Genomic DNA, 110,699 nt, shown 5'->3' with positions numbered 1-110,699 from the left:
TGAGGGGCAGCAGCTGCTCCGCCCAGTCGGGCTCGGTGATCGAGGCGGGGAAGACCCGGGCGCGGTCCCCCGGCAGCAGCGTCGCCCGCAGTTCCACGACCTCCGGCATGTCGACGCCGAGCCAGGTGACGGAAGGGGGAAGCGCCCCCGCGAGCCGCTCGGCGCGGGTGTCGAGGCCGATGCCCACCGAGACGACCACCGCGTCGGGGTGGGTCCGGCAGTAGGCGGCGGGGGCGTGGGCACGCCCGTAGTGGGGGGTCGGCAGGGTCATGGCCACACCGCTCAGGCCATGGGCGGTGCCGCCACCCTCGGAAGGTGTCGACATGTGCGCGGGCTCCTCGGTTCGATCGGCCTTCAGGGGAAGGTGAGCGCGTACAGAGTGCGTGCGGAGTACGTGCGGAGTACGTACGGGGGCGCGTACGGGGTGCGTGCAGGGGTGTGTACGGGGCGCCCGCCGTGACGGGCGCCCCGTACGGTTCCTCAGCTGCGGTGGAACACGACTTCCGGGTCGGTCGCCGTCGGACCGTCCAGGCGCGGCGCCGGCATCCCGCGCAGGTGCAGGTCGAAGAAGTCGCCGACGTACGCCCGCGTGATCTGCTGGGAGCGGGTGCCCGAGAGGGGCGTCTCCGGGTGCGGGTACCCGGCCTGATCGCCGAGCACCGGCCAGTCGGTGAAGGCGGGATGTCCCGCTCCCGTGACGGTCAGCCAGCGCTTCCAGCCGTCCAGCCGGGGCCAGTTGTCCTCCCAGGAGGTGTCCGGGAAGTCGGGCGGCAGCAGGGCGGGGTCACCGGCGAGCATCAGGAACGGGCGTCCGCCGAGACCGGCTTGGGGGATCGGGGTGAAGAAGGTGCCGTCCATGTTCACCCCGGCGTCCACGCGCGGATCCGCGGCCATCGTGGCCGAGGCGGCCGCGCCGCCGATGGAGTGACCGGCCATGCCGATGTGCCGGGAGTCGATCAGCCAGGAGTACCGCCACGCGGGGCGCGGGCCGGTGAGCCGGTCCAGGACGAAGGAGACGTCCTTGGCGCGGCCGTCGGAGACCCGCTGCAGGGAGTGGTCGGGGAAGACCTGCTCGCACGCCGTGCAGGAGAGGAGCCGTCCGCCGGGGAAGACGGTGCCGTCCGACTCGTAGGCGTGGTCCACCGCGGCCACGACGTAACCCCGGCCGGCGAGTTCCTCGGCCAGGGTGCTCAGTGAGGCGCGCGGCAGGGTGAAGCCGGGGGAGAGCACGATCAGCGGGTAGCGGTGCGCCGAGGGCCGGGGCAGTGCGTCCGATCGGGAGTGCGTCCGCGTCGCCGCGACCTGCTCGGGCGTGACGTACCGGCCCAGCTCTCCCCGGTCGGTCAGCAGCGCCTTGGCCTCGGGAACCGCCATGTAGGGAGCGGGAGTTCCGGTGCGTGCGAGGGCCGGGTAGTACAGCGACAGCAGCAACTCCCGGTCGGCCGTGGGCACCCAGGGGTCCTTGCGCTCCCGGTCCACGAGGTGGAGGGTGTCGCGGCCCACCGATAAGGCCCCGGTGGGCCGCGGGAGTTCGAGTCTGGAGGCGCCCGCCGGGGCGGTCGCGGCCGCCGCGGGCGTCGCGAGCGTGCCGGGCGCGGCGAGGGCCAGACCGGCCGCCACCGCCGTCAGTACGCGGATGATCTTCTTCATGCCCGCATCCTACGACACTTTAGGCAAGGCTTACCTAACTTTGTCGAGGCTTGCTGTTCAGCGAGCCGAAGAAGGTGCGGACGTCGAGGACGAACGCCTGCGGCTGCTCCAGGGACAGGAAATTGCCGCCGCGCTCCAGTTCGGTCCAGTGGGTGACGTGGTGGTCCCGCTCGGCGAAGCGGCGGATGGCGATGTCCGTGTGCAGGGCGACGGCCACACCGGTCGGGACGGTGCCGCGCGGCTTCGGCGCCCAGGCGCTCGGGTCGTGGCCCGACTCGTAGTACAGGTGCGCGGAGGAGCCGGCCGTGCCGGTGAACCAGTAGACGCTGACGTTGGTCAGCAGCCGGTCCCGCCCGACGGCGTCCTCGGGGAGCTCGGCGGCGGGGTCCGTCCACTCCTTGAACTTCTCGGTGATCCAGGCAAGTTGGCCGACGGGCGAGTCGTGCAGTCCGTAGGCGAGGGTCTGCGGGCGGGTGGACTGGATGGCGTTGAAGCCCATCTTGTCCTGCTGGAACTCCTCCAGCCGGGCCAGCCGCTCCTGCTCGGAAGTGGTCAGGCCGTCGAGTTCGGCGGGATCCCCGGAAGGGAAGGTGATCAGGCCGTTGACGTGAACGCCGACGATCCGGTCGGGTGCCTGCCGTCCCATCTCGGCGGCGATCCAGGCGCCACCGCCCGTTCCCTGGACGCCGTAGGAGCCGTATCCCAGCCGATCCATGAGCGCGACGAACGCGCCGGCGATGCGGCCGGTGTTCCAGCCCGCCTCGCCGAGCGGGCCGGAGAAGCCCGTGCCGGGCGTCGACGTCACGATGACGTGGAAGTCCTCCGTCAGCGGCCGGATGACATCGGCGAACTGAACGAAGGAGCAGGGCCAGTCGTGCAGCAGGAGCAGCGGCACGGCTTCCGGGCGCTGCGAACGGACGTGCAGGAAGTGGATGTTCTGGCCGTCGATCTCGGTGGTGAACTGGGGGAACTCGTTGAGCTCCGCCTCCGCCTTGCGCCAGTCGAAACCGTCGGCCCAGTACGCGGCCAGGGCCTTGAGGTAGTCGGTGGGCACACCCCGGCTCCAGCCGGCGCCGGGGATCTCGCTGCCCCAGCGGGTGCGGGCCAGCCGGTCGCGCAGGTCGTCGAGCTCGTCCTGCGGGACGTCGATGCGGAAGGGGCGGATCAGGGCGTCGGTGCTGCCGTTGCTCTCCATGAGAAGGACAGTATTCTCGATATAGGCACGATGCCTTCCTAATTATTCAACAGACTGGCCCTCATGCTCGACACCTCCGCACGGTTGCTGCGCCTGCTCTCCCTGCTGCAGACCCCGAGGGCCTGGCCCGGATCCGAACTGGCCGAGCGGCTCGGAGTGAGCGGCCGTACCGTCCGCAACGACATCGAGCGGCTGCGCGAGCTCGGCTATCCCGTGGACGCCACGCGCGGAAGCACCGGCGGCTACCGGCTGGGCGCCGGCGCGGCCATGCCCCCGCTGCTCCTCGACGACGAGGAGGCCGTGGCCGTGACGATCGCGCTCCGCACCGCCACGCAGGGGGCCGTTCCCGGCACCGAGGAGACCTCGCTGAGGGCGCTGGCCAAGCTGGAGCAGGTACTGCCCTCCCGGCTGCGCCGCCGGGTGCGGACCCTCATGGCGTTCACCGTGGCCGTGCCGGCGGACCGCCCGGTCCCGGAAGTGTCCGCCGACGTGCTGACCACCCTGGTGTCCGCCTGTCGTGACCGGGAACGACTGCGCTTCGACTACCTGGACCACGCGGGCTCGGCCACCCGCCGCAACGTGGAGCCGTACCGGGCGGTCAACTGGGGGCGGCGCTGGTACCTGGTGGCGTGGGACGTCGACCGCGCGGACTGGCGGACCTACCGGATCGACCGGATCCGGCCCCGCACCCCGACCGGACCGCGCTTCCCCCCGCGCGAACCACCCGGCGGTGACATCGCGGAATACGTCGCCGGGCGGGTGTCGGGCGCGGCCTGGCGCTACCGGGCACGGGTGACCGTACACGCCCCGGCGGCCGCGGTGGCCGAGCGGATCAACCCCGCCGTCGGCACGGTCGAGGCGCTCGACGCCGACACCTGCGTTCTGATCACCGGCGCCGACACGGTGCAGACCCTCGCCGTCCACCTGGGCATGCTCGACTTCGACTTCGATGTCACCGAGCCCGCGGAGCTGGTCACCCACCTCCGCCGGCTCGCGGACCGCTACGGCCGCTCGACGGGCGAGGTGCCGCCCGGCTGACGAGGGTCGCCGGCGGCCGTGACAAATGTAATGGGTTGTCAAGGTGCTTCTGCATCTGAAGGTTGATGCCTGGTTCGTCCTGGCGGAGGAGGCCGCACCACGGGTACGGGGCGAAGAATCGAGGTGTCCCGGATCGCCGGGCCCCACCGGGCCGCAGGGCCTCACCGGGCCACCGACGAGGAGCTGCCGTGCCCCACACCCGTCCTGCCCACCGCCCCGCCGCGGCCCCCGTGCCGCGACTGCGCCGCATCGCCTCCGTCACCGCCGTCGCCATGGCCCTGCTGGCGGGCCTCGCGCCGGCCGCCCACGCGGCGGGCGAGGACTCCCCGGCCGCTCATGCCGAGGCGGCGCGCCGGCACCCCGACCGCGCCGAGCTGCAGCGGAGGCTGAACGCGATCCACGAGGCGGGCATCTACGGCGCCTACTCCGCGGTCCGCGACGGCCGCGCCCGCTTCGACGGCGCCGCCGGCCTCGCCGACGTCTCCGCCGGGACACCGGCCCGCCCCGACCTCCGGCACCGCGTCGGCAGCGTCACCAAGACCTTCACCGCCGTCGCCGTACTCCAGCAGTCGGCGAAGGGCCGGGTGGGCCTGGACCGGCCGGTCGGCGACTACGTGCCCGGGCTCCTGCCCGGCGAGCGCGGCCGCAAGGTGACCGTCCGCATGCTCCTCAACCACACCAGCGGAATCGACGACTACATCGCCGACGCCTTCCCCTCCCTGCAACAGGGCACCACCGACAGCCTGGACGACAACCGGTTCCGCACGGTGCGACCCGCCGAGCTGATCGGGTACGGGGTGGCCCGGCCACAGCTGTTCGAACCCGGCACCGCCTGGGCCTACTCCAACACCAACTACCTGCTGCTGGGCGAGGTGCTCCGCAAGGTGACGGGACAGGACCCGGAGCGGCTGATCACCCAGGACGTCATCCGGCGCGTGGGCCTGCGGGACACCTACTTCCCCGGCACCGACCCGCACATCCGCGGCCCCCATGCGCGCATGTACGAGAGCTTCTTCGGGCTCATCGACCCGCCGCGCGACTACAGCGTCTACAACATGACCTGGGCCGGCACCGCGGGAGCCCTCGTCGCCACCCCGCAGGACCTCAACACCTTCTACCGCGCCCTGCTGAGCGGCAACCTGCTGCCGCGCCGCCAGCTGGACGAGATGCGCACCACGATCGAGGTCAAGGACGAAACGGGAGCCGTCGCCCTGCGCTACGGCCTCGGCATCTACTCCCTGGACACGCCCTGCGGGCCCGCCTGGGGTCATGACGGGGGCGTCTGGGGCGCCGGCACGTGGGCACTGTCGAGTCCGGACGGCGCACGGCAGTTCGCCATCGGGTTCAACCTGATGAAGTACCAGCGCCTCACCGAGGACGGCACGGCCACCGTCCCGCACCCGGCCGACGCCGCTTTGAACGACTACAAGGACCGGTCCCTCTGCGGCGCCACCGCGCCGCACGCATCCGGCCCGGCCGCCAAGAACCGTCCTGCCGAGGGCCCGGCCACGGACAGCCCGGACCCGGCCGCACCCCGCGCACTGCCCCAGGTCGACGCGATGCCGCCCCGCCTGTGGGCGAGCACCGGCCGCTGAGCCGACGCGGCTGCGGTTCTCTGTGTGACGCAGAAACTGCGCCACATGGAGAACTGCGCCGGGACGGGAACGTGCCTACGCTGGGAGAGGATCCCTCGGTCCGTACCTCCGTGCGTCCGTGCACGACTACCCAGGACGATCGATGCCCATGAAGCGCCAGACAGGGTTGCGCTCAACCAACGGAATCCCCGCCATCCCCGCCATCGCCACCGTGGCCGCGATGGCCGCCGCGTGCCTGATGCCCGGGTACACCGCCACCGCCACTGCGGGCGGCACCCCGGACGACGGTTCCTGCGCGACCTCGCTGTCGGACAGCTTCTGGCGCGCCCCCGTGGACCGGCTGCCCGTGCACCCGAGCTCCGCCCAGTACGTCTCCTCGATCGGTTCCACCGAGTCCCTGCACCCGGACTTCGGGTCGGGGCTCACGGAAGGCGAGCCCTTCGGCATCCCGATCACCGTCTCGGACACGAACCTGCCGGAAACGAAGGTGACCCTGGACGTCGCCGAGGAAAGCGATACGTCCGGGTACCGGATCCCGCCGAACGCCAAGATCGAGAACGGTCCGGCAAGCAGTGGGGACCGCCACGTGGTCGTCTGGGACCGCGCCCTGTGCAAGTCCTACGAACTCTGGAACGCGCGGCAGGAAGGGGACAACGCCTGGCACGCCGGATCGGGCGCGGTCTTCGACCTGCGGTCCCACCAGCTGCGGCCCGACGGGTGGACCTCGGCCGATGCCGCCGGCCTCGCCATCCTCCCCGGGCTCGTGCGCTACGACGAGGCGGCAGCCGGGCGGATCGACCACGCGATCCGCATCACCGTGCCGCGCTCGGACCAGAGCTACATCTGGCCCGCACGACACCAGGCGGGCGTCGCGGCGGACCCGTCGCTGCCTCCCATGGGACTGCGGCTGCGGCTCAAGAGTTCGGCGGACACCTCACAACTGGCCCCACAGGCCAAGGCCGTGGCCGAAGCGCTCAAGAAGTACGGGGCCATCGTCGCGGACAACGGCTCGGCCTGGTACATCACCGGTGAGGAAAACGCCGGTTGGGACAACGCGCAGCTCGACACGCTGAAGGGCTTCAAGGGATCGGACTTCGAGGCGGTCGACACCTCCGGACTCCAGCAGTCACCGGACTCGGGCGCAGTCGCGCCGAAGTGATCCCCGAAACTGATCTCCGAAGCTGCTCCCCGCACCCGTGGGGCGAGCCCGGCAGGGTGGGGGAGGCAGGTCTCAGCGTTCGGCGAGCTCCGAGGGGGCTTCCTGGACGACCCAGCCGTTCCCGTCGGGGTCGTTGAAGGTGAGGAAGGAGTTCCAGGTCCCGCCTTTGCCGTCCTCCCAGCCCGTCGCGCCGAGGTGGGAGACGGGGGATACGTCCACCCCCCGGTCCGTCAGGTCCCTGTGGGCCGCTTCGATGTCGACGACGCACAGCTGAAGGCCGTGGAGCGTGCCGGGCGCCATCGTCCGGGTACCGGGCGCCGCCGGCATGCCTTCGAGCATGGCGATCGAGCAGCGGGAGCCGGGCGGCGTCATCTGGATGATGCGCACTCCGGGCGCGACTTCGTCGTCGAGGTCGACCTTGAAGCCGACCTTCTCGGTATAGAAGGCCTTCGCGCGATCCATGTCGCTGACGGGGACGGGGACCACTTCGAGCGTCCAGTCCATGCGTGTCTCCTCGGGGTGTCCGGTCGTGAGTGCCGAGCTGCTTCCACGGTCGCCCACGCGGGCACGCTCGGGCACGTCGAAACGCCCGTAAGCCTCCGAGTGCTTGCACAGCGACGTGGAGAGCATCACTCCGAGCCTCCTGACCAAAGGGTTCGGCCAGAGCGCGGTACCGGTACGGACCTGAGGGTTCAGCCGTGGCCGCCCTCGACGCGATGGACGAGTGCGGCGATGCGGGTGGCGAGCTCGGGCCACAACCCCTGCGGAAGGTGGTGGCCCATGCCCTCCAGGATCACCAGCTCGGCCCCCGGAACGGCGGCAGCCGTGGCGCGCCCGCCACTGACATCGCACACGATGTCGCAGTCGCCGTGCATCACCAATGTGGGCACCCGCAGCGACCGCAGCCGTTCGGTGCGGTCACCCGTCGCCACGACCGCGAGGCCCTGACGCTGCATGCCCAGGGCGTCGTACCCGCGGTCGAAGACCCGTCCGGCCCGCTCGGCCGCAATGACCTCGTCGAACGCGAACCCCGGTGAGGCGGCGAGGCGCAGGGCCCGCACCTGCCAGTCGACGAATGCCTCCCGGTCCGCGGGCGGTCCTCCGAGCTCGGCGAACACGGAGAAATCGGCTTCGCCCACGCCGGGTTCACCCGTCGTGGACATCATCGACGTCAGCGAGCGCACCCGTTCCGGATGCTCGATCGCAGCCATCTGGGCGATCATCGCGCCCATCGAGGAGCCGACGAGGTGCGCGGCGTCGAGTCCCAGCGCGTCGAGCAGGCCGACGGCGTCGGCCGCCAGGTCGGAGAGCGTGTAGGAGGCCGTCGAGAGGTCCCCGGCCAGGGCCGCCGCGAAATCCGGCACGGGTGCGTCGGGGAAGTGCGTCGACTGCCCGGCGTCGCGCGTGTCGAACCGGATCACGTGCAAGCCGCGGTCGACCAGGGCCTGACAGAACCCCTCCGGCCAATTGATCATCTGCGCGCCGGCCCCCATGATCAGCAGGACCGGCGGCGCCCCGGGTGGCCCGAAACGCTCGTAGGCGACCTCGATTCCGGACGGGCCGACCTTCCGCGCTTTCAGTTCTGGCATGACCAAACGCTAGCCGCCCCCTCACCCACCATCAGCCGCCCGAGCGGCAGCGGCCCGGCCTCGGTGCCCGGCTTCCGGGCCCGTCCCACAACCGCCGGGCCGACGTTCTGATGATGTGCACGGATGGCCTGCGCCGTGTCCTGGTGCATTGGAGGGAACTCCCTTCCCAAGCCCGAGCCGTGATGTCCGAGCCGACGTCCCCTGTGCTGATCTTTGTCCGTCACATCCGGCACACACCGAGGGCCCCCGCCACGGGGTCCTGCCCGCCTTGAGCCGTGAAAGGTGCATGTTCGTGATTCGAGGAACAAACAGGCCGAACCAGGGGAAGCGGCGGCTGCGCGCGCTCTCCGCGCTGGGCGCCGTCGGGATCGTCGCAGGCCTCGCCTCCGGCCTGCCGGCGTCACCGGCGGGTGCGGTTCCTGCCCGTGCGGCGGCTGTCGCCCAGCAGGGCCCCGCTGCGAATTCCGTTGCGTGCGACGGGAAGGTCTACGTCTCGTTCGGCGACCCGGACCAGCTCTACACGGCCGAGCGAGGGCCCGGGACGGTCCAGTTCACGCCGCTGGGGGACCCGACGCCGTTCCTCTACAACGCCATCGGCGTGAACCCGCGCGATCGCTTCCTCTACGGGACCACGTTCGGCGGTACGGAGAACGAACTGGTCCGCTTCGACCGCAACGGAAACTTCACCAACCTCGGTGCCATCGCCGGTCTGCCGTCCGCCCTGTACATCTCGGGAACGTTCGACGGGCAGGGCAACTACTACGTCCTGGCCGACGACTCCGGGGAGATCTATCAGATCGACGTCAACTCCCGCTCGGTCACGCGTGTCATCGACGTCCCGGACCTTGCCGTCCCGGAACTCGACGTCTTCGACATCGCGTTCCGCGACGGATTCCTGTGGGGCTCGACCGACGCGGGCGCCATCACGCGGATCGACATCGCCAACGCACGCGTGGACTTCTTCCCGGGTGTTCTTCCGGGAGGTGAGGACTTCGGCGGCGTCTTCACGTACGGCAACGGCGATCTCGGATTCTTCCGCAACTCGGGACAGCTCATCCGCGTACACGTGAACAACGCGACCGGCTACAACCCGCGGTTCACCGTGCTGTCGACGCAGACCACGACCCCGGCGACGAACCTCGACGCCACCTCCTGCTTCCTCGACTCGTCCGCCGACCTGGCGGTGCGCAAGCACGGCCCCAAGAGCGTCGAGGCGGGCGCCGAGGTCACCTACCGCATCACCGTGAAGAACGAGGGGAAGAAGGGCGCCTCCTCCGGCTGGTCGCTGACCGACGACCTCCCGGCGAAGATCCTTTCGCCCACCACGCCGACCGAGGGCTGCGAGATCACCAACGGCTTCCTCTCCTGCACGGGCGGACCGCTGCAGAAGGGCCGCCACGTGGAGATCGAGGTGACGGGAACCGCGGGCAACGTGCTGGAGCCCACCACCCTGAAGAACACCGCCAAGGTGTTCGGCGACGACGCGGACCCGCGCAAGACCAACAACACGGCCACGGCGTCCACCCACGTCAAGCCGGGGGACAACCAGTAGGGCGCAGCACGGAAACGGCCTCCGGCGCCGCCCCGCCGGAGGCCGCCCCGCCCGCCGGACTCCGACATGCCCTGCCCGCTCGCCCGGACAGGGACGGCCCAGAAATCACTTCGTCCGTGCAAGTCTCGGTCGGTACGATCGCGGGGATCGTTCACTGCCGGGAGCCCACGAGATCGGTTCGGGTGTGCCCCCGGCAACTCCCGGGCTGAGAGCAGGTTTGGCTAATGGCGTGTCGTATCAGTGAGCTCGTGCTCGGTTGCAGCGACCCGGAGGCGCTGGCACGGTTCTGGTGCGAGGTCCTGGACTTCGTCGTGCTGGATCGCGGGGACGAGGGTTATGTGGAGATCGGGCCGCGCGAAGGCTTCGGTGGTCCGCAGCCGACGATCATCCTCAGTCGCAGGGACGAGCCGGAGCCGGGGAAAGCCCGGCTGCACATCGACGTCAACGCCACCGACCGCGATCAGGACGCCGAACTCGAACGCCTGCTGAAGCTCGGCGCGCGCCCGGCCGACATCGGCCAGACGGGCCAGGAGCAGTGGCATGTCCTGGCCGACCCCGAAGGCAACGAGTTCTGCCTGCTCAAGGCCCGTCTCAATCCCCTCTGACCCGTGACAGGTGCGGGCAGGGCGGCCTCGGCCACGCCGTGGCGAGCACCCCCGTGGTTCGCCACGGCGTGTGCGAGGCCGTCCTGAACGGGTCAGTCGGTGCGGGGCGGTGAGGCCGGTCTGGGGGTGCCGGTGGGGTGGAAGTGCGTGATGCGGTGTGCGGGGACGATGGTGGGGAGGAGGAAGCTCCACAGATCGGTGACGCGCGTGTGCAGGTCTTCGCGGCGGGTGCGGACGTGTGAGGTGACCTGGATGCCGGTGAAGGCTCCGACGAGGAGGGTGGCGAGGGCCCGGACGTCGAGCGTGGGGTGTATGTCGCCCTGTTCCTGAGCCGGTGTCAGGCAGCTGCGGCAGGTGGCGATCCAGGCGTCGTACGGGGTGGGGTCGGGGGTCGTGAACGCGCCGAACTCGATGACCAGACGGATGCCCGCGCGGATGCGGACGTTGGTCCGCAGGCCGTGCGCCATCAGGTGGCTGAGGTCGATGACGGTCTGCAGGCCGGGGTTCTCGACGCCGGGGACGTGTTCGGAGATCTGGAAGTGTTCGTCCATCAGGGAGCGCGCGAGGGCTTCCTTGGACTGGAAGTGGAAGTACAGGGCGCCCTTGGTGACTCCGGCGTACTTGACGACGTCGCTGAGGCTGGTGCCGTCGTACCCGCTGAGGTCGAAGGCCGTGGCCGCGCCGTCGAGGATGGCTTGGCGGGTGATCTCGGCCCGCTCCTGTCTTGCCCTCGTCACGTCCTCGCCCCCAGGTCGCCGTCGTCGAGCGGTGTTCGCCGTGGTGTGGTGTGCCGCCAATGTAGTCCGGCCTCCCGAAAGAAAACCAGTCGACAGGTACGTGTTTCGCGGGGCGGGGGAGCGGTTCGGGAAGGTGTGGGGTTTTTGCGTAACGACATTGTCCGGATGGCCAGTTGACGCCCCTGCCGGCCGGGGGTGTGGCTGTCCGGGTGCGAGGTCCCGGAGGCGGAGACCGCCGGGCCCCGTAGGCTCGGTGCCGTGGATGATCGGATTCAGAGGATCGTGACCGCGTTGCCCGACCTGCCGAAGGTCACCGACGTGTGGGCGCTGGCTGACGGACGTGTGGCCCAGGGAGACCCCGCCTTCTGCGCCGACCTCGGCATCGCTCTCGCCGAGGCGTACGCCTCCGGACAGGTGTGGCAGTACAGGAGCGTCTTCGACCACCTTCTTCGCCTGCTCGCCACCACTCCGGGCCCCGAGAACGCCGCCCAGGCGCTGCGGCTGGTCTCCGCGAAGGCGGTCACCAGCAGGAAGCTGGACCGTCTCACGGCCTCCTTGCTCGCCTCCGGCCAGGAGGCCGGCGCTCTCGCCGCCGCGTTCACCGGACCCGCCTCGGAGGAGCTGCGGGCCTGCCTGGTCCACGAACTGGTGCTGAGGGGCGTCGCCGTGGCGGAGACGCCCGGTGTCGCCGGCTGGGCCACGTCCCCGCACTGGAGGCACCACCCGCTGGGCCGGCTGCCCCTGAAGCTGTCCGACGTGGAAGGTGTTCCCGACCTGCCCCGCTACGGGCCGCGCGGCAGAGTCACTCGATACCGTTCGGACCGTCGGAGAGCCGCGCCCTGGTGAAGGCCGCCGGCGCTCACGTCCCCTCGGCCGAGGAGGCGACGACGGAAGCCTCGGCCACCGCCATGGCCCGGGCGGTCGCGAACTGGGCCGAAGAGTCCAACGGACGCATCGAGGCCCGGGTCTTCGATCTCACGGCCCCGCTGGACCCCGTGTTCCTCCCGAACACGCTCCTGGCGCTGGGGCTGGAGTGCCTGCGCGGAGCGGGCGGCAAGGCGGCTCTGTCGGTCTCCGTCCTTGCGCCGGACCAGGCATGGGCCGTGCTCTTCGCCGCGGCGTCGACGGGCGGGGCGTACAACTCCGGTTCCTTCGGCGCCTACGGCCGCCTCGCGGCGTGGCAGTCCCTGGCCGCGCTGGCGGGCTGCCCGGAAGACGCCGCCGTCGGCGAGGTCGAAGCACGCGTACGGGACTGCGTCTGGCACGGGTTCGACGCCGGCACGAAGTGGTTCGAGCAAGTGGCCTGGGACATCGGCCTGGCCGCCCTGGCCCCGGACCGCCGGCGCCTGGCCGTGCTGGCTGCCACGGACACCGACTGACGTCCGGGGGCGAGTCCGCATGCTTAGCATGCGGATCATGAGTGATCTTGGTGAGGGACTGCGCGGGTTCCGGCTCGCCGTGGAGCAGGGTGAGCTGGACGACCTCCATGAGCGGCTGGGCCGGGTGCGCTGGCCGGACGAGCTGCCCGGCGTGGGGCGGGCGTACGGGATCCCGCGCGATCGGGTGCGCGAACTCGTCGCCCACTGGCGCGACGGCTACGACTGGCGGGCGGCGGAGGCACGGCTGAACGAGTGGCCGCAGTTCACCACGGTCATCGACGGGGCGCAGGTGCACTTCGCGCACCTCCGCTCGCCCGAGCCGGACGCGACGCCCTTGCTGATGACCCACGGCTGGCCGGGATCGTTCGTCGAATTCCAGCGGGTGGCGGGCCCGTTGACCGATCCACGGGCGCACGGCGGGGATCCGTCCGACGCCTTCCACCTGGTGCTGCCGAGCATCCCCGGCTTCGGGCTCTCCGGGCCCACGACCGAGGTGGGCTGGGAGTTCAAACGGGTCGCGCGGGCCTTCGGCGTGCTGATGGAGCGGCTGGGGTACGGGTCCTACGGGGTGCAGGGCGGCGACTGGGGAGCCGCGATCTCGCGGGAGCTCGGGCGGATCCTGCCGGACCGCGTGATCGGGGTGCACCTGAACCTGCTGCCCGGTGGCGGCGCCACCGCCGCGCCCCGGCCCGAGGAACTGGCCGCGCTGCCCGCCGCCGAGCGGGAGCGGACACTGGCCTCCTGGGAGCGGTACCGGACCTGGGCACGCGATCGGCAGGGCTACGCCGACATCCAGGCGACCCGGCCGCAGACCCTCGCGTACGGGCTGAACGATTCACCGGTCGGGCTGCTCGCCTGGATCGCCGAGAAGTTCGACGAGTGGAGCGATCCCGGGTGCCCGGTGGACCGGGACCAGCTGCTGACCAACGTCATGCTGTACTGGCTCACCGGTACGGTCGGCAGCGCGGCCCGGATCTACTACGAGCGGGCACACGCCGACTACGCCGGGCAAACGCCCGAGGTGTCGCACACCCCGACCGCACTGGCCGACTTCCCCCGGGACAACTTCATCCCCCTGCGGCACATCGCCGCGCGCACCGACACCATCGTGCGCTGGACCTCGTACGACAGGGGCGGCCACTTCCCCGCGATGGAGGTCCCCGACCTGCTGGTGGGTGACGTACGAGCCTTCTTCCGTCAACTCCGCGGCGACGCGGACGTGGCCGGTTCGTTCAGAGCCGGGTGGCGGTGATGCGGTCCACGGCGTCCAGGGCGGCCGGCCAGGGGAAGTGGGCCGGGGAGTCGGGGCCGGCCGGACCGGGGACGAAGCCGTTCTCGCCGTAGAGCAGTTCGACACCGGCGCCGCGCAGGGTGGCCAGGGAGGTGTCGAACTGGGGGTGGGCGGCCAGCGCGGCGTTGGTGCAGGGCATGGCGACCGTGGGGGTGTGCTTGCCGAGGGCTTCGGCCGCGACGCCGACGACGAAGCGGTCGGTCAGGCCCAGGGCCCAGGCGTTGACGGTGTTGAAGGTGGCCGGGGCGAAGAGGAGGGCGTCGGCCGTCGGCCATACGTCGGCCTCGCCCGGGAATTTGTACTGCCAGCGCACCGGGTGGCCGGTGAGCGCGGCGAGTCCGTCGAGGCTTTCCGAGACCCAGTGCGCGGCGGTGGGGGTGAGCCCCAGGCAGACGTCCCAGCCGCGGGTCTGGGCGTCTTCGACGACGTGGGCGACGTCGAAGACGGGCGGGGCGGCTGAGCAGAGCAAGTACAGGGTCTTCGTGGTCATGGGGCCAATATGATCATATTGCTTGACCTCAAGTAAGGTTGAGGCAGCACGATGAAGCCCATGGACATCGAAACGGACATCGAAACGGGCATGGGCATGGACGAGGGCACGGGCGTCGAGCGGGCGGCCGAGGCCGCTGCCGTCAAGGCCATCGAAGAGGTCGTCGCCACGGTCGAGCGCACGCAGCGGGCCAAGGACGCCGAGGGGTTCCTGGCCCTGTTCCATCCGGACGCGCTGTGGACGACGGCGCACGGCAAGGTCCTCATCGGGTTCGAGGACATCGCCGCGTTCACGCGGGCCGTGTTGCCGGCGGCGAGTTGGGACGGGGAGGTCACCTACGAGGTGGTCCACATCCAGTTCCTGCGGCCGGACGTCGCGGCGGTGAAGGTGCGTCAGGTCTACCGCGAGGCCGGCGGCGGCGGCAGCGAGGGCGCTCCGCTGTACGTGATGACCCGCGAGGGCGACGGCCCCTGGCTGCTGACCGCCTGCCAGAACACACAGGTGGCGGCGGATCCGGCCTGAGGGTCGGCTCGAAGCCGATCAGCTTCGCCCACGTGGAGGTCACGACGATCCGGACCGTGTGACGGGACGGACTCAGGCCGGAGGAGTTCACGGCCGCCCGGGACACGCAGGTCGCCGCGGCGCGCGCGGCGGGGGAGCGGGACGCGGCGAAGCGCATCGCGGCCCTGCGCAAGCCCACGGCAGCGCCTGCCCTTCCGGTATTGGTGATGCCGGTACCCGCATGCCAGGTGATCGGGCCGGCGATTTAGGGTCATGACCATGATCGTGACAAATCAGTTCAGTGATGCGTTCCTCCTGGAGGCCGAACGGCATGCGGCCTGGGGCGCCGCGCAACTCGAAGCCCTGACCGCGTACATGCCGGAAGGTCCCTGGACGGCGGACCTTGAGGCCTGTCTCTACCGGCAGGGCGGTCTTGAGCTGCGGATCGCCGTGCTGGGCACGTACGACCTGCGGGAGCAGTCCTGGATGTGGGGCTGGGCCAACCCGGGACTCCGTGGCAGCGAAGTGGTGGCGCTGACCGGTGCGATCGAGCGCTACGGACGCAACCACGGGATCGCCGAGTTCACCGAGGGGACCCTGGACCTGTCCGGTTTCGAGGATCCGCGGCGGGCGGCGGAGACCCTGGCCTTCGCGGGCATGGGTGTGGCCGAGGCGCCCGGCTACCTGGGCCTCCCGGCGGGACCGGACAGCCTGGTCTACTTCCTGCCGGACGACCCGCAGGTTCCGAGGGCCGGCCTCGACGCGGTCGCGCTGCCGCGGGAACTCGTGACCGGGGCGGGCCTGATCGGCCGTTCGGCCCGGCGGATGGTCACCGGCTACCTGGAGTACCACGGCCTGCCCCTCAGGGAGGACGGGGACAAGATCCTCACCGATCTGCCCGGTGGCAGTGCGGCGGAGATCGAGTTCGACCACGCGGGCCGCATCGCCGCGGTGCGCCTGACCGCCGTCTGACCCCGGTCGCCGCAGCTCAAGGCCCGGCGACGAGGTGGGGCGTACGGGGACGGAGGCGGGCGGCGAGTACGGCGACGTCGTCTTCGGCGTGTTGCGCGTCGAGTCCGGTGCAGACGGCGCGCACCACATCCGCGACTCCGGCCCCGGCGGTCATGCGGAGCGCCGCGAGCCGGGCCAGGGAGGTGTCGATGTCCTCGCCGCGCCGTTCCACCAGGCCGTCCGTGTACAGGAGGATCGTCTGGTCGGGTGTGAGCGGCAGGGCGACGGCCTCGTACCCGCCGACGCCCGTGCCCAGCGGAGGGCCGACGGGAACCTCCAGCAGCCTGCCCGGGCCGTCGCCGCTGAAGACGGCGGGCGGCAGATGCCCGGCGCTCGCGTAGACGGCCGTACCGCGGGCGGGATCGACGCGGACGATCAGGCAGGTCGCCGGGCGGCGGCTGTCGTCCGCCGCGGACAGCGCGTCCAGCTGGCGGAGCACGCGGTGCGGGGCGAGATCGGTGGAGGCGACGTCGCGCAGGAGGGAGCGGTACGCGTTCATGTCGACGGCGGCCTCCAGGCCGTGGCCCATGACGTCTCCGACCACCAGCAGGGTCCGGCCGAAGTGCAGCCGCACGGTCTCGAACCAGTCGCCGCCGACGAGCGCGCGGGCCCCGACCGGCAGGTAGCGGCTGGCGACCTCCAGGTTCGGGTGCGGCCGACCCGGTTCGGCCACCAACGCGCGCTGGAGATCGAGTGCGACCTTCTCGGTCGACGCCAGGCGCCGTGCGTGTCCGATGTGCATGCAGGCGAGCCGGGCCGCGAAGTGCAGCGTCGCCGTCTCGTGGTCGCTGAAGCCGCCGTGCGCCCGGGCCGCGAGGAGCCTTCCGTAGAGCTCGCCGCGGCCGAGCAGCGGCACGGACAGGACGTGCACGGCCCCCTCCGCGCCACGGCCGGTGTACGCGTGCACGGGATGTCCCTCGTCCAGCACCCGGACGTCGGGGGTGATCTCGGTGGCGGGGCCGTCCAGGAGTTCCGTCGCGCCGGCCGTGGCCACCCGTTCGGTCCTGCCGCCGCGGGCGGTCAGGTCCACGGCCGCGGCGTCGCACAGGGTCCGGAACACGAATCCGGCGAGCTCCCGCCAGGTCTCCCGCTCGTCGAAGGACGTGCCGACCTGCGCGAGAGCCTCTTCCATCGCGCGCAGGCGTGCCTCCAGGCCATCCGATTCCGGCACGACACCTCCATAACCCCTGGTCCGCCCCAGGGAACCCGATGAGGAAGGCATTCCATCAGCCCCATCCGTTCCGGTGACGAACGTCGGGCGTGGCCTTGCCCCGATCGAGGCCACTCCAACCTGTCTGGGGGTGCCGGCGCGCACCGTGCGCGGAAGGGCCCCGGTCAGTGCCTTTCATCAGCCCAGCGTATTGCCTGACCTCGGGCAAGGAGGGTGACGGCGTCGCGATCGACGTCCGAATCGCCGGGCAGCCGGGATACGCGGGCGGCGACCGGGTGCGCGTGGGACCTGCGGCGCGATCACGCCCCGTCCGGCGCGATCGTACGCGCGACGATCGGAGCGGTCCGCGCCGGAGACGGGCTCAGGTCCCCGGACCCGGCCGTGGTGGCGCACCGGCAGGCGGCGCAGTCGGGCGCCGAGACCAGCGCTCGCTGCCGCCGGACGTGGCGGGCGCGCAGTACGGCGTACAGCGCGGCGGTGGCGACACCGGCGGCGCACCAGGCGCCGAGGATCACGGCGATCGTGGTGAGGACGGCCACGGGTACTCCTCGGGTGGGAGTCGGCGGGGGCGGCGGCAGTGGAGACGGCCGCCGGCGGAGGCATGAGGGCCGGGGGCACCTGCTTCGACCACGGCCGCCGGACGGAGGGGTGAACCCGCCACGCCGCACGCCGCGTTGCTCCGACCGCTGGTGCCGAAGTGCGCACGCGCGCCGAGCAACGCCGATACAGCCGATACATCTGCGACGAGGGTCACCATGAACCGCCTTCGGGCAACGGTCGAGAGCGGCGCAGCCGTTGTGACTGCGGGCGCCATGCCCCGGGGAGCGTCACTCGGCAGCGGAGGGGTGAAGCGAGTCGGGCCGTGTGCTGCTCACCGTGAAGGAGAAGTACCCCGAGGGCGTGGACTTCACGCTGCCAACTGCCCTACGAGAGGGGAGTATCGGGGTGTCCCCCTACCGCCGGGGCCGTGTCAGCAGCACTGCCAGGTGAAGCGGGCCTCCTGGAAGCGGCCCGCCTCCAGGTCGGCCGGGCGTATCAGCCAGTACAGGGTGCCGACGTCGCCCCACATCATGTCCGCCTCGTGATCGGTGTCGATCTGCGCGAGGAGCACCCACCCGGCGGCCTCGTCGGCCAGGCGGGGGTCCTGCCAGGAGGTGCCGGGGCCGAGCTGGGCGCCGGCGATCTCCCACTCCACCGCCCCCTGCACGGGCACGGCGTGGCCGCCGAGCCGGTGCCGGGCGGCCCTGGGATCGGGGTCGAGGGCTCCGAGGGCGTGGGAGAAGGGCCTGGCGTTGACCGGGTGGCCGCGCCAGTCGCGCGTGCCGACGACCTCGCCGAAGGCCGCTCGCACGCTCGGGGCGTCGTCCGCGGGGACGGTGAGCCCCGCCTGTGCGGTGAGCGGCACCTCGGGGTACGGGGGCAGCCCGTCGGGGGCGGGGTGCGGGTGGGTGGCGGTGCCGGCCGGGACGTACACCACCTGGGCGCCCTGCCGGGTCTCGGGATCCGCCGGGTCGACGAGGGGGTCCTCGTCGTCGAGGCGCCCGTCGAAGAGGAAGAAGAGGAGGGTCCCGGAGGCGGGCAGGGAGAGGCCGGCGTCGCCGGCCGCCGCGAGGGCAGCGCAGTCGAGGGACGCGATGTGCGAGAGCGGGCCGTTCCCCTCCCACACCGGCCACGGGGTGCCGGCGGGCAGCTCCGGAAGCCCTCCGAGCCGCCCCGCCGACGGTCCGTCACCCGCGTGCACCAGGCGCAGACCCGGGGCGAGCATGCCGAGCCAACGCGCGGCGTCGTCGGGGGAGAGGAGGCGGTGGGCGAGCTCGTGCAGGGCTTCGGCGGGAGCGTGCGTCATGGATCGATCATGCACGAGAGCACTGACATCCCGCCCGGGAAGTTCGGACATCCGCCGGCACCGGGCGCGGCCCTGCCGGACCCGCTCGCACCCGTGCCGGCCGGCGCCTCGCCCGTCCGGCTCAGCAGGTGCGATTGACGTAGTGGGCGTTGCTCACCTTGCTGCGCGATCCGAGCCACGTCTTGCCGGGGCCCACGCACTTCTCGTAGTTGGGCCCGAAGACCTCGACCTCGATGACGACCCGGGAGCCGTCGTTCGTGCAGTGGTTGTAGAAGGAATCGGAGCCGGTGGCGAAGTATCCGCAGGGATCGGCGGTCGCGGGCGTGGCGGTGACCAGCCCGCCCGCGAACATCAGTCCGACGGACAGCAGGGCGGTGACGAGGCGACGAGAGCGCACGGAAACTCCTCGGAATTCGGTTACTGACAACAATGCGATCACCCTAGGTGCCACCCACCTGGCCGAATCGATTCAGCGGTGACCCGACGCACCGATCGTGTGAAGCCGGAACCGGCTGCGTCCACTCGGCGGTAGGCGCGCCGACGCATCGCATTACGCGGGCGTCGGCATGGAACGATCTCCGCATGACAGAGAGCTCGAGCCCCTACATCGCCTCGCCGAGGGTCACCGTGCTGGCGGTGCAGCCCGGAGATCCGCCCTTCCGGATCGTGGAGATCGACGGGGAGATGGTCCGTATGGCGGAGTCCATGACCGACGTGATCCTGGCTGCCGCGGCCGCGGGAATCACCATCCACGACCTCGACGATCCGGACGTGGTCCACTGGGTGGGCGGCGGGAAACTGACCTGGCGGCTGCACTAGGGGGTGTCTTGTCGACCGGGCCGGTTCACGTGGCCCGGCCGTAGCGGACCTCTGTGCTCCAGATCCGCTCCAGACGTACGAAGGTGCCAGGGCGTGGAGCGTGCCAGATCCTGTCCTGGCCCGCGTAGATGCCCACGTGGCCCATGGTCGCGCCGCGGGGGAAGAAGACCAGGTCACCGGTCACGCGGTCGGACTTGGGGATGTGGCGGGTGTGCTCGTACTGCTGCTCGGCGGTGCGCGGAAGGCGTTTGCCGGCCTTCTTGAAGGCGTAGAGGGTCAGTCCCGAGCAGTCGAAGCGTTTGGGCCCGGTGGCGCCGTAGGCGTACGGCGAGCCCTGTTTGGAGGCGGCCACCTCCACGGCTCTGACGCCGTAGGGGGCGGCCGCGTGGGCCGGCTCCGCGTAGCCGGTCAGTGCGACGGCGGCGAGCAGCAGTATGGAGAAGGCGGCGCGCGCTCTGGGGCAACAGCCCGTGAGGAGAGAGCCCTTGGGGGCCTTTCGGAAGTCGGTCCTGAAGCAGGACAATCGTGATACCTCCGCAATCGGTTGGCAGGCGGCAGTTCGGTTCAGATCAGCGGTCCGGTCCCGTTCTCGGTGCAATGCGTCGTGGCTTGGCTCTGACGGCGGACCAGTTTTCTCCGAGGGAATGCGCTCGACGTCGTCGGACACGGCGTGAATTGTCCCGAATTTCCATTCGATTCGAGATAATATTTATGCATGACTTCCGTCCGCGGTTCCAAACCCCGCCGATGTCCGGGGCTTTCGGAACCGGCCCGCCAACTCCCCGGCGCATACGGCTGAACCGCGCCGCCACCAGGCATCGGGCCGCTGCGGAACGGGCACTGAGCACGGGTGACCTCGACCGAACTGCTTCCGGCGCCGCCGCCCCGCGCCGCCGCCCGCCGGGCCCTGCTCGCCGGTTCGGCAGGCAATCTCGTCGAGTGGTACGAGTTCGGCGTCTACGGCTGCTTCGCCACCGTCATCGCGGCCAACTTCTTCACCCCGCCCACGGGCGCGGGAACGGGCCCAGGAGCCGGATCCGGGAGCGGTGTCGAGGCGCTGGTCGCCACGTACGCCTCCTTCGCGCTCGCCTTCTTCTTCCGCCCGGTCGGCGCGCTCCTCTTCGGCCGTCTCGGCGACCGTCTCGGCCGCCGTCCCACCCTCGTCCTCGTCGTCGGCCTCATGACGCTCGCCACCACCCTGATCGGACTTCTCCCCACCCGGGACGCCATCGGCCCGGCCGCCCCCTGGCTCCTCACGTTCCTGCGCGTCCTGCAAGGACTCTCCGCGGGCGGGGAGTTCGGCGGCGCGGTGTCCCTGATGGCGGAGTGCGCGCCACCGGGCCGGCGGGGCCTCTACGGTGCGTGGCAGTCCTTCACCGTCGCCCTCGGCCTGCTGGCCGGCGCCGGCACGGCCGCCGCCCTGGCGACGGTCCTGCCCGCCACGGCGCTGTACGCCTGGGGGTGGCGGATCCCCTTCCTGCTGGCCCTGCCGCTCGGGTTGGTCGCGCTGTGGCTGCGTACGGCCCTGGAGGAACCGCCCGGGGCGCCGCCCCCGGCCAAGGCCGCGTACGGGGACCGCGGCGGCCAACTGCCGCCCGGCGGCGGGGTGCAGGCCCGCGCCGTCGTCCTCGGCATCGGGCGGATCATGGGCTGGTCGGCGGCCGGGTACACCTTCCTCGTCGTCCTGCCGTCCTACCTCCAGTCCACCCTGGGAACCTCCTTCCGGAACGCCCTCCTGACCACCACCCTCGTCAACCTCGGGTTCGCCGCCTCGATCCTGCCCGCCGGGCTGCTCAGCGACCGCTACGGGCGACGCCCGGTCATGCTCGGCGGCGCGCTCGGGATCGCCGTACTCGCCTTCCCCCTCCTGCACTTGCTCCAGTCCCCGGACGCCTCCCCGCCGGCCCGGGCCGCGGCCGTGCTGACGGCGGGCGCGCTCGTCGGACTGCTGGCCGGACCGGGGCCGGCCATGCTGGCCGAGATGTTCCCGCGACGTGTGCGCTGCACCGGCCTCGGGCTCGCCTACGCCCTCGCCAACGCGGTGTTCTCCGGCTGTGCGGGGCTCGTCATCACCACCTTGACCGCCAGGACAGGAGACACCGCCATCCCCGCCTACTACGCCGCCGGCGCCTGCGCCATCAGCTCCCTCGCACTGCTGACCCTGCGCGGCAACGACCACCGGGAGCCCCTGCGATGAGAGTGGTCGGCCTGATGTCGGGGACCTCGTACGACGCCGTCGACGCCGCGGCCTGCGACCTGGAGGTCCCGGCCGGGGGTGACGCGCTGCACCTCACCCCGCTGGGCATGGTGAGCGAGCCGTACCCGGCCGGGCTGCGGAACGCGCTCGCGGCGGCCCTGCCGCCCTCCGCCACCACGCTCGCCGACGTGTGCCGCCTCGACACGCACATCGGGCAGGCCTTCGGGCGGCTCGCCGTCCGGGCCGACCGCGAACTGTGCGACGGGCGCGCCGAGTTGATCGCCTCGCACGGCCAGACCGTGTACCACTGGGCGGCGGACGGACGCGTCCACGGCACCCTCCAGCTCGGCGAACCGGCCTGGATCGCCGAGGCCACCGGCCGCCCCGTCGTCTCCGGCTTCCGGCCGCGGGACGTCGCCGCCGGCGGCCAGGGCGCGCCGCTGGTGAGCCTGATCGACCTGATGCTGCTGCGCGGCCGGCCCGGTGTCCCGGCCGCCCTGAACATCGGGGGCATCTCCAACGTCACCGTGGCGCCGCGCCACGGCGACCCCGTCGCATTCGACACGGGCCCGGGCAACGCGCTGATCGACGCGGCGGTGCGCGGGCTGACCGGCGGGCGGCTCGCCTACGACGAGGACGGCGCGCTCGCCGCCGCCGGACGGGTGCACGAGGCCCTGCTGGAACGGCTGCTCGCGGAGCCGTACTACCGGTTGCCCGCACCGCGCACCACGGGCAAGGAACTGTTCCACGAGGGCTACCTGCGCGCGCGACTGACCGGCTTCGGGCAGCTCCCGCCGCAGGACGTGGTCGCCACGCTCACGCGCCTCACCGCCCGGACCGTCGCCGACGCGCTGCGGCCGCTGGGCGCCACCGAGGTCTTCGCCTCGGGCGGCGGCGTGCGCAACCCGACGCTGACGGGAATGCTCCGCGCCGAGCTGGGCCGCACGGCGCTGCGCACGTCGGAGGAGCTCGGACTGCCGGCCGCGGCGAAGGAGGCGTACGCGTTCGCCGTGCTCGGGTACCTCACCCTGCACGGCCTTCCGGGCAACGCCCCCGGATGCACCGGAGCCGACGGCCCCCGCCTCCTCGGTTCGATCACCCCGGGCAGCCGCCCGCTCCGGCTGCCCGCGGAGCCGGCCACCGCCCCCCGTTCCCTGACCGTACGGGCCGCCCCGGTGCCGCGCCGACACCAGTGTTAGCGTGCGGTCATGCGCGCTCCCATCGGGCCCTTCGACAATGCGGTGCCGGCTCCCGACTGCCTGGCGGACCTCGTCCCGCCCGTGGCCGAAGCCGTACGGGGCTGGGCCGGGCACGTCCCCGCCGAGCAGATCCTGTACGTGGACACCGACCCCGCCATCGCCGACACCGCCGCCTTCGTCGCGCACTACGGGCAGGAGCTGCTCGGCCGGTCCGCGAACTGCGTGGTGGTCGCCGCCAAGCGCGGTGGCGCGACCACCCTCGCGGCCTGCCTCGTGCCCTCCGCCGGCCGGGCCGACGTGAACGGAGCCGTCCGGCGTCACCTGGGCGCGCGCAAGGTGTCCTTCGCGCCGATGGAGACGGCCGTGGAGCTGACGGGCATGGAGTACGGCGGCATCACGCCGCTGGGTCTGCCGGACGGCTGGCCGCTCCTGGTGGACCCCGCCGTCGCCGACATGCCGTACGTACTCGTCGGCAGCGGACGCCGTCGCGGCAAACTCATCGCGCCCGGAAGGCTGTTCGCGGAACTCCCCGGCGCCGAACTCGTCGAGGGCCTCGCACCCTGACCCTCCCGTGATCGCTAGCTGCGGTCCGGGCGGAGCTCGATGTGGTCCGGGGCCAGGTCGACCGCCAGGCGGTGCTCCATGCCCAGGGCCTCCAGGAACTTCGGGGGCAGCTGGACGCGGCCGGAGCGGTCCAGGACGACGTACTCGCGTTCGCTGATCGACTCCTCGCCGTGCTCGTCGGTGACCAGGCGGCGCAGCACCTCGCTGCTGGTGCGGCCGTCGCGGATCGCCACGGTGCGCCGGACCTCGCCCGCCACCATGGGGTCGTGCGTCACGATGACCACCGTCACGCCGAGTTCCTTGTTCACCGTGCGGAAGGTCTCGAAGACGGCCGCCGCCGTCTCCGAGTCCAGTTCGCCCGTGGGTTCGTCGGCCAGCAGCACCCTGGGGTCGTTCGCCATCGCCACGGCGATCGCGACGCGCTGCTGCTGGCCGCCGGACAGTTCCGCCGGGCGCCGGTGCGCCAGTTCGCCGATGCCGAGGGCGTCGAGGATCTTCCCGACCCGGGCGGCGCGGCGGGCGCCCGCGCCGCGCCGCCCGCCACCGCCCTTCAACTGCATGGGCAGGGCCACGTTCTGCGCGGCCGTCAGGAACGGCAGCAGGTTGCGGGCCGTCTGCTGGAAGACGAACCCGACCGCTTCGCGCCGGTAGCGCAGCCGGTCCCGTGCCGACAGTTCCAGCAGGTCGTAGCCGGCGACCGCCGCGCTGCCCGCCGTCGGGACGTCCAGGCCCGCCAGGATGTTCAGGAGGGTGGACTTGCCGCTGCCCGAGGCGCCCACGAGAGCCACCAGGTCGCCCTGGGCGACCGTCAACTCCAGCCCCTGCAGGGCCTGCACCTCGATGCCGTCCGTGCTGAAGATCCGGACCAGACGGTCGCAGGCGATCGCGGCGTCCATCGCCGGGGTGCGCGGCTCCGCGGCGGCCGTCGCCCGGCGGCGCAGCTCCTCGTACGTCGGCTGGTCGGTGTTCAACGCTGGTCTCCCGCTCTCAACTCGGTGGTGATCTGCCGTCGCCCGGATGTCGCCGCCTCGACGAGCACGGCCGCGGCGACCAGGGCGGCCAGGCCCAGGGCCTGGGTCAGTACGGGCCCCGCGGTGAGCCGTACCCCGGTCGGCACGCTCGCGCCGACCAGCGTGGACAGGTCCATCGCCGGGCCCAGCAACGCCACCGCGGCCGCCGCCACCAGGGCCCCGCCCAGCGTCGCGGCCAGGGTCTGCGGCAGGGTCTCGGCGAGGATCAGCGCCACACCCTGGCGGCGGCGCAGCCCCATGGTGCGCAGCCGGGCCAGCAGCGCCGCACGTTCGGGGACGCTCCGCATCAGCGTCAGCAGTACGGCCAGCAGCGCGAAGCCGGCCGCTCCGGCCACCGAGGCCCAGAAGAGGCGCTCGGCCGACCGCTGCAGCGGATCGGCGCCCAGCTCGGCGACGGCCTCCGCACTGGTGCGTACGGGATACACGTCGTCGGCGGGGTGGGCCGGGGAGGCCGGATCCTGACCCGCCGCGAGTGCCGGAGCCGGAGCCGGGGACGGCGACGGGGCCTGAGCCGATGACGCCGGCGGGAGCGCGGCCCGGACCAGCGCGCGCAGCCGGTCGCCGTCCACGGAACCCAGGGCCAGCCACTGGTTCGGCTGGCCGGCGCCGATGAGGGCCGCCGCCGGGCCCGCCGGCAGCACGACGGTCGCGGCGTCCCGGGCGGGCCGCGCCGGGGTGCAGTCGATCACGCCGGCGACCCGTGCCCGCAGCTCTCCGCCGTTGCCCGGCCGCAGCGTGTACGTGCCCGGACCGGCCAGCCGTGCCAGGCCGGTGCTGAACAGCGCCGGCACGGGCGCGTCGGCGGCCTGCCCGGCTCCCGAGGTCAGCAGGGCGGGGTCGAAGGACCCGCAGCCGAGGGCGCGGGACAGCTCCGCGTACGCGCCCGGCTCGACGACGATCACGGAGACCTGGGTGGAGCGCTGGGTGGTGCCGACGACCGAGGAGTCGTGGTCGATCCACAGCGGCACGGACGTCCGTACGCCGGGCAGCTCGCCCGCGGCTTTCGCGAGCCCGTCCGGGAGCGAGGCCTTCCCGAACGCGGTGATCGCCGCGTCGCCCCCGACCGCCAGCCGGGCCACCCCCAGCCGGTTCGCGTCCACCGAGTCCAGGACGGCGGCCCCGAATCCCCCGGTGGTGATGGCGAGGAGCAGTGCGACCATCGGCAGGACGGAGGGGCCGCCGCGGCCACGGGCCTGCCTCCCCGCCGCCCCCGACCCGCGGGCGGCCCGCGCCAGCCCGAGGAAGCCGACCAGCCCGGAGCGGCGGCCGGCCGCGCGTGCGAGCCAGCCGGTCACGACCGGCTGGAGCCGGGCCAGCAGCAGCGCACCGCACAGCGCGAGCAGCAGCGGCGCCGCGATCAGCAGCGGGTCCGGGTCGCCGCCGGCCGGGGCGACCCCACGGCGGCGGACCTCCAGTACGGCGGCGGCCGTGGCGACGAGGACGAGCAGTTCGGCCAGGGGCCTGCGCCACCGCCCGGCCGGACGCGCCGGGGTCAGCAGTACGGCCGCCCGTACGGGGAAGGCCAGCAGGGCGAGCAGGGCGACCACCGCGGCCGAGAGCAGCGCTGGGGCGAGCCGGGGCGTGGGCAACAGCAGGACGGCGAGCGCGGTGGCGGCCGCGGCCGCCGGGAGCACCGTGACGGCTCCCTCCCCGAGAAGCCGGCCGACGATGCCGGCGCGCGAGCCGCCGCGCGCCAGCAGCAGGCGCAGCTCGGCGTCCCGGCGGTCCCCGGCGAGTGCGCCGGCCAGGCACAGGACCACGAAGGCGACCCCGCCGACCCCGGCGGGTCCGATCAGGGCGAGCGGCGCGGCGGCCTGTCTGCGGTCGTGCGCCTGCTTGAACAGTTCGGGCAGCCACGAGGTGGTCCGCAGCCGCAGGCGGGCGGTCTCCCGGGTGAGGGAGGCGGCGGTGGGCCCGGCCACGTACGAGGCGATCTCCTTCGTCGTGGCGTCGAGACGGTCGGCCCGCAGCCGGCCGACGTCCACCGGAAGCCGCCAGAAGTCCTCGGCGGTGTCGCCCCAGGTGTCCATCCGGCCGAGGTCCCCGGCCCCGATCAGGGCGTCGACGTGCCAGGAGAGGTTCTCCCCGTTGTAGTGCTCACAGGCGCGCGGGAGGCAGTCGAGGCCCACCCAGAAGTCCTCGGCCGGGTCGGGGACCGCGTAGAGGCCGACGACCTCCACGGACGGCGTGCCGTTGACGAGGGGCGTGCTGCTCAGGACGGATCCGAGGCGCGCACCGAGGGTCTCGGCGGCGCGCTGCGAGAGGGCGACCTGCAGCGGCTGATCGTACGCGGCGGAGCGCTCGGGCGCGCCGGCCGGCGGGCGGGTGTCGCTCGGCCAGCGCCCCTCCACCAGCTTCACGTGGGCCGGGGCCTCTTGGACGTACAGCAGGGACATCGCGGGCGGGAAGCCCGACGGGCGGGACAGTTCCGGATTCAGCAGCGGCTGCCGTTTGGTGGTCCGGGTGCCGTGGACCACCGCGTCCGGGTCGACGTGGAAGGTGTCGCCCGTATGGGACAGGAGGCTCTTCAGCGTCCCGTCGAGGGCTTCGGCGCTCTGGCCGCGCACCGGGGCCGGCGCGGTCACCTGCAGGCTGGTGTTGGTGTGCCCGCTGCGCTCCAGGAAGGACCTCAGGGCCTGGTCGGCGCCCCGGTCCTGGGCCCGCGGCAGCGCGGCGGCCAGCAGGACGGCGACGAACGCCAGCGCGGCGGCGAGCAGGGTGCCCAGGGGAGCCGCCCGCAACCGGGTCCTGACCCAGGGCGCGGGCCGCGGGGCGGGCGCGGACGGCGGCGGGGTGGTGGTCACATCTCCTCCACGGGACGCAGCCGGGCGGCGATGTCGCGGCCCCGGGGGCCGCTGAGCAGGGCCGACAACAGGGGAACGGCGGCGATGGCGGCGGCCGTCAGCAGGGTCTGCCAGAACGGCAGGTCCACCCGTACGGGCGGGAAGGGCCGCCCGGCGGCGGGTGTCAGCACGACGAGGGGCGCCATCAGATGGACGAGGGCGACCCCCAGTCCGGTCCCGACGGCGGTCCCGATGACGATCAGCACCCCGCCTTCGGCGGCGGACGCCAGGGCCAGCGACCGGCGCGGGGTGCCGAGCGCGAGCAGCACCGAGAACTCCCGTCCGCGTACACGTCGTTCGGCGGCGGTGGACGTCGCGAAGCCGATGGCGGCCAGGACCGCGCACGCGGCGGCGAGGGCGGCCAGCGCGCTCTGCGGGCCGGCGCTCAGCGGGTCCTCCAGCAGGCGCGCGGTGATCTCCTCACGCAGCTCGACGTGCTCGGTCCTGGACCCTTCGCGCAGCGCGGTCGCCGCGCCGGCCGGGACCGGATCGGCGGCCGAGGCGGCGGGCAGCCACCACTCGGTGGGCGGGGCCGGCACCTGGCCGGCGGACTCCACCAGGAACCGGCCCAGCGTGCGCAGGTCGACGGCGAGACCCGACCGTCCGACCACCGGGAGGGAGTCGACGGCGGCGGTGATCCGCATCGGGACGGTCGCACCGTCGAGCGTGACGGGGACCGTCGCCCCCACGGAGGCGCTGACGGACCGCAGGTAGCCGGTGGTGGCGACCGCCGGGACCGCGGCGGGGGCGGGGGCGGTGGGCGCCGGGAACAGCACGGCGCTGACACCCTTCTCGGTGCCGGCCCCGCCCCAGAACCGGACCTGCAGGTGGTCCGTGGAACCGGCCGGAACCGGGGCGAGCACGGGGGCCCGCAGGTTGCGGGGTCCCTGCGGGGGCGCGGACCGCCAGCCGCCCGTGGCCGCGGATCCGGGCACGGCGACCGCCGTCGCCGCGCCGTCCGCGGTGTCGGAGACGCCGATCCGGCGCAGGGTCAGTTCGCTGCCGTCGCCCGCGGGGCCTTCGTCCCCGGCGTACGAGAGGCGTATCCCCGCCAGGGTCAGCGGGGCCGCGGCCGAACCGACCGGGGCACCGGTCAGGGAGTCCAGGGGGAAGGCGAGCGTGGCGTCGCCGCCGGTGGGCAGCGTGACCGAGGGGGTCCCGTGGGTCGCCCCGAACCGGTCGCGCAGCAGCAGGCTCACGGCGGCCCAGCTCGTACCGGCGGACCGTACCGTCACGCCGAGCTCGACCCGGCGGGGGGAGCCGGGCAGGGCGACACCGGGAGCCTGCCCGGGGCTGGCTCCGGCCGCGTCGGCGGCCACGGGCCCCGTCGGGGCGTCCGGACCCTGCGCGGCGAGCGGGGCGAACAGCTCCCGCATCCCGTGGCCGCCGCGCAGGTCCGCGCGCAGCGGTACCGCTGCGGCCACCTTGGCGGCGTCCACCGCGAGGATGTCGGTGGTGCCACCGCCGGGCACCGGCTGGGCCCGGCGGACCACCGGAATCAGACGGTCCGCGCCCGGCAGTGCCCCGTAGCGTCCGCCCTGCCCCATCGGGGCCATGCTGCTCCCGGAGATCCGCAGGCCGCCCGCGGTCATGAAGTCGGCCTGGTCGCGCTGGGATTCGGACCAGGCGGTGTGCTGGCCGAGGGCCAGGATCCCGCTGGAGACGGCGAGTACGAGCAGCAGTACGGGTCCGGTGGCCCGGCCGGGCCGTCGGGCGAGCTGCCAGCCGAACAGGGCCGGGCCGAGGCTCCGGCCGCGCGCGGCCAGCCCGCCGCCGGCCCGCGCCGCGAACGGCAGCAGCCGCAGGACCAGCAGGGTGCCCCCGCACAGGGCCAGGGTCGGGGCGGCGACCAGGACCGGATCGATGCCGAGCCCGCCGTCGGCGGGGGCGTCGGGCCCCTGGGCGCCCGTGCCTCCGTACTGTGACAGCTGCTGGTAGCCGAGGACCGCGAGGACGATCACGGCCAGGTCCAGGCCGGAGCGGGCGGCGCCCGTCACCAGGGCCTGCCTGCCGCCGGCCCGGCGCAGGACCGCGGCCGAGGCGCCGCGCAGGACGGAGGGCAGGGTCGTCAGCAGGACGCAGGCGAGGGCGCAGCCGGCCGCGACCGGCCAGACCAGCCAGGTGTCCGGGATCTCCAGGTGGACCTGCCCGAGCGGTCCGAACCGGCCGAACAGCCGCAGCAGGGGCGGGGTGAGCAGCGGTGCCAGGACGGCGGCGGGCAGGGCGAGCAGCAGCGACTCGGCCGCGCCGAGTGCGCCGAGGCGCCGGCGGGAGGCGCCGCGCGCGGTGAGCAGGACGCGCTCCGGTTCCTGACGCACGGTCAGGATGTGGGAGACGAGGAGCAGGGCGGCGGTGGACAGGACGGCGAGCTGGAGCGCTCCCACCATCAGGGTGGACCGGGCGACGAGCATGCCGGAGTCCAACTCGGAGATCAGTTTCGGCAGTTCGGTTGCGGCCCGGAGGGAGGTGGTGCGTTCGAGGGCGTCCCCGGCGGGCTTCGCCGCGGTCCCGACGGCCTCGGCCTCGGGGATGCGGATCGTGCGCAGGTCCGGGGTCAGCAGGGTGAGGCGGTAGTTCTGCAGGAGGCCGCCGGTCGTGAAGGCGCTGTCGTCCACCAGGAGCGGGCCGTAGGTGGCGAGGGAGCCGGACTGGATCTCCCGCCCGCCGAGCGGGTCCAGCCGCCAGTACCCGGCGTCCGGATCGGAGGCCCGGTACACGCCGGTGACCAGCACGGTCAGCGCGGCGCCGTCGAAGCGGTCGTCCAGCCGGACCGGTGCGGGCAGCGCGGACTCGGCCAGGCCGAGCCGGGCCAGCGCCGCGCGCGGCACGGCCACCTGCATCGGTGCGGCCGGGGTGCCGGTCCCGGTGGCGGTGACCGGTGCGGGCCACTGGCCCGCGAGCAGCTGGACGTGCTCCCGGCCGAGTGCGGCGAGCAGGGTCAGGTCGGCGTCGTGGCCGGAAGCGGCCGCGCCGGGGAGTCCGTAGGAACGGCTGCGGGCCACGCTCTCGGCGGTGACCGGAAGCCGCCCGAACACCTCGTCCGCGTAGGCCTGGAGGGACTCGTCGTCCTTGGCGCGGGAGGAGGCCGGATGGCCGCTGGTGACCACGACGGTGGTCCGGGCCTGTTCCGAGCCGGTCAGGGCCTGCCGGAGCCCCTCCTGCTCCACGCCGCGGGTGAATGCCGTCAGCGCGGTCAGGGCGGTCGCGGTGATCAGTACGGTGAGCAGTACGGCGACGGCGAGCGGCCATCGCCCGCGCAGTCGGCGCACGACGAAGCCGAGCACGTGTTGGATTCCCTCCCCCGTCCGGACCTTCGGTACCGGATAGCGGACGATGCTGTCAGATTCGAGCCAGAGAGGGAAGGGGCTTGCGTGATGGGTGCGGTAGATGCGCAAATGCGATCAGAAAGCAACTCGACGGGGGAGTGCAGGCGATGAGTGACAACCATCAGGAACCGGTGGCGGCGGCGGTTCCGGAGGTCCCGGCGGCCCGGGAAGGCGCCACCCCTCCGATCGTGGTGGTGGACGACCTGCACCACAGCTTCGGCAGCGGACCCCAGGCCGTCCACGCCCTGCGCGGCGTGTCCTTCGAGGTCCGCCGCGGCGAACTCACCGCGCTCAGGGGCCGGTCGGGCTCCGGCAAGACCACCCTGCTCAACCTCGTGGGCGGCCTGGACGCCCCCACCAGCGGCCGGATCACCCTCGACGGCACCGACCTGGCGACGCTCGACGAGGCGGACCTGCTCGCCCTGCGCCGCGACCGCATCGGCTTCGTCTTCCAGTCCTTCGGCCTGATCCCCGTCCTCACCGCCGCCGAGAACGTCGGCGTCCCGATGCGACTGCGCCGCATGCCCGCCAAGGAGCGCGAGGAGCGCGCCCGGACCCTGCTCGCCCTGGTCGGCCTCGCGGACCACGCCGAGCAGCGCCCCGGCGAGCTCTCCGGCGGCCAGCAGCAGCGCGTCGCGGTGGCCCGCGCCCTGGCCAACGAGCCCGACCTGATCATCGCGGACGAACCCACGGGTCAGCTCGACTCGGAGACGGGCCGGTCGATCATGGAACTGTTGCGTGCGGTCGTACGGAGCGAGTCGGTCACCATCCTGGTCGCCACCCACGACCCGAACCTGATCGAACTCGCCGACCGCGTCGTGGAACTGCGCGACGGCCGCGTCGTCGGGACCGAAGCGGGCGAGGTGGCCGAGGTGGTCAGCCGGTGACGGTGACCGCGGCAGTGACGGTGGCCGCGACGGTGACCGTGCCGCAGGGCAGGCTCGGGATCACGCGTCAGGCCGCTCCGTCGCGTGGATGTCGACCGTCCGGCCGTCGGGATCCGTGAGCAGGTGGCGCCCGGGCGCGAGCGGCGGGGTCGCGTCGGCGCCGCCGAGGGTGAGCCCCAGGCGGAGGGCACCGGTCTCGCGGTCGGGGCGGGCGGGGTAGAGCTCGACGACCGCACCGTCCGCCAGCGTGGCCGCGTAGTGGCGCGGGCCCCGTCCGCGCTGCTCGCTCGTGAAGCGCAGGCCCAGGTCCTCGTAGAAGCGCCGGCACTCTTCGAGCCGGGGCGAGTACAGGACGATCAGCGTGGCGCGAATGCCGATCGGGTCGCTCATGGGGCTCCGGCTCCTGGCGGGTGTGGGTGGTGTACGGAAGGGGCCGTACGGAAAGTGCCGTACGGATGGCGCTCGTTGCCGGTCCGCCGGGTGGTGCGATGGGGCGATGTCCGGGCCCCGCCAGCATAGTTACCGCTCCGGGCCACAGGCGCCGGAAGCCCCGCCCCTGAGGCACCCCCGGCCCGGCGCGATGCCCCGGCCGGTTCAACTGCCGTTCACGCCACGCTCGCCGGGCCTCTCTACCCTCCTCCTGTCCTTCACCCGACCGAGGGGAACCCGGTGTCCTTCGCCCTTTCCGTCCGCACGGCCGCCCTGCCCGCCGCCGTCCTGGCCGCACTGGCCCTGCCGGCCGCTCCGGCCCACGCCGCGGCCGTATCCGTCACGGCCACCGTGGAGACCGCCCCGGTCTCGCACAGCGGCGACGCCGCCGACGACCCCGCCATCTGGGTCCACCCGACCGATCCCGCCAAGTCGGTGGTCGTCGCCACGGACAAGAAGGGCGCGCTGGAGGTCTACGACATGACCGGCGCCCGCATCCAGCGGATCACCGGCGACTACGGCAACAACGTCGACCTGCGCGGCAACATAGTGGTCTCGGCGGACGACGAGGCCGCCGACGGCAACGGCGCCATGCACATCTACCGCATCGACCCCGCGACCCGGCAGCTCAAGCGGTTGAAGGACGTGCCCACCGAGGTCACGGCGCACGGCATCTGCCTCTACACCTCCCCGGCCTCGGGCAAGCTCTACGCCTTCCCCAACTCCACCTCCGGCCGCGTCGAGCAGTGGGAGCTCGCCGTCAACGGCGATGCGGTGACGGCGACTTCCGTCCGCCTGTGGGACGCCGGCTCCGCCGTCGAGGGCTGCTACGCCGACGAGACCACCGGCAAGCTCTACCTCGGCGAGGAGGACGTCGGCGTGTGGGTGTACGGAGCCGAGCCCACTGCCGGCACCAGCCGCACCAAGCTCGACTCCACCGGCTCCGGCGGCCACATCACCGCCGACACCGAGGGCATCACCGCCGCCGGGAACCGGATCTACGTCTCCTCCCAGGGCAGCAACGACTTCACCGTGTACGACCGCACCACCCGCGCCTACCTCGGCCGCTTCTCCGTCTCCAACGGCACCGCGGCCGACGACTGCGAGGACACCGACGGCATCGACGCCACCGCGGCCAACCTCGGCCCGGCCTTCCCCCAGGGCGTCTTCATCTGCCAGGACGGCTCCAACGGCGCCCCCGGCACCAGCGGCAACCAGAACTTCAAGTTCGTCCCGCTGCAGCGCATCACCGCCCGGTTCGGCTGATCGCCCCGGGCGCCGGCGGTCCCGCCGGCGCCCGTCCGAGCCGTGCCGTGCCCGCGCGCGGCGTCAGCGCCGGAGCACCTTGCGGGACACCACGTTGCCGAGCAGCTGCGCCGACTGGACGAGTGCGATCAGCACGAGCACCGTCACCACCATCACCGAGGTGTCGAAGCGCAGGTAGCCGTAGGTCATCGCCAGGTTGCCGACGCCTCCTCCGCCGACCGTGCCGGCCACCGCCGAGAAGTCGATCAGCGCGACGAGCATGAAGGTCAGGCCGAGCACCAGGGGTCCGAGGGCCTCGGGGACCAGGACCGTGAGCATGATCCGCAGCGGGCTCGCGCCCATGGAGCGCGCTGCCTCGATCACACCGGGTTCGACGGACAGCAGGTTGGACTCCACGATGCGGGCGACCCCGAAGGTCGCGACGACCGTCATCGGGAAGATCGCGGCGTTCGTTCCGATCATCGTGCCGACCACCCCGCGCGTGACCGGGGCGAGCGCGACGATCGCGATGATGAAGGGGACGGGCCGGATGATGTTGATGAGCAGGCCCAGGACCGTGTGCACGATCCGGTTGGGCAGGACGCCGCCCTTGCGGGTGGCGTAGAGGGTGAGCCCCACCGTCAGTCCGCTGACGGTCGACAGCGCCAGGGTGATGAGCACCATGTAGACGGTCTCGCCGGTGGCGTCGAGGACCTTGGGCCAGAACGTGCTCCAGTCGGCCTTCACCGGACACCCGCTTCCGCACGGTCCGGGACGGAGAGCGCGGCGACGACGGCATCGACGGCGCCGGCTTCGCCGCGCAGTTCCAGGGTCACGCTGCCCAGGGGACGTCCCCGTACCTCGGCGATGCCTCCGTGGACGAACGTGAACTCGACGCCGTGGACGTGCAGGACCTCCGAGAGGCCGTCCAGGGAGGGGCTGCCGTCGGCGACGGGCAGTGTGATCAGACGGCCGGGGTGGCGGGCGCGCAGCCGTTCCAGGAGTGCCTCGTCCGGCTCGCTGTGGCGGGCGGAGCGGACGAAGGCGGCGGTGGTCGCGTGGCGGGGCCGCGCGAAGACCTCGTACACCTCGCCGCTCTCGACGACCTTGCCGTCCTCCATGACCGCGACGCGGTCGCACAGGGTCCGTACGACCTCCATCTCGTGGGTGATGAGCACGATCGTGACGCCCAGCTCGCGGTTGACGCGGCGCAGCAGGGCCAGCACCTCGCCCGTGGTCTGCGGGTCGAGGGCGGAGGTCGCCTCGTCGCACAGGAGGACCTTCGGACGGGTGGCGAGCGCGCGGGCGATGCCGACGCGCTGGCGCTGGCCGCCCGAGAGCTGTTCGGGGTAGCGCTTTCCGTGCCCGGAGAGGCCGACGAAGTCCAGCGTCTCCTCGGCGCGGGCCCGGGCCGCCGCGCGGTCCATCCCGGCGAGGCGCAGCGGGTAGAGCACGTTGCCGAGGACGGTGCGCGAGCGGAACAGGTTGAACTGCTGGAAGATCATGCCGATGTCGCGGCGGAGGGGGCGCATGCGGCGCTCGCCGAGGGCGGAGATGTCCTGGCCGTCGAGGAGGACGCTGCCCGAGGTCGGCTCCTCCAGGCCGTTGACCAGGCGCAGCAGGGTGGACTTGCCCGCACCGCTGTGGCCGACGACCCCGAAGACGCTGCCCGCCTCGACGGACAGGGTGACTCCGTCGACGGCGCGCGCTCCGCCCGGGAACTCCTTGTGGACGTCGCGCAGTTCCACGGCCGCTGTCATCGCTTCAGCTGCTTCTGGATGCGGGCGACCTCGGCCTGGAGGTCGGCGGCGGGCAGCTCGACGTGGTGCGCGGTGCCGTTGCTGGTGCGGCGGACCTCGTCCTGCACGGCCTGGGAGCCGTACAGCTCGACGATCTTCCGGTAGTCCGCGTTGTCCTTCTGGTTCGCGCGGGCGGCGATGACGTTCAGGTACGGGACGGACTGCGGGGCGGCGGGATCGTCCTTGAACAGCGCGGTGTCGGCGGCTATGCCGGCGAGCTCGGCGACGCCGTCGTTGATGATCGCGGCGTCCGTGTCCTTGAGGGTACGGGGGGTCTGCTGGGCGTTCACCGGCGTGAGCTTGACGTGCTTCGGGTTGGCGGTGATGTCGTCGGGCGTGGCGAAGAGCCCGGCGTCCTTCCGCAGCTCGATGAGCTTCGCCTGCTCCAGCACGCGCAGTCCGCGGCCCTGGTTGGCGGGGTCGTTGGGCAGGGCGATCTCGGCCCGGTCGGGGAGGTCCGCGAGCTGCTTGTGCTTGCTGGAGTAGAGGCCGAGGGGGACCACCGTGGTCGCGGCGATGGGGGCGATGTCGGCCTTGTTCTCGGTGTTCGACTGCGCGAGGAAGACCAGGTGCTGGAAGGCGTTGAGCTCGATGTCGCCCGCGCTGAGGGCCTTGTTGGGCAGCGAGTAGTCGTCGAACACGACCGTCTCCACGGTGAGGCCCTCCTTCTTGGCCTCCTTCGCGAGGACGTCCCATTCCGGGGAGTCGCCGGAGACGCCGACCCGGATGCGGTGGGCGTCTCCGCCTCCGGTGCCGCAGCCGGACACGAGGAGCGCGAGGACGGTGGCGGCGGATGCGGCGAGCAGGGTACGTCGGCGCGGGAGTGCAGAAATCATTGTGTGATCCATGTGCAGAGGAAGAGTCGAACGAGCGATGAATGGATCGTAGATCGAATTCGCCTTGCAACCTTCGAATGTGAGGTTCTATTCATGATTCTGCAATGAATAGAAGGGTGCCGGTGGGAAGTTCGAAGAAACTCGCGTCGCGGCCCCCGTCAGGGCCGGACGGGCCACCGCCGGCCCGTGCCCGGCCGTGTCGCCACCGGCATCGCCGGCGCTCCTGCCATCGTGGGGCCACCGCGCCCAGTCGTCCCCGAGAGGTCCCTCCATGTCCCCACGCCCGTACGGCCACGCCCGCCGGATCCGCCCGTCACTGCGCCTGGCCGCCGCCACCGCCGTGTGCGGCGCCCTGCTCGGCGCCACCGTGCAGCCCGCGCAGGCCGGAGCCGACCGCACCCCCGCGCCCACGTCCCCCCTCAACCGGGAACTGCGGGAGCTCGTGGAACGCCCCGACGGGCCGCCCGGCGTCATCGCCGTCCTGCGCGACGGCGACCGTACGACGGTCTACCGGGCGGGTGTGGCCGACGTGGAGAGCGGCCGACCGCCGCGGGCGACCGACCACATGCGGATCGCCAGCGTCGCCAAGGCCTTCAGTGGAGCGGTGGCCCTGGGGCTCGTCGACCGCGGCCGACTGCACCTGGACGACACGATCGGCGAGGTGCTGCCCGCCCAGCCGACCGCATGGCATGAGGTGACACTGCGTCAACTGCTCAACCACACCAGCGGGTTGCCCGACTACTCGGCGTCCCGCGGGTTCGTCGACATCATCTCCGAGGACCCCCGCCACCGGTTCGAGTCCCGGCGCCTGCTGGAGTTCGTCGCCGGCGAGGACCTCGCCTTCCGGCCGGGCAGCCGCTACCAGTACTCCAACTCCGACAACATCGCCATCGCCCTGATGGCCGAGGCCGCCACCGGACGCCGGTACGAGGCACTGCTGCGCGAGCTCGTCTACGAGCCGCTGGGCCTGAACGAGACGAGCCTGCCCCAGGGCTACCGGCTGCCCGTACCCTTCCTCCACGGCTACCAGATCGACCCGCAGACCGGACCCGTCGACGTCAGCGAGGCCATCAGCGCCTCGGGGGCCTGGGCGGCCGGGGGCATCGTCTCGACGCCGAAGGACCTGACCGCGTTCATCCGGGGCTACGCGGGCGGCTCGCTCGTCTCGGAGCGCACCCGCCGGCAGCAGTTCACCTTCATCCGCGGCGCACTGTCCCAGCCCCCCGGCCCCGGCCGCACTGAGGCCGGCCTGGCCATCTACCGCTACACCACACGCTGCGGAACGGTCTACGGCCACACCGGCAACACCCCCGGCTACACACAGCTGGCGGCGGCCACGAAGGACGGCCGGCGCTCACTGACCTTCTCGATCACCACGCAGACGTCCCTCGACACCAACCCCGACCTGCTCGCACGGGTCCGCAAGGTCCAGGAGGACTTCGTCTGCGCCCTGCTGCGCTACTGACCCCGACGGCCACGAAGACGGGCCCGGCCCGCGCCCCATCGGCCGCGCCCGCGCCGTCACTCCTCCCGCGCGGGCAGGCCGGCGAGGCCGGTGTCGCGCAGGATGCGTCCGACGGTGTCGTCGAGTCCGCTCGCCGCGCCGATGACCGTCTCCACCCCGCCGGGCAGCAGGTCGAGCGGCCGGTACCAGGAGCTGAGTTCCGCCTCGGAGACCTCGTCCGCGATCGGCTTCGTCGCGTGCCGGGCGAGCGTCGCCTCGAAGGGCACGTCCAGGTAGTAGCCGTGGGTCGGGCCGCGGTGGTCGGCGCGCAGCCGGGCGAGCATGCCGCCGTAGTGGTCGGCGTAGAGGATGCCCTCGACGACCACGTGGTAGCCGGCGTCGAGGGAGTACCGCGCGACCGTGTCGATCAGGCCGATGTTCGCGCCGTCCGGCCGGTCGCGTTCGCGCAGGACGACACGGCGCAGGACGTCCTGGCCGACCAGGGCCAGGCCGCGCCCGAACCGCTCGCGCAGGCCGGCCGCGACCGACGACTTGCCCGAGGCGCTGTTCCCGCGCAGCACGACCAGCCGGGTGTCCGGGGTGCCCACCATCATCCGCGCAACGCTACCCGCCGGCGCCGCCGTGAAGGGGGCGGTCGTCACCTTCCGCGCCCGCTCGTTCACCGGATTCCCTTCACCCGGAGCGCTGGCGCGAAGGCGGCGTAATCTGGTCGAACCGCCACAGAATGCGCGTACGAGGAGCACGGTGCGCCGCCCACGCCGTGCCCCCCTCGCGAACGATCCAGGGAGGCGGCGCGTGACCGATCCGTTCGGCTTCCTCAGGATCCCCCGCGAGGCCGTCCCGGCCCGTCCCGTCGAGGAACGGCTGGGGGACTGGCGCGAGGTCCACGCGGGCCAGGCGCTGCTGCCGCTCGTCTCCCGGCAGGCCGACCGCTGCATGGACTGCGGCATTCCGTTCTGTCACACCGGCTGTCCCCTGGGAAACCTCATACCCGAGTGGAACGCGTACGCCGCCCACGGCGACTGGCGCGCGGCGTACGAGCGGCTGCACGCGACCAACAACTTCCCGGAGGTCACCGGCCGGCTCTGCCCGGCCCCCTGCGAGGACGCCTGCGTCCTGACGATCAACGCGGACCCGGTGACCATCAAGAACGTCGAGCAGGCGATCGCGGACGAGGGCCTGCGGCGCGGCTACCTCACCCCGCGTCCGCCGGAGAAGCAGACCGGCAAGACGGTGGCCGTCATCGGCTCCGGTCCGGCCGGACTCGCGGCAGCGCAGCAGCTGACCCGGGCCGGGCACGCCGTCACGGTCCACGAACGGGCCGACCGGATCGGCGGGCTGCTGCGCTACGGCATCCCCGAGTTCAAGATGGAGAAGATCCACCTGGACCGGCGCATCGAGCAGATGCGGGCCGAGGGCACGGTGTTCGTCACGGGCACGGACATCGGCTGTGCGGCCGGCCCCGCAGCCGGCCCCGCGGTGGGCCCCGCGGTGAGCCCCGGCGGGGCGGCCTCCACCAGCGCCGCCGAGCTGCGCGGCCGGTGCGACGCCGTCGTCGTCGCGATCGGCGCCGGCGAGCGCCGGGAACTACCGGTCCCCGGCCGCGGCCTGCACGGCATCCACCAGGCCATGGAGTACCTGACCTGCGCCAACCGGGTGCGGGAGGGCGACTACGCCGTGTCGCCCGTCACCGCCGAGGGCCGGCACGTCGTCATCGTGGGCGGTGGCGACACGGGCTCCGACTGCCTAGGGACCGCCCTGCGACAGGGCGCGATCTCCGTGGTCCAGCTCGACATCAACCCCGAGCCCGGCACGGGCCGGACCGACGGCGAACCCTGGCCGGTGTACCCGAGGACGTACCGGATCTCCCACGCCCACGAGGAGGCCCGCGGGTGCGAGGGCCGCGACCCCCGGCTGTTCTCCTCCGCCACCCTGCGCTTCGAGGGGGACGCCTCGGGCCGGGTCCGGGCGCTGCACCTGACCGCCGTCGAGCCGGTGGCCCGCAGTCCCCTCGTCGGCACCGAGCACGTCATACCGACCGGACTGGTGCTGCTGGCCCTCGGCTTCTCGGGCCCCGAGCGGGCCGGCGGCCTGCGCGAGCAGCTGGGGCTGGAGCTCGACGAGCGCGGGAACTTCGCGCGGGACGCCGGCTTCGCGGCGGGCGGCGGAAGGGCGCCGGGAGTGTTCGTCGCCGGCGACGCGGGCCGCGGCCAGTCGCTGGTGGTGTGGGCCATAGCCGAGGGCCGGGCGGTGGCCGCCGCCGTGGACCGCTACCTGACCGGCTCCACCTGCCTCCCGGCTCCGGTCGCCGCCCATGACCGCCCGATGACGGCTCTGGGGCGCATGCGCTACGGGGAGTTCTAGGCGGGCGCACGCGGTGCGGGGCCGCCACCGGATGGGGTGGCGGCCCCGCACCGCGGCGAACCGTCCTACTGGCCTCACGCGTTGGGGATCGTCAGATCGCCGGAGTGGGGCAGGCCGGGGATGTCGGGGACACCCGGGAAGCCGGGAACACCGGGGAAGCCGGGGATGTCAGGGACGTTGGGGGTCTCCGGGGCGGGCTTCGCCAACGGGTCGTCGCAGGGCGCGGCGAAACAGACCCAGGTATGGCTCTTGGACGGTTCGTAGCGCACGCCACCGTCAGTGCCCGCTTCCGTGCCGGTGCCGGTGCCGGTGCCGTCACCGTCGCCGAAGAGGAAGCCACCACCCCGGCCGATGAGGTTGAACTTCTCGCCGGAGTCGTCCTGGCCCTGGTCGGAGCCGAGGAGGGACTTCCCGCCGGGTTGGACGAGCAGGAGGTTGCCCTTGTTGTCGCTGCCGCCCTGATCATCGGGGGCCACGACGCGGTCATCGGCCACGGCGGCCCGCGGGGCCGCCGGGGCGGCGGCGAACGCGCTGGTCGGGACCAGCGCGCCGCCCACGACCACGACGGTCGAAGCGGCCAGGGCGAAGAAGCGCGGGGTGCGGAAGAGGTGGGTCATGGAAGCTCCCGGGTTCGAGGTGGGGAAGGGGAACATCCAGTAGGCCCCGGCCCGCCCCGCACGGTCACGTCCCTGAAACCCGTGGCTTGACGTAAGCGGAGCACCCCGCTATCCGCGTACGCCCCTCCGGCCGGCCCGTCGTGGGGCCGACCGGAGCTCCGCCGGTGTGCGCCGCAGGCTCAGCGGGTCGCGAGGAGGGTGAGGGTGTCGATCACGCGGTTCGAGAAGCCCCACTCGTTGTCGTACCAGGCGACCACCTTGACGTGGCGGCCGTCGACGCGGGTCAGCTCCGAGTCGAAGATCGACGAGGCGGGGTTGCCCGTGATGTCGGACGACACCAGCGGGTCGTCGGAGTACTCCAGCACGCCGGCCAGCGGACCCTGCGCCGCGGCGCGGTACGCCTCCAGGATCTGCTCGCGCGTCACCTCGCGGGCGACGGTGGTGTTGAGCTCGACGATCGAGCCCACCGGGACCGGTACGCGGATCGAGTCGCCCGACAGCTTGCCTTCGAGCTGCGGCAGCACCAGGCCGATCGCCTTCGCGGCTCCGGTCGAGGTCGGCACGATGTTGACGCCGGCGGCGCGGGCGCGGCGCGGGTCGCGGTGCGGGCCGTCCTGCAGGTTCTGCTCCTGCGTGTAGGCGTGCACCGTCGTCATGAAGCCGTGCTCGATGCCGGCGAGGTCGTCCAGTACGGCGGCCAGCGGCGCGAGCGCGTTGGTCGTGCACGAGGCGTTCGAGACGATGGTGTGCAGCGCCGGGTCGTACGTGTCGGAGTTGACCCCGAACGCCAGGGTGACGTCGGCGCCGTCGGACGGCGCGCTGACCAGTACCTTCCGCGCACCCGCCTTGACGTGGGCGCGGGCGGCCTCGGCCGAGGTGAAGCGGCCGGTGGCCTCGAGCACGATGTCGACCCCGAGCTCGGCCCACGGCAGCTGCGCCGGTTCCCGCTCGGCGAGCACCTTGATGCGGTGCCCGTCGACGACGAGGACGTCCCCGTCGACGGTCACCGGACGGCCGAGCCGGCCCGAGGTGGTGTCGTACGCGAGCAGTCGAGCGAGGGTGGCGGGCTCCGTCAGGTCGTTCACGGCGACGACCTCGAGGTCGCTGTCGCGTTCGAGGAGCGCGCGCAGCACGTTGCGCCCGATGCGGCCGAATCCGTTGATGGCAATGCGAGTCATGAGCGATGTCCCTTTCGTTCGCCATCAGGTTCGCGCCCGGCGCGTGCCCGCGACAGCGGCGTGATCGCCATGGTTCAAAAGGATCCCGCCACGGCGCAGTGGCGGACGGATCGCAGGTCGGCCCGCTATTCGCCCCGGGTGAAGGTGCGCCGGTACTCGGTCGGGGTGGTGCCGAGGATCCGCTGGAAGTGCAGGCGCAGGTTCGCGCCGGTGCCCAGACCCACGTCGGCGGCGATCTGCTCGATGCCGCGCTGCGAGCGTTCGAGCAGCTCACGGGCCACGTCGACGCGGGCGCGCATGACCCACTGCATCGGCGTGTACCCGGTGTCCTCCGCGAAGCGTCGCGAGAACGTACGGGGCGAGACACCGGCGTGCCGGGCCAGTGCCTCGAGCGTGAGGGGCTCGCCGAGCCGGTGCAGCGCCCATTCGCGTGTGGCGGCGAACCGCTCGCCGAGCGGCTCGGGCACGCTGCGCGGCACGTACTGCGCCTGGCCGCCGCTGCGGTAGGGGGCGGCGACCAGGCGCCGGGCCGCGTGGTTGGAGGCGGACACGCCGATGTCGCCCCGCAGGACGTGCAGGCACAGGTCGATGCCGGAGGCGGCGCCGGCCGAGGTCAGCACGCTGCCCTCGTCGACGAAGAGCACGTTCTCGTCGACCCGGACCAGCGGATGCTTCGCCGCGAGTGCCCGGGCGTAGTGCCAGTGGGTCGTGGCGCGTCTGCCGTCGAGCAGGCCCGTGGCGGCGAGCGCGAACGCGCCCGTCGAGATGGCGGCGAGCCGCGCGCCCCGCTCGTGGGCGGCGATCAGCGCGTCGATGACGGCCCGCGGCGGATCCTCGCGGTCCGGGAACCGGTAGCCGGGGACGAACACGATGTCGGCCCACGCGAGGGCCTCCAGCCCGTGGGTCACGTGGTACGCCAGACCGTCCCCGCCGGCCACGAGCCCGGGCGCCGCCCCGCACACCCGCACCTCGTACGGCATGCTCGCCCGGGTCGTGAAGACCTGCGCGGGGATGCCGACGTCGAGCGGTTTCGCGCCCTCGAGGACGAGGACGGCGACACGGTGGAGACGGGAGCGGGAGGCTGACACGGCTCGAGGGTACGCGGCACCGGGCCCGGCCCCCGCGCCGCCACCGCCGTCGGTGCTCGGGGCCTTTCGCGTCCTCGGTTCAGCCGCCGGAGCGCTCGTCGAGGAGCGGGGCGAGGCCGTCGAGGAGGCGCTGGAGACCGAACTCGAAGAGGGCGTCGAGGTCGAGGTCGTAGCCGGCCGCGGCCAGGCGGGAGAGCGCGGGGAACCGGCCGGTGCCCAGCACCGCCAGGAGCGCCGGCTCCTGGGTGTCCATCCACTCCTCGCTGTCGAGGCCGCTGTGAGCCTCCGCCTCCCGCTCCGTCTCCAGGTTGACGGCGATGCCACGGGAGTAGTTCAACAGCATGAGGTGCGCGGTGAAGGCGGACTGGAGGTCGAGTCCGTGCGCGTGCAGGGTGGCGAGCATCCACTCGCTGTACGGCAGCGCCGAGACGATCATCTGGGGGCGGGTCACCGACAGGGCCGGCGCGAGCCACGGGTGGCGGCGGAACAGGTCCCAGAGCTGCCGGGCCGCCAGTTCGACCGCCTCCCGCCAGCCCTCCGGAGCATCGGCGGGCAGCGGGTGCTCCGCCATGACTCCGTCCATCATCCGCATCAGCAGGTCGTCCTTGTCGGCCACGTGCCGGTACAGCGACATGGTCGCCACCCCCAGCTCGGCGGCCACCCGGCGCATCGAGACGGCGGCCAGCCCCTCCGTGTCGGCGACGGTGACGGCCGCACCGACGATCCGGCCGAGCGTGAGAGCCGCCTGCACCGAGGGCGCGTCGGACGGTGCGCCCGGGCGTGCGGCGCCGGCGGGCCGGGCGGCCCGCACCGGGCGGCTCGGGGCGGCCACGACCGTCCCGACGCCCGGGACGGCGCGCACCATGCCCTCGCGGCGCAGTTCGGAGAGCACCTTGGTCGCGGTCGCCATGGCGACGCCCCAGTGCCGGGTGATCTCGCGGGTCGAGGGCACGCGATCGCCCGGCGCCAGTTCACCCGACTCGATCCGTCGCCGAAGCTCGTCGACGATCCGGCTGTAGCGCGGTACCGCCTGTCCGCCCACCGAGACTCCTCCGCACTAGTGCACCTGGATGGGTGTCATCCTAGCGGCCGACATCGGGCGATCCCTGTCCACCCGCATCCCTCCCGCCTTTCCGCACTAGTGCAGCACTTCCCAATCATGGCTATCCACAAGGGATTTCATGCTTGCATGCCCGATTGTGTACGGCGTACCTTCGTGCCATGCCGAACAACGAGGTACTCATCTGCGGCGCAGGCATCGCAGGGCCCGCGCTGGCGTACTGGCTACGCACAGCAGGCTTCGCGGTCACGATCGTGGAGCGCGCGCCGGCGCCCCGGCCGGGTGGGCAGACCGTGGATCTGCGCGGCGCCGGCCGCACCGTGATCGAACGGATGGGCCTGATGGACCGGGCCAGGGCCGAGTGCGTGGACCAGCGCGGCCTCGCCCTCGTCGACACCATCGGCCGGACCACCGCCCGACTGCCCGCCGACAGCTTCGGCGGCGAGGGGATCGTCTCCGAGATCGAGATCCTCCGCGGCGACCTCGCCCGGCTGCTGTACGAGGCGACCCTGCCGGACACCGAGTACCTCTTCGACGACACCGTCACCGGGATCGACCAGGACGCGGACGCGGTCACCGTTACCTTCGAGAAGGCCGCGCCGCGCCGGTTCGCGCTCGTCGTCGGCGCGGACGGGCCGCACTCCGTGGTGCGTGCCCTGTCCTTCGGGTCGGAGCGGGATTTCGTCCACCCGATCGACCTCTATACCAGCTGGTTCACCGTCCTCGACGACCTGGACCTCGACGGCTGGTTCCTGATGCACAACGCGCCCGGAGGGCTGGTCGTCTCCGCCCGGCCCGGCCGCCTCCCCGGCGAAATCAAGGCCGGCTTCAGCTTCCGCTCGCCACCGCTCGCGTACGACCGCCGCGACGTCGCCGCCCAACAGGAGCTCGTGGCCCGGCGCTTCGCCCACGTCGGCTGGGAAACCCCACGCCTGCTGCGCGGGATGCACACCGCCTCGGACTTCTTCTTCGACTCCATGGGCCAGGTCCGCCTCGACAGCTGGTCGCGCGGCCGCGTGGCGCTGCTCGGCGACGCCGGATACTGCGCGACGCCGCTGACCGGCCTCGGGACCAGTCTCGCCCTGGTCGGCGCCTACGTCCTGGCCGGGGAACTCGCCGCAGCCGAGGGCGACCACGCCGTCGCCTTCCGCCGCTACGACACGGTGATGCGCCCGTACGTGAGCCAGGCGCAGCAGCTGCCGCCCGGCGGCGCCGTCGGGTACGCGCCGTCGGGCCGGCTCGGCATCCGGCTGCGCGACCTCTCGATGCGGTCGATGACCCGCTGGCCGATGCGGAACGTGTTCGCGGCGCAGTTCGCCAAGGCGGGGGACATCGCACTGCCCGAGTACGGTCTCGCGCGCGCCGTGCCGGAGGAGTGACCGGCGACAGGGTGCTGCGGAGCGCACCGCCGGGGATGCGCTCCGCAGTGCCTCACGTCGTCAGCGGTCTTGGGAGAGCTCGTACAGCTCGCGGAACCGGCCCCCCTTCAGGGACACGAGCTGGTCGAAGGGGCCTTGTTCCACGATGCGGCCGCTGTCGAGGACGACGATGCGGTCGGCGAGGCGGCAGTTCTCCATCCGGTGCGTGACGATCACCGTGATCCGGTCCTCCTTCATGTCCCGCAGGCCGGAGAAGACCATGTGCTCCCCGCGGGGATCCATGGCGCTCGTCGGTTCGTCCATGACCAGCAGGCCCGGCCTGCGGTGGAAGGCACGGCCGCAGGCCAGCCGCTGCCACTGGCCGCCGGAGGGCTCGTGGCCGCCCCAGACCGAACGGGCCAGCAGCGTGTCGAGCCCGTCGGGGAACTCCTCGACGGTCGTCCGCATGCCCACGGCGTCCAGCGCCTCCCACACGGCCTCCTCGCCGCGGGGGTCCGGCTGGCCGAGGGTGATGTTCTCCCGCGCGGAGAAGGGCCAGTACCCGTAGGACTGGGTGACGAGGCCGACGTGCGCCCAGGCGGAGCGCTGGTCCGCGTCGGATGTGGGCACGCCGTCCCAGGAGACGGTGCCGGAGGTCGGGGCGGTCAGGGAGGTCAGCAGGCGGATGAGGGTGGACTTGCCGGCGCCGTTCTCGCCGATGACGGCGACGACCTCACCGCGGGCCAGCGTCAGGGAGACGGGGCCGAGGGCGGGGGCGTCCTTGCCGGGGTAGGTGTACGAGGCCTCCTCCAGCCGGATCTTCTCCGGAGCGCTCTCCATCACCTGCGGGCCGCGCGGGCCGGACTTCTCGGCGGCCTCCTTGACGAAGGCGGTGTAGTCGCCGAGGTAGAGCGCGTGCTGGAACATGGCCGCCCCGTAGACGACGAGCTGCGACAGGGCGGCGGTGGAGGTGCGCATGGCGACGATGGCCGTGCCGGCGGCGGCGATGGCCATGTAGCCGCCGATGACGAGGCCGCCGAGCGCCCCGTACGTCGCCACGACGAAGACCCCGGAGGCGGTGGAGGCGATCAGGTAGACCCTGAGGTAGCGGGGCGCGGAGCTGACCATCCTGGAGTCGATGCGCTCACAGACGGCCGCGTACCAGTGGTGGGCGTACGGCCGCATGCTGTTGCCGCGCAGCTCGTCGGCGAGCTTGGGGGTGGTCAGGTGCCAGCGCATCATGTGCTTGATGTTCCGGGAGGCGATCGTCTGGTTGTGGAGGCGGTAGTCGAGGCGGGCGGCGTACACGGAGCCCAGGCCGCGGGGGACCACCGACAGCAGGAGCAGCGGGAGGAGCGCGGGGTGGACCACGGCGAGGACCGACGCGACCGCGACCATGTCGATCATGCCGCCGGTGAAGCCGAGGGCGTCCTGGAGGAGCATGGCGGAGCGGGCGGAGCCGGTCTCGGCGGCCTCCGAGCGCTCGGTGAAGTCGGGGGCGTCGTAGGCGGCGAGCTCCACGTCCATGTGGGCGTCGACCATGGCGAGGTCGGCGAGGGTGGCCATGCCGGGGTTGAGGCGGCGGGCGGCACTGCCGGAGGCGATGGAGGCCAGGGCGCCGAGGGCGGTCATCGCACCGGCGACGACCAGGGGCCAGGCGGCGGCCGAGATGCGTTCCTGGACGCCGTCGCCGGCCAGGAGCGGGACCATCGCCTGCGAGATCGCGGCGAGCGCCGCCGCCGTACAGATCCCGCCGAGGATCTGGGCGGCGACCAGTACGTGGAAGGCGGTGCGGTTGACGGCGAGGGCGAGCCGCGCGGTCTGCCGGAGGGCGGAGGGGACGCGGCGGGCCATCCGGCCGAGCGACAGCGCCTCCATGGTCTCGTTGTGCTGGCCCCAGGTGTACGTGAACTCCGGAGGCGCGGGTGGAGCGGGTGGCGCGGTCGGGGCGGGTGGGGCGGCGGTCTTCTTTTCCTCGGCCTGCTGCTCGGACATGCTCTTTCTCCTTCAACCGGGTTGCTGTGGAGGCCAGTTCGGCTGCACCCGCGCAGGGCGAGGAGGCCCGGGACCGCGGTGTGCGGAGGGGCCGTCGCGGGGTCGCTGCAACTGGGGGAGTGAGTACAGCGCAGGCCGGCGGCCGGAGCAGCGGGATCTGGCCGACCTCGCCGCGGCGGCCCCCTTGGCACGGCCGCTGATCGCGTCCGGGTGCCGCCGGGCTCCCGGACCGTGGGGGAGGTCAGGTTGGCCGGAACCTGCCGGTGCGGGGGTCGGGTCCTCGGAAATCGCTTGCGGGCTGCGACGCGGCCCCCGCGCGAGCGGAGGAGCCGCGGCCCGAGGGCGATCCGGCGGCTGCCCGCCGGCGGCCGGGTGGCGGCCATGTGTCCGGGCAAGGCAGGCTGTACTCATGAGAGCGCCCTTGCGCTCGCCCCCGGGACCGGGAGCCGGCGGTCACCACCAGGTCCTTTTCGTGATCGCGGAGTGCGTGCCCTTCGCGATCGCCCTGCTGGTGCTCTTCATCGAGCTCACGCCGCTGCACGTCGTGTACACCGGCCCGATGCTGGTCGCGACGCCCGCGCTGGCCGCGGTGACGATGGGCCCCAAGGGCACGCTCGCGGCGACGGCGGTGGCCGTCGCGGTCAGCGTGACCACCGCCACCCACAACAACGCCTGGGGTGGCCAACAGGTCTACACCAACTTCCTCGCCCTGTCCCTGGTCTCGGCGGCGAGCGTCATGACGAGCGGCGCCGCGCGCACGCGCCGGGAGAGCGAGCTCAACCAGGTCCGCCGGATCGCCGTCGCGGCCCAGGAGGCCCTGCTGCGGCCCGTCCCGGACCGGCTGGGCCCCGTACGGGCGGCCAGCATGTACCTGGCGGCCGAGTCGGGCGCGCTCATCGGCGGAGACCTGTACGACGTGGTCCAGACCCGGTACGGGGTCCGGATGATCGTCGGGGACGTCCGGGGCAAGGGGCTGCCCGCGGTGCGGGCCGCCGCGGTCGTGCTGGGCGCGTTCCGGGAGTCGGTGCACTACGAGGACGACCTGGTGGAGGTCGTCAACCACTGCGGGGCGGCCCTGCGGCGGGACGCCGCCGTCGCGGGCGCGAGCGAGAACGCCACCGAAGGCGACGACACGCTCCTGGAGGCGTTCGTCACCGCGATCGTCGCCCAGATCCCGGACGGCCCCCAGGTCGAGGTGATCAACCGCGGCCACCCGCCTCCGCTGCTGCTGAGCAACGGCACGGTCGTCTCCCTGATGCCCACCCTCCCCCTGCCGCCGCTCGGTCTCGAGGAGTTCATCAGCGGACCTCCCGGGCGGACGGACCACTATCCGTTCGCACCGGGTGACCGGCTGCTGCTCTGCACCGACGGCGTCATCGAGGCCCGCGACCGCGACAACGTCTTCTTCGACCTCCCCGAGGCCATGGTGAGCATGCGCGACCACACACGGTCGGCGTTCCTGGAAGGCCTGCACCAGGCCTTGCTCCGCCACACCCAGAGCCGCCTGGCGGACGACGTGGCGATCATCCTCGTCGACCGCCGCGAGGACGAGGCGCACCCGCCGGCCACGGACCCGACCTGCCCGACCTAGACCGCCCGGACGTGCTCCGGGCGGCGGCAAATTCGTGTGCGCCGGCGGCCGGGCCCGCGTTAGGGTCAGCCGCATGAACGTCACCGGCCCCAGCACCACCGCGACCGCGCGAGCGACCAGCTCGCCGGTTGCCGCCGCCTGACCTTCCCCTCTCCCCGGCGACCGGAAAACGGTCCGTCGGCGGTGCCGTGGCCTCTTTGCCCGGCCGGATGACTGAACGGTCCCGTTCTCCGGTGCCTCTCCCGCTCATATGCGAAGGACGCACCCCATGCACACGGAACAGCTGGTCAACACGTTCGTCGAGTACTTCGAAGAGCGTGACCACCGCCGCATCGTCGGATCGACACTGCTCCCCCCACCCGGCGACCCCGTGCTCTTCACCACCTCCGGCATGCACCCCCTCACCCCGTACCTGGAGGGCCGCGCCCACCCGCTGGGCAGGCGGCTGGTCAACGTACAGCGCTGTCTGCGGACCACGGACCTGGAGGAGGTCGGAGACGCCACCCACCTCACGGTCTTCGAGATGCTCGGCACCTGGTCACTGGGCGACTACGACGGTCCGCTCAGCCTCGACTGGGGATACGGGCTGCTCACCGAGGGCCTGGGCGTAGATCCCCGCCTGCTGCACGCCACCGTCTTCGCCGGTGACGGCCAGACCGGGCCGGACACCGCCTCCCTCCAGCTGTGGCAGGACCGGGGCGTCCCCGTCGAACTCACCGTGGAGGACAACTGGTGGTCCAACGGACCCGTCGGACCCTGCGGTCCCGACTCGGAGATCTTCCTGTGGAGCGGTGACGGCCCGCCCCGGTCGACACCCACCCGCGACGACCGCTGGGTGGAGGTGTGGAACCACGTGACCATGAGCCACCGCCGGCTCGACGACGGTTCCCTCGTGCCGCTTCCCCAGCGCAACGTCGACACCGGACTCGGCCTGGAGCGGCTGGCCTCGCTGCTCCAGGGCAGGTCGTCGGTGTTCGAGTGCGACGTCTTCGACCCCTGGCGCCGCCTCGTGCCGCCCCTGTGGCCCCTGGACGAACCATCGCTGCGGCTGGTCTGCGACCACCTGCGCTCGGCCATCGTCGTACTCGGCGACGGCGTGCGCCCGGCCAACACCGGACGCGGCTACGTACTGCGCCGCCTCGTGCGACGGGTGCTCACCGTGCTGTGGCGGGACGATCCCTCGCGCGGCCTCGGAGACCTGCCGGAGGAAGTGGTCCGGCACACCCTGGACCACTTCCGGCTGGACCTGCGGCCGGAGGACGTGCTCCGGATGTTGGTCGAGGAGGAACGCCGGTTCGGCCGGCTCCTGGAGCGCGGCCGGAAGGTGCTCGCCCGGCCCCGCTTCCGAGGCCCGCTGACCGGGGAGGACCTCCACTACCTCCACGACACCCACGGTCTGCCCCGCGAGCTGGTCGACAGCCTGCGGCCGGAGTGACGGCACGGGGTGCGCGCGGGCCTGCCGCCCAGCCGCCCAGCCGCCGACCTCGTCCCGGAACATGCGCATGCCGACCATGAGGCGGGTCTCCTGCCTCGGCCGACGGCACGACACGGAATATCGGTACCGGATGACCGCGCGAAACGATGGAATGTCGGTATGACCGGCCCCGAGACCGACAACGAACCCCCGGAGACCGACGACGAACCCCCCGAGCACCGGCGCTACGCCCACTACCTGGAACTCCTGGAAAGCGTCCAGGAAGCGGATGAGGCCGGCCTGGTGGCGGCCGTCCTGCGCGACGACTGCGTGGCGATGGCGGAGTCCGCGGTCAACCGCCACCTGGAGCGCCGGGCCGCCCAGCTGCTGACCGACGCCCACTTCCCGGACTGGGCCCGGACGACGGCCGCGGTCATCGGGGACCGGGCCTTCCTGTCCCGCCGCCTGCGCGAGTGGACCCTCCTGCGGGCGATCGCCCTGGACGAGCCGTGGACGGCCGAGGAGGTCACGGGCGCATCCGACTGGTTCCAGCGCACGGCCGCGGCCGCGCAGGCCGTCAGCTCACCCGAGGCCCTCGACCTGCTCGCCGAGCACGGACGCACCCGTCGCGTCCGCAACGCGGCGACCCTCCGCCTCCGGCCGCCGCGTCGGCGCCCGGGCTGATCACGGTCCGGTCGGCCAGGGGGAGGGAGGTCACAGACCGGGACCCTTATGGACCTCTTGCTCCGTATGTCACTCTGGCCGCTCCACCGGGTCACCCGCCTGCCGCACGACCCGGACGACCGACCGACACGGAAGCGCCCATGTCCCTGCCGTTCCCTTCCCGTGCCGTCCCCGCCGTACTGACCGGCGCCGTGGCCGTCCTGCTGGCGGCGTGCGCGCCCTCCGCCGCCGCCGGAACCGCGGCCCGCCTGCCCGCCTCGGCCCCGGCCGCGCAGCCCGCGGCCCCCACCGCGCACCCGTCCGCCCCCGGACCGTCCCCCGCGGTCACCCCGGCCGTCGCGGCCGCCGTTCCCACCGCGGCGCAGCCCGTGGGACCGGGCGCCGGCGTCCCGACGCAGGCCTCGATGCTGTCCATCCCCTCGGCGGGCATCTCGGGGCTGCGCGTGATGCCGTACGAGGGCACCACCGACGACGTACCGGGGACCCGCATCCAGGACCTCGGCGTGGCGGCCAGCCCGTACGGAAAGCGGGGCGGCGTCGGACCCGGTCAGGTCGGCAACTTCCTGATCACCGCCCACCGGCTCTCGGCGGGCGGTCCGCTGCACGACCTGCCCTCGGTGAACCAGGGCGACACGGTCCTCGTGACCCTCGGGAAGGTCGAGTACACCTACGAGATCACCGCGACCCGCAAGACGTCCTTCCGCTCGGAGCGCTCGCTCGGCGAGCAGCGCGCGGCCGTCCCCGGGGCGCCCGGTACGGCCCCCACCCAGGCCATGATCACGATCTCGACCTGCGCCACGCCCGAGGACCACGCGGAGGGCAACTTCTGGAGCGACGCCCAGGGCAACCCGGAGCACCGCATCGACAAGATAGGCGTCCTGCGCAAGACCTCCGCGGCCACGCCCGCCTCCTGACGCCCCCGGAAGCCCGTCGGCGCGCCCGGCAGCGATCTCGTACCGACGGGTAGTTTTCAGCCAATTACCGGCATCACGCTGACATGCTCCTGACAGTTCAAGGTGGCTGTGGGACTCTCCCCGCACGCACTCCGCACCCTCTGAGAGGCCCAGCGCCTCGCCCACCCCCACCAGTACGTGGCATGGAGGAGCGAACATGAGGCACACCCCGCCCATCAAGCACGGCACCCGCATCTCACGCGTCGCCGGGATCGCGACGCTCGTCGTCGCGGCCGCATTCGCCGGCACCGGCACCGCCCTCGCGCACACCCCCGGCGCCGCGGCCGCCGACCAGAAGGTCGACGGCGTGATCGTGGTCGCCGGCAACAGCTGCAGCTGGACCAACGCGAGCACCAGCGCCGCCGCCCCGGCCGCCCTCACCGTCGACCGCACCACCGTCAACGCGCCGGGAGGCAACCTGGCCTGCGGCGGCGGCATCGCCGCCTCCCTCAACAACAACCCCGCCTTCACCTTCGACGACACCGCCGGGACGGCGCGGACCGACACGATCGACATCACCGGCAGGCAGAGCTTCATCTCCTGCCGCTACAAGGCCACCAACATCGTGTGGGACCGCGACGGGACGAGCCGGAAGTACATCAACCGCGCCTTCACCGCCACCAAGACCTCGGGCAGCTTCCTGTGTCCGGGCTCCGTCAACACCCCGGTCGGGGACGCTTCCATGCTGTTCCGCTGAGCCGGCCGCTGCGGCGGACCCCGGCCCGGGGCTCCGCCGCAGAGTCGGCGAACCATCCCCTCCGAAACCGGGACACGGGCCCCCGGATTGTCTAGTCTCGCTGTCGGGCGGGGGAGGGGCGCGTGGAGGATGACGACCAGCAGTCCACGTACGCCGTGGACCGGCGTGTCGAGCTGTCCCAGGAGTGGGAAGGGCTCATCGGCGAGGTCCGCGAGCTGGGCCGCGCACGGGGAATCCCCGAACTGACCGACTTCCTGCGCCCACCGCGCGCGGCGTCGCTGACGGCCGCGGGCCGTGAAGGCGCCGTCGTGGCGGTCAACATCAGCCGCCTGCGCTGCGATGCCCTGCTGATCACGGAGACAGGCGTACGAGGACTGCCGCTGCCCGGGGTCACGGCCGGCGGGGTCGAGGACCGCACGGTCGCCTACCTGGTGGCCCTGCGCACGCTGGAGCGGGCGGCATGGGAACTCCAGGCGGCCCGGGCGCCGTTCGAGCAGGGCGACCGCTCCCCGGAGGTCTTCTTCCGCATCTCCGACGCGCGAGCGGCCCTGGCCCTGGCCCGCAGAGCGGCCGAGGACGAGCTCGGCACCCTCACCGCCTGGCTCTGGGACGAGATCTGCGGGCCGGTCCTCGACGCCCTGGGCCACACGCGGGCCCCGGCCGACGGAACCCCGCCCCCACGCGTGTGGTGGTGCCCCACGGGACTGCTCAACCTGCTGCCCCTGCACGCCGCCGGGCACCACGGCGAACCCTCCGACGCCACGCCGAGGACGGTCCTGGACCGGGTGGTGTCCTCGTACACGCCGACCGTACGCGCGCTGCTCACCGCCCGCTCCCGCTCCCGTTCCGGCACGGCGGCCGACGGGACCGGGCGGATGCTGTTCGTCGCGCCCGAGCCGGTCGGCATGCCGCCACTGGAGTCGCTCGCGGCGGACCGTGAGGCGCTGGTCGGGCGCTTCGGCGAGCGGCTGACCCGTCTGGAGGGCGCGGACGCCACCGCCGACGCGGTCCTGGCGGCACTGCACCGCCACCCGTGGGTGCACTTCAGCAGCCACGCCGGGCAGGACCTGGACGATCCGGGGCTCGGCTCCATCGCCCTGCGGGAGGACGGCCTCACCGTCCACGACCTCGCGGAGCGCAGCTACAGCGGGGAGTTCGCGTTCCTGTCGGCCTGTCAGACCGCCGTCGGGGGCATCGACCTCGCCAACGAGACGATCACCTTGTCCGCCGCCCTGCACATCGCGGGCTTCCGGCACGTGATCGGCACCCTCTGGTCCGTCTACGACCGGGCGGCCGCGGACGTCACCCGCGATTTCTACGGAGACGGCGCCGCCCCCGGCAGTGCCACCCCTGGCAGTACCACCTCAGGCGGCGGGCCCTCGACGGTGCCGGACTTCGAGCCCGCGGACGCGGCGCGCCACCTGCACCGCGCCGTGCGCGCCCTGCGCGACCGCGACCGTACGCGACTGACGACCTGGGTGCCCTTCGTCCACATCGGCCCCTGAGCGAAGCACCCCGACCGACCGCCCCCATCGGACCGCCCCGTCACCAGGGAGGAAGCGGCATGACCACACCGCAGCCCCATCCGCAGTCCACACCGCAGAGTCACTTACCGCTGCCCTACGAGGAGACGACGGACCCCCGCTACGCCCAGGAAGTGGCGCAGAACCACGATCTCCAGCACGTGAAGGGGGACGACTACGTCTTCGTCTGCACCTGCCCGCGCTGCGGGGCCGCGCTGGACATCCCCCTCTTCGATCCGGAGTTCCGGGCCTCGCCGCCCGGCAACGCCCAGGCCGGCGCCGCCGGTTCGCAGTCCGCGTCGAACCCCCCGGTGCCGATGAGCTGCACCTGCCAGGGGACCAACCACGACGGCCGCCCCGAAGGGCGCAGCGGCTGCGGAGCCTTCTGGGCCCTGGAGTCGTCATGACCACTCCCAGGGTCCCCCCACGGTTCATCGCCGGCCCTCCGGCCACGGCCCGGGACCTGCTGGCGGCGCAAGAGCGCCACCGCCTGGTCAGGGAGGCACTTCCCCGCCTGCGAGCGGCCGCCCTGGGCTGGCGCAACGCGGCCGGCGTGCTCATGGCCGGGCTCGTGGGCTTCGGCCTGGTCAAGGGCCGCACCGACGTGGGGCAGCTCGCCAAACCCTGGGCCGCCGGCGTCGGCGTCCTGCTGCTCGTGGCCCTGATCTGCGGTGCGTGCGGCGCGTACCTGCTCAACCGGGCGGCCCACGGATCACTGGCGCCCGCCCCGCTCGGGACGCGGACCACGCGCTCGGCCGTGGAACACCTGGAGGCCGGGTCCGCCCTGCGGGCCCTGCGGCGCGGCATCGCCATGACCCTGGGCTGCACGCTGTTCCTCGTCGGCGCCGTCGCCGCCACCTGGTACGGGCCGAGTGCCAAGCCGCCGGCGGTGGAACTCACCACGCCGGCCACGGGCAGGCTCTGCGGCACCGTGACCGGAGTGGGCGACGGCAAACTCCGGCTGAAGACCGGCGGTACGACGGTCGAGGTGGCGACGGCGGCCCTCACCCAGCTGAGAACGGTGGAGGCCTGTCAGTGATCACCACCCTTTGCAGGAGCCTCCGTTACCAGGTGCTGTTCCTGGCGAGGTGGCGCCCGCTGCTGACCCGTACCTTCCGGGCGATCGAGCGCGAGGACACGGAGGCACTGCCGGAGCTGATCGGCCAGGTCGACGCCATCCGGGCGCAGGAAGCCCATCCCCGATGGGCGCGCGACATGATCCGCAGGGCGGAGCTCCTGATCTTCATCGCCGGCTCGGAGTTGCTCCATGATCCTCACCATCTTGACCGGGCGATCGACTTGGGCCGGGCGGCCCTCACGGCGAACCCCCTCCCGTGGCAGGCGGAGGTCTGGGACCGGAGCCTGCTCGCGGACTGCCTCATCCAGCGCTTCGGGAAGCGCGGTGACAAGAAGGACGTGGACCAGGCGATCGTCCTCTACCGGCGGGCCGCGGACTTGTGCCGGGCCGCGATCGCCGCGCCGAGACCTCCGTGGGGCGAGTCGATCAGGCGCTTGTGGCGGGCTGCGTGGATCATCGACGAGGAAGCGGTCTTGCCGCCGCTGAACAGGGCGCAGATGTTCGCCGTCCTCCTCGACTTCGGGGACGTGCTCCACACGCGCTTCGAGTTCCTGAGGATCTTCGACGACCTCCAGCGGGCCGTGGCGGCGAGCGAGGACGCGGAGGCCCTCAGCCGGACGTTCGCCTGGGCGTTCTCGAACGGCGGGGGCAGCTACGGCCATGAACGCGGGGCGACCCTCTCCCAGCTCGCCGCCCTGCTGGTCCTGCGCTACGACCTCCTCCACGACCCCGAGGACATCGTCCGGGCCGTGTGGCTCCTCAAGGACGCGGACCGGCTCATGCCGCGCCGTGACGCCCGCAGCCGCTCGCTCGCCCGGCACCGGGTGAACGCCCTCACCACCCAGGGCCTGGCCATGCGCAGGCTGGAGGACTTCACCAAGGCCGACGCGGTGCTGCGACGGCGCGCGCCGGACGACCCGGGGTGGCTCCCGCAGGTCCAGATCCTGACCGGTCGGGCCGAGCTCTCCGACTCCACCGACGGCCTCGCCGAGGCCGTGGACATCCTGGAGGCGGCCGCCGCCGAGGACGGCTCCGACAGCCACGAAGCGCTGATGTGGCTCGCGGCGACCCTGCGTCAGTGGGCCGGCGAATCCGAGGCACACCCCCCACCGGGCGATGCGGTGGCGGATCCGCTGCCGGACAGCGCCACGCTCTGGCGCAGGTCCTCCGACGCCTGGCGGCGCGCCGCGCTCCGGGAGACGGCCCCCGCCTGGCGCCGGCTCGTTGCGGCGTCCTGGTGGAGCATCCAGATCACGGCCGCACACCCCGCCTCGGCCGAGGCCGCGCAGGCGGGCAGCGTGGCCGTGCGGCTGCTGCCGCTCGCGGCCTGGCGCGGCCTGGACCGCCTCAGCCAGGAGAAGCTGCTGCAGGCGACCGACTTCGACCTGGCGACGGGCGCGGCCGCGGCCCAACTGGCCATGGCGGAGCCGGACCCGGCGCACGCGCTGGAACTGCTGGAGCTGGGCCGAGGGGTGCTGTGGTCCCAGAAGCTCGACGTGCACACCGATCTGAAACTGCTTCAGGAGGTCTGCCCCGAGCTGGCCGAACGCCTCACGCGCGTGCGCGTACTCCTGGAGGAGGCCCGGGACCCGTCGGCGCGCACCGGCCGGGCCCGCCGGACGCCGCTGTCGTAACAGGGCGCGGCCCGTCGTTTGTCAAGTCCCGAAAGCTCGCGGCATGACGTGATGCGGGGGGAGGGGGCTTACTCAGGAGACGGACGCACGCGGAACGGGTGGGTCCTCGTCGCCGGCGATGTCGCCGGCGACGTCCGGGTTCCACCTCCGAGATGTGGAGGCGTTGACGGTTCGGAAGGAGTGAGCGCATGCGAGTCACCACGGTCTGCCCGCTGCCCTGTGTCCGGGGGCGAGTGTCATGAGTTCCCTGCCTCCTTCCTCCGAGCGCCCCACCGGCCCGCCGCCCGGCCCGTTGTCGGGCCGGGGCGCTGATGTGGAGCCGCCGCCCCCGCCGCCGCCCCCTCGGCAGCCGTCAGGGCCTCCGCCTCCCTCGGGACCCCCGTCGGGGCCCCTTCCGGTCTCTTCGGCCGGGTCTCCGCCGCCGTCGGGTGGCGGGCGGGTGCGCAGGTGGCGATCGCGCAGGGCCGTGCTGAGCGTGAGCACGGCGGTGGCCGTGGTGTCCGCGGTGGTCCTCGGTTTCGCCGTGCTGGGCGGGAACACCGCGGCGGGCGGCGAGGTCTTCCTCCAGGCCGCTCCCGAGGCCGGGCCCGACCCGTTCACTCCGTCGACGGCCACCCAGGCCGAGAGCGTCGCCAAGGCCACGCCCATGACCACCGGCGAGCAGGCGAAGGACGCCGCGAGCACGGCGCGCACCGCGAGCGCCACGGCGGGCGGTGCGCGCACGCTGGAGGTCGACGGCGGGTATCCGGGCCTGTACGGGGGGACACGGAACGTCGCGAGCTGTGACGTCGAGAAGCAGGTCCGGTTTCTCGCGCAGCACCCGGACAAGGGCAGGGCGTTCTCCGGCGCGCTGGGCATCCGGCAGCCCGAGATTCCCTCGTACCTGCGGTCGCTGACTCCCGTCCGGCTGGGCTGGGACACCCGGGTCACCAATCACGGCTACCGGAACGGCGCTCCCACCAGCTACCAGGCGGTCCTGCAGGCCGGCACGTCCGTGCTGGTCGACGGCCGTGGCGTGCCGAGGGTCCGCTGTGCCTGCGGGAATCCCCTCAACCCGCCCGTCGCGGTCAGGGGCAGGCAGGCGTACAGCGGCGAGAAGTGGTCCTCGTTCCGGTCCTCCGGCCTCGTCGCGGTCAAGCCTGCCGTGAAGCCGGTGAAGACCGTCACGGTCTTCGACCAGAACCGGAAGGGATGGTACGAGCGCCCGAGCGGCGCGGCGCAGGGCAAGCACGACCGTGAGATCCCGGTCCCGAAGGGTCAGACCCCCGGCTCTGCCTACCCGGTCCTCCCGGCGGCCCACCCGGCATCGGTCCAGACACCCCAGGACCCGAGCCCGAACCAGATCCCGGGCAACACCCCTGGTCAGCCGCCGGGCCACGCTCCGGGCAAGGCCCCAGGCACCGCCCCCGGCCAGGTGCCGGACCAGACGCCGGGCAATGCTCCGGACCAGACACCTGGAAAGCCGCCGACCCTAGCCCCGGGCGAGAAGGCGGGCCAGAAGCCGGACGGGGACCCGGGGAAGGTACCGGGCCAGGAACCCGGCAAGGCCCCAGGTCAGGCGCCCGGTGAGGACCCGGGCAAGGCTCCCGGAAAGCCCTCGGGCAAGGCGCCGGTCAAGGAATCGGGCAAGGAATCGGTGAAGGCACCGGGCCAGGAGCCGGGCGAGGACCCGGTGAAGGAGCCGGACAAGGACCCCGGTAAAACGCCCGGCCAGGACCCGGACAAGGCCCCTGCCAAGGTCCCGGACAAGGGCCAGGACCCCGGTGAAGCCCCGGCGAAGGATCCTGCGAAGGAAACGGTGAAGGAGCCGGCTCAGGCGCCAGACGATGACCCGGCGAAGGCGCCGGGCAAGAAGCCGGGCGAAGAGTCCGGCAAGGTGCCGGGCGAAGAGTCCGGCAAGGAGTCAGGCAAGGAGCCCGGTCAGGACCCGGGGAAGGCTCCCGGAAAGCCGCCGGGCAAGGAATCGGTGAAGGACCCGGGTAAGGAGTCCGGCAAGGAGCCTGGCGAGGGCCAGGGGAAGGAACCCGGCAAGGAGCCGGAGCAGACGCCTCGCAAGGAGTCGGGCGAGAGCCCGGGCGAAGGCTCGCAGAAGGTGCCGGGCAAGGAGTCAGGGAAGGAGCCTGGCAAGGCGCCCGCCCAGGATCCGGCGAAGGTGCCGGGGCAGGAGTCGGGCGAGCACCCCGGCAAGGAGTCGGCCCCGGACCCGGGCAAGGCCCCCGAGAAGGTTCCGGGCAAGGACTCGGGCAAGGTTCCGGGTCGGGAGTCCGGCCAGGAACCGACGAAGGTGCCCGGTCAGGAGCCGGACAAGGAGTCGGGGAAGGCGCCTGGCCAGGAGCCCGACAAGGGCCCCGCCCATGATCCGGCAAAGGTGCCCGGGCAAGAGTCGGGGAGGGGCTCGGGCCAGGGCTCGGACAAGGCTCCCGGGAAGGTTCCGGAGACCGGTCACGACACAGGTAAGGACCCTGGTCAAGAGTCCGGGCCGGCGCCGGGCCAGGCTCCCGGGAGCGCTCCGGAATCCGGCCAGGCGCCGGGCAGCGCCCCGGACAAGGGCGTCGGCAACGATCCCGGAACGGCGCCGGGGAACGAGCCGGGCAAGAACCCGGTTCCGGGTCAGGGTTCCGGCACCGGCACCGGCACCGGCACGGGCCCCGGCAACGGTCCGGTGAACGCACCGAGCCAGGAGTCGGGCAAGGGCAGCGGCCAGGAGCCCGGCAATGAGTCGGGGCGGCAGCAAGGCGGAGACCCGGGCGGTGAGTCGGGGGAGGAGCAGTCCGGGTGATCCGGTGGTTCGGGTCCCCGGGCGATGAGGCTCCGGCTGAGCCGGGGCCAGCGGTTTCGTGGTCGCCCCTCCACCTCGCTCGGCAAGCCCCGACAGCGAGAACCGGCCAGGTCAGCGCAGCGATTCCCGCGGCGGGCGCTCGCGCAGGGCTCCGTACGCGATGAAGTAGGCGGGGACTCGGTTCAGCCACCGGGATTCGGTGATGAGCTCCGTCATCCGCTTGGCCCGCCGGGCATCGCCGAACGCGGTGCGGCCGGCCAGCAGCGGTTCGATGACCTGGGTGTGGGCGAGGCGTTGAAGGCCTTGGGTCGCCACCGTGGTGGGCCAGCGGCGGCGTTGGATGCTGCGCACGTCGTGCAGTCCCACGGTGCCCTCGCGCAGCGGCCGTACGAGGTGGCGAGCGGCGGCCACCGCGTCCTGGACGGCGAGGTTGATGCCGATGCCGCCGACGGGTGACATCGCGTGGGCGGCGTCGCCGATGCACAGCAGCCCGGGGCGGTGCCAGCGGCGCAGCCGGTCGAGCCGTACGTCGAGCAGTTTCACCTCGTCCCAGGAGGTGAGCGCATGGCTTCGGTCGGACAGCCACGGGGCGGCCTCCGCGAAGCGGGTCGTGAAGCGCTCCAGCCCCTCGGCGCGGCGCTCGGCGTCGGTCCCCTTGGGGATCAGCGCGGCGCACTGCCAGTAGTCGCCGCGGTCGATGAGCGCGGTGAAGAAGCGGTCGCCCAGGCCGCCCACGAGTCCGCTGGGGTCGTCCTCGTGGCGGGGCAGCCGGAACCACCAGGCGTCCATGGGGCAGGGGAAGTGTTCGAGGCCGAGCTCGGGCAGCGCCCTGGCCAGTGAGCCGCGGCCGTCGCAGGCCACGGTCAGGGTGGCCCGGAGCTCGCCGGTGCTGCCGTCCGCGGAGCGGTACCGCACGCCCGTGACGCGGCCGCGCTCGATGAGGAAGGAGGTCGCTTCGGTGTCCATGCGCAGATGGAACGAGGGTTCCCGGCCCGCTTCGTCGGCGAGGAGGTCGAGGAGGTCCCACTGGGGCACCATCGCGATGTAGTTGTACTTCCCGTGCAGTGCCCCGATGTTCCCGATGGTGACCAGGGACCGGTCCGCTCCGAGGGGCAGTTGCACGGTGGTCACGCGGCGTTGCGGCAGCCGGGCGAACCGTTCGGCGAGGCCGATGTCGTCCAGGAGCGACAGGGTGCTGGGGTGCACGGTGTCCCCGCGGAAGTCGCGCAGGAAGTCGCTGTGTTTCTCCAGCACCGTCACCTCCACACCGGCCCGGGCCAGCAGCAGCGCCAGCACCATTCCGGCCGGCCCGCCTCCCACCACGCAGCACGTCGTGCGCTCCACGGCAACCACTCCCTTCGCGGGCCCGGGTGAGCCCCAGAGGAGGTATACCGCACCGGGGGTGGCGGGGCCGGTAACGGCGACCCGGGCCTGACCGGTCCTAGTACGGGCTGTGCATCGTGAGGAATCGGATGTCGAGGTCCGTCTCCAGGTAGTCCATGCGCCGCTCCCAGAAGGCCTGCATGTGGGGGAGTGCGAGGTGGGCGTCGAGGTCGGCCCGGGAGCGCCAGGCCTCGTAGAAGACGAAGGTGCCGGGCTCGTCGCGGTCTTCGTGGAAGTGGTACTCCAGGCACCCGGGCTCCTGCCGGGTCGGCTCGACGAACGACAGCAGGAGTTCCTTCAACTCCTCGGCGCGCTCGGGTATGGGGCGCGCGGTGCCGACGAGTGCGAACGGCTGGGACATGCAGGGTTCTCCCCCCGATAGGTACAATCAATCTCGTACCTTCCGCACGCTACCGAACGCGTAGGTACGATGCAATCCATACCTCAAGGGAGGTGTCCCGCATGCCCGACGGTGAAGGTCACCCGGACGTCGAGGAGATCGAGCTCGGCCCGGTACTCGCCGCGCTGGCGGATCCGCTGCGCCGCCGCGTGGTGCGCGAACTGGCGGCCGCACCGGACGGCGCGGCGCGGACGTGCAGCTCCTTCGGGCTGCCGGTCTCCAAAGCAACCGTCACGCACCACTTCCGCGCACTGCGCGAGGCCGGGCTGATCCGCCAGGTCGACCGGGGCAACAGCCGGATGGCCAGCCTGCGCCGGGCCGACATCGAGCAGCGGTTTCCCGGACTGCTGGGCATCGTGGCGGCCGAGCCGGCCGAGCCGGCCGAGCCGGCCGAGTGAGCTCAGGGGGTGGGACGCGCCTCGGTCCCGAACCCCCTACGGGTTCGGGACCGAGGCGCGTACGGGCGGCCTGCCGCCATCCGCGGCATCCGCGAGCGGTCAGGTCACCGCTTGAACATGTCCTTCATCTTTTCCTTGGCCTGGCGGGCATCGCCCTTCGCCCCTTCGGCGCGGCCTTCAGCGGTCAGTCGCTCGTTGCCCACCAAGCGGCCGGCCGTCTCCTTGAGCTTGCCCTTGGCCTGCTCGGCCTTGGCCCGGCCCTTCTCGTTGCTCGACACAGCTGATCACTCCCTGAGGCTGCGGGAAATGCCTTGCCCTCCGCGTCTGACCCCGATCGAGCCCCGCAAACGTGAGCCGCGAGAACACGCCCGGCATCCGGTCTTCGAGAAAAAGTGCACTCCGACCGTTTGAGCCGACGAAGACCGGCCATAAGGGTGGTCACGGGAGTCCGCGACGGTGAGCGGCGCGGGTTCCCCAGCGGTCCCGGGCCGCGTGGTGGCATCCCCCCGCCATCACGCGGCCGGGCTCCTGCGAACCGCGATTCCGCGCGACGGGCACGACACACCACGCCACGCTGCCGGATTCGCCGTACCGCGGACAGCGCGCGGGGAACCGCTTCGGAATCTCCTGTGTCAGCTCCCTTCGAGGGGGCAGGGGCGTGAACGTCCATGTCACCTACATCCGTTGAGGAGATATGAACAGCGCTCTTCGTGTGCTGTCCGTCCTGGGCGGCTCGGTCCTGCTCACCCTCGCGGCCGGCTGGGTCGTCGACCTGCTGCTGCGCCGAGCCGACGCACGCCACCCCGAGACGCCCCTGTGGAACCTGCTGCGCCGGTGCCGCAACGCCCTGCTGATCGTGCTGTTCGCCGCGCTGCTCAGGGGCGCCTACCGGCAGATCGCCTGGCCACCGCTGCAGGACCACGCTGCCGCCGTGGGCCGGGTGCTCTCCCTCACCCTGATCGGCGCCGGGGCCTGGCTGCTGGTGGCCGTGGCCTCCGCCGTCGTCGAGTCGGGGTACGCCCGCTACGCCACCTCCACCCGCGACCCGGCCCGGCTGCGCCGCGTCCGCACCCAGGTGACCCTGATCATGCGCGTGGTGACGGTCCTGGTGGCCGTCGTCGCGGTCGCCGCGATGCTCGTCACCTTCCCGAGCTTCCGCGCACTCGGCACCTCCGTGCTCGCCTCCGCCGGAATCATCGGAATCGTGGCCGGCGTCGCAGCCCAGTCCACCCTCGGAAACCTCTTCGCGGGCTTCCAGATCGCCTTCGGCGACATGGTGCGCATCGGCGACACGGTCGTCGTCGCGGGCGAGTGGGGGGTGGTCGAGGACATCACCCTCACCTTCCTCGCCGTACGCACCTGGGACGAACGCCGCATCACCATGCCCGTCTCGTACTTCACCACCCGCCCCTTCGAGAACTGGTCGCGCGGCGGCATCCAGATGACCGGCACCGTCTTCCTCCACTGCGACCACCGCGCACCGGTGGACCTCATGCGCGACAAGGCCGAGGAGATCCTGCAGACGCGCAACGAGTGGGACGGCCGCGGCTGGGACCTCGCCGTCACGGAGACGACGCCGTCCACCATCGTGGTGCGGGTCATCGTCACCGCCAAGGACCCCGACGACCTGTGGACGCTGCGCTGCACCGTACGGGAGCAACTGGTCGCCTGGCTCGCGGAGAAGCACCCGGACGCCCTGCCGCGCATCGTGCTGGACGCGGCACCGGGACAGCCGCCCGCGCCGGACGCCACCGGAGCGGCCGACGCCGCGCGAGCCCGGAAGTAGTCCCCCGGAGAACGGCCCGCATCGCCGCCCGAAAGCAGGGCAGCCGATTGGAAGGCGGTCGAACCCGACCGCTTCACCCGTTGAACCGACCTGCTGTTGAACCGGCCATCGAACCGGCCATCGAACCGGCCGACGAACCGGATACGGAACCGGCAAACGAAGGGCACTCCCTTGGCACGCACCGTCGCCCACGTCATCGTCGACGCACTCGAGGAACTCGGCGTCCAGCACGTCTTCGGCGTCGTCGGAGACGCCTTGAACCCGCTCACCGACGCCATCCGCACATCCGCCGGACTGAACTGGGTGGGCTGCCGGCACGAGGAGGCCGCGGCCTTCGCCGCCTCGGCGCAGTCCCAGCTCTCCGGGACCCTCGGCGTGTGCATGGGCACGGTGGGACCCGGTTCCGTGCACCTGCTCAACGGCCTCTACGACGCCGCCAAGAGCCGCACCCCCGTCCTGGCGATCTGCGGCCAGGTCCCCCTCGCCGAGATCGGCAGCGACTACTTCCAGGAGGTCGACAACGACCTGCTCTTCCGCGACGTCGCCGTCCACCGGGCCACCGTCACCTCCCCGGACCAGATGCCGCGCCTGCTCGAATCGGCCGTACGCGCGGCCGTGACCAGGGGCGGAGTGGCCGTCCTGACCGTGCCCGGCGACCTGGGCGACCAGGAAGTGAGCGACGACAGGCCCACGCGCTTCGCCCTCGACCGCGCCGTCACGCGGCCCGACGACCCGGCCCTCGCCCGCGCCGCCGAGCTGCTGAACGCCGCCTCCCGGGTGACCCTCCTCGTCGGCCAGGGCGCCCGGGAGGCCCGTACCGAAGTACTGCGGACCGCCGAGCTGTTGGCGGCGCCCATGGTGCTCACGCTGAAGGCGAAGGAGGGGTTCGAGGACGACAACGCCTTCCAGGTGGGCCAGACCGGCCTCATCGGCAACCCCGCCGCCGCTCACGCGCTCGACAGCGGGGACGTACTCCTCATGCTGGGGACCGACTTCCCCTACCGGGAGTGGTACCCGAAGGACGCCAAGGTGGTCCAGGTCGACGCCCGTGAGGACCACCTGGGACGCCGCACCCCCGTGGACGTGGGTCTGGCGGGCGATGTCGGCGCCACCCTGCGGGCCCTGCTCCCGCTGCTGAACGCGGCCCCGGACCGTGCCCACCTCGACGACGCCCGGGAGCGTTTCCGCCACTGGCAGGAGGGCCAGCAGCGGCTGGCCGACCCCGCCCACGAGCACCGCTGGACCGGGAAGCTGCGGGCTGCCCTGGACAACCGTGAGCACGCCGTCCGCCCCGAGGCGCTGGCCGCGGCGGTGGACGCGTACGCCGCCGAGGACGCCGTCTTCACCTCCGACACCGGCATGGCCACCGTCTGGCTCTCCCGTTTCGTCACCATGCGCGGCGACCGCCGGCTGATCGGCTCGTACAACCTCGGCTCGATGGCCAACGCCATGCCCCAGGCCCTCGGCGCCCAGTTGTGGGCGCCCGAGCGGCAGATCGTCGCGCTGTGCGGGGACGGCGGGCTGAGCATGCTGCTCGGCGATCTCATGACCATCAGGACGTACCGGCTGCCGGTGAAGCTCGTCGTCTTCGACAACCGCCGCCTGGGCATGGTCAAGCTGGAACAGGAACAGGCGGGCCTGCCCGAATTCGGCACGGAACTCGACAACCCCGACTTCGCCGCGGTCGCCACGGCCCTCGGCCTGACGGGGATCCGGGTCACCGACCCGGCCGATCTCCACGAGGGCGTACGCCGGGCCTTCGAGACGCCGGGGCCGGTCCTGCTGGACGTGCTCACCAACCCGGAGGAAGTGGCCGTGCCCGGCAAACCGACCGTGGCCCAGGGCTGGGGCTTCGCCGTGGCCAAGGCCAAGGAGTTCCTCCCGTAGCGCTGTTGAGGAGGAAGACGTACGTGCACAACGGGAGATCCGGGGCATACGCCCTTCAAGAGGCTCGTTGATCCTTTTCACTCACCGGAGGAGTTGTTCTCACGTGACCGAGCATGTGTGGAGTTACAAGTCGACGTCGGGCCACCTGGCCGGGACCGATCTCACCGGCTACAAGGTCGAAGCGGTCGACGGCAGCATCGGCAAGGTCGACAAGCACTCCGACGAGGTCGGTGACGCCTACCTGGTCGTCGACACAGGGGTGTGGATCTTCGGCAAGGAGGTCCTCCTGCCGGCGAGCACCGTGATCTTGATCGACCCGGAGCAGCGGACGATCCACGTGGAGCGCACCAAGGAGCAGATCAAGGACTCCCCGGAGTTCCACCGGGACAAGCACCTCGGCGACGCCGGCTACCGCGAGCAGTTGGGCCTCTACTACGGTCCCGCCGGCCCGTTCGGCGGCCCGCTCGTCTGACCCGCGAGGAGGACGGGGCCCGGACTCGACGAGTCCGGGCCCCTCTTCGTCAGATCTCTCTGTCAGGTCTGTCCGTCAGGTCGCGGGATGCGTTCCGACGGCCTGCCGCAGGTAGGCCACGTGCCCGCCCAGCGCGCCGGTGACGGCCACGGCGGCCAGCCCGCCCAGCGACCACAGCCGGCCCTTCGCCGAACGGCCGCGGAGCCGCGCCGTCAAGGACGCGGCGTAGCAGGCCACCGCGGCCGCGTTGGAGACCGCGTGGGCCAGCCCGACCCGGGCCTGCTCCGGCGGCAGGTCGGCCCAGTCCACCCAGCCGGCCATCGCCGCCGGGGCGACCCCCACCAGCCCGACGCCGGTGAGGGTGGTCGCCGCATGCTGCGCCCCCGGTACGACCTCCAGCACGGCGGCCGACAGCCAGCAGCCGATCGGCACCTGTACCAGTACGGGATGCAGGGGGTGGCCCAGCGGCCTGCCGCGCAGCAGATCACGCATGCCGCCCAACGGGAGCGCGCGGATCCCCCGCTGCATCACCCTGATCGCCGGATCGGCCACCGTCGTCCGCTCGATCCGGTCCAGGGCCGTCAGCCAACATGCCGATGCGGTACCGAGCGCCGAGGTCTGCCCGGCCGGCTTCTCGGTACCGGGGACGTGTGAGTTCATACCCGACGCCTACCCGGAGCCGCGCGGCCATCCCACCGTGGCCCCGACTGCACCCGAACGGACGGCCCGCCAACGGCGCAGCCGTGACGGGCGTCAGGTGCCGGGCACCGCGGCCGAGATCGCCGCGAGGGCCGAGCCGGGGTCCTGTTCGACCGCGAGGTCGCCCAGGGTGACGACTCCGACGAGGTCGCCGTCCTCGGTCTCCACGGGCAGGCGCCGCAGCGCGTTCCGGCGCATGAGATCGACGGCGTGGTCCACACCGTCGTCAGGCCGTACGGTGACCGGCGCACTGCTGCACACGGCCTGCACGGTCGTCTCCGCGGGATCCCGGTTCTCGGCCATGGCACGCACGACCAGGTCCCGGTCGGTCAGGATGCCGCGGAGCCGGCCCTCGTCGACGACGAGAACATCCCCGATGTCGGCGTCCCGCATCACCCGCGCCACTTCCGCCAGCGACGTCGACTTCTCGACGGCCACCGGATTCTTGGTCATCACCTCGTGGACACGACGGACACGTCGGGTCATGGATCCTCCCACTGCTGGGCGCCGGTGGCTCACGACTGGCGCTGGAACCGCCGGGCGCGGTGACTCCTCGGCTGATGCGCGACCTCCATGACGAATCCGCTGCGGGGCCGCGTCGGAATCCGGCCCAGGGGGATGGACAGGTCCTGCTGGGGTACGGCGAAGTCCAGATCGGCCAGGGCCGGCGCGAGCGCGGCGAGCAGGGAAACGGTGATGTCCTCTCCGGGACAGCGGTGGCCGGTGCGCGCGTCGCCCCCGCCCTGGGGGATCAGCAGGTCGCGGTCGGGCTCGTGACCGAGGAAGCGCCCGGGGGCGAAGTGGTAGGGCCGTTCCCACAGATCCGGGTCGTGGTGGTGCCCGTACACGTCGAGGAGGAGGTGGGTCCCGGCGGGGATCTCGTGACCGTCGAGAGTCAGGTCGTCGACGGCGATGGCTCCGATGAAGGGGATGAAGGGGTAGAAGCGCCGGACCTCGTGGGCGAACGCCCGGGCGTACGCCGGCCCACCGGCACGCAGCTGTTCGCGCCCGCCGGGATGGCGGTGGAGGGCGTGGGCGGCGAAGACGGCGAACCACGCGATGGCCACGGTGGGACGGATGATGTTCAGCAGCTCCACGGCCGCCGTGTGCGGATCGAGCGGGGCGCCGTCCTGATCGCGGTGCCCGGCGACCGCTTCCAGCGGGCTCCCGGCCACGGCCGCGTGCCGGGACGCGGAGAAGATGCCGTCCGGGTGCGGTCCGGTTCCGCGGAGGTCGACGACGGCGGCGGCGAGGGCCTGCTCCTGGCGGCGCCGGGCGTGTCGGGCCCGCAGCCGCCGGGGTCCGGCTCCCGCGGAGCCGTCGATCATGGTGACGCAGTCCTCGGCGATCTCCCGGGCCGCGTCGTCCGGGACCGGCAGCCCCACCCAGTCGCAGACCGCCCGGGTGAGCAGTGCGGCCACCTCGTCGAAGAGGACCACCCGGCGGCCTTCCCAGCCCGTCACGGCTTCGCGCCAGCCGCGCTCGACGCCCTCGGTCAGGGCACGGACGGCGCCCGGCGACATGAGGAGGGAGACGAACAGCTCCTTGCGCACCCGGTGTGGCGGCCCGTCCAGGCTGTGCACCGCCCCCTCGCCGAAGAGCGGGTCGATCACCTGCGCGGGCAGGGCACCGTGCCGCCGTACGTGGTCCGTGTCGTAGAAGAGGGCGACGGCCCCGGGCCCGTGCACGAGCGCCGCCGGACGACCGAACAGGTGGGTGCGGACCACGGGCGCACCGTGATGGGCCCGACGCAGGTCGGGACCCCATGCGTAGCCGTGGGCCAGCAGGGACAGGGTGCTGTCGGTCAAGAGAGCGGACATGTTCTCCACCTACCTGGTCACGTACCCCGTTACGGTCACGGTCACGGTCACGATCATGTCGATGTTCACGGCCACGGCCACGGTCAGACCGCCTGGGATGCGAGCTCGTTGTAGGCCAGATGGGACAGGTCCGTGGCCCGGACGGTGACCTGGATGCCGTCGAGAAGGTCCTGGAGGACGGGATCGGCCGAGGCATAGGCGAGCTTGTGCGCCGGCAGCGCAGCGTCGGGGATCCAGAAGATCATCACGAGGTCGCTCCTGCGGGCCCCGTCCGATGCGGCGAAGTGCAGGTCGTACACGACGAACCTGGGCTCGTCGGCCGGCAGCGACCCCAGCATCTCCTCGTGCGTGAGATTGCCCTGGCTCTCGACGACAACCGTCTCCAAGGGCTCGTTCAGCCGGTAGACGACCGTGTTGATCTCCCGTTTGCTCTTCAGCTCCTGCAAGGCGCTCAGGCAGCTGCCGTCCACGGTGATACCCGAGCTGCTCACGGCGATCCGCTCTCCTCGGTGTGATCGGCTCCCTGCGGATGCTGCCGGATCTGTTCCTCGCGGCCGATCCCCGGGCGTTGCCGCTTGGCGGAATGGCCTGCGGCACCCGGGCGACCGGAGTCCCCCGTACGGCCGACTACGGCCTCGTCCGCTGCCTGGCGGGCCGCGCGGTCCCCGCTTTCGCCGACGGCCTCCGACGGCGGGGTGGGCGCGCGGTGACGCTGCTGCTTGGGCTGGCTCATGTCGCACCTCCTCGATGCACCCGGGCCGGTCTGCTCGCGGTACGCGGGCCCGCTCGCGTCGGTCCTCACACGGCCTCAGTCGTCGCGGGGGCTCACCCAGCGGGTGCCCTTCCCGCGCGGCTTCTCGGGCTGCTGCGGCCGGTCGAGACGGCTGGCCTCGTCCGTGTCGGCGGCGGCCGTCTTCCCATCATCGCGGCGGTCGCCGCTCGGCGCGTGTCGGTCATGTGCCTGCCCGTGGTGCCCGTGGTGCAGCGGGACTCCTCCCGCACCGCCCTGCTCGTCCATGGCCGTCCTCCTCGCTGCTGCTCCCCGAGGCGCTCGTGCTCCTTGAGGCGCTCCTGCTTCTCGCGCCCCTGCGGGGCGGCTGCCCGGCCCCCGGCCGGCGAAACCCCGACGCGGCCGCACGCCATCGGGCCGGTGTCCGTCATGGCGCCGCCTGATCGGCGGCCCAGGCCGGTACGGGCGCCGGCGGCAGCGACCACCGGACCAGCCGGACCGCCGCCCGGGCCACGGGCCGGACCCACCACCGCTCCAGCGGGAGCCGCCGGGGCAGCCCCAGCTCCGCCCGGGCCCAGTCGGGCAGCAGTACGACCGCACCTGCGGCCAGGGCCGCGTACGGCAGGCGCAGCGCCCACGGCAGTGGCGGGCGGCGGAGGATGAACCGGGCCGCGTCCCTCGCTTCGGGGGTGCCCCGGAGCTGCGGCCGCTGCTCCTCGATGCGCGCGGCGAGTTCCGCGACGGTGCGCGGCGGGTCGGTGACGCCCAGTGCCGCACCGACCAGCGCCATGCCGGCCACGTACGCGTCCTGATCCGGGCCGCTCAGCGGTCGGGCCCCGTACTGCTGGTGGGAGTGCAGGAAGCAGCTCAGCTCGGCGTCGTGCACCCACGCGAGGAGGGCCGGATCCGTGGCCGCGTACGGCTCGCCCCCGGGAGCCCGTCCGCTGACCGTCCTGTGTACGGCGATGACCCGCTCGACCGCGCGTTGGGCGTCGTCGGCCGTGCCGAAGGTGGTGAAGGCGAGGAAGGTGCTGATGCGCTGGAGCCTGCCCCAGGGGTCTTCCCGGTAGGCGGAGTGCCGGGCCACGGCGGCCATCGCCAGGGGGTGCAGGGACTGCAGGAGCAGGGCGCTGATCCCGCCGACGAACAGGGCGGCGTCGGCGTGGACCCGTCGCACGGGGTGGTCCGGCCCGAACCAGCGGGGACCGGGCGTGAGGTGGATGCGTTTCCGGGTGGCCGGGCCCTCGGGCCCCGCCACCCGCAGGAACAGTGCCTCGCCCAGCCGAGCACGGGCACCTGTGACGACCGTCCTCCACTGGCCCATCAGGCTGAAGGGGCGCCGCGTCGCAGAGCCGGTCACGGCGAGTCCGGCTCCGGCGAGTCCGGCTTCGGCGAGTCCGGCTCCGGGTTCCGGAGCGCGGGCCGGGACCAGAGCGCGTCGATGCCTTCGGACTCCGGCCGCAGTCCCAGCTCGCGCAGCTGGTTGACCGCCGACATGGCGGCGAACATCGCATTCGGGTTGGCGCCGTCGCCCCCCAGTTCGGCGGAACGTTCGGCGAAGCCCGTCGTGAACGCGCTCGGCCGGACCTGCCCGCTCTCCCCGGTCAGCCCGAGTGTCGCCGCCTGCAGGGCCGTGGCCTGCTCCAGCAGCCCGTCCAGGTAGGACACGACCTCGGCGCCCCGGCGCAGGGCGAAGGTGTGCCCGTCGGTGAGGACTGCGGCTTCCCCCTCCTCGAAGAGGAGCGCGACGGAGCCGAGGACGGTCTGGAGCTTGAGCTGGTCGGCGTCGGCCATCGCACCGCAGGGGCCGTTGCCCTCGTCGGACAGGTGGAGGACCCCGCAGTCCCGCAGGTGCACGATCACATGTCCGGCGCAGTGCCCCTGACTGCGCAGCACGCGGACCGCGCCGTCGGCGAAGGTCCAGCCGGTGAAGCGGAGCGAGCCGATACGGATCCGCTCCGGCGGCAGCTCCTCGTAGGTGCGGGTCGTCGCGCCGAAGGGCCGCAGCGGCTGAAACAGCGACAACAGCTTGCCGGCCAGCGCGGACGGCGCGGGCAGGGGCGCCAGCCCGACGATGCGGTCGAAGGACCGCACCCAGTACCCCGACGGGTCCCGCATCTGGTCGAGGTCGGGGGCGGGTACGTAGTGCTCCACCGGCACACCCCACTCGTCGGCCAGGTCGTTGTTGCCGACGTGGTCCAGGTGGCCGTGCGTGGTCAGCACCAGGACCCGGGACCAGCTCCCGACCCGCTCCGTCGCCTCCCGCAGCGCCGCGCGGAAGGCCGCCGTGACGCCGGTGTCCACCAGCACCAGGGTGTCGCCGACCCGGTGGACGAGGGCGTTGGCCACGTCCGGCTGATCGTGCTCGACGGACAGTTCCTGCCCGAGGACCAGCACGGTTCGCTCGTCGATTTCGATCAGGTCACCGAGCGCGGTCATGGATCCTCCCGCGGTCACGTCCGGGTCCCACCACCGGTCTCCTGCCGATCACGTACCGATCACGCGCTCCCCCGCGCACGAGCCTACGCCGCGCCGGGCGTGGTGTCCCGACGCTGCGCACCGCCCTCCCCGTCCGGGCGGCGCCGTCAGCAGCGACGGGTCTGGTACGGCACGGGCGTCGGTACCGGTGCGGACGGTGTCGGGCACCGGCGCAAGGCGACGAGAAGGGTCGACGCGATGCCGCCCGCCACCACGAACAGCGTGGTACGGATCCCGTCGGCGACGGCGATGCGCAGCTGCTCACCGGAGAGGCCGTCGAGACCGGCGGTCGCGACCAGGACGAGGACGGCGAGGCCGACGGCCGCGCCCACCCCCGAGCCCGTGGAGGCGATGCCCGAGGCGATGCCCTGCTGTCGGTCGGGGATTCCGGTGGCCGCGGCGATGAACATGGCGGTGAAGACCACCCCGTCGCCGATGCTGAGGGCCACGAGGCCGGGGAGGAGACCGACGTACGTACCGTTCGGCGAGATCGCGAGGCCGAGTAGGACCGCACCGAGCGCGCCGATGGTGAGGGCTGCGGCCAACGTGCGCCGGAGACCGAACCGGGTGACGAGCCGGCCCGCGGTCGCCGAACCGGCCACCACCACCGCCGTCGGGACGAGGAAGCCGGCGCCGGTCTGCAAGGCGTCGTAGCCCAGCACTTCCTGGAAGTAGAGGGAGAGGAAGTAGAGCACGGATCCGAAGGTCGCCATGAACATGAAGGCGATGACGACACCGGTGATCAGGTTGGGGTTGGCGAGCACCCGGGGCGGCATGAGCGGGTCGGAGCTGCGCCGCTCGATGACGACGAAGACGCCGATCAGCAGCAGGCCCGCGGCCGCGCTCACGACGATGCCCGGCGAGAGCCAGCCCCATCCGGGGCCCTGCACGAGGGCGAACACGACGAGTGTCACACCGAGGGAAATGCTGAGCGCACCGGGCAGGTCGAACCTGCGGCCCTTCTCGCGTTCACCGTCCCGGGGGATCACCACGAACGCGAGGAGCAGCGCCGGGCCGGCCAGGGCGACGTTGACGAAGAAGACCGCTTCCCAGCCGAACACCTGCGTCAGCAGACCACCGAGCAGCACCCCGATTACGAGTCCGGCCGCGCCCGAACCTCCCCAGATCCCCAGGGCGCGGTTGCGGGCCCGTCCTTCGGCGAAGGTGGTGTTGATGATCGCCAGGGTGGTGGGGAACACCAGGGCTCCGCCGAGCCCTTGGACCGCGCGGGCGGCGAGGAGCACCGCGGGGGTGGTCGCGAGTCCTCCCGCGAACGCAGCCCCGGCATAGAGCGCGAGGCCGGTGGCCAGGATGCGGCGTCGTCCGAGCAGGTCCGCGGCACGCCCGCCGAACAGGAGGAAGCCGGCCGAGGCCACCGCGTAGACGCTGATGACCGCCTGGAGCGTCTGCGCGGAATAGCCCAGGTCGGCTGCGATGTCGGGGAGCGCCACGACCACGATGTACTGGTCGAGCGAGACGATCAGCATGGCGAACGACAGGAGTACCAGCGTCGCCGTCTGACGGTCCCAACCGAGGCCGCCGGGTGCAGAAGAAGGCGCTACGGGTCCCACGGCAGCACTCCTGACTCGCCGGGAGGGGCGGCTGCCACGACCCTATACAGCCGGACCATCCCCATCCCGGCAACGACCCACGCGGACGGCGGGTGCGGCCGCCGTCCGCGTGGGTCATCGAGGCGCCACGGACTGCGCCCGTTCAGGCCCGGGACGTACCGGACAGGGCCTCGTCGGCCGCGGCCCCGGCGGGGACGGTGGCAGCAGCCGCAGGCGTGGCAGCCACCGTGGGTACGGCTCGCGGCCAGCGGCGGTCCGCCGCCTTCTGCACGCGGCGGCCGAGCCGCTGCATCGGCATCTCGACCAGGCGGTACATCAGGTAGCTGACGGCCATGACGACGCCGAGGAAGATCGCCGTCCAGACGATCCGGCCGAGCGTCGAGGACGGCTGCGGGGGAACGCCCACCAGCGGTTCGACGGTGCGCAGCAGCGGGATGTGCAGCAGGTACACCGAGAAGCTGATCGCGCCGAGCCAGGTCAGCGCCTTGGGGAAGCGGCGCTCCCGGAGGAGGAAGCCGATGCCGAAGAGCACCCAGGCCGAGAGGTAGGCGATCGACCAGGCCTTCCAGCCCGCGGACCAGGTCCGCTCCAGAGCCTCGCCGTGGTTGTACAGCCATCCGACCACGATGCCCGCGACGACGACGAAACCGCAGGACAGCAGCGCCGGGACCCGGGCGAGCTGTCCGTGCTGCGCGCGGTACACGACGGTACCGGCGAACATGGTCGCGAAGATCATCCAGGTCTCGAAGGCGGGGGCCCGGCTGTTCAGCGTGATGAGGACCAGGCCGACTCCCGCGAGCACCAGGGCGCCCGCTCCGGTCGGCATGCGCCTGCCGCTGAGCACACCGACGAGGCCCACGAGCACGATCGGCGTCACGATCAGCACGAGCTGCCGGGCCGAGCCGAACTCCGCGCTCAGCAGCTGCGTGCCGACGGCCGTACCGACCGCGAGCGCGACACCGGCCAGCCCCACCGCGATCGGCGCACTGTGCCGGTGCAGGCCACGGGTGAACAGCGCGGTGACGAGGAAGTAGAAGACCATCTCGTAGCAGAGCGTCCAGGTGACGTTCATGCCGTTGATGACGCCGAGCAGGTCCTGGAGCATCAGGCCGTTCGCGACCAGCGAGGCCAGGTCGTCGCCGGTGCGCAGGAGCGCGACCGAGCCGTCCCCGGCCGGCAGCATCATGATCGAGAGGACGAAGGCGGCGATCAGGGCCGGGTAGATCCGGAAGATCCGGCCGATCCAGAAGGCGCGGACGTCGCCCCGTCGCTCCAGCGACGCCGGGATGATGTAGCCGCTGACGATGAAGAAGAGCATGACGCCGAACAGGCCCATGTCGAAGTTGCGCCAGACCATGCCCCCGAAGGGCAGCATCCTGAGCACGTCGAAGTGGTGCAGGGCCACGATCAGAGCGGCGATGCCACGGAGCGCATCCAGCCAGCCGAGCCGGGCACCGGGTGCGGCGGCCGGGGCGGCGGCCGTGCGCTGGGTGAGGGGGGATATGAACTTCACGCAGGGACGATAGCCGACCCTCGGGAGTGCCCCGTCGTCTTGGAGCGGCGGCGGTCGGTGGCTGGATCTGATCTCCGGTCCCTGGTCCCCGCCCACGCCCGCCGCTGCGGCCCCCGGTAGCACCCGGGTACGGGCGGGGCGACGATGGAAGGGCGGCCCTGGCCCTCGGCGCGGCCCGGCTTCCCGGCGAGGGACGGCGTCCCACTCGCTGTACGTGACACGCGGTACGTGGCATGCGGCACGCGGTACGTGGCCAAAGGGCGCCAGTGCCGGACCCCACCGGCGACGACTTACCGGGCCCGAGGGACCTGCCCGGGGCGCCGGGCGTGCGGCCGCGGCTTCCCGATTCATCCCGTTAAGGAAGACTCATGAACCGTCGCACACGCCTCCTCGTCCTCAGCCCGCTCGCGGCGATCACACTCGTCGCTGCCCCGACCGCCCTCGCGGCGGTCGCCCAGTCCCCGTCGGCCGCCGTCCCGGCCGCGACGTGTTCCACCTCCGGTGTCCTCGACAACGGGAAGGTGCACCTCTCCGGGGGCGGCTTCACCCCGGGCCCGGCGTACGTATACGGGTCGGCCGGCTTCGGCGGGACGGTCGACATCGCCGAGAACGGTGGCTTCCAGGTCATGAACGTGCCGCCCGGCCAGTACAGCATCCGGCAGGGTGGCGAATTGACCCAGTGCAGCGGCTGACAGATCGTCGGGCCCTGTCCCCGCGCCGGGTTGCCTGGTCTCCAGGCGGGCCCTGCGACGCGTCGAGAACAGCCTGCCGGCTCCGTCCCAGGGGTGGATGCGGCCACGGTGGCCGTACGACACCAAGGAGAGCCGGCATGACGATCCAGCGCATGGACAACGTCCTCATCGTCGTCGACGACCTCGACGTTGCCATTTCGTTCTTCGTCGAACTGGGGATGGAGCTGGAGGGCAAGGCTCCCGTCGAGGGGCGTTGGGCGGAGCGGGTCATCGGGCTCGAGGGCGTCCGGCAGGAGATCGCGATGCTGCGGACCCCGGACGGCCACGGCCGAATCGAACTGGCGATGTTCCACACGCCGAAGGCGATCAGCGCCGACCCGAAGGACGCACCGGTGAACACGCTGGGCATTCGTCGCATCATGTTCGCCGTGGACGGCATCGATGACGTCGTCGCCCGCCTGCGGCGCACCCACGGCGCCGAGCTCGTCGGCGAGGTGGTCCGGTACGAGGACAGCTACCGCCTCTGCTACGTCCGCGGCCCCGAGGGCATCATCGTCGGACTGGCCGAACAGCTCAGCTGAAGGCCGCAGAGGTCCCGCCCTCGAGAAGGGTACGAAGGGTGGCGGAGGGTGACATGCGGGGCCCTGGGCGGTGAGGCGCCCCACAGGACCCAGGTCACATACGAACGGCGGTAGTGGACCGCGAAGCGCCCACGCCAACCCCCCTCACGCCCACCCCCGGGCCTCGACTGCGAGGTCGGCTAGTACACGAGACCTTTGCCAGGGCGCCGCGTCGTCGGTAGAACTGGATGAGTCGCCGGGCGGCACGGGTGTTTCACCCGCCGCCGACGAACCCCTCTCCACCGCGTGAGTGGCTCACGCATGCTCCGGCATGCCGCGACCGCCCTTGTCCCCTGTGGAAGGTTTCTCCGTGTCCAACGCTGTCATCCGCCGTATCGCCGCTTCGAAGAAGACCCTCGTGGGTTCCGTCCTCGCCCTGGGCGTCGCCGGTTCCATGCTTGCCGCGGTTCCCGCGCAGGCTGCCCCGACGAGTGCCAAGGCGATCGCCCAGCAGATGATCAAGGACCCGGCCCAGTTCGCCGCCTTCGACAAGATCATCTCGCATGAGAGTGGCTGGGACCACACCGCCACCAACGCCTCCTCCGGCGCGTACGGCCTGGCCCAGGCCCTGCCCGCGTCGAAGATGGCCTCCGCGGGCGCCGACTGGAAGACCAACCCGGCCACCCAGATCAAGTGGGGCCTGGACTACATGAACGAGCGCTACGGCAGCCCCGTCGGCGCCTGGAACTTCTGGTCCGCCAACCACTGGTACTAAACCACCAGCAGACATACCAAAGACGCTCGGCCGGAACCTCCTCCGGCCGGGCGTCTTCGCGTGTACGGTCGCCAGCCCCGCCAGAAACCGTCGCGTCAGGCTAGCCGCAGTGGGGGACCAGACGGCAAGGTCCCCGCCGGGCTGCGCGACGAAGTGCCATCCTCGCGGTCCGCTGATCTGCCAGGCTTCGAAGGACGGGTCGGCCGAGCAGTTCAGATGCATGCCACTGTCGAAGACCATGCGCAGGTCGCCGGACTTGAACGCGACCGCGGAAAGGACTTTCGCCCCGAACAGTGGCAGGGCCGCAGCCACGTCCTGGGCCTCCGGCGTCAGAGGCAGGCCAGGGTTGGTGAGGAGCGACCCGGAGGAGAGCTGAGCCGGTGCTTCAAGCACGACCTCCCACCATCGTCGAGGGTGAGCGTCAGCCGGAAGTCGATGCAGATCCTGGCGACACCCATGCCTCGGAGGCAGCCCAGGATCCACCGGTCCTCATGCTCGGACGGTTCTGACGGCCCTTCCGCCGTTCCGTGATGCCTACGCTCGCTGGCATGGAACGTCGCCCCCCATGAGGGGGAGACGCCTTCCACGCTCGGGGGATCCGCAGGCCCAACGCATCCGGTTGTCTGGGGGTATGAAGAAAACGACAAGACATCTGCTCGCTCTGTTCCTACTGACCTGCTCACGGCCACCGGCCTGTCCGCGCCGGCTCTGGCGCGTTCGGCGGACCCGGCGGACAGCGACATCCGGGACCGGATCGAGGCCGTCCCCGGAATACGCGTGCTCGGCGAACGGCCCACCGCCCCAGGCCAGGTCGTCCTCGACCTCAGCTACCGGCAGCCCACCGACCATCGGCACCCCGACCAGGGTTCCTTTGAACCGACGATGCCCTCTACGCCTGGGTCGCTCAGGTGACCCAGTTGCCCGGCTACACCGACCAGACCCCCCTCAAGGACCTCACGCCGTACTTCTACCAACTGGGCACCCAACTCGGCCTATGTGCCGCGGGACATACCCCTGCGGTTCCAGCCCTCGGCGATGGCGGACATCGACCGCTGGGCGTGGTCTAGGGAGCCGTACTGGGGAAGGAGTGGCCACCCGTGCCGCCGTATCCGCCTGGGTGGTTGCTCCAGGAACGGCTGTCAGCGCGTTGGCGAGCGTCTTGCATGGCGGTGCTGGGGTTGTTGGCTCGTCCTATGCGCTTGACGGGGTCGGGCCTGGGCGTGGACTTGCCGATGCGCTTGATGCTCTTGACGGGCGGGGGAGTGCCGTCGGTGGTGGCGACGTGGGGGGTGGTCTGAGGGGCGGCATGTGCGGTGGTGGCCAGGGAAGCGCCTCCGCCGGCCAGGAGGGCGGTGATCAGCAGAGGGGCGAGGCGTCGGGTCCTGGCGGTCATGGGGATGCTCCTGGATTCGGGGGAGAGGGGCGCGGGCGGCTGCACGCCTTCCTGCGCTGTCCGGTGTGACTCCATTGCGCCTCGGGTGGGGCCTGCGGGTCACGGCCCGGAATCTCGGGGCTTGACAGCCCGCCGGTGACCAGGCCGCCGGTATCGGGAGCCCTGGGAGGGATCGGTTCACCGACTGTAGTGCCGGTGGCACGGAGAGGTAATGCCGGGGATTTGGTGGCCGCGTACCGGGACGCAGCGGTGGACCTGCCCGACTACGCGGTCGGTGTCACGGTGCCGGTGCGGTGGCCAGGCGGGCCGTCACCGCGGTCAGCCAGACGAAGCCGAGGCCGGCGCCTGCGGTGAAGGCCAGGACGGAGGCGGCCGAGGCCATGAATCCGGCGAGGACGGCGACAGGTACGAGACGTGAGGCCAGGGCCCAGCCGCGGTGTCCCCGGGCGGCGAGCGGGCGGGCCAGGACGACGAACGCGGCACACAGGGCGAGGTAGCCCACCATCCCGGCGGCCATGTGGCCGGCGCCGTGCCCGCTCATCACGGTCGCGTCCGGGGCGCCGACGGGAAAGCCCGCCCCGGCGTCGGCCGGCAAGGCCGCGGCGGCCCAGAAGGAGAGGCCGAAGACACCGACCAGAACCGGGCCCCACGTGCCGCCCGCCCCACCGCTCAGCATCCGGCGCAGACCGGCCGCACCCACGATCAGCAGGGCCCCGGCGAGAAGGAAGTTCACGGTCTGGATCCAGCCCGCTTCGCCGAGAGCCAGCTGGCTGATCGCGTTGCGGGTGAAGTCGAACCCGTCCCGCGCAAAGCCCTGGACGATGCCGGTGCCGAGGAACAGCGGGCCCGCCGCCATGCCGGCGACCAGAGCCCGCCGTGCTCCGAGGCGCGATGCGGTGGCGGGGGTGGTGGAGGCGAGGTGATCGGGTGTGCTGACTGTGTGGGACATGACCGGGCCTTCCGCGCGTCGATGCTGTCCCTCATATGACCGACCGCAATCGGCGAACTCATCGCTCCGGGCCATGTGGGCTGGATCACAAATCCCCAGCCGCCGGAACGAGGCCGAGTGCGGAGGGCAGTTGGTGAACGGGGCCGCGTCCTCGTCCGCGATGGATCCGGCGAGCACGTAGGGGCTCGCGGTGCGCGAGCGGGCAGTCGACCGATGCCGCGAGCAGCGCGTGGCCACTGTCACTGGCACCGCCTATCGTCTGGCCGGGCAGTTCGTATACGGGAACGTGGGGTGCGGGGGATGGCAAACGTGGGGGATCCGCGGCTGGCGGCCGGGCGGGAGGTCGCCGCGTACCTGGAGGCGCTCTTCGTACCAGGGGCATGCCTCGGGGTACGTGCCGACGACCCGCTGACCTCCGTCACGGTGGTCGGGGTGGAGGAGGTGACCACGATCCGCGTTCCCAGCGGTCGGCTGATCGTGGACTCTCCGTGGTCCGAGGAGGCGGGGCGCGAGATCGTGGCCCGGATTCCCCCTGGCACGTACCCCGTGGAGGCGGCCTGGACGGAGGCCCCGTACGAGCACGGCGGCGAGCAGTTCGACGGACGGGAGTGCGCCGCGACCCGGCTGCGCGTCAGCGACGACCCCGTGGTCGTCTGGGAAGCGGGCATCGGGGTGAATGACGACATCGGGGACGCGGAGATCGCGGCCGCCGGGTTCTACTCCGACAGCGACGCCACGGGAGCCATCGCCGACGCGGAGGCCTGGGAGGCGTTGACGGCGCCGTTCCACCGCTTCCTGCAGGCTGCGGCCTCATGGGGAGGATCCGGCGGGGACCGGGACACCGCGGACCTGTGCGACGGCTGGTTCGAGAAGAGCACCGACGACGACCTGAAGGCGGACCTCGTCGCCTTCGACGTTGCCGAAGGATGGTCCCCGGTCTGGATCGGGCGCAGCCGGGCCGGCACTGTGGCTTCGATCATCGTGCCCGGCCAGATGGCCACAAGTCCCCTGGCCTGAGCGCGGCGGCCGGCCGCACAGGTTCCGGCAGACCGGGGGCGCTCAGCGCAGTACGGCCGCCAGCAGGTCCGTGCCCAGCGCCGTCAGATCGGGCAGGTTGAGGGTGTACCGGACGTAACGACCGTGCCGTCGGGCCGTGAGCAGGCCCGCCCGGCGCAGGACGGCGAGGTGGCGGGAGACCTCCGGGGCCGAGAGTTCCCAGGTGTGGGCCAGCTCGCCCGTGGTGTGCGGGCCGCGGGCCAGGGTGCGCAGCAGCCGCAGCCGTACGGGATGCGCGAGTGCCTCCAGCCGGAGAGAGACCGTCTCCAGCGGGACCGGCTCGGACGGGCTCGGTTCGGCCACGGGGTACTGGACCACCGGCTGCCACCCGGGCGCGTGCACCGCCACCAGGTGCGGGCGGCCGAAGACACTGGGGATGAAGGTGACCCCGGTGCCGTGGGCGGCGGTCGACTTGTCCTGCAGTTTGTCCACGACGATGCAGTCGCCGTCCGGTGCAAGGGTGACCGCTCCGGAGACCGACGCGAGTGCCGCCCCGATGCCCTGGTGCCTCAACAGGTCGTTCTTCAGGCGCAGGTCGGTGGCGAGCTGTACGGCGACGCCCGCCCAGGCGGCGTCGAAGAAGGCCTCGGCGCACTGTTCGAGGGTCTGACGCACCCGAGCCCGCACGGCGGCCGGGTCCGCGAGCAGCCGTTCCGCGAAGGCCTCCTGCCGGCCGCCGCGAGTCTGGGCCAGGTCGAGGGCCCGCTCGCGCGCCCTCGCATCGGTGAGCGGCGATGGCGGCGATGGCCGTGACGACGACGGCGATGACGACGACGGTGACGGGCCGGCGGAATGGAAGCGGTTGCTGCCGCACGTGGTGACGAGCGCGGCCGTCACGTACGTTTCGTCGTCGATCCGGTCCACGTCGTCCAACTCCTCGGCGAGGGTCTGCCGAGGCCGGGCGGGGATCAGGAAGTCCGCTTGTGAGGAACGCCAGAGGAACTCCGCCTCCCGCAAGCGCTCGGCCAGCTCCGGCCGCAGCCCGGCCCAGACGTCCCCGGCCCAGCCGGCGAGCTGCGGATGGTGTCCGGGTTCGGCCAGTACGTGCAGCATCGCGGTCAGCTCGGCCAGCGGGGAGGCGGCGAACCGCAGTCGCTCGGACTGCAGTCCGATGATGTCGATCCTCAACGTCACCCCGCCATCATCAGTGACCGGACGGTCGGCGGCGGCATCGGTTGACGATGTCCGTCAACCCACGTGCCCGGCCCGGTGGCCGAACGCACGTTGACGCCATGACAACCACCACCGCCACCAAGATCCGGCCCCGCGCCCGCGCCGGCGCCCTCGTCCGTGGCTCCGGAGGCCCCCGCTACGCGGTCGCCCTGCTCGTGGACGCCCTCGGCACCGGCCTGCTGCGGCCCTTTCTGCTGCTCTACGGGGTGACGGTGCTGAGGCTGTCCGCGCCGGCCACCGGCATCGCCATGACGGCCGGCGTCGTCGTGGGTCTGGTGTGCATGCCCGCGGTGGGCCGGTGGCTGGACCGGGGCGCACGCAGCACGGTCGTGGCAGCGTCGATGCTCGTACGGGTACTGGGCGTGGCACTGCTGCTGGCCACCCCGGCGGGGCACGTCTGGCCCTTCGCGATGGCGGCACTCTTCCTCGGCATCGGCAACCAGGCATGGCCGGCCGCCCACGCGGCGCTCGTGGCCACGGTCGCCCACGGCCGCGAACGCGACACCGCTCTCGCGGCAGGCCGAGCCCTGCGCAATGCCGGCATGGGCGCGGGCGCTCTCCTCGCCACCGCCTGCCTGGCGGGCGGCACCACCGCCTTGCAGGCGCTGGCAGCCGTCACCGGGCTCGCCTACCTCACCGCGGCGGCCCTGGCTTGGTCGGTCCGGCTGCGCGCGCACCCAGCTGCCACCCCGGCCGAGGGCACGGCCGAGGGCACGGGCGACGGGCCCGCGCCCCGGATGCGCGCGCTACTGGCCGCCAACGTGGTCTACGCGTTCTGCCTCAACGTCCCCGAGATCGCGCTCCCTCTCGTCCTCGTGACACAGCTGCACGCCTCCCCGGTGTGGTCGGCGGCCATCTTCGTGGCCAACACGGTGCTGGTGGTCGCCCTGCAGGTTCCGGTCACCGTCCTGATGTCCCGCTTCTCGCGGCGGAACGTGCTGGCCATCGCCGGCGTGGTCCTCACCGTGTCCTACCTGGGCTTCCTCGCGGCGACCTCACTGGGACACGGCTGGGGCGCCCCGGCCGTCGCGGCGGTGTCCGTGCTCTGCACCATCGGCGAGATCATCTACGCCGGCAGCGCCACCGCGCTCGTCACCGTCCTCGCCCCGGCCCATGCGCTGGGACGCACCCTCGCCCGCTTCGAGCTCTCCACGGGATTCGGCCTCGCCGTCTCCCCGGCGGTCATCACCGGCCTCGTACCCCACGGCTCGGCCGCCCTCTGGGGCGGCCTCGCCGCTGCGACGCTCCTCGCCGCCGGCGCTACTTGCCTTCCAGCGCCGCCACCAGCTGGGGGAGTTTGCCGTCGGCCACGATGAGGGCGAGGTGGTCGTGGTAGTCCCGGCTGCTGACGATCAGACCGTCACGGACTCGCAGCACCTGGATGTTGGCGGCCTCGAAGGTCTGCCCCGTCGACAGGTGGTGCACGTAGTAGTCGAACTCGGCGACGACGACCTCCGCGTCGTCGGTTTCCCGGACGACCACGTTCGCCGGGGTCAACTCCACCGGCGAACTCGCCGCGACCAGAGCGAATCGCTCCCTGAGCGCGGCCCGCCCCTCGATCCGGCGCGGACCGGCGGGCTCGAAGACGGTCTCCACCACGGCGTCCTCGGCGTAGAGCTCGGCCAGTTCCGTGTACCGCCCGGCGCCGATGCCCTCGATCAGCCTCTGGAAGACCTCGCGCGGTGAGAGAGTTTCGGGCATGACAACCTCCGTGGGATCCGGTGGGATCCGTAGATAGAATCGGACTGGCGACTCCGTTTTCACGATACGGACTGGAGACTCCGGTTGTCCAGGGTCGTGGTGGTGGTGCTGCCGTCGGTGGCGAAAGGCGGAAGACGGGAGAGGGAGAAGCATGAGTGGCGCTCAGGAACGCCCGCTGCGGGCGGACGCGGCCCGTAACCGGGCCCGGCTGCTGGATGTCGCCACGGAGGTGTTCACCACCCGCGGCGTCAGCGTGCCGACCGAGGAGATCGCACGAACCGCCGGGGTCGGGGTCGGCACGCTCTTCAGGCACTTCCCCACCAAGGAGGCGCTACTGGAGGCGGTGATGGTGCGCAGGCTGGAGACGATGGCGGCCCGGACCGCACAGCTGGCCGCCGACGCCGGGCCCGCCGAGGCCTTCTTCGCCTGCTTCCGCCTCGTGGTGGAACAGTCCGAGGGGAAGAACGAGTTCGCCCAGGCGCTCGCCGCGGCGGGGGTGGACGTGCACGCGTCCCTGCAGGGGCCGACGATGGAGATCCAGGCCCGCCTGGCCGATCTGCTGGCCGGCGCGCAGCGCGCCGGGGCGGTCCGCCCCGAGTTGGGCCTGCCGGAGTTCATCGCCCTCCTCGCCGGCACCGGCAGGGCGATGGAACAGCTCGGAACGGACCCGGAACCCCGGGAGCGGATCTTCGAGGTGGTCTTCGACGGGCTCCGGCCACGCTGAGCCGGGGCCGGAGCGGTGCCGATCGGCCGCCTGCGGGGAGCCCACAGGGAGCCCGCGGGGAGCCCACGGGGAGGGGTCAGACCCGCTCCAGGGGGCGGTGCGGCCCGCCGGGAAGCTCCGCTTTGATCGTGTCGCCCGGGCGCACGGAGCTGCCCTCCTTCACGACGCACATGATTCCGGCCTTGCGCACGACGTTCCCGGCCTCGTCGCGGCCGACGACCTGCTTCAGCAGTCCGTCCTGGAAGTTGTCTATCTGCAGGCAGGGATTGCGCAGGCCGGTCACCTCCAGCACGGCACCGTCGCCGATGTGCAGCAGCGTGCCGACGGGCAGTCCGAGCAGATCGATTCCGCGCGTGGTGATGTTCTCGCCGAGATCACCCGGCGATACGTCGAATCCCGCTGCACCGACCTCGGCGAAGAGCTCCTCGTGGATGAGGTGGACCTGACGCAGGTTCGGCTGCGTGGGGTCCTGCGCGACGCGCGAGCGGTGCTTGACCGTCACACCCGCATGGATGTCACCTTCCACCCCGAGGCCGGCGAGCAGCGTGATGCTGTCCCGGTTCGGCTTGGTGAACGAGTACTCGCTGTTGCTGCTGACCGCCGTGACTGTCCCGTACATCCTGGGAGCCCCCTCCTCAGTGGTGTTGATCAGCTACGACCCTAACCCTCCGGGCTCAAGGGAAACTGTGTGGGTGTCGAGCTCCCGGCGCCGGTATCGTCCGGTCTCCGACCAGCCGTACCAGCGGGCCTCCCGCGTTCAGAGAGCGATTCACATGACCAGCCAGCGTGCGACGACGACCCTGTGGCGCCCCACCGGCCCCGAGGAGCTGGACCTGGTCCGTGAGCTGAACTGGCGTGCGTGGCCGCCCCGCCTCCCCGAGCAGCCGATCTTCTACCCGGTCCTCAACGAGGACTACGCGATCAAGATCGCGCGGGACTGGAACGTGAAGCACAGCGGAGTCGGCTTCGTGACCCGGTTCGAGGTCGAGTCGGAGTTCCTGAGCCGGTACCCCGTCCAGCAGGCCGGGGGACGGACCATCCTCGAGCTGTGGGTTCCGGCCGAGGAGCTGGACGAGTTCAACGCCCACATTGTCGGCGAGATCCAGGTGGTCCACGAGTTCCGCTGAGACAGGGCGGTCACCGCCCGGGCGACGGCCTTCGCCGCGCACCGGGCGGCGGACGGGGCCGACGCGCACGCGCATTCTCACGACCGTCGGGGGCCGAGTCGATCAATAATTGGGCGGCGACCTGCCTGCACGGTTGAGAGGAGCCCTTGATGACCACACCGCGGGACTTGTTGATCATTGCCATGGACACGGGGTCCGGTAGCCCTGTCGAACAGGGGGAGCTGTCGCTCGCGCTCGCCGGGGCCGAGGTGATCGACCTGCTCGCGGCCGGGGCCGTCGGGCTGGACGGGGATCGCATCGTGCCGGGCGATCAGGCCGCCCCGGCCGATCGCCTGCTGGAGGAGGCGGCTGCGTCGCTCGTCCGGGAGGAGCCCTACGAATCGGTCGCCGACTGGCTGTGGCGCCGGGGCCGCGGCCTCTCCGTGGCCTATCAGGCCGAGCTGGAGGCTGACGGGCAGCTCGTCCGGCAACGTCGCCAAGGGATCTCCTTCCGGGCCGGTCAGCTGGTGCTGGCCGATACGCCCGCCCGCCGCCAGGCCGCGGCCCGCTGGGCAGCGGACGAACCCGTCCTCGTCACCCTCGCGGGAGCCGTGGGAGTCGGAGGAAAGCAGACCGAAGACGCTCCGGACGTGGCCGACGACGACGTCGCGACCGTGCTGGCCGCCGTCAGCGACGCGCTGGTGGAACTGGCGTCCGTACGACAACGGCGCGCCATCGAGGACGCGGCCTTCGACAACATCTGGCGGGGCGGCGGCGGATGACGACGGGGTGGCCGGGCCGTGCGGGACCGCGCCCGGACCGGTGAATCCCCGAAGGGTATTCGTGAAGGTATTCATGAGTGCATACTCAGAGGTATGGCAGATACGACTGTGAAGATCGACTCGGTGACCCGGGACCGGTTCGCGGCGGTGGCCGCCGCGCACGGCATGAGCGTGCGCGCCTATCTGGCGGAGCTTGCCATCGAGCAGGAGAACCAGCTCGCCCTCGGCCGGGCGACCGCCGCGTTCCGCGAAGCGGTCGGCCGGCCGGGCATCGCGGAGGCGTTCGACCGCGAGTTCGGCGGGCTGCCGTCGTCCGCGAGCGGACACCGGGCGGCCTGATCTTGCAGCTGCACATCGACTAGGGAGCACTGGCGCCCGGCGCCCGGCGCCCTGCGCCCGCCGTCCGCCCTGCGTCGGCGCCGGGCTCCGGGCCTCCGCCCGCCCCGGAACCGATGGCGGGCGGAGGCCCGAAGCGGACGCGAGTGTCAGCCCACGGGGGTGAAGTCCTGCGACGCGATGTACCCGGGACGGCGCACCGGGGCGGCGAAGGGCTTCGACGGCCGGTTCTCGACGCTGTTGAAGACGAGGAACACGTTGCTGCGCGGGAAGGGCGTGATGTTGTCACCCGAGCCGTGCATCGCATTGCAGTCGAACCAGGTGGCCGAGCCCGCCTTGCCGGTGAAGAGCTTGATGCCGCACGCCGAGGCGAACTTGGTCAGCGCCTCGTCCGACGGGGTGCCGGCGTCCTGCATCTGGAGGGACTTCTTGTAGTTGTCCTTCGGCGTCGCACCCGCGCAGCCCAGGAAGGTCCGGTGGGAGCCGGGCATGATCATCAGGCCGCCGTTGGTGGTGTGGTTCGGCGTCAGCGCGATGGACACCGAGACGGTGCGCATGTGCGGCAGCCCGTCCTCGGCGTGCCACGTCTCGAAGTCGGAGTGCCAGTAGAAGCCGCTCGCGCCGAACCCGGGCTTCACGTTGATCCGGGACTGGTGCACGTACACCTCGGAACCCAGGATCTGCCGGGCTCGGCCCACGACGCGCGGATCGGCGGCGAGGGCCGCGAACACCTCACTGATCCGGTGGACCTCGAAGACGGAGCGTACTTCGCGGGAGTTCGGTTCCACGATGGACCGTTCGTCGGCCAGCGTCGACGGGTCACGGAGCAGCCGGTCCATCTCGTCCCGGTAGACGTCCACCTCGTCGGGCGTGATGAGTTCGTCCACGGACAGGAAGCCGTCGCGCTCGAAGCTCTCCAGCTCGTGGGCCCACATCGGGCCCGGCGTGCCGGGCTCGGACCAGACGACGGGGTCGACGCGGCCGGTCAGCACCTCCTCGGAGCCCCGGGTCGGATACAGGTCGTTCACGGTGCGGGTGGATGCGTAGGTCATGGTGGTGCCTGCCTCTCCTCTCTGCGTGTTCGGGTACGTCAGCTGTGCTGTTCGGGTTCCGGTTCGGGCTCGGTGAGCAGCGGGTACACGCCGTTCTCGTCGTGGTCCTCCCGGCCGGTCACGGGCGGGTTGAAGACGCACAGGCAGCGGAACTCCTGCTTCACGCGCAGGGTGTGGCGCTCGTGGCCGTCGAGCAGGTACATGGTTCCCGGCGTGATCGTGTAGGTCAGGCCGGTCTCCTCGTCCTTGAGCTCGGCCTCGCCCTGCGTGCAGACCACGGCCTCCACGTGGTTCGCGTACCACATGGACGTCTCGGTGCCGGCGTACAGGACGGTCTCGTGCAGCGAGAAGCCGACGCGTTCCTTGGCCAGGACGATGCGCTTGCTCTCCCAGGTGCCGGATGCCGCCCTGACGTGGCGGTCGGTTCCCTCGATGTCCCGGAACGAGCGGACGATCATGGTGATGCCCTTCGTGGTGCGTGCGTGGTACGTGGTACGTGCTACGTGGTACGGGGGTGCCGGTCAGGCTGTTTCGCGGACGGAACGGGCCAGGATGTCGAGACCCTCGTCGAGTTCGTCGCCGGTCACGGTGAGCGGCGGGAGCAGCTTCACGACCTCGCCCTCGGGGCCCGAGGTCTCGACGAGGAGACCGTGTCCGAAGGCCCTCCGGCACACCTCCGCGGCGCGCTCCTTCTGCGCGAACTCGATGCCCCAGACCAGACCGCGGCCCCGGTACGTCGCACCCAGCCGGCCGTGTTCGGCGCACAGCTCGCCCAGCGCGCTCTCGATGCGCGCGCCCTGGACGAGGGTCTGCTCGCGCAGGGTGTTGTCGCCCCAGTAGGTCTCCAGGGCCACGGTCGCGGTGACGAACGCCGGGTTGTTGCCGCGGAAGGTGCCGTTGTGCTCGCCCGGCTCCCACAGGTCCAGTTCGGGCTTGAACAGGCACAGGGACATGGGGAGCCCGTAGCCGCTGATGGACTTGGACAGGGTGACGATGTCGGGAGTGATGCCCGCCTCCTCGAAGGAGAAGAACTCGCCGGTCCGGCCGCAGCCCATCTGGACGTCGTCGACGATCAGCAGCATGTCGCGGCGCCGGCACAGGTCCGCGAGGGCACGGAGCCATTCCGCGCGCGCCACGTTGACCCCGCCCTCGCCCTGGATCGTCTCGACGATGACCGCCGCCGGATGGTTCAGGCCGGAACCCTGGTCCTCCAGCAGGCGCTCGAACCAGAGGAAGTCGGGGGTCTGGCCGCCGAGGTAGTTGTCGAACGGCATCGGCGTGCCGTGGACCAGGGGAATACCGGCGCCGGCCCGTTTGAAGGCGTTGCCCGTGACCGCGAGAGAGCCGAGCGACATGCCGTGGAAGGCGTTGGTGAAGGAGACGACCGACTCGCGGCCCTTGGCCTTCCGTGCCAGCTTGAGCGCCGCTTCGACGGCGTTGGTCCCCGTCGGCCCCGGGAACATCACCTTGTACGGCAGTGCGCGGGGTTCGAGGACGTGGGACCGGAAGGTTTCGAGGAAGGCCCTCTTGGCGGTCGTCGCCATGTCGAGCGCGTGCGTGATGCCGTCCCGCTCCAGGTAGTCGAGCAGGGCCCGCTTGAGGACGGGGTTGTTGTGGCCGTAGTTCAGGGACCCGGCGCCGGCGAAGAAGTCCAGGTAGCCGCGGCCGTGTTCGTCGTACAACCGGCTTCCCGTGGCGCGCTCGAAGACGACGGGCCAGGCGCGGCAGTAGCTGCGCACCTCGGACTCCACGGTCTCGAATACGGACAGGACCGGCTCGGTCATGGTCAAGGCAACTCTCCAATGAACGTGGGGGTGTTCGGTACGGGATGTTCGAGGTATTCGAGGTGCTCGGGATGTTCGGGGTGGCGGCCCGGAACGGAAGGGAACCGGGATCAGAAGTGGAGCGGCCCGATGCGGTGCAGGACCTCCGGGGCGTGCCCGCCGTCCGGGAACTCCTCTGCGGCGAACAGCACTTCACGCGTGAGCGTGGCGCCGTGCCGTTCGGAGTACGAGGCGAAGAGCCGCTCCGACGCGAGGTTCCCGGGGGAGACGGTGGCCTCCAGGGCGCTCAGTCCGTGTTCTGCCGCCACACGGGCGGAGAGGCCGTCGAGCAGCGCCCCGGCGACGCCCAGGCCGCGGACGGATTCGTCGACGGCGACCTGCCAGACGAGGAGGGTTCCGGGGCTGTCGGGCCGCAGGTATCCGCTGACGAATCCGACGGGGTGCCCGGACGAGTCGCGGGCCACCGCGGAGGTGCCGGCGAAGTCACGGCACCAGAGGAGATAGCTGTAGGCCGAGTTGAGGTCCAGCGACCCGGAATCGCGGGCCAGGCGCCACAGCAGCGGGCCGTCACCCGGGCGGGGGCGGTCGATGTACGTCGTCGAGGTGGTCGGAGTGGACGGGATGGGCGGCGGGGTCTTCCTGTAACGGTCCAGTTCTGCTTGAGCAGTCATGCGGGCCGAAGTTACCCAGCGCTCGAGCAAATTGCATGGCCTCGAGGGGTTACGGAACCGGTGTGGCTCGTGATATTTGCAGGTGCCTTCCGGGGGCGTGGAGCACCGCCGTGGAGCTCGTATTCATGTGAAAAACGCTGACATTTCCACCGCACCCCCGTGTTTATAACAAGCAGATAACGCCTTTGTCCTGTCTCATATGTGCCACTTGAATGTGATCTCTTCGTCGGCCGGTCGGGGGTTTCGATCACGGCTGCGAGGCAATAAGAGTGCGCTTCCGTGTTCTCAGCCGGTGTGCGCGAGTAGGGGAGGTGGCGGTGATGTTGTCGTCGGCCCAGCGCCGGGTGGCCTCCACCGATGTTGGCGGTCTTCGACTGGCCGTACGCGAGCCACGGGTCGCCGGAAACCGAAGCGGACGTCGTCCCACACGACAGGAGACTGCTAGTGCTCGGGACAAGCCATGACGCCCGCGTTGTTTGACCAGGACGTGCAGCGGACCCTGCCAGGCCGAGGCGAACGCGGGAGCGGCGGCGGGACGGCGTACGGCTGACCGCCGCAGGGCGGGTCGTCATGCGCCGCGCGCCGGTCGTCCTCGACGAGATCGATGCCACCGCCCGCGAACTGTCTGTACTGCCCGAACCGGGCGGCACCGTACGCCTGGGCCAAGTGCCCAGCGCAGGCCCTCGCCGCCCTCCGGCGCAGTGATCCCGGCCTGCGCGTGATCAGCCGCGAAGGCGGCACCCCGGCACTGGCCCGCGCCCTCTGCCTGGCCGTGCCCAGGAAACACCCCTTGGCCCGCGCGGACTTCGTCGACGTGACCGACCTGCACGGTCAGCGCTGGATCGCCGGACCGTCCTCCGGTGAGGACTGCCTTATGGGGGTGTCGCCGAGCCTGGCGGGTCTGGGGGCACCTCCCAGCGGTAGCTGGGGGAGCGAGATGCGAAAGAGACGGCCTAGTCCCACCAGAAGGACCACACCTGCCTGCCCACGATCTGGTTGGCCGCGTAGGCGCGGAGGGTCTCGTCGTGGCCCTGGGTGATGTTGTCGGACGAGAACGCGAAGTGTTCGGCGGCGATGGCCTCGGCTTCGCCAGTCGTCCTCACGGGTGCCGCGACGGAGACGATCACGCGGTCGTTCCCCAGCCCCACCACCCGCGTACCGAAACGCTCCTCCCAGGACCGCAGGACCACGCACATCTCGTCCATCCCGTACGGCCGGCAGCCCGCGCCCTCCAGGCCGCGCTCTTCGGCGAGCAGGGGCAAGTCCGCGCTGCGGTACGCCCTGTCCAGGAGGTACGACCCCCAGGCGCCGGCGTCGGCGTCGTACTCCGCCAGGTCGGCCAGCACCCGCGCCGCCACTTGCTCGGCATCCGCCCAGGGCCCGGCCGGCGCGGCCGCCAGCCCGGGCCACCGAACGCCGAAGGGAGCGACGACCTCTTCGAACGGATCGGGCCCGCCGAAGAGTTCGACGACCCGGTCCCGGCCGGGGTAGTGCTCGCCGGCACTCGCGATCTCCTCCTGCGCGTAGCTCTCCCAGCTCTCGCCCAGAATCTGGTCCACAGTGCGTTCGTGCACGGCCGGCCCCCCAATTGCCCCATCTGTGAAACCAATCGCCGGGAGGCTAACAGCCGCCTCCGACAGTAGAGTCGGTGGAACCCGAACAAGGAGGACCGGCGTGGCCGGCATCGTGATCGCACAGACGACCCTGGACGACGAGGAGAAGGCGTACCAGATGGCGCGGAGCGCGGTGGCGGCCCGGCTGGCGGCCGGTGCGCACATCGACGCGCGGATGACCACCTTCTCCTGGCGGAAGGACGCCATCCAGCACGAGCGGCAGTACCGCGTCTCCTTCCAGACGACCACGGAGAAGGTCACCGCGCTGGCGGCGTGGGTGCACAAGGGCCACCCGTCCGACGTGCCGCAGTGGATCGTGCTGCCGACCGTCGGATCCTCCGAGGAGTACCTGGCCTGGACGGTGAACGAGACCACCGCCCGGGAGTAGGAGCCGGACCGGCCGCGTCGCCCGGAACCACAAGGACGGCTGCGACCTCAGTCCTGCCAGTAGAACAGCAGCGTGTGGACGTCGAGCGGTTCGCGCGCCCCGAAGTAGTAGACGCCGAGGCCGGTGACGCGGATCGCCCCGGTGGGCCCGTCGATCCAGCGGAAGCCGGCCGCCTCGAGGGCGGCGCGCGCGGCGGGATCGTCCTCGTGGTCGCCGGCGAACCGCCCCAACGTGCTGATGAAGACCTCGCTCCTGCCGCCCTCCCCGTACCCGATCACGTGGTACGTGCCGCCGCCCTGCCGGTGGGCATCGCCGCAGGAGAGCGGAGTACGGGGAGCCAGCCCCGCCGCCGCCAGCGCGGCCGTGGCCAGAGCCAGTTGACGCTCCTCGTCCGGCGGCCGCGGCGGCTCGGTGCACAGGGCCTCGATCCGCCAGCGCGGGTCGCTCTGCTTCTCGCACTCGTGCCCGTACTCGTGCACGATCGCATGGCGGATCTCCTCGTCCAGACCGTCGACCTCCACCCGGGGGCGCCCCAGAGCCTCGTACGCGGCCCGTGTCTGCGCGACGTCACCGGTCAGCCGGTGCAGCGCGTACGCGGCCCACAGCGCGGCGTCGGCCGTCGGAGCCTCGGCGAGGCGGGCGCGGAGCCGGTCCGGGCAGGTCAGCAGCGACTGCGCGAGGTGGGCCACCTCGGGGTCCGGGTCGGCGAGCGCGTCGGTGACGTCCTCACCGGCGCGGTCCCGCACGCGCACGGCGACGGCCCGCTCCTCCGGCCGCCCCCCTCCGAGCTCGGCGAGCACCGCCTCCACCCCGTGCCGGTCCATGAGCGCATCCAGTCCGGCCTCCCCGACCGCCCGCCTGGTCTGCCAGTGGCTGAACGCGAGGGTCGCCAACTCGGCCGCCGCCGTGCGGTCCCCGAGGGCCCCGCGCGCCTGGAGGACCGCCTCCCGCATGCCGTACGCCTCCTCGCGCCGCCGGTCCTCGTGCCGAAGCCAGGGGAGGAGCTCGGCCCGGTCCGAAAGGAGCTCCAACAGCGCCTTGCGGACCGTCCCGGAGTCCTCGGTGTCGCGGACGCACGCGAGCAGCTCGCCGACCCGAGCCTGCGGCACCCGGCCGACCAGCGCCTCCACACAGGCCGTTCGGCGCCACCAGGGCTGCGCACCGTCGACGGCGCACCGCGCGAGCTGGTCGGGGTCGTACGCCCGCAGTCCGGCGGAGTCGGTGTGCCCGGCAGCGGGCGTCAAGGTCTCGATGTTCGGCATCCGGGGATGCTACTGGGCACCCCGGCGTGCTCCTCAGCGGATTACCCCCGATGTCGATTACTCGGACTCGGACTCCGACCCGTCCGGGACGCGGGTGGCCGGCCGGCGCAGGATCTGACCGGCGGCGGTGCCGACGAGGACCGTGCCGTCGGGAGCGGCGTGCAGCGACAGCGGGCCGTACGGGGGAAGGGGGTGCCGGTGGAGCACCGACCCGTCGGCCGCGTCGACGCAGACGAGGCTGCCGTCGGCGCACAGGGCGTACAGGACCCCGGCGTGCGCGTCGAGGTCGAGGACCTCGGATTCCAGCGGCCGGCTCCAGAGGACTTCACCGGACGGGAAGACCCGGCGGACGAGCTCCGTCCGCCCGTGGAACAGAGTGGGGCCGGCGCCATCGGACGCGTACACCGCCCGGCCGAGCGGCGCGTCGACGGTGAAGAGCACGCTCTCGGCCCCGCCATCGGGGGCGAGAGCGACCACGTCCCACCGCCCCCGCCGACCCCTCCGTAGGTACAGCAGCTCGGGGCACCGGCGGGCGTCGAGCGGGACGAGGTCGTACCGGTCCGGCACATGGACCGATCCGATCGGGCTGCCGTCGGCGGCGAAGATCCGCGTGTTGGGCGTGTTGGGCGGCTCGGTCCCGGAGTCGCGGTCGTACGTGTCCCTGATCGCCCAGACCCCGTCCGTGCGCGCGGACATCGCGGCGGAGAACGGCACCGCGTGCTGGTCGAGGACGGTGCCGTCGGCCGTGTCGACGAGCAGGAAGTCGGTCCGGGCACGGCGGTCGGGCCCGGCGACGGCCACACGTACGGTCCGCTCGTCGGCGGCCACCTCGATCCGGGTGCCGGGGCGCGCGGACGGCGCCGGCACGCTCCACAGCGCCGACCCGTCCGCTGCCCAGCACTCGACCGCCACATGCTTGCGGGTGGCGAGCACCCGGCCGTCGCCGAGCCCGGCCACGGCCCGGACCCCGCCGCGCGCGTCGTAACGGCGTCCGGCCCGTTCGGCGAGGGCGTGCAGCAGCGGCAGCGCGGGCGGTACGTCGTCGTACGTCCCCGGGTCCTCGGGATCGTGAGGTGTCCGGTCGAGAGAGGTCAGGTCGAGGGCGTCGGGGGCGAGGCCGAGCCAGTTCTCGCGTACGACGGTCGCCCGGGCCATCAGGCTGTCCTCGCCGTGCTCCAGGGCGAAGAAGGTGAGTTCGAGGGTGCGGTCGTCCAGCCAGCGGACCGGCTCGATGCCCCAGGCCGGGTCGGTGAAGTCGACGCGGTGGCCCGTATCGGCCTCCAGAAGGGTGAGACCTCCTTCCCGGCCGTACTCCTCGCCGTTGTCGAGGGCGATGGCGAGCAGCGGCAGCGTGGGGTGGAACGCCATCGACTCGGATTCCATCGTGAAGGTCAGCAGGTGGGCGCAGGACAGGTCGGCGACGCGGTAGACGGCGACCCGGCTCTGCTGGTGTGTCACCGAACTGACCGCGATCCACTGGCCATCGGTGCTGGTCGCTGCCTGGCACCCGGGTCCGAGCAGTTCGGGGAACGGCTGGTCGTGGAGGGTTGTGTGCGATGAGATGCCCTCGGAATGCAATGCCATGGCTCCCCTTCTCGTTGTCGTTCACGGCCCATCCCATCGCGCTGCGGGCGGCGTGGCCAACGTACCGGGTGGGTGATCATGGGCATGGTCGGGCTGCGGCCTTTCGCGGGCCTCTGGCTAGGGTGTGTGCATGACGGAGTCCCCGAATTTCAGTGCGATGCTGACGTGTTTGCTGGACCACAGAGGTGTCAGCGCAGGGGAGTTGGCCGACCGCGCGAGCGTGACGGCAGACGAGATCCAAGGCGTGCTCGCAGGGCGGACCCCCAGCGAGGGACTGCTCCGACGGCTCGCGACCGCGCTGGGTTTTCACGCCGCCGACCTGTTCATCCTCGCGGGATTGGAAGTCCCGGACGACCTGACGCCGTTGGACGCCGCGGCCACCCCATGGATCGCGCACATCGTGATGGATGCGGTCCACCTCCCAGCGGCCGGACGGAGCGAACTCCTGCAGTTCATCCGCGGGCTGCCCCAGGAGGAGCGCCGTTCGCCCTTCGTCCCCAAGGAGTCCGAACCACTGGCGGACGGTCCGGGCGGTTCGCTGATCCGCATGTTCTGGTACCGCAACCTGTCCAGGTCGGGCCTCGCGCACGCCATGGCGGTCGTGACGCCCACCTACCTGTCGGCCTACACCTACTACGTGATCGGGGACGGGCGCGCGGAGCTGACGCCGCGCCTGGTGACGGACTTCGGCACGCTGTTGGGGATCGATGCCCGCGAACTGGCCGCGCTGACCGGTGTCGTCCTGCCGGAGACGCCTGGGCCTGCGGCCCCGGAGGCGGTGGACGCCGCGGCGGTGCTGTGGGAGCTCCGACGCCTGTCCGCGCCCCAGGCAGAACACGTCGCCGAGCTGGCGAACTCCCTGCGCGGAGACTCCCGAGCCGAGTACCGCATCAACGCACCGGGATGGTGACGCCGCCGTCCCCGTGATCTGCCAATTCAGGTCCCACCAGGGCTCGTTGACGAGCGCTGGTCGGCCTCCGGGCATCGGGATCGTGCGCTGATTTCTTAGCACGAGAGGCCAAGTATTCGTTCTGCCGCCGCCAGGAGGACTACAAAGGTCCCAACCGAACCGATCCCGCCGATGGGGACGATGACCCCCGTCGGCGATCGGAATGATGGCGAAGGCGGTGGATGTGCATGCGTGAGTGCAGCAGAATCGAACCGATTGCGGTCAGATTACTTCCGAGGGGCCCGAGTTCCGGCTCCTTCACCTGATACGGGCGGCCATGCTGAAACCCGTGTCGTTTTCCCCGGCGTACGCATCGGTGGACGAGTATCGGGTCCTGACGTCGACCATCCGGTCGAGGGCGGAAGATGCTCAGGGCGCTTTCAGCAGGGCCGGGCGCGGGGAGGGGGGAATGCCCCACCTCCCCGTGCGCATTCAGCTTCGAGGTTTGTTCGTCGAGCTCTACATCGAGCTCCGCCTGCAGAACGCGGGCCTTCGCATCGTCGGTTTTCGCAACACCTTCGAGAACGGGCAGGCGCCGCCGGAAGCGTACGTCCGCCACGTGCGGGACTCGCTCGCACCACCGGGAATCCGCCGGACGCAGGCCCTGCCGTTCGGCGGTGGCCGCTCCGACCTGGAGTCGGCCGCCGACGTGCGGCGTTCGGGGATCCTCCTGGGGCGCCGCCCCTTGGGTGACGCGGTGGTCTGGCTGCATCGGAACCGAGATCCGAAGCACACCGCCCACGGAATTCTCGTGCTCTCGGAAATGCTCTGCGAGGCCGCCCGATTCCCTGCCCTGACCGATGCGATGTCATGCATCTGGATGACCGGCGGGCGGCTGTCAGCCGCGGCCGTCGTCTGAAGTACCTCACATAGTCACCAGCCTGCGGGAGTTGGGGCACCGAACAAGGAGCGAGTCCTCTCCTCAGGGGATCGACTCCACCCCGTACGACCTGCGATTCCCGCCCTGGGGATCCACGGAACAGGAGCGAAAGTGATAGTCAAGCGCACCGGTCGCCTCGTGGTTCTCGCTGCCGTACCCGCCGCCGTGTTCCTCACCCTCGGCCTTTCCGGACCAGCTCTCGCGGAGGGCGGAAAGGCGTACCAGATCGACCTGGCGCAGCTGAACGCATCGGGCTCCAGCGGTACGGTCATGCTCAGCCTCAAGGGGAACCAACTCACGGTGCAAATCGAGTCGAAGGGCATGGTGCCCGGCCAGCCGTCGGCCCAGCATCTGCACGGCTCGACGAAGGGCCACGACTTCCACTGCCCGGACGCCACCGACGACACCGACCGCGACGGGGTCCTCAGCAACACCGAGGCCACGCACGACTACGGCGACATCAACATCTCCCTCACCACGGGCGGGGACACCAAGGCCACCAGCGGTCTCGCCGTGGACCGCATGCCCGTCGCCGACATGCTGGGCAAGGTCTCCTACAAGCGGACGATCACCGTCGGCCAGGACGTCGTCGACCACATCAAGGACCTGCACGTCGTGCAGCACGGCATCGACCGCAACAAGAACAAGAAGTACGACTTCGAGGGAGCCGGCAAGAGCGAGCTCGACCCCAAGCTGCCCCAGGAGGCCACGGCTCCGACCAACTGCGGAGAGGTCAAGGGCGCGGCCGTGGGGTCCATCCCGGTCGGCGGCATCGAGACCGGCGGAGGTGCCGCGCAGCATGCGGCGGCGCCCGTGACGATGCACGACGGTGTGCCCATCGCCATACTCGCGGTGGTGGCCGGTGCGGTGGCGGTCGCAACGAGGCGTGCCGTGGCCGTCCCCGTCCGCAAGAAGACCACCGGGGGCGGCGCGTGAAGCCGGCTCCTGCGCACACCGCGCCCGCAGTCCTCGCGCACGCAGCCTCCACCGCGCGGGCCCGGCGCCGGACCGCAGGTCCCCTGTCCCTGGCGGCCGCCGCCCTCGCCGCGCTGCTCCTCGCGGGGTGCGCCGGGCAGGACACGGCGAAGCCCCCCGCCCCGGCGGGACAGGCCCTCCAGGGCGGGGCGCCGGCCACCGCGGGCGCCGGTACCACCGGGAAGGCGCCCGGCAGTGGTGACTCCGCGGCACCCGCGGACGGATCACAGAGCGGTACGAGTACGGGTACGGGTACGGGGGGTGCGGGCAAGGCCGAGCCCGCCCTCGCCCGGTCGGAGCCGCAGAAGATCACGATCCCCTCACTCGGCCTGTCCAGTTCCCTGGAGACGCTCCAGCAGAACGCGGACGGCACCATGCAGACCCCGAAGGACCCCGCGCTCGCGGGCTGGTACGAGCCGGGGCCGACCCCCGGTTCGCAGGGACCGGCAGTGATCGCCGGTCACGTCACGTGGAACGGAGCATCCGCCGTGTTCGAGAAGCTGAAGACGATGAAGGCCGGTGACACCATCAAGGTGGCCCGGCGGGACGGCAAGACGGTCACGTTCACCGTGGACCGGGTCGCCGAGTACCCGAAGGCCGAGTTCCCCACGCTGGAGGTCTACAAGAACCTCGACCACGCGGGTCTTCGACTCGTCACCTGCGGCGGGGACTTCGACCCGAAGAAGCACTACTACGACAGCAACGTGGTCGTGTTCGCCCGTATGACGGGCGCCGCGTAGCCGGGCCGGCGGGGCCGGGAAGACGTCCGTCAGACGCAGGTCCCCACTGCGGCTGACGGACCCCCGCCGCCCGGGGCCGCCGCCCGGGGCCGGTGGCCGATGGCCGGTGGCCGGTGGCCGGTGGCCGGTGGTGCGAGGCGCGTGGCTGGTGGCCGGTGCCCCGGGGCCCGCGGCCGGGTGTCGGTCAGCCCCGGTTGCCCAGGTCCAGGCGGTCGGCCAGCCCGGCGGCGGTGAAGGCGGCGACCAGCTGGTCGCCGCCCTCGGTGAAGTGGGCCCAGCTGTCGTAGTGGACGGGGACGACCCGACGGGCGCCGAGGATCTCGGCGGCCTCGGCGGCCTGGACGCTGCTCAGGACGAGCGGTTCGCCGTCGAAGAGGACGGGGAAGCGGGGAGCGCCGGCGAAGAGTATCGCGGTGTCCACGGGGGCGAAGCGGGCGGCGATCTCCTTGACCACGCCGAGTGAGGCGTTGTCGCCGCTGACGTAGACGGTGGGCAGTCCTTCGCCGGTCAGGATGAATCCGACGACCTGGCCGGTGATCGGCTCGACCTCCTCGCGCGGTCCGGGGCCGTGGAGGGCGGGCACGCCCGTGACGGTGACGGTGCCGCCGCCGGGACGGTCCAGCTCGACGGACTCCCAGTTGGCCAGCCCCCTGGCCCTGCCTCCCAGGCGCTCGCCGCCGCCGGGGGTGGTGAGGGTGAGCGGGACGTCGGCGAGCAGGGCCCGGCCGGAGGTGTCGAGGTTGTCGGCGTGCTCGTCGTGGGAAAGCAGGACCACGTCGACGCGTCCCAGGTCAGCGGGGGTGCCGGTGGCGGGTGCGGTCTTGACCAGGAGCGAGCCGCCGGGGACCTGGTAGTCGCCGGGGGCGTCGAAGGTCGGGTCGGTCAGGAAGCGCAGACCGCCGTACTCGAAAAGGGCGGTGGGGCCGCCGAAGACGCGGACGGGGAACTGCTCGAAGGTGGTGGTGCCGGTGGCAGACATGAAGCAACCTCACGGATAGGGAGTGGCTCATCCGTGATCACCGTAGATGCTCCTCACGGATGAACGCAAGCTCTAACGTGAGAATCACGGAAGAGCGCGAGTTGTACCATGAGAGCCATGGAAGAGATCGTGACCGCCGAGCCGCTGCCGCCCGCACCCGGTGCCGAGCAGTACCCCGCCCTCGACCTCGCCAACAGCGCCATCTCCCTGCCCGGCGGGCACCACGTCGATCTCCTCGGCACCCCGGCCGCCGCCGAACAGTGGCTCGTCGACAGAGGCCTCGCCCCGGTCGACACCGGCCTGGCGGAGATGTGCGCCGGCCTGCTGCGCTCCCTGCGCGAACAGGTCCGCGCCCTGCTCGCCGCCCACGTCGCCGGAGTGCCCGCCCCCGCCGCCGCGCTGACCGCCGTCAACAGCGCGCTCACCCGAGCGCCCGCCGCCTCCCTGCTCCACTGGGACCCGGCCCGCGGCCTGTACCGCGAGGCGGCCCACCCCGTCACCCAGATCGTGGAGCACGCCCTCGCCGTACTCGCGGCCAACGCGGCCGACCTGCTCACCGGCCCCGACGCCGAGCGCCTCACCGCCTGCGGCTCCACCCCCTGCACCCGCTACCTCCTCCGGCACGGCCGGCGCCACTGGTGCTCCACGCGCTGCGGCGACCGCGCCCGCGCAGCCCGCGCCTACGCCCGCCGCACGCAGACGTAGGCCGGCCCCAGCACTCCGGCGGCCACCCCGAGGGGCCCGCTTTACGGTTCCGGCTGGACCTTGTCGTCCTCGCGGTCGAGGCCGGAAGAGCGACCGCGGCCCTGCTTGGTGGACAGGAAGTCCCGGAACACCTGTGCGGAGCGCGGGTTCTGCCCGCACTGCCACACGCCGTGTGGGCAGTAGTCGGTAATGCTCTGGTAGAGCGGCTTGTGCTCGGCGATCCAGGCCAGCATGTCCCGCATGTATTGAGGGTTGTCGCCGTTCCGGAACAGCCCCCATTCCGGGTACGAGATGGGCTTGTCGTGCGCCCGCGCGAAGTCGACCTGCTGCTGGAGTCCGTAGGGCTGCGTGACCTGCTCCTCGAAGGAATCGCCGGGCGGCTGGTCGTAGCTGTCCATGCCGATGACGTCCACCACGTCGTCGCCCGGGTAGCACTTGGTCCAGGCGATCGCGTCAACGCCGCGGTTGGGGGCGAAGTCGAACCGGAAATCCTGCCCCTCCACAGAGCGCATGGCAGTCACGATGCGCCGCCAGTACTTCTTCCAGTTCTCGGGATCGGGCCGGCACCGGTGGGTGTAGTTGAAGCCGTTCATCTCCCAGCCGAGCACGATCACCGTGTCCGGCACCCCGAGGCCGACCAGGCGCTCGGCCAGCCGCCGGAAGTGGTGGTCGTACTCACCCCGCGCGCCGGAGCGGAGCAGCTCGGCGACCCGGCCGTCAGGGACGCCGGCCTCGTTGCGCTCCAGCATGGGCACGTTCAGGACGAACAGCCGATCGGCTCGCGCCCTGCGCCACGCGGCCCAGGTGGGCAAGGAGTCCGGTGCCCCCTCGATGTTCGACCAGGTGTCGCCGGGCAGATAGGTGTGCCCGGCGCGCAGCTCGGAACCCCCGAGCCAGCGCGAGAGCCCCTGCATCCTCTCGACCCCGGGCGAGCCGTAGTGGAGATAGGCGCCCACGGCGACCTCGGACTCGGGGCTGCTGCCGGATTTCTCTTCCGGCGGCGTGGCGACGGCGCCTCCGGTGACGAGCAGGCCGACGGCGACCAGAGTTGCGCCGGCGCCTGCCAGCCAGCGGCCTCGATGGGACATGACACCTCCACACGCGTCCTGAACCAAACCGAACCGAACCGATGTGTCTGCCTGCGACGTTAGGCATCTCATCAGACGCGCGGCACGCCCGGTGTCCGGATGCTGGGCCATTTGCGGCAGTCGGCCGCCCGCCATTGGCCCGACCAGGTGAAAGCCGTCACCCTCACGCATAAGTGTGTGGCGTGGCGTGCCGTTGACGAACATGTCGCGGCCGGGTGGTGATCGCGCCCGGCGCGCTACTTCCCGGCGTCCTTGAGCGCACCCGCCACCAGGGGTTGGAACGGAACCAAATCGCCTCCGCCCTTGATCTTCTCGATCCCGTAAATGTCATCGCTTTCCCAGTCGGCTGACTCCTCCCGCGCCGGGTGGTACGGCCTGACTCCGGCCGAGATTTCTGAATTGCCCCCGCCCGCATACATGCGCCACCACGAGTTGAGGTAGCGCGGCTCACGGGTCACGTTGACGATGTTGTTGCTGTGCTCGACGTATCCGACGTAGTAGACGAATTCATCGCCGCATTGCGGCCAAGAGCATTTCGGCGGCCCTCCCGCAGGGTTCCAGGAGAATCCGTGCGGCTTGAGGCCAGAGGGAAGTGTCGCCTTGTCCTTCCGGAGCGTAAGGATCTTCGTCTCGGCCGTCAGGGCGTCAAATTCGGCCGACTGCGGCAGCAGGACCAATTTCTGCACGACGAACTCCGTCCCGGGATTCACGTAACTGCCCGCGCCGAGAATTTCTCCGGTACTGACCATCGTGCTGTCGGGTGGCTTCGCATACAGGTCGACGTCCTTGCCCGCCTCCAGATCCCGCTTCCAGGCCTGCTCCGTACGGTCCGCCGCCGTGGCTGCGAACTGCCGACCGACCACCCAGAAGGCACTCCCCAGGATGTACGCCGGCACCTTCCCGGAGTTCTTCACCCTGAGCGTCACCGGCACGTAGACGAAATCACCCTCCGGGGTGGCCTTGAGGGTCGCCTTGCCGAATTTCGCACTCGATTGGACGGATACCGGCGCGACGGACGGCTCGTACCAGGAGGACTTGACCAGATTGGCGGCGGTGAGGGCAGTGGTGATCATGAAGCCGATCGCGAAACTCTTCGGATGGGGGACCGTCCTCCAGGTCTTCTCGCGAAAAAGAATCCAAAGCGCCCACAGGGACCAGACGAACAGCGCCACGAACACGGGGAAAAGCGGGGTCCCGTACTCCCTCTCCCCGGCCCACATGGCGAGGAACAGGCCATTTCCGGCCAGTGCGATGAGCACCCCCGCGATGATGACCACTCCGGAGTACGGCCACTGCCGCTTGCCCACGAAATCCGGTGCCGCGATGGCCGCGACGCCCTGCACCACGCCCCCCCGCCATGAGCAGGAACCCCGTCATCCTGTTGGCGAAGTACGGGGACCCGATGGCGTCCACCTGCCCGACGGAAATGAGCAGGACCATGCAGCCGAGGAGCCCCGCCACCAGAACGGCGCCGGTCGCGTACCTTGTCGCCGCCCGGTCGGGCCACACGTCAGGGCCCACCCTGCGCCACACGACGGCCTGGTCGTCGAGGTCCAGCTCGGCGAGCCCGGACCGGTCGAGCAGGTCACGCAACTCGTGCGCCGTCCACACCTTGCCGGCCGGTTCGCCCCGCACCCAGACCTCACGGAGTCCCCTCCGGTCCGGGGGATGCACCACCACGATCGGCTCGTCGGTCATGCCCCCAGCCTCGCCGTCGCCCGGAACGCGGGCACGCGCGGCTAGGCCGTTCTGCGCATCGGGCGACGGCGTGAGCAACCGGGACGACGGGGCGGCCGGCCACGCAGCGGCGCTTTCCGGACGTTCGTACCGCTGTTCGCTTGTTCCGTGACAGCGGGCCGGTGTTCGGGGCAACCGCAGGAGTGGCTGCGACGTGCAGGCCGCGAGACACCACTGCGAACAGGGAGGAACAGCCATGCTGATCACGGTCACCCGCTCCGGAGGCTTCGCCGGCCACGAGAAGCTCCGCGCCCTCGACACCTTGAACCGCGCGGACGCGGCACAGCTGGAGGAACTCGCGCACCGGGCCGTCGACCCCGTGGCCGACGGCTATCACTACCGGATCACCGTCGACGACGAGGTGCTCGACCTGCAGGACCCCTTCCTCACCGACGCCCAGCGGACACTGATCCGTACCGTCCTCGGCGAAGGCACCTGACCGGCCTGACCCGGCACCGGAGGGCCTGACCTCCGCACGATCCACCGACCACGGCGGCGCGGGCTCAGCGCAGGGGCGGGTGTGTGGCAAGCCAGTGACGCGCGATCTCTTCGCGCGTGGCGAGCCACGTCCCCCCGCGCTGCGCCACGTGCTTCAAGAACCCGTCGAGCGCGCGGATGCGGCCGGGCCGACCGATGATCCGGCAGTGCATGCCGATGCTCATCATGCGCGGACGGTCGGCGCCTTCGGCATGGAGTGTGTCGAACGTGTCGACGAGGTACGCGAGCATGTCGTCCGCGGTCGTGAAGCCGTGAACGAGCAGGAACTTGCAGTCGTTCGCGTCAAGGCTGTATGGCAGCACGAGGTGCGAGCGGCCGCCGGTGTCGACGTAGAACGGCAGGTCGTCCGAGTAGTCGTCGGAGTCGTAGAGGAAGCCGCCCTCCTCGACGACCAGGCGCCGCGTGTCGGCGCTCGTCCGGCCGGTGTACCAGCCGACGGGGCGGCGTCCGACGAGCCGCTCGATCGTCGCGATCGAGCGCGCGATGTCGGCGCGCTCGATGTCCTCGGGCACATGGCGGTAGTCGATCCAGCGCCAGCCGTGGCTGGCCACCTCCCAACCGGCGGCGCCCATCGCGCGCGCCGCGTCCGGGTTGCGCTCCAGGGCCTGCCCCACGGCGTACACGGTGAGCGGTGCACCGTGCGCCGCGAGCGTGCGGTGGATGCGCCAGAAGCCGGCGCGCGAGCCGTACGCGAACATCGACTCGACGTTCAGATCGCGCCCGCCGACCACGGGCGGCGCGCCGACGAGCTCGTGGAGGAAGCCCTCCGATGCGCGGTCGCCTTCCAGGACGTTCTGCTCCCCGCCTTCCTCGTAGTTGAGGACAAGGCTGACGGCGACGCGGGCACCGCCGGGCCACGCGGCGTGCGGTGGCTCGGCGCCGTAACCGACGAGCTCGCGCTGGTGCTCGGACACGGCCGCACCATACCGCTGATCGGCCGCCGGATCGCAGATGCGGGGCCATGTCCGCTCCGGAAGCTTTTCGCGGGATGCGCCCCGCGATCTGAGTAGGGCGCACACCCGCGAGGTGAGTACCCGGACGGCTGTGCCGGGCCCGCCGTTCGCGTGGGATGGAGCCATGAACGCAACTGCTTCCGCCGCGACGGCCCCGGACCCGGCCCCGGTGCGGGTGGCCGGCGAAAAGGACCGTTCCCGGTTCTGGTCGGGCCTGTCCGCCGCCTTGTTCCCCGGGGCGGTCGTGGCTGCCGTCGTCCTGCTTCTGTCCTCCGTGCGGGTATCGGGCTGTGTGACGTACGGGGTTCAGTGCACCCGGGGGCTGCCCGGATGGCTGTTCCTCTGGAGCGTGGGTGTCGGGTTCGTGGCGCTGGTCGTCGTCCTGGCCGCCCCGGCCCTACGGGCACGACAGGCAGCCCTCTCCGTCCAGCTCCTCGCGGAATGCACGGCGCTGCTGGTGATCCTCAGCTACTACGCATGACGCCGACGGCCCCGGCGGCGGGGTTCGGTAGGCCGCCGCAAGGCGACAGAGGCACCCAAGCGCAAATGACCCCGACGATCGGCCCGCCCTTCAGCCGGCCCGCCTTCAGCCCGCGCCGGACAGCTGGCGTTCTGGGTCGCCTTCGACGTACCGCAGTACGACAGCGACGGCAACGGCCCGTACCGCAAGGCCCAGATCCGGGACCGGTACCTGCGGCCGGAGCCTGCTCGCGGAGGGAAGACCTGGAACGGCCCCTGCCCGGCCGGTCACGGTCGTGGGAGGTCGGGCATGATGCCCTGGTGAGCCGCATCATCGAGTTCTTCGTGGCGCCGGATGACGTGTCAGCGGGCTCGGCCCTTCAGACCGGGCCGGGGCGTGCCTTCGAGTCGCTCTCCTTCGGCAACTTCGATCCCGAGGAAGCCGTGGTCGAGTGGGAATGCCTCCTTGCCGGCGGCAGCTTCGAGGAACTCATCGAAGCCGGCGAGCCTCGTATCGTCGCAGGCCAGGACGATGCCGGGGGTGTCGTCTTCGCGATCTCGCCGGGCCTGTCCGCTGCACTGGCTGACGCAGGGGGCTTGAAGCTGCGCGAAGTGGCTGCAGCGTGGGCCGCACAACGGGCGGAGGAGGGCGAGGTCATCGACTCGGAGATGGCTGACGCGATCGTGGGAGATCTGGCCGCCCTCGTTACCACCGCTCAGCGTCAAGGCCAGGGCGTCTACTGCTGGGTCGCGTAGGGGCTGAGCTCATAGGCACCCAGCGGCCGGACCGTAGGGGGACGGCGGGGCGCCGTCTAGTTGTTGCCCGACCTGAACAGGAAGTCTTCGACGGCGCCGAGATCGGTGTTCCAGTACGTCACCCGGGGGGTGGGCCCGACCGTGAGGGAGCCGACCTCTTCCGACAGCCTGATGTCCAGCGGCGCCACATCCTTGTTGCTGTTGAGGGCGCGGTCCTGGTAGCCGAGGGAGAACGACGTGACGGTGTACGTCTGCTGACCCGCCTTGAAGACGAACACGCCCGCGTACGCCTTCTCTTTCGGGCCGATCGTGGCGATGGCCCGCGGCTTGGACTCCGTCGCACCGACCGGAGCCCCGATGTCGGTGCCGAAGCGGACGTACGGGTAGTGGTAGAGGGTGCAGGCCTTGTCGGTGAAGTTGGTGGCCGTGATGAGCAGGTGCTGGCCCGAGTCCTGTCGCCATCCCGATGTGTCGATGGAGAGGTCGTTGTCGTTGCAGGCCGCGATGGTGGGGTTTCCGCCACCTGCGCTCTGCGAGGGGCCGGCCGTGCCCCCGCCGCCGGGCTGAGTGGTGCCGGCCGCGCTCGGCGTGCCGAAGGGGGAGGGGGTGGGGGAACCGGCCGCGCTCGGCGTGCCGGAGGCGGTGGGGCCCTTGCCGTTCTCCGTGCCGCCGGAATCACAGGCCGTGGACGAGAGGAGCGCGGCGATGGCCGCGACCCCAAGGGTGTAGGTCTTCCAGCTCTTGCGGACAGTGCGCATGGTGGCCCCCGTTTGCCTTCGCATGGCATGAATGGTGTGGTCGACGACTCGGTTCTGCCCGGCGGAACCACTGAAATCCCCACCCCGAGCGACCGTTACGGACCCAGGACGTGAACGTCACCATTCCATCCAACTGGCCATGACCAGTCCACTCCCCACCAGCCCGTCCACCAGGGATCCGAAGCAACGGCCCGGTTGCATCAGGCGGAACGGTCAGGCCGCGCGGCAGAGCGCCGCGGGGCCGGCCGGGGCCGAGGTCCGGGCCACGGTCGCGTGCACGGGGCCGGCAGGGCTGGCGGCGTGGGCGGTGCGAATGGTGGCCGTGGCCTGCGAGCGGTTCCGTGCGAACACGACGAGTCGCAGCACCGCGAACCGCGCGACACCGGCGAGTGCCGAGGCCGACAGGTAGACGACCTGCTCGAGCACCGCACCGGGTGTCGCCACCAGCTGCTGGAGAAGCAACATCGCCATGCAGGTCACCGCGTACGCGGCCGCCGCGGACCCGGCCGACTGCGCATGCTGGCGCCAGGTCGCGCGGCCGCCCGCGCCGAAGGTGAAGCGGGCGTGCAGCTCGGTGGAGAGGAGCGTGGAGCCCACGGTGATCAGGGCGTTGGCTAAGGCCCAGGGGAGCCAGGAGCCGAGGGAGGCCACGGCGAAGCTGGAGGCGAGCCCCACCCCGCCGCCGCAGAGCACGAAGCGGGCGAAGGCGGCGAAGGCGCCGGGTGCCGCCTGCTGAGTACTCTGCGCTGTCTCCATGATCCGACCCCTTCGATGCCTCACCCCGCCAAACGCACACCCCGCGGCCTGTGAACCGAACGGTGCGCTCCTCGTGGCACCATGATGGCACATTAATGGCGCCATGGGGAGCCATATCCGGCGCCGTCTGCGTCGTAGGTGGCGCCATGATGCGACAGGGGTCGTGAATGCGCAGGTCACCGGCTAGGCGCCACCTTGGCTCAGTGGCTCAGCGTGCCCGAGTCCGTTGACGGGGTCATCTGCTTTTCCGTGGCTCGCGCAGTTCCGCGGCCGCCGGACTTCGGGCGGAGCCGTCCGGTGAGGCGGGTGCGGGCGCGTCAGGAGTTCACGGTTGCCCGGTCGGAGTCGCTGCGCAGGACGCAGAATTCGTTGCCTTCGGGATCGGCGAGGACGGCCCAGCCCGAGCCGTCTGCGTTCCGGTGATCGGCGACGAAGGTGGCACCGAGGCCCAGCAGTCGGTCCACTTCCTGATCGCGCGAGGTCTCAGGGCGCAGACACAGGTGGATCCGGTTCTTGATCGTCTTCGTCTCCGGCACCTGGTTGAAGTACAGCACCGGGCCCTCCGCCAGCAGCACCTCGGTCTCCCGGTCACCCGGTCGGGCATCCGGATGCAGCGGACGGCCCGTCACGCTGCTCCAGAACCGAGCCAGCTCATAGGCATCCGCACAGTCAATCGCCACGTTCTGCAATACCGAAACCATGCGCGCGAGCCTTCCTGATCTCCACGCCGAACGCCACCGAGTTGTGCCGGACCCGCAGAGTCCGAAATCGCAGGCGCAGCGCGGGCGGCGCCCACCAGTTGGCGCCGCGGAGCAGTGTCATCGTTGCCGGAACCAGCACGCACCGCACCAGCGTGGCGTCGACGACGACCGCAACGGTCAACGCGATCGCCAACTGCTTCATGACCAGCAGCTCGCCCGTGGCGAATCCGATGAAGACGACGCACATCAGCGCGGCCGAGGAGCTGATGATCCGTGCGGAGTGCTGCACACCGACCTCGACCGCGCGGTCGTTGTCCATCCCGGAGTCGTGGAGTTCCTGAATGCGGGAGAGCAGGAACACCTCGTAGTCCATCGACAGGCCGAAGGCCAGCGCGAACACCACGACGGGGAGCCAGTAGCCCAGTCCGCCCAGCGTGTGCACGCCGAGCAGACCGGCGCCCCAGCCGTCCTGGAAGACGAGGACCAGAGCGCCGAACGACGCGCCCAACGACAGGGTGTTCATCGCGATCGCCTTGAGCGGGAGCAGCACCGACCCCGTCATCAGCAGCAGGAAGAGGAAGGTGGTCGCCGCGATCAGGGCCGCGGCCCGAGGCGCGTGGTCGACGACCTCGGCCCTGAAGTCGATGTCGAGGGCGCTGCGTCCCGTGGCCCAGACCGGGAAGTCGGCCGGGCGATCCGCCCGGACGCGCTGGACGAGCCGGTCGGCGGGCCTGCCCTCGGGGTCGGCCCGCGGCACCATGCGGACGAGCGAGACCCCGGGGCCCGCAGCGGTGGCCGCGCCCACCGCCTCGACGTCGGGGCCACCCGCGAAGCGGCCCGCCCACTGCTGAAGCCGTGCCGGGTCGGTACGGGCCACGATCACCACCGCGTCGGCGCGGTGCTGAGGAAACCGCTCCGCCACGATCTCGGCATAGCGCCGGGCCTCCGCCGCGGGCGGAAGCTGCTGCTCCCCGACCGGGCTCACCAGGTGGACGCGGAGGAAGGGGGTGGCACACGCGAGCAGCAGCACCCCGACGCCGACGGCGGCCGGAAGCGCGTGCCGGCGCGTCCGACGGGCCAGCCGGGCGAACGCGCCGTAGCCAGTGCCACGGGCGGAGACGCCGGCGCCGATCCGCTTCGGGAAGGCCGCCAACAGCGCCGGGGTCAAGGTCAGCGCGGCGGCGAGGGAGAGGGCGACGGTCCCTGCGGCGGCCAGGCCGATCGCCGCGTAGAAGTCGCTCGGGAAGGCGGCCAGCCCGCAGAGGGCGGCCGCGACGACGAGCGCGGCGAACCGGACCGCGCGCCCTGCCGTGGCCATCGTCCGCACCACCGCTTCCGCGACGTCGTGCCCCGCGGCCCTCTCCTCCCTGAACCGCCCCACCGTCACCAGCGAATAGTCGATGGCCAGGGCCAGCCCCACCATGGTGGTCGTCGAGAGCGCGGGTGAGGTGAGGTCGTACCAGCGCGACAGGACCAGCAGCCAGAGCATTCCGGCGCCGACCGTGCACACGGCCGCCAACACCGGTACGGAGGCCGCCACCAAGCCGCCGAAGAGTACGTACACCACCGCCAAGGTCACGGGCAGGGTGATCAGCTCGCTGCGCCGGGTGTCGGCCAGCGACCGTTCCGCCACCGCGCGGCGCGCGCGATCGCTGCCGCCGAGGGTCACCTCGACGCCGGGCACGGAGCGGGCGATGTCCCGCACACGGGATTCGACCGCCGCCTCGGCCTTCTGCCGTACGCCATCGGGGAGTCCGCGACCCAGCCGCACCGACACGAGGGCGGCTCTTCCATCGGCGGAAACGGCGGAGTCGGCGGAGTCGGAGAGCGTGGGGGCAGTGGAGGGAGCAGCGAGGGCTGTGGGGGCCGTCACCGCGATCACGCCGGGGACCGCGGACAGGTCACGCTTCGCGGCCGCCAACTCCCGCTGGAACCGGGGATCGGCCACCGGCACGCCCGCCACGACCGCGTCGATCTGCCCATCGAAGGACCGGACGCCGTCCAACAGGCGGTTTCCCCGGACCGACTCGTGCGGGGCCACGCTCCAGGGCTGCCGGTCCAGCCGGTCCACCACCGGTCCGACCGCGGCCAGCCCGGCACCCAGGAGCAACAGCCACAGCAGCAGGACGATCCGGTGGTGGCGGACGCAAGCCCGAGCGAGCCGGGCCGACACCGGCGAGCCCGTGTCTGCGGGGCTGGGCGGAACCCCCGTCAGTCTGCGCATCGGTGGGCCCCAAGGCCGTACGACGAACCGATCGTGACCTCGCCCGGCCGCGTCACCGTCAGACGGGTGAGCCCGCCGCGCGCGGGTGCCAGGCACTCGCCCCTGCCCCTGCCCCCGCCCTCGGCCCGGAGCCACGGCGAATAGGCGACCCGTAGCGTCACGGTTCCGGGCCCTGGCATCCGTACGACGACCTCAGCGGCGTCGGAGCGCACCACCGATGCGGGCGGATCCACCAGCGCCACCGGATCCTTGACCCGGTAGATCCGCCAGTGCTCGTCCCGCCACACCGGCTCCAGGTACGCGGGACCGCTCGTCACCAGCGCGTGTTCACGCTCCGAGGCGGCGTCCAGCGGACCGTCGTGCAGGACGACGAAGCCCACCGCCCAGTGGTCGAGCCAGGCGCGGTACGCGTCCGCCGTGAACGTCCCCTCGGGCACGCCCGCCCCGTCGTACCCGTCGTAGAACAGCGGTCCACGCGCGACATCGGCCTGCCGGTTCCAGCCGCGTGCCAGGGTCACGTACGGCGCCAGCGCGGCTGCCTCCCGATGGCTGCGCGCCATGGTCACCTCCACCCTGGAGCGGTCCGCTCCCAGCCGTTCGAGGGCGTGCACGACACCGTCGGTCTCCGCGGCCCACCGGGGGACCTCCGCCGTGTCCATGACGTGAGCCGCCGTATTTCCTCCCACCCACGTGACGGAGAGGACGAGGCCGAGGACGAGCGAGGTCAGCCGCGCCCTCGCGAGCCACCGGAGGGGCCCGCCCGCCGCGTTGGCGTGGACGTGCCCCGCCATCGCGGCGGCGAGCAGCACCGGCGGCGCCGCGAGATGGGCCAGCCGCTCGACATTCGTCCCGACCGGCGAGGGGACCAGATAGGCCAGACCGACAGCCACCGCGTACACCGCCGCGGCCGACCGCGGCAGCAGCCAGGAGCGCGGGACCGCCAGGGCGACGCATACGGCCATGAGCAGTGGGGGCCAGATCCGTACCAGGCCCATGGGCTGGAGGCCGTGGAAGGGGAACAACCAGGCCGTCAGGCCGAGTACGGCCAGGGGCGGCACCAACAACGCGGCTCCGGCTGCGGCTGTGGTTGTCGCTGCTGCGGTACGGCGGGACGTCAGCAGACGGGCCGTGCCCACGATCGCGAGGAACAGCCCGGCGACGGTGCTGGCCATCGTGGCCGCCAGCGCCCAGCCGGCCACGACCGCGCCACGGCGCCCGCTCACGAGCGCGAGTACGGCCGCGAGCCCGAAGGCAACGCCCAGGAGGAAGGTGGTGCGCCCGGAGGCCGCCTGGCACCAGAGCATGAGGGCCGCCACGAGGGCCGCCAGGAGCGCCGGCCAC

Annotated in this window: 110 protein-coding genes and 3 pseudogenes (2 of these 113 cut by a window edge); 53 read left to right on the top strand and 60 right to left on the bottom strand. The window is 72.0% G+C overall.

What is annotated here, in order from left to right:
* The 3 genes from ACFYZ4_RS10050 to ACFYZ4_RS10040 form a co-directional block, all read right to left on the bottom strand.
* On the bottom strand, positions 1-325 hold the 5' portion of the coding sequence (locus ACFYZ4_RS10050) for a class I SAM-dependent methyltransferase (protein WP_390783537.1). Its footprint begins 29 nt before the window's first position; only the first 325 of its 354 coding nucleotides appear in the window; the start codon lies at positions 323-325; its stop codon lies beyond the left edge, outside the window.
* Between the two features lie 155 nt (positions 326-480).
* On the bottom strand, positions 481-1,650 hold the full coding sequence (locus tag ACFYZ4_RS10045) for an alpha/beta hydrolase family protein (RefSeq protein ID WP_390783536.1): 1,170 nt from the start codon (positions 1,648-1,650) through the stop codon (positions 481-483).
* 34 nt (positions 1,651-1,684) lie between these two features.
* A complete protein-coding gene (locus ACFYZ4_RS10040) occupies positions 1,685-2,845 on the bottom strand; it encodes an epoxide hydrolase family protein (protein WP_390783535.1) in 1,161 nt (386 codons plus the stop codon).
* A gap of 63 nt (positions 2,846-2,908) precedes the next feature.
* On the opposite strand from ACFYZ4_RS10040, the gene ACFYZ4_RS10035 reads away from it, so the two are divergent.
* From ACFYZ4_RS10035 to ACFYZ4_RS10025, 3 genes are all read left to right on the top strand, one after another.
* On the top strand, positions 2,909-3,883 hold the full coding sequence (locus tag ACFYZ4_RS10035) for a helix-turn-helix transcriptional regulator (RefSeq protein ID WP_390783534.1): 975 nt from the start codon (positions 2,909-2,911) through the stop codon (positions 3,881-3,883).
* 272 nt (positions 3,884-4,155) lie between these two features.
* Positions 4,156-5,478, top strand: coding sequence for a serine hydrolase domain-containing protein (locus ACFYZ4_RS10030; protein ID WP_390783814.1), 1,323 nt, complete (start codon positions 4,156-4,158; stop codon positions 5,476-5,478).
* A gap of 148 nt (positions 5,479-5,626) precedes the next feature.
* Complete coding sequence (locus ACFYZ4_RS10025; protein ID WP_390783533.1) at positions 5,627-6,637, top strand: hypothetical protein; 1,011 nt, start codon at positions 5,627-5,629, stop codon at positions 6,635-6,637.
* Between the two features lie 72 nt (positions 6,638-6,709).
* Here the strand turns inward: ACFYZ4_RS10025 and ACFYZ4_RS10020 are convergent, their stop codons facing one another.
* Both ACFYZ4_RS10020 and ACFYZ4_RS10015 read right to left on the bottom strand, forming a co-directional pair.
* Entirely contained in the window at positions 6,710-7,141 is a 432-nt protein-coding gene (locus tag ACFYZ4_RS10020; protein ID WP_351295123.1) for a VOC family protein, read from the bottom strand.
* A 188-nt stretch (positions 7,142-7,329) separates the two neighbouring features.
* Positions 7,330-8,226 carry an alpha/beta fold hydrolase gene (locus ACFYZ4_RS10015; RefSeq protein WP_390783532.1) on the bottom strand — a complete coding sequence of 299 codons (897 nt, stop codon included), beginning with the start codon at positions 8,224-8,226 and terminating at the stop codon, positions 7,330-7,332.
* Positions 8,227-8,518: 292 nt separating this feature from the next.
* Here ACFYZ4_RS10015 and ACFYZ4_RS10010 point away from each other — a divergent pair, with 292 nt between their 5' ends.
* Positions 8,519-9,778, top strand: a complete 1,260-nt coding sequence (locus ACFYZ4_RS10010) for a DUF6923 family protein (RefSeq protein WP_390783531.1) — start codon at positions 8,519-8,521, stop codon at positions 9,776-9,778.
* Between the two features lie 224 nt (positions 9,779-10,002).
* A complete protein-coding gene (locus ACFYZ4_RS10005) occupies positions 10,003-10,383 on the top strand; it encodes a VOC family protein (RefSeq protein WP_351295128.1) in 381 nt (126 codons plus the stop codon).
* A 92-nt stretch (positions 10,384-10,475) separates the two neighbouring features.
* On the opposite strand, the gene ACFYZ4_RS10000 is transcribed toward ACFYZ4_RS10005, so the two are convergent.
* The gene (locus tag ACFYZ4_RS10000) at positions 10,476-11,120 is read right to left on the bottom strand and encodes a ScbR family autoregulator-binding transcription factor (protein WP_351295131.1); all 645 of its coding nucleotides are present in this window, start codon (positions 11,118-11,120) and stop codon (positions 10,476-10,478) included.
* 195 nt (positions 11,121-11,315) lie between these two features.
* Here ACFYZ4_RS10000 and ACFYZ4_RS09995 point away from each other — a divergent pair.
* A pseudogene (locus ACFYZ4_RS09995) lies at positions 11,316-12,499 on the top strand (DUF6183 family protein).
* A gap of 37 nt (positions 12,500-12,536) precedes the next feature.
* Entirely contained in the window at positions 12,537-13,751 is a 1,215-nt protein-coding gene (locus ACFYZ4_RS09990) for an epoxide hydrolase family protein (protein ID WP_390783530.1), read from the top strand.
* Here ACFYZ4_RS09990 and ACFYZ4_RS09985 read toward each other — a convergent pair.
* The gene (locus tag ACFYZ4_RS09985; RefSeq protein WP_351295140.1) at positions 13,732-14,280 is read right to left on the bottom strand and encodes a flavoprotein; all 549 of its coding nucleotides are present in this window, start codon (positions 14,278-14,280) and stop codon (positions 13,732-13,734) included. The two genes, ACFYZ4_RS09990 and ACFYZ4_RS09985, sit on opposite strands and share 20 nt — an antisense overlap.
* Before the next feature lie 90 nt (positions 14,281-14,370).
* Between ACFYZ4_RS09985 and ACFYZ4_RS09980 the strand changes: the two genes are divergently transcribed.
* Complete coding sequence (locus ACFYZ4_RS09980) at positions 14,371-14,802, top strand: SgcJ/EcaC family oxidoreductase (protein WP_390783813.1); 432 nt, start codon at positions 14,371-14,373, stop codon at positions 14,800-14,802.
* A gap of 258 nt (positions 14,803-15,060) precedes the next feature.
* Positions 15,061-15,753 carry a DUF6882 domain-containing protein gene (locus tag ACFYZ4_RS09975; RefSeq protein ID WP_390783529.1) on the top strand — a complete coding sequence of 231 codons (693 nt, stop codon included), beginning with the start codon at positions 15,061-15,063 and terminating at the stop codon, positions 15,751-15,753.
* A 16-nt stretch (positions 15,754-15,769) separates the two neighbouring features.
* Here ACFYZ4_RS09975 and ACFYZ4_RS09970 read toward each other — a convergent pair whose 3' ends face one another.
* From ACFYZ4_RS09970 to ACFYZ4_RS09960, 3 genes are all read right to left on the bottom strand, one after another.
* A complete protein-coding gene (locus ACFYZ4_RS09970) occupies positions 15,770-16,963 on the bottom strand; it encodes a PP2C family protein-serine/threonine phosphatase (protein WP_390783528.1) in 1,194 nt (397 codons plus the stop codon).
* A gap of 299 nt (positions 16,964-17,262) precedes the next feature.
* The gene (locus tag ACFYZ4_RS09965) at positions 17,263-17,502 is read right to left on the bottom strand and encodes a hypothetical protein (protein WP_390783527.1); all 240 of its coding nucleotides are present in this window, start codon (positions 17,500-17,502) and stop codon (positions 17,263-17,265) included.
* A 431-nt stretch (positions 17,503-17,933) separates the two neighbouring features.
* The gene (locus ACFYZ4_RS09960; protein WP_351295151.1) at positions 17,934-18,809 is read right to left on the bottom strand and encodes a YwqG family protein; all 876 of its coding nucleotides are present in this window, start codon (positions 18,807-18,809) and stop codon (positions 17,934-17,936) included.
* A gap of 9 nt (positions 18,810-18,818) precedes the next feature.
* Here ACFYZ4_RS09960 and ACFYZ4_RS09955 point away from each other — a divergent pair, with 9 nt between their 5' ends.
* Positions 18,819-18,947, top strand: coding sequence for a hypothetical protein (locus tag ACFYZ4_RS09955; RefSeq protein ID WP_351295153.1), 129 nt, complete (start codon positions 18,819-18,821; stop codon positions 18,945-18,947).
* Here the strand turns inward: ACFYZ4_RS09955 and ACFYZ4_RS09950 are convergent.
* On the bottom strand, positions 18,931-19,206 hold the full coding sequence (locus tag ACFYZ4_RS09950; RefSeq protein ID WP_351295156.1) for a DUF6355 family natural product biosynthesis protein: 276 nt from the start codon (positions 19,204-19,206) through the stop codon (positions 18,931-18,933). The two genes, ACFYZ4_RS09955 and ACFYZ4_RS09950, sit on opposite strands and share 17 nt — an antisense overlap.
* Positions 19,207-19,391: 185 nt before the next feature.
* Here ACFYZ4_RS09950 and ACFYZ4_RS09945 point away from each other — a divergent pair, with 185 nt between their 5' ends.
* Positions 19,392-19,628, top strand: coding sequence for a hypothetical protein (locus ACFYZ4_RS09945; RefSeq protein WP_351295159.1), 237 nt, complete (start codon positions 19,392-19,394; stop codon positions 19,626-19,628).
* A gap of 25 nt (positions 19,629-19,653) precedes the next feature.
* On the opposite strand, the gene ACFYZ4_RS09940 is transcribed toward ACFYZ4_RS09945, so the two are convergent.
* The gene (locus tag ACFYZ4_RS09940; RefSeq protein ID WP_351295203.1) at positions 19,654-20,064 is read right to left on the bottom strand and encodes a C40 family peptidase; all 411 of its coding nucleotides are present in this window, start codon (positions 20,062-20,064) and stop codon (positions 19,654-19,656) included.
* Positions 20,065-20,478: 414 nt separating this feature from the next.
* On the opposite strand from ACFYZ4_RS09940, the gene ACFYZ4_RS09935 reads away from it, so the two are divergent.
* Genes ACFYZ4_RS09935 through ACFYZ4_RS09925 form a run of 3 tightly spaced genes read left to right on the top strand, consistent with a single transcriptional unit; the run spans position 20,479 to position 23,588 of the window.
* A complete protein-coding gene (locus ACFYZ4_RS09935; protein ID WP_390783526.1) occupies positions 20,479-21,825 on the top strand; it encodes an MFS transporter in 1,347 nt (448 codons plus the stop codon).
* Positions 21,822-23,024: an anhydro-N-acetylmuramic acid kinase gene (locus ACFYZ4_RS09930; RefSeq protein ID WP_351295165.1), complete on the top strand. Its 1,203-nt coding sequence runs from the start codon at positions 21,822-21,824 to the stop codon at positions 23,022-23,024. Before ACFYZ4_RS09935 ends, ACFYZ4_RS09930 begins: the two co-directional genes overlap by 4 nt.
* 9 nt (positions 23,025-23,033) lie before the next feature.
* Positions 23,034-23,588, top strand: coding sequence for a YbaK/EbsC family protein (locus tag ACFYZ4_RS09925; protein WP_384342897.1), 555 nt, complete (start codon positions 23,034-23,036; stop codon positions 23,586-23,588).
* A 14-nt stretch (positions 23,589-23,602) separates the two neighbouring features.
* Here ACFYZ4_RS09925 and ACFYZ4_RS09920 read toward each other — a convergent pair whose 3' ends face one another.
* Genes ACFYZ4_RS09920 through ACFYZ4_RS09910 form a run of 3 tightly spaced genes read right to left on the bottom strand, consistent with a single transcriptional unit; the run spans position 23,603 to position 30,746 of the window.
* A complete protein-coding gene (locus ACFYZ4_RS09920; protein WP_390783525.1) occupies positions 23,603-24,559 on the bottom strand; it encodes an ABC transporter ATP-binding protein in 957 nt (318 codons plus the stop codon).
* The gene (locus tag ACFYZ4_RS09915; RefSeq protein WP_390783524.1) at positions 24,556-27,423 is read right to left on the bottom strand and encodes a hypothetical protein; all 2,868 of its coding nucleotides are present in this window, start codon (positions 27,421-27,423) and stop codon (positions 24,556-24,558) included. The genes ACFYZ4_RS09920 and ACFYZ4_RS09915 overlap by 4 nt, the downstream gene beginning before the upstream one ends.
* Entirely contained in the window at positions 27,420-30,746 is a 3,327-nt protein-coding gene (locus ACFYZ4_RS09910; RefSeq protein WP_390783523.1) for an FtsX-like permease family protein, read from the bottom strand. The genes ACFYZ4_RS09915 and ACFYZ4_RS09910 overlap by 4 nt, the downstream gene beginning before the upstream one ends.
* Positions 30,747-30,895: 149 nt before the next feature.
* Here ACFYZ4_RS09910 and ACFYZ4_RS09905 point away from each other — a divergent pair, with 149 nt between their 5' ends.
* Positions 30,896-31,675, top strand: coding sequence for an ABC transporter ATP-binding protein (locus ACFYZ4_RS09905; protein WP_390783522.1), 780 nt, complete (start codon positions 30,896-30,898; stop codon positions 31,673-31,675).
* Between the two features lie 60 nt (positions 31,676-31,735).
* On the opposite strand, the gene ACFYZ4_RS09900 is transcribed toward ACFYZ4_RS09905, so the two are convergent.
* A complete protein-coding gene (locus ACFYZ4_RS09900) occupies positions 31,736-32,065 on the bottom strand; it encodes a VOC family protein (RefSeq protein WP_390783521.1) in 330 nt (109 codons plus the stop codon).
* Positions 32,066-32,344: 279 nt separating this feature from the next.
* Between ACFYZ4_RS09900 and ACFYZ4_RS09895 the strand changes: the two genes are divergently transcribed.
* On the top strand, positions 32,345-33,370 hold the full coding sequence (locus ACFYZ4_RS09895) for a phytase (protein ID WP_384342907.1): 1,026 nt from the start codon (positions 32,345-32,347) through the stop codon (positions 33,368-33,370).
* A 63-nt stretch (positions 33,371-33,433) separates the two neighbouring features.
* Here the strand turns inward: ACFYZ4_RS09895 and ACFYZ4_RS09890 are convergent, their stop codons facing one another.
* Genes ACFYZ4_RS09890 through ACFYZ4_RS09880 form a run of 3 tightly spaced genes read right to left on the bottom strand, consistent with a single transcriptional unit; the run spans position 33,434 to position 35,984 of the window.
* On the bottom strand, positions 33,434-34,096 hold the full coding sequence (locus tag ACFYZ4_RS09890) for a methionine ABC transporter permease (RefSeq protein WP_390783520.1): 663 nt from the start codon (positions 34,094-34,096) through the stop codon (positions 33,434-33,436).
* Positions 34,093-35,109 carry a methionine ABC transporter ATP-binding protein gene (locus tag ACFYZ4_RS09885; protein ID WP_390783519.1) on the bottom strand — a complete coding sequence of 339 codons (1,017 nt, stop codon included), beginning with the start codon at positions 35,107-35,109 and terminating at the stop codon, positions 34,093-34,095. The genes ACFYZ4_RS09890 and ACFYZ4_RS09885 overlap by 4 nt, the downstream gene beginning before the upstream one ends.
* A complete protein-coding gene (locus tag ACFYZ4_RS09880; protein ID WP_351295191.1) occupies positions 35,106-35,984 on the bottom strand; it encodes a MetQ/NlpA family ABC transporter substrate-binding protein in 879 nt (292 codons plus the stop codon). The genes ACFYZ4_RS09885 and ACFYZ4_RS09880 overlap by 4 nt, the downstream gene beginning before the upstream one ends.
* 271 nt (positions 35,985-36,255) lie before the next feature.
* Here ACFYZ4_RS09880 and ACFYZ4_RS09875 point away from each other — a divergent pair, with 271 nt between their 5' ends.
* A complete protein-coding gene (locus tag ACFYZ4_RS09875) occupies positions 36,256-37,449 on the top strand; it encodes a serine hydrolase domain-containing protein (protein WP_390783518.1) in 1,194 nt (397 codons plus the stop codon).
* 56 nt (positions 37,450-37,505) lie between these two features.
* On the opposite strand, the gene ACFYZ4_RS09870 is transcribed toward ACFYZ4_RS09875, so the two are convergent.
* Positions 37,506-38,039 carry a kinase gene (locus ACFYZ4_RS09870; protein WP_384342951.1) on the bottom strand — a complete coding sequence of 178 codons (534 nt, stop codon included), beginning with the start codon at positions 38,037-38,039 and terminating at the stop codon, positions 37,506-37,508.
* A 205-nt stretch (positions 38,040-38,244) separates the two neighbouring features.
* Here ACFYZ4_RS09870 and ACFYZ4_RS09865 point away from each other — a divergent pair, with 205 nt between their 5' ends.
* A complete protein-coding gene (locus ACFYZ4_RS09865) occupies positions 38,245-39,813 on the top strand; it encodes a glutamate synthase subunit beta (protein WP_390783517.1) in 1,569 nt (522 codons plus the stop codon).
* A 74-nt stretch (positions 39,814-39,887) separates the two neighbouring features.
* Here ACFYZ4_RS09865 and ACFYZ4_RS09860 read toward each other — a convergent pair whose 3' ends face one another.
* From ACFYZ4_RS09860 to ACFYZ4_RS09845, 4 genes are all read right to left on the bottom strand, one after another.
* Positions 39,888-40,430 carry a hypothetical protein gene (locus ACFYZ4_RS09860; RefSeq protein WP_390783516.1) on the bottom strand — a complete coding sequence of 181 codons (543 nt, stop codon included), beginning with the start codon at positions 40,428-40,430 and terminating at the stop codon, positions 39,888-39,890.
* 179 nt (positions 40,431-40,609) lie between these two features.
* On the bottom strand, positions 40,610-41,608 hold the full coding sequence (gene gap / locus ACFYZ4_RS09855; protein WP_351301536.1) for a type I glyceraldehyde-3-phosphate dehydrogenase: 999 nt from the start codon (positions 41,606-41,608) through the stop codon (positions 40,610-40,612).
* 125 nt (positions 41,609-41,733) lie between these two features.
* A complete protein-coding gene (locus ACFYZ4_RS09850) occupies positions 41,734-42,696 on the bottom strand; it encodes a GlxA family transcriptional regulator (protein WP_390783515.1) in 963 nt (320 codons plus the stop codon).
* Between the two features lie 79 nt (positions 42,697-42,775).
* A complete protein-coding gene (locus ACFYZ4_RS09845; RefSeq protein WP_390783514.1) occupies positions 42,776-43,738 on the bottom strand; it encodes a TetR/AcrR family transcriptional regulator C-terminal domain-containing protein in 963 nt (320 codons plus the stop codon).
* A gap of 179 nt (positions 43,739-43,917) precedes the next feature.
* Between ACFYZ4_RS09845 and ACFYZ4_RS09840 the strand changes: the two genes are divergently transcribed.
* Positions 43,918-45,135 carry an FAD-dependent monooxygenase gene (locus ACFYZ4_RS09840; RefSeq protein WP_390783513.1) on the top strand — a complete coding sequence of 406 codons (1,218 nt, stop codon included), beginning with the start codon at positions 43,918-43,920 and terminating at the stop codon, positions 45,133-45,135.
* 60 nt (positions 45,136-45,195) lie between these two features.
* Here the strand turns inward: ACFYZ4_RS09840 and ACFYZ4_RS09835 are convergent, their stop codons facing one another.
* Positions 45,196-47,109, bottom strand: a complete 1,914-nt coding sequence (locus tag ACFYZ4_RS09835; protein WP_390783512.1) for an ATP-binding cassette domain-containing protein — start codon at positions 47,107-47,109, stop codon at positions 45,196-45,198.
* Between the two features lie 409 nt (positions 47,110-47,518).
* On the opposite strand from ACFYZ4_RS09835, the gene ACFYZ4_RS09830 reads away from it, so the two are divergent.
* The 10 genes from ACFYZ4_RS09830 (at position 47,519) to ACFYZ4_RS09785 (ending at position 59,462) form a co-directional block, all read left to right on the top strand.
* Positions 47,519-48,700: a PP2C family protein-serine/threonine phosphatase gene (locus ACFYZ4_RS09830; protein ID WP_351301550.1), complete on the top strand. Its 1,182-nt coding sequence runs from the start codon at positions 47,519-47,521 to the stop codon at positions 48,698-48,700.
* Between the two features lie 268 nt (positions 48,701-48,968).
* The gene (locus ACFYZ4_RS09825; protein ID WP_390783511.1) at positions 48,969-50,135 is read left to right on the top strand and encodes an alanine--tRNA ligase-related protein; all 1,167 of its coding nucleotides are present in this window, start codon (positions 48,969-48,971) and stop codon (positions 50,133-50,135) included.
* A 159-nt stretch (positions 50,136-50,294) separates the two neighbouring features.
* Positions 50,295-50,798: a hypothetical protein gene (locus ACFYZ4_RS09820; protein WP_390783510.1), complete on the top strand. Its 504-nt coding sequence runs from the start codon at positions 50,295-50,297 to the stop codon at positions 50,796-50,798.
* Positions 50,799-50,938: 140 nt separating this feature from the next.
* Positions 50,939-51,712, top strand: coding sequence for a class E sortase (locus ACFYZ4_RS09815; protein ID WP_390783509.1), 774 nt, complete (start codon positions 50,939-50,941; stop codon positions 51,710-51,712).
* A 196-nt stretch (positions 51,713-51,908) separates the two neighbouring features.
* Entirely contained in the window at positions 51,909-52,448 is a 540-nt protein-coding gene (locus ACFYZ4_RS09810; protein ID WP_390783508.1) for a hypothetical protein, read from the top strand.
* Positions 52,449-52,570: 122 nt separating this feature from the next.
* Positions 52,571-53,953 carry a CHAT domain-containing protein gene (locus tag ACFYZ4_RS09805; protein WP_390783507.1) on the top strand — a complete coding sequence of 461 codons (1,383 nt, stop codon included), beginning with the start codon at positions 52,571-52,573 and terminating at the stop codon, positions 53,951-53,953.
* Between the two features lie 59 nt (positions 53,954-54,012).
* Positions 54,013-54,378 (top strand): hypothetical protein, encoded by a 366-nt coding sequence (locus ACFYZ4_RS09800; RefSeq protein WP_351301568.1) that lies wholly within the window; start codon positions 54,013-54,015, stop codon positions 54,376-54,378.
* Positions 54,375-55,010 (top strand): hypothetical protein, encoded by a 636-nt coding sequence (locus tag ACFYZ4_RS09795; RefSeq protein WP_351301571.1) that lies wholly within the window; start codon positions 54,375-54,377, stop codon positions 55,008-55,010. Before ACFYZ4_RS09800 ends, ACFYZ4_RS09795 begins: the two co-directional genes overlap by 4 nt.
* On the top strand, positions 55,007-56,683 hold the full coding sequence (locus ACFYZ4_RS09790) for a hypothetical protein (protein ID WP_390783506.1): 1,677 nt from the start codon (positions 55,007-55,009) through the stop codon (positions 56,681-56,683). The genes ACFYZ4_RS09795 and ACFYZ4_RS09790 overlap by 4 nt, the downstream gene beginning before the upstream one ends.
* Before the next feature lie 475 nt (positions 56,684-57,158).
* Positions 57,159-59,462 (top strand): DUF6777 domain-containing protein, encoded by a 2,304-nt coding sequence (locus tag ACFYZ4_RS09785; protein ID WP_390783505.1) that lies wholly within the window; start codon positions 57,159-57,161, stop codon positions 59,460-59,462.
* 111 nt (positions 59,463-59,573) lie between these two features.
* Here ACFYZ4_RS09785 and ACFYZ4_RS09780 read toward each other — a convergent pair whose 3' ends face one another.
* Both ACFYZ4_RS09780 and ACFYZ4_RS09775 read right to left on the bottom strand, forming a co-directional pair.
* Complete coding sequence (locus ACFYZ4_RS09780; protein WP_390783504.1) at positions 59,574-60,806, bottom strand: FAD-dependent oxidoreductase; 1,233 nt, start codon at positions 60,804-60,806, stop codon at positions 59,574-59,576.
* Positions 60,807-60,903: 97 nt separating this feature from the next.
* The gene (locus ACFYZ4_RS09775) at positions 60,904-61,206 is read right to left on the bottom strand and encodes a putative quinol monooxygenase (protein ID WP_351304596.1); all 303 of its coding nucleotides are present in this window, start codon (positions 61,204-61,206) and stop codon (positions 60,904-60,906) included.
* Between the two features lie 101 nt (positions 61,207-61,307).
* On the opposite strand from ACFYZ4_RS09775, the gene ACFYZ4_RS09770 reads away from it, so the two are divergent.
* Positions 61,308-61,643, top strand: a complete 336-nt coding sequence (locus tag ACFYZ4_RS09770; protein WP_390783503.1) for an ArsR/SmtB family transcription factor — start codon at positions 61,308-61,310, stop codon at positions 61,641-61,643.
* Between the two features lie 104 nt (positions 61,644-61,747).
* Here the strand turns inward: ACFYZ4_RS09770 and ACFYZ4_RS09765 are convergent, their stop codons facing one another.
* The gene (locus ACFYZ4_RS09765; protein ID WP_351302319.1) at positions 61,748-61,921 is read right to left on the bottom strand and encodes a CsbD family protein; all 174 of its coding nucleotides are present in this window, start codon (positions 61,919-61,921) and stop codon (positions 61,748-61,750) included.
* 416 nt (positions 61,922-62,337) lie between these two features.
* Between ACFYZ4_RS09765 and ACFYZ4_RS09760 the strand changes: the two genes are divergently transcribed.
* From ACFYZ4_RS09760 to ACFYZ4_RS09750, 3 genes are all read left to right on the top strand, one after another.
* Positions 62,338-63,429, top strand: a complete 1,092-nt coding sequence (locus ACFYZ4_RS09760) for a mechanosensitive ion channel family protein (protein ID WP_390783502.1) — start codon at positions 62,338-62,340, stop codon at positions 63,427-63,429.
* Between the two features lie 171 nt (positions 63,430-63,600).
* A complete protein-coding gene (locus tag ACFYZ4_RS09755; RefSeq protein ID WP_390783501.1) occupies positions 63,601-65,316 on the top strand; it encodes a thiamine pyrophosphate-dependent enzyme in 1,716 nt (571 codons plus the stop codon).
* A 103-nt stretch (positions 65,317-65,419) separates the two neighbouring features.
* Complete coding sequence (locus ACFYZ4_RS09750) at positions 65,420-65,788, top strand: PRC-barrel domain-containing protein (protein ID WP_390783500.1); 369 nt, start codon at positions 65,420-65,422, stop codon at positions 65,786-65,788.
* Between the two features lie 75 nt (positions 65,789-65,863).
* On the opposite strand, the gene ACFYZ4_RS09745 is transcribed toward ACFYZ4_RS09750, so the two are convergent.
* From ACFYZ4_RS09745 to ACFYZ4_RS09700, 10 genes are all read right to left on the bottom strand, one after another.
* Positions 65,864-66,448: a DUF2231 domain-containing protein gene (locus tag ACFYZ4_RS09745; protein ID WP_390783499.1), complete on the bottom strand. Its 585-nt coding sequence runs from the start codon at positions 66,446-66,448 to the stop codon at positions 65,864-65,866.
* Positions 66,449-66,541: 93 nt separating this feature from the next.
* On the bottom strand, positions 66,542-66,973 hold the full coding sequence (locus ACFYZ4_RS09740; protein WP_351302333.1) for a CBS domain-containing protein: 432 nt from the start codon (positions 66,971-66,973) through the stop codon (positions 66,542-66,544).
* Positions 66,974-67,002: 29 nt separating this feature from the next.
* Positions 67,003-68,307, bottom strand: a complete 1,305-nt coding sequence (locus ACFYZ4_RS09735) for a cytochrome P450 (protein WP_351302336.1) — start codon at positions 68,305-68,307, stop codon at positions 67,003-67,005.
* Positions 68,308-68,390: 83 nt separating this feature from the next.
* Complete coding sequence (locus ACFYZ4_RS09730) at positions 68,391-68,798, bottom strand: actin depolymerization factor/cofilin-like domain-containing protein (RefSeq protein ID WP_351302338.1); 408 nt, start codon at positions 68,796-68,798, stop codon at positions 68,391-68,393.
* On the bottom strand, positions 68,795-69,040 hold the full coding sequence (locus ACFYZ4_RS09725; protein ID WP_351302341.1) for a hypothetical protein: 246 nt from the start codon (positions 69,038-69,040) through the stop codon (positions 68,795-68,797). The genes ACFYZ4_RS09730 and ACFYZ4_RS09725 overlap by 4 nt, the downstream gene beginning before the upstream one ends.
* Positions 69,041-69,115: 75 nt before the next feature.
* A complete protein-coding gene (locus ACFYZ4_RS09720; protein ID WP_351302344.1) occupies positions 69,116-69,325 on the bottom strand; it encodes a hypothetical protein in 210 nt (69 codons plus the stop codon).
* Between the two features lie 139 nt (positions 69,326-69,464).
* Positions 69,465-70,361: an oxygenase MpaB family protein gene (locus ACFYZ4_RS09715; protein ID WP_390783812.1), complete on the bottom strand. Its 897-nt coding sequence runs from the start codon at positions 70,359-70,361 to the stop codon at positions 69,465-69,467.
* Positions 70,362-70,393: 32 nt separating this feature from the next.
* Positions 70,394-71,476, bottom strand: coding sequence for an MBL fold metallo-hydrolase (locus ACFYZ4_RS09710; RefSeq protein ID WP_390783498.1), 1,083 nt, complete (start codon positions 71,474-71,476; stop codon positions 70,394-70,396).
* Between the two features lie 146 nt (positions 71,477-71,622).
* Complete coding sequence (locus tag ACFYZ4_RS09705) at positions 71,623-73,086, bottom strand: MFS transporter (protein ID WP_390783497.1); 1,464 nt, start codon at positions 73,084-73,086, stop codon at positions 71,623-71,625.
* Positions 73,087-73,228: 142 nt separating this feature from the next.
* Positions 73,229-74,599 carry an acyltransferase gene (locus ACFYZ4_RS09700; RefSeq protein ID WP_351302353.1) on the bottom strand — a complete coding sequence of 457 codons (1,371 nt, stop codon included), beginning with the start codon at positions 74,597-74,599 and terminating at the stop codon, positions 73,229-73,231.
* A gap of 368 nt (positions 74,600-74,967) precedes the next feature.
* Between ACFYZ4_RS09700 and ACFYZ4_RS09695 the strand changes: the two genes are divergently transcribed.
* The 3 genes from ACFYZ4_RS09695 (at position 74,968) to ACFYZ4_RS09685 (ending at position 76,626) form a co-directional block, all read left to right on the top strand.
* A complete protein-coding gene (locus tag ACFYZ4_RS09695) occupies positions 74,968-75,291 on the top strand; it encodes a hypothetical protein (protein WP_390783496.1) in 324 nt (107 codons plus the stop codon).
* A 137-nt stretch (positions 75,292-75,428) separates the two neighbouring features.
* Positions 75,429-75,872 carry a VOC family protein gene (locus ACFYZ4_RS09690; protein WP_390783495.1) on the top strand — a complete coding sequence of 148 codons (444 nt, stop codon included), beginning with the start codon at positions 75,429-75,431 and terminating at the stop codon, positions 75,870-75,872.
* A gap of 310 nt (positions 75,873-76,182) precedes the next feature.
* The gene (locus ACFYZ4_RS09685; RefSeq protein ID WP_384351298.1) at positions 76,183-76,626 is read left to right on the top strand and encodes a transglycosylase SLT domain-containing protein; all 444 of its coding nucleotides are present in this window, start codon (positions 76,183-76,185) and stop codon (positions 76,624-76,626) included.
* A 126-nt stretch (positions 76,627-76,752) separates the two neighbouring features.
* Here the strand turns inward: ACFYZ4_RS09685 and ACFYZ4_RS09680 are convergent.
* Positions 76,753-77,019 (bottom strand): annotated as a pseudogene (locus ACFYZ4_RS09680) (DUF6188 family protein); the annotation flags it as partial.
* Between the two features lie 384 nt (positions 77,020-77,403).
* Here ACFYZ4_RS09680 and ACFYZ4_RS09675 point away from each other — a divergent pair.
* The gene (locus ACFYZ4_RS09675) at positions 77,404-77,538 is read left to right on the top strand and encodes a hypothetical protein (protein WP_390783494.1); all 135 of its coding nucleotides are present in this window, start codon (positions 77,404-77,406) and stop codon (positions 77,536-77,538) included.
* A gap of 151 nt (positions 77,539-77,689) precedes the next feature.
* Here ACFYZ4_RS09675 and ACFYZ4_RS09670 read toward each other — a convergent pair whose 3' ends face one another.
* Positions 77,690-78,019 carry a hypothetical protein gene (locus tag ACFYZ4_RS09670; RefSeq protein WP_384343829.1) on the bottom strand — a complete coding sequence of 110 codons (330 nt, stop codon included), beginning with the start codon at positions 78,017-78,019 and terminating at the stop codon, positions 77,690-77,692.
* Between the two features lie 277 nt (positions 78,020-78,296).
* Positions 78,297-78,968 (bottom strand): DUF998 domain-containing protein, encoded by a 672-nt coding sequence (locus tag ACFYZ4_RS09665; RefSeq protein WP_384343668.1) that lies wholly within the window; start codon positions 78,966-78,968, stop codon positions 78,297-78,299.
* A gap of 300 nt (positions 78,969-79,268) precedes the next feature.
* On the opposite strand from ACFYZ4_RS09665, the gene ACFYZ4_RS09660 reads away from it, so the two are divergent.
* Positions 79,269-79,985 (top strand): DUF4241 domain-containing protein, encoded by a 717-nt coding sequence (locus ACFYZ4_RS09660; RefSeq protein ID WP_390783493.1) that lies wholly within the window; start codon positions 79,269-79,271, stop codon positions 79,983-79,985.
* Between the two features lie 42 nt (positions 79,986-80,027).
* Here ACFYZ4_RS09660 and ACFYZ4_RS09655 read toward each other — a convergent pair whose 3' ends face one another.
* On the bottom strand, positions 80,028-81,158 hold the full coding sequence (locus ACFYZ4_RS09655; protein ID WP_390783492.1) for a DUF5937 family protein: 1,131 nt from the start codon (positions 81,156-81,158) through the stop codon (positions 80,028-80,030).
* A gap of 98 nt (positions 81,159-81,256) precedes the next feature.
* Here ACFYZ4_RS09655 and ACFYZ4_RS09650 point away from each other — a divergent pair, with 98 nt between their 5' ends.
* Positions 81,257-82,513, top strand: coding sequence for an MFS transporter (locus ACFYZ4_RS09650; RefSeq protein ID WP_390783491.1), 1,257 nt, complete (start codon positions 81,257-81,259; stop codon positions 82,511-82,513).
* On the opposite strand, the gene ACFYZ4_RS09645 is transcribed toward ACFYZ4_RS09650, so the two are convergent.
* Complete coding sequence (locus ACFYZ4_RS09645) at positions 82,458-82,898, bottom strand: nuclear transport factor 2 family protein (protein WP_390783490.1); 441 nt, start codon at positions 82,896-82,898, stop codon at positions 82,458-82,460. The genes ACFYZ4_RS09650 and ACFYZ4_RS09645 overlap by 56 nt on opposite strands.
* 151 nt (positions 82,899-83,049) lie before the next feature.
* Here ACFYZ4_RS09645 and ACFYZ4_RS09640 point away from each other — a divergent pair, with 151 nt between their 5' ends.
* A complete protein-coding gene (locus ACFYZ4_RS09640) occupies positions 83,050-83,622 on the top strand; it encodes a helix-turn-helix domain-containing protein (protein WP_351299951.1) in 573 nt (190 codons plus the stop codon).
* 76 nt (positions 83,623-83,698) lie between these two features.
* Here ACFYZ4_RS09640 and ACFYZ4_RS09635 read toward each other — a convergent pair whose 3' ends face one another.
* The gene (locus tag ACFYZ4_RS09635) at positions 83,699-84,241 is read right to left on the bottom strand and encodes an MOSC domain-containing protein (RefSeq protein WP_351299954.1); all 543 of its coding nucleotides are present in this window, start codon (positions 84,239-84,241) and stop codon (positions 83,699-83,701) included.
* 154 nt (positions 84,242-84,395) lie between these two features.
* Here ACFYZ4_RS09635 and ACFYZ4_RS09630 point away from each other — a divergent pair, with 154 nt between their 5' ends.
* From ACFYZ4_RS09630 to ACFYZ4_RS09620, 3 genes are all read left to right on the top strand, one after another.
* Positions 84,396-84,749, top strand: a complete 354-nt coding sequence (locus tag ACFYZ4_RS09630) for a hypothetical protein (RefSeq protein ID WP_351299957.1) — start codon at positions 84,396-84,398, stop codon at positions 84,747-84,749.
* 149 nt (positions 84,750-84,898) lie between these two features.
* Complete coding sequence (locus ACFYZ4_RS09625; protein ID WP_351589213.1) at positions 84,899-85,510, top strand: GPP34 family phosphoprotein; 612 nt, start codon at positions 84,899-84,901, stop codon at positions 85,508-85,510.
* 93 nt (positions 85,511-85,603) lie between these two features.
* On the top strand, positions 85,604-85,849 hold the full coding sequence (locus ACFYZ4_RS09620; protein ID WP_384343693.1) for an antitoxin MazE7: 246 nt from the start codon (positions 85,604-85,606) through the stop codon (positions 85,847-85,849).
* A 146-nt stretch (positions 85,850-85,995) separates the two neighbouring features.
* Here the strand turns inward: ACFYZ4_RS09620 and thpD are convergent, their stop codons facing one another.
* The 4 genes from thpD to ectA all read right to left on the bottom strand — a co-directional run bounded on the left by thpD (position 85,996) and on the right by ectA (position 89,353).
* A complete protein-coding gene (gene thpD / locus ACFYZ4_RS09615; protein ID WP_351589217.1) occupies positions 85,996-86,898 on the bottom strand; it encodes an ectoine hydroxylase in 903 nt (300 codons plus the stop codon).
* A 38-nt stretch (positions 86,899-86,936) separates the two neighbouring features.
* Positions 86,937-87,356 carry an ectoine synthase gene (locus ACFYZ4_RS09610; protein ID WP_390783489.1) on the bottom strand — a complete coding sequence of 140 codons (420 nt, stop codon included), beginning with the start codon at positions 87,354-87,356 and terminating at the stop codon, positions 86,937-86,939.
* A gap of 63 nt (positions 87,357-87,419) precedes the next feature.
* Entirely contained in the window at positions 87,420-88,688 is a 1,269-nt protein-coding gene (gene ectB, locus ACFYZ4_RS09605) for a diaminobutyrate--2-oxoglutarate transaminase (protein ID WP_351299972.1), read from the bottom strand.
* 104 nt (positions 88,689-88,792) lie between these two features.
* The gene (gene ectA / locus ACFYZ4_RS09600; RefSeq protein ID WP_390783488.1) at positions 88,793-89,353 is read right to left on the bottom strand and encodes a diaminobutyrate acetyltransferase; all 561 of its coding nucleotides are present in this window, start codon (positions 89,351-89,353) and stop codon (positions 88,793-88,795) included.
* A 522-nt stretch (positions 89,354-89,875) separates the two neighbouring features.
* Between ectA and ACFYZ4_RS09595 the strand changes: the two are divergent.
* Positions 89,876-90,248, top strand: a pseudogene (locus ACFYZ4_RS09595) (LysR family transcriptional regulator); the annotation flags it as partial.
* A gap of 58 nt (positions 90,249-90,306) precedes the next feature.
* Here ACFYZ4_RS09595 and ACFYZ4_RS09590 read toward each other — a convergent pair.
* Positions 90,307-90,927 carry a DUF4253 domain-containing protein gene (locus tag ACFYZ4_RS09590; protein ID WP_390783487.1) on the bottom strand — a complete coding sequence of 207 codons (621 nt, stop codon included), beginning with the start codon at positions 90,925-90,927 and terminating at the stop codon, positions 90,307-90,309.
* Between the two features lie 100 nt (positions 90,928-91,027).
* On the opposite strand from ACFYZ4_RS09590, the gene cutA reads away from it, so the two are divergent.
* Positions 91,028-91,354, top strand: coding sequence for a divalent cation tolerance protein CutA (gene cutA, locus ACFYZ4_RS09585; protein WP_390783486.1), 327 nt, complete (start codon positions 91,028-91,030; stop codon positions 91,352-91,354).
* A gap of 47 nt (positions 91,355-91,401) precedes the next feature.
* On the opposite strand, the gene ACFYZ4_RS09580 is transcribed toward cutA, so the two are convergent.
* Both ACFYZ4_RS09580 and ACFYZ4_RS09575 read right to left on the bottom strand, forming a co-directional pair.
* Positions 91,402-92,616: a hypothetical protein gene (locus tag ACFYZ4_RS09580; protein WP_390783485.1), complete on the bottom strand. Its 1,215-nt coding sequence runs from the start codon at positions 92,614-92,616 to the stop codon at positions 91,402-91,404.
* A 57-nt stretch (positions 92,617-92,673) separates the two neighbouring features.
* Positions 92,674-94,200 (bottom strand): PQQ-binding-like beta-propeller repeat protein, encoded by a 1,527-nt coding sequence (locus ACFYZ4_RS09575; RefSeq protein ID WP_390783484.1) that lies wholly within the window; start codon positions 94,198-94,200, stop codon positions 92,674-92,676.
* 130 nt (positions 94,201-94,330) lie between these two features.
* Between ACFYZ4_RS09575 and ACFYZ4_RS09570 the strand changes: the two genes are divergently transcribed.
* From ACFYZ4_RS09570 to ACFYZ4_RS09555, 4 genes are all read left to right on the top strand, one after another.
* Positions 94,331-95,110 carry a helix-turn-helix domain-containing protein gene (locus ACFYZ4_RS09570; RefSeq protein ID WP_390783483.1) on the top strand — a complete coding sequence of 260 codons (780 nt, stop codon included), beginning with the start codon at positions 94,331-94,333 and terminating at the stop codon, positions 95,108-95,110.
* 448 nt (positions 95,111-95,558) lie between these two features.
* On the top strand, positions 95,559-96,008 hold the full coding sequence (locus ACFYZ4_RS09565; RefSeq protein WP_351299989.1) for a ribosome-inactivating family protein: 450 nt from the start codon (positions 95,559-95,561) through the stop codon (positions 96,006-96,008).
* A gap of 132 nt (positions 96,009-96,140) precedes the next feature.
* Positions 96,141-96,965 carry a hypothetical protein gene (locus ACFYZ4_RS09560; protein WP_351299992.1) on the top strand — a complete coding sequence of 275 codons (825 nt, stop codon included), beginning with the start codon at positions 96,141-96,143 and terminating at the stop codon, positions 96,963-96,965.
* Entirely contained in the window at positions 96,962-97,744 is a 783-nt protein-coding gene (locus ACFYZ4_RS09555) for a class F sortase (protein ID WP_390783482.1), read from the top strand. The genes ACFYZ4_RS09560 and ACFYZ4_RS09555 overlap by 4 nt, the downstream gene beginning before the upstream one ends.
* Before the next feature lie 184 nt (positions 97,745-97,928).
* Here the strand turns inward: ACFYZ4_RS09555 and ACFYZ4_RS09550 are convergent, their stop codons facing one another.
* Positions 97,929-98,723, bottom strand: a complete 795-nt coding sequence (locus ACFYZ4_RS09550) for an MBL fold metallo-hydrolase (protein WP_390783481.1) — start codon at positions 98,721-98,723, stop codon at positions 97,929-97,931.
* A 108-nt stretch (positions 98,724-98,831) separates the two neighbouring features.
* On the opposite strand from ACFYZ4_RS09550, the gene ACFYZ4_RS09545 reads away from it, so the two are divergent.
* On the top strand, positions 98,832-99,428 hold the full coding sequence (locus ACFYZ4_RS09545) for an ABATE domain-containing protein (protein WP_351293169.1): 597 nt from the start codon (positions 98,832-98,834) through the stop codon (positions 99,426-99,428).
* A 41-nt stretch (positions 99,429-99,469) separates the two neighbouring features.
* On the opposite strand, the gene ACFYZ4_RS09540 is transcribed toward ACFYZ4_RS09545, so the two are convergent.
* Positions 99,470-100,516, bottom strand: coding sequence for a glycoside hydrolase family 26 protein (locus tag ACFYZ4_RS09540; RefSeq protein ID WP_390783480.1), 1,047 nt, complete (start codon positions 100,514-100,516; stop codon positions 99,470-99,472).
* A 236-nt stretch (positions 100,517-100,752) separates the two neighbouring features.
* Positions 100,753-101,862, bottom strand: a complete 1,110-nt coding sequence (locus ACFYZ4_RS09535) for a hypothetical protein (RefSeq protein WP_390783479.1) — start codon at positions 101,860-101,862, stop codon at positions 100,753-100,755.
* Between the two features lie 587 nt (positions 101,863-102,449).
* Here ACFYZ4_RS09535 and ACFYZ4_RS09530 point away from each other — a divergent pair.
* On the top strand, positions 102,450-102,692 hold the full coding sequence (locus ACFYZ4_RS09530) for a protealysin inhibitor emfourin (protein WP_351293163.1): 243 nt from the start codon (positions 102,450-102,452) through the stop codon (positions 102,690-102,692).
* A 64-nt stretch (positions 102,693-102,756) separates the two neighbouring features.
* Here the strand turns inward: ACFYZ4_RS09530 and puuE are convergent, their stop codons facing one another.
* Positions 102,757-103,665, bottom strand: a complete 909-nt coding sequence (puuE, locus tag ACFYZ4_RS09525; protein ID WP_390783478.1) for an allantoinase PuuE — start codon at positions 103,663-103,665, stop codon at positions 102,757-102,759.
* Between the two features lie 163 nt (positions 103,666-103,828).
* Here puuE and ACFYZ4_RS09520 point away from each other — a divergent pair, with 163 nt between their 5' ends.
* On the top strand, positions 103,829-104,185 hold the full coding sequence (locus tag ACFYZ4_RS09520) for a hypothetical protein (protein WP_390783477.1): 357 nt from the start codon (positions 103,829-103,831) through the stop codon (positions 104,183-104,185).
* A 299-nt stretch (positions 104,186-104,484) separates the two neighbouring features.
* A complete protein-coding gene (locus tag ACFYZ4_RS09515) occupies positions 104,485-104,919 on the top strand; it encodes a hypothetical protein (protein WP_390783476.1) in 435 nt (144 codons plus the stop codon).
* Between the two features lie 56 nt (positions 104,920-104,975).
* On the opposite strand, the gene ACFYZ4_RS09510 is transcribed toward ACFYZ4_RS09515, so the two are convergent.
* The 5 genes from ACFYZ4_RS09510 to ACFYZ4_RS09490 all read right to left on the bottom strand — a co-directional run.
* Complete coding sequence (locus ACFYZ4_RS09510) at positions 104,976-105,701, bottom strand: DUF4232 domain-containing protein (RefSeq protein WP_390783475.1); 726 nt, start codon at positions 105,699-105,701, stop codon at positions 104,976-104,978.
* Between the two features lie 189 nt (positions 105,702-105,890).
* On the bottom strand, positions 105,891-106,433 hold the full coding sequence (locus tag ACFYZ4_RS09505) for a hypothetical protein (protein WP_390783474.1): 543 nt from the start codon (positions 106,431-106,433) through the stop codon (positions 105,891-105,893).
* Positions 106,434-106,750: 317 nt separating this feature from the next.
* Positions 106,751-107,134, bottom strand: coding sequence for a VOC family protein (locus ACFYZ4_RS09500; RefSeq protein WP_351589270.1), 384 nt, complete (start codon positions 107,132-107,134; stop codon positions 106,751-106,753).
* Entirely contained in the window at positions 107,103-109,358 is a 2,256-nt protein-coding gene (locus tag ACFYZ4_RS09495) for an MMPL family transporter (RefSeq protein ID WP_390783473.1), read from the bottom strand. Before ACFYZ4_RS09495 ends, ACFYZ4_RS09500 begins: the two co-directional genes overlap by 32 nt.
* Positions 109,346-110,699 carry the 3' portion of a hypothetical protein gene (locus ACFYZ4_RS09490; RefSeq protein ID WP_390783472.1) on the bottom strand. 395 nt of this gene lie beyond the right edge of the window, so only the last 1,354 of its 1,749 coding nucleotides appear in the window; its start codon lies off the right edge, out of view — the gene reads right to left on this strand; it ends in the stop codon at positions 109,346-109,348. The genes ACFYZ4_RS09495 and ACFYZ4_RS09490 overlap by 13 nt, the downstream gene beginning before the upstream one ends.

Source organism: Streptomyces sp. NPDC001513 (assembly GCF_042894695.1).
In the GTDB taxonomy this organism is placed as follows: domain Bacteria; phylum Actinomycetota; class Actinomycetes; order Streptomycetales; family Streptomycetaceae; genus Streptomyces.
This window is presented reverse-complemented; position numbering and strand designations above follow the sequence as displayed.

Bases quoted from the DNA above. Each gene is read 5' to 3' on its own strand.
- ACFYZ4_RS10045 (WP_390783536.1), bottom strand. From the start codon at position 1,650: ATGAAGAAGATCATCCGCGTACTGACGGCGGTGGCGGCCGGTCTGGCC.
- ACFYZ4_RS10040 (WP_390783535.1), bottom strand. From the start codon at position 2,845: ATGGAGAGCAACGGCAGCACCGACGCCCTGATCCGCCCCTTCCGCATC.
- ACFYZ4_RS10035 (WP_390783534.1), top strand. From the start codon at position 2,909: ATGCTCGACACCTCCGCACGGTTGCTGCGCCTGCTCTCCCTGCTGCAG.
- ACFYZ4_RS10030 (WP_390783814.1), top strand. From the start codon at position 4,156: ATGGCCCTGCTGGCGGGCCTCGCGCCGGCCGCCCACGCGGCGGGCGAG.
- ACFYZ4_RS10025 (WP_390783533.1), top strand. From the start codon at position 5,627: ATGAAGCGCCAGACAGGGTTGCGCTCAACCAACGGAATCCCCGCCATC.
- ACFYZ4_RS10020 (WP_351295123.1), bottom strand. From the start codon at position 7,141: ATGGACTGGACGCTCGAAGTGGTCCCCGTCCCCGTCAGCGACATGGAT.
- ACFYZ4_RS10015 (WP_390783532.1), bottom strand. From the start codon at position 8,226: ATGCCAGAACTGAAAGCGCGGAAGGTCGGCCCGTCCGGAATCGAGGTC.
- ACFYZ4_RS10005 (WP_351295128.1), top strand. From the start codon at position 10,003: ATGGCGTGTCGTATCAGTGAGCTCGTGCTCGGTTGCAGCGACCCGGAG.
- ACFYZ4_RS09990 (WP_390783530.1), top strand. From the start codon at position 12,537: ATGAGTGATCTTGGTGAGGGACTGCGCGGGTTCCGGCTCGCCGTGGAG.
- ACFYZ4_RS09985 (WP_351295140.1), bottom strand. From the start codon at position 14,280: ATGACCACGAAGACCCTGTACTTGCTCTGCTCAGCCGCCCCGCCCGTC.
- ACFYZ4_RS09980 (WP_390783813.1), top strand. From the start codon at position 14,371: ATGGGCATGGACGAGGGCACGGGCGTCGAGCGGGCGGCCGAGGCCGCT.
- ACFYZ4_RS09975 (WP_390783529.1), top strand. From the start codon at position 15,061: ATGATCGTGACAAATCAGTTCAGTGATGCGTTCCTCCTGGAGGCCGAA.
- ACFYZ4_RS09960 (WP_351295151.1), bottom strand. From the start codon at position 18,809: ATGACGCACGCTCCCGCCGAAGCCCTGCACGAGCTCGCCCACCGCCTC.
- ACFYZ4_RS09955 (WP_351295153.1), top strand. From the start codon at position 18,819: ATGCACGAGAGCACTGACATCCCGCCCGGGAAGTTCGGACATCCGCCG.
- ACFYZ4_RS09945 (WP_351295159.1), top strand. From the start codon at position 19,392: ATGACAGAGAGCTCGAGCCCCTACATCGCCTCGCCGAGGGTCACCGTG.
- ACFYZ4_RS09930 (WP_351295165.1), top strand. From the start codon at position 21,822: ATGAGAGTGGTCGGCCTGATGTCGGGGACCTCGTACGACGCCGTCGAC.
- ACFYZ4_RS09925 (WP_384342897.1), top strand. From the start codon at position 23,034: ATGCGCGCTCCCATCGGGCCCTTCGACAATGCGGTGCCGGCTCCCGAC.
- ACFYZ4_RS09905 (WP_390783522.1), top strand. From the start codon at position 30,896: ATGAGTGACAACCATCAGGAACCGGTGGCGGCGGCGGTTCCGGAGGTC.
- ACFYZ4_RS09900 (WP_390783521.1), bottom strand. From the start codon at position 32,065: ATGAGCGACCCGATCGGCATTCGCGCCACGCTGATCGTCCTGTACTCG.
- ACFYZ4_RS09885 (WP_390783519.1), bottom strand. From the start codon at position 35,109: ATGACAGCGGCCGTGGAACTGCGCGACGTCCACAAGGAGTTCCCGGGC.
- ACFYZ4_RS09880 (WP_351295191.1), bottom strand. From the start codon at position 35,984: ATGATTTCTGCACTCCCGCGCCGACGTACCCTGCTCGCCGCATCCGCC.
- ACFYZ4_RS09875 (WP_390783518.1), top strand. From the start codon at position 36,256: ATGTCCCCACGCCCGTACGGCCACGCCCGCCGGATCCGCCCGTCACTG.
- ACFYZ4_RS09870 (WP_384342951.1), bottom strand. From the start codon at position 38,039: ATGGTGGGCACCCCGGACACCCGGCTGGTCGTGCTGCGCGGGAACAGC.
- ACFYZ4_RS09860 (WP_390783516.1), bottom strand. From the start codon at position 40,430: ATGACCCACCTCTTCCGCACCCCGCGCTTCTTCGCCCTGGCCGCTTCG.
- gap (WP_351301536.1), bottom strand. From the start codon at position 41,608: ATGACTCGCATTGCCATCAACGGATTCGGCCGCATCGGGCGCAACGTG.
- ACFYZ4_RS09840 (WP_390783513.1), top strand. From the start codon at position 43,918: ATGCCGAACAACGAGGTACTCATCTGCGGCGCAGGCATCGCAGGGCCC.
- ACFYZ4_RS09835 (WP_390783512.1), bottom strand. From the start codon at position 47,109: ATGTCCGAGCAGCAGGCCGAGGAAAAGAAGACCGCCGCCCCACCCGCC.
- ACFYZ4_RS09830 (WP_351301550.1), top strand. From the start codon at position 47,519: ATGAGAGCGCCCTTGCGCTCGCCCCCGGGACCGGGAGCCGGCGGTCAC.
- ACFYZ4_RS09825 (WP_390783511.1), top strand. From the start codon at position 48,969: ATGCACACGGAACAGCTGGTCAACACGTTCGTCGAGTACTTCGAAGAG.
- ACFYZ4_RS09820 (WP_390783510.1), top strand. From the start codon at position 50,295: ATGACCGGCCCCGAGACCGACAACGAACCCCCGGAGACCGACGACGAA.
- ACFYZ4_RS09815 (WP_390783509.1), top strand. From the start codon at position 50,939: ATGTCCCTGCCGTTCCCTTCCCGTGCCGTCCCCGCCGTACTGACCGGC.
- ACFYZ4_RS09810 (WP_390783508.1), top strand. From the start codon at position 51,909: ATGAGGCACACCCCGCCCATCAAGCACGGCACCCGCATCTCACGCGTC.
- ACFYZ4_RS09800 (WP_351301568.1), top strand. From the start codon at position 54,013: ATGACCACACCGCAGCCCCATCCGCAGTCCACACCGCAGAGTCACTTA.
- ACFYZ4_RS09795 (WP_351301571.1), top strand. From the start codon at position 54,375: ATGACCACTCCCAGGGTCCCCCCACGGTTCATCGCCGGCCCTCCGGCC.
- ACFYZ4_RS09775 (WP_351304596.1), bottom strand. From the start codon at position 61,206: ATGTCCCAGCCGTTCGCACTCGTCGGCACCGCGCGCCCCATACCCGAG.
- ACFYZ4_RS09770 (WP_390783503.1), top strand. From the start codon at position 61,308: ATGCCCGACGGTGAAGGTCACCCGGACGTCGAGGAGATCGAGCTCGGC.
- ACFYZ4_RS09760 (WP_390783502.1), top strand. From the start codon at position 62,338: ATGAACAGCGCTCTTCGTGTGCTGTCCGTCCTGGGCGGCTCGGTCCTG.
- ACFYZ4_RS09745 (WP_390783499.1), bottom strand. From the start codon at position 66,448: ATGAACTCACACGTCCCCGGTACCGAGAAGCCGGCCGGGCAGACCTCG.
- ACFYZ4_RS09740 (WP_351302333.1), bottom strand. From the start codon at position 66,973: ATGACCCGACGTGTCCGTCGTGTCCACGAGGTGATGACCAAGAATCCG.
- ACFYZ4_RS09735 (WP_351302336.1), bottom strand. From the start codon at position 68,307: ATGTCCGCTCTCTTGACCGACAGCACCCTGTCCCTGCTGGCCCACGGC.
- ACFYZ4_RS09725 (WP_351302341.1), bottom strand. From the start codon at position 69,040: ATGAGCCAGCCCAAGCAGCAGCGTCACCGCGCGCCCACCCCGCCGTCG.
- ACFYZ4_RS09720 (WP_351302344.1), bottom strand. From the start codon at position 69,325: ATGGACGAGCAGGGCGGTGCGGGAGGAGTCCCGCTGCACCACGGGCAC.
- ACFYZ4_RS09715 (WP_390783812.1), bottom strand. From the start codon at position 70,361: ATGGGCCAGTGGAGGACGGTCGTCACAGGTGCCCGTGCTCGGCTGGGC.
- ACFYZ4_RS09710 (WP_390783498.1), bottom strand. From the start codon at position 71,476: ATGACCGCGCTCGGTGACCTGATCGAAATCGACGAGCGAACCGTGCTG.
- ACFYZ4_RS09695 (WP_390783496.1), top strand. From the start codon at position 74,968: ATGAACCGTCGCACACGCCTCCTCGTCCTCAGCCCGCTCGCGGCGATC.
- ACFYZ4_RS09690 (WP_390783495.1), top strand. From the start codon at position 75,429: ATGACGATCCAGCGCATGGACAACGTCCTCATCGTCGTCGACGACCTC.
- ACFYZ4_RS09685 (WP_384351298.1), top strand. From the start codon at position 76,183: ATGCCGCGACCGCCCTTGTCCCCTGTGGAAGGTTTCTCCGTGTCCAAC.
- ACFYZ4_RS09670 (WP_384343829.1), bottom strand. From the start codon at position 78,019: ATGACCGCCAGGACCCGACGCCTCGCCCCTCTGCTGATCACCGCCCTC.
- ACFYZ4_RS09665 (WP_384343668.1), bottom strand. From the start codon at position 78,968: ATGTCCCACACAGTCAGCACACCCGATCACCTCGCCTCCACCACCCCC.
- ACFYZ4_RS09660 (WP_390783493.1), top strand. From the start codon at position 79,269: ATGGCAAACGTGGGGGATCCGCGGCTGGCGGCCGGGCGGGAGGTCGCC.
- ACFYZ4_RS09650 (WP_390783491.1), top strand. From the start codon at position 81,257: ATGACAACCACCACCGCCACCAAGATCCGGCCCCGCGCCCGCGCCGGC.
- ACFYZ4_RS09645 (WP_390783490.1), bottom strand. From the start codon at position 82,898: ATGCCCGAAACTCTCTCACCGCGCGAGGTCTTCCAGAGGCTGATCGAG.
- ACFYZ4_RS09640 (WP_351299951.1), top strand. From the start codon at position 83,050: ATGAGTGGCGCTCAGGAACGCCCGCTGCGGGCGGACGCGGCCCGTAAC.
- ACFYZ4_RS09635 (WP_351299954.1), bottom strand. From the start codon at position 84,241: ATGTACGGGACAGTCACGGCGGTCAGCAGCAACAGCGAGTACTCGTTC.
- ACFYZ4_RS09630 (WP_351299957.1), top strand. From the start codon at position 84,396: ATGACCAGCCAGCGTGCGACGACGACCCTGTGGCGCCCCACCGGCCCC.
- ACFYZ4_RS09625 (WP_351589213.1), top strand. From the start codon at position 84,899: ATGACCACACCGCGGGACTTGTTGATCATTGCCATGGACACGGGGTCC.
- ACFYZ4_RS09620 (WP_384343693.1), top strand. From the start codon at position 85,604: ATGGCAGATACGACTGTGAAGATCGACTCGGTGACCCGGGACCGGTTC.
- thpD (WP_351589217.1), bottom strand. From the start codon at position 86,898: ATGACCTACGCATCCACCCGCACCGTGAACGACCTGTATCCGACCCGG.
- ACFYZ4_RS09610 (WP_390783489.1), bottom strand. From the start codon at position 87,356: ATGATCGTCCGCTCGTTCCGGGACATCGAGGGAACCGACCGCCACGTC.
- ectA (WP_390783488.1), bottom strand. From the start codon at position 89,353: ATGACTGCTCAAGCAGAACTGGACCGTTACAGGAAGACCCCGCCGCCC.
- ACFYZ4_RS09580 (WP_390783485.1), bottom strand. From the start codon at position 92,616: ATGCCGAACATCGAGACCTTGACGCCCGCTGCCGGGCACACCGACTCC.
- ACFYZ4_RS09575 (WP_390783484.1), bottom strand. From the start codon at position 94,200: ATGGCATTGCATTCCGAGGGCATCTCATCGCACACAACCCTCCACGAC.
- ACFYZ4_RS09570 (WP_390783483.1), top strand. From the start codon at position 94,331: ATGACGGAGTCCCCGAATTTCAGTGCGATGCTGACGTGTTTGCTGGAC.
- ACFYZ4_RS09565 (WP_351299989.1), top strand. From the start codon at position 95,559: ATGCCCCACCTCCCCGTGCGCATTCAGCTTCGAGGTTTGTTCGTCGAG.
- ACFYZ4_RS09550 (WP_390783481.1), bottom strand. From the start codon at position 98,723: ATGTCTGCCACCGGCACCACCACCTTCGAGCAGTTCCCCGTCCGCGTC.
- ACFYZ4_RS09545 (WP_351293169.1), top strand. From the start codon at position 98,832: ATGAGAGCCATGGAAGAGATCGTGACCGCCGAGCCGCTGCCGCCCGCA.
- ACFYZ4_RS09540 (WP_390783480.1), bottom strand. From the start codon at position 100,516: ATGTCCCATCGAGGCCGCTGGCTGGCAGGCGCCGGCGCAACTCTGGTC.
- ACFYZ4_RS09530 (WP_351293163.1), top strand. From the start codon at position 102,450: ATGCTGATCACGGTCACCCGCTCCGGAGGCTTCGCCGGCCACGAGAAG.
- ACFYZ4_RS09520 (WP_390783477.1), top strand. From the start codon at position 103,829: ATGAACGCAACTGCTTCCGCCGCGACGGCCCCGGACCCGGCCCCGGTG.
- ACFYZ4_RS09510 (WP_390783475.1), bottom strand. From the start codon at position 105,701: ATGCGAAGGCAAACGGGGGCCACCATGCGCACTGTCCGCAAGAGCTGG.
- ACFYZ4_RS09505 (WP_390783474.1), bottom strand. From the start codon at position 106,433: ATGGAGACAGCGCAGAGTACTCAGCAGGCGGCACCCGGCGCCTTCGCC.
- ACFYZ4_RS09500 (WP_351589270.1), bottom strand. From the start codon at position 107,134: ATGGTTTCGGTATTGCAGAACGTGGCGATTGACTGTGCGGATGCCTAT.
- ACFYZ4_RS09495 (WP_390783473.1), bottom strand. From the start codon at position 109,358: ATGCGCAGACTGACGGGGGTTCCGCCCAGCCCCGCAGACACGGGCTCG.